General features: G+C 64.4%; 99 protein-coding genes (2 of these 99 running past the window's edge). 52 read left to right on the top strand and 47 right to left on the bottom strand.

Annotation, left to right across the window (positions count from 1 at the left end):
* From FJ986_RS10170 to FJ986_RS10155, 4 genes are all read left to right on the top strand, one after another.
* Positions 1-893, top strand: the 3' portion of a protein-coding gene (locus tag FJ986_RS10170) for a UDP-glucose/GDP-mannose dehydrogenase family protein (protein WP_140497179.1). It extends 439 nt beyond the left edge of the window; the window shows 893 of its 1332 coding nt (coding positions 440-1332); the start codon falls outside the window, past its left edge; its stop codon occupies positions 891-893.
* A gap of 93 nt (positions 894-986) precedes the next feature.
* Positions 987-2429 carry a GMC family oxidoreductase gene (locus FJ986_RS10165; RefSeq protein WP_140674180.1) on the top strand — a complete coding sequence of 481 codons (1443 nt, stop codon included), beginning with the start codon at positions 987-989 and terminating at the stop codon, positions 2427-2429.
* 14 nt (positions 2430-2443) lie between these two features.
* Complete coding sequence (locus FJ986_RS10160) at positions 2444-2890, top strand: hypothetical protein (RefSeq protein ID WP_140523560.1); 447 nt, start codon at positions 2444-2446, stop codon at positions 2888-2890.
* Between the two features lie 66 nt (positions 2891-2956).
* On the top strand, positions 2957-4036 hold the full coding sequence (locus FJ986_RS10155; protein ID WP_140674179.1) for a glycosyltransferase: 1080 nt from the start codon (positions 2957-2959) through the stop codon (positions 4034-4036).
* A 204-nt stretch (positions 4037-4240) separates the two neighbouring features.
* Here the strand turns inward: FJ986_RS10155 and FJ986_RS10150 are convergent, their stop codons facing one another.
* Together FJ986_RS10150 and FJ986_RS10145 are read right to left on the bottom strand one after the other, a co-directional pair.
* Positions 4241-5263, bottom strand: a complete 1023-nt coding sequence (locus FJ986_RS10150) for a phosphoribosyltransferase family protein (RefSeq protein WP_140674177.1) — start codon at positions 5261-5263, stop codon at positions 4241-4243.
* Between the two features lie 49 nt (positions 5264-5312).
* Entirely contained in the window at positions 5313-6809 is a 1497-nt protein-coding gene (locus FJ986_RS10145) for a lipopolysaccharide biosynthesis protein (RefSeq protein WP_140664147.1), read from the bottom strand.
* A 189-nt stretch (positions 6810-6998) separates the two neighbouring features.
* On the opposite strand from FJ986_RS10145, the gene FJ986_RS10140 reads away from it, so the two are divergent.
* The 6 genes from FJ986_RS10140 to FJ986_RS10115 all read left to right on the top strand — a co-directional run bounded on the left by FJ986_RS10140 (position 6999) and on the right by FJ986_RS10115 (position 14674).
* On the top strand, positions 6999-8171 hold the full coding sequence (locus FJ986_RS10140) for a glycosyltransferase family 4 protein (protein ID WP_140674175.1): 1173 nt from the start codon (positions 6999-7001) through the stop codon (positions 8169-8171).
* A 15-nt stretch (positions 8172-8186) separates the two neighbouring features.
* A complete protein-coding gene (locus FJ986_RS10135) occupies positions 8187-9176 on the top strand; it encodes a glycosyltransferase family 2 protein (RefSeq protein ID WP_140674173.1) in 990 nt (329 codons plus the stop codon).
* Positions 9176-10126, top strand: a complete 951-nt coding sequence (locus tag FJ986_RS10130; protein WP_140674171.1) for a glycosyltransferase — start codon at positions 9176-9178, stop codon at positions 10124-10126. The genes FJ986_RS10135 and FJ986_RS10130 overlap by 1 nt, the downstream gene beginning before the upstream one ends.
* Positions 10116-11084, top strand: coding sequence for a glycosyltransferase family 2 protein (locus FJ986_RS10125; RefSeq protein ID WP_140523580.1), 969 nt, complete (start codon positions 10116-10118; stop codon positions 11082-11084). The genes FJ986_RS10130 and FJ986_RS10125 overlap by 11 nt, the downstream gene beginning before the upstream one ends.
* Before the next feature lie 74 nt (positions 11085-11158).
* The gene (locus FJ986_RS10120; RefSeq protein ID WP_140512943.1) at positions 11159-12055 is read left to right on the top strand and encodes a UTP--glucose-1-phosphate uridylyltransferase; all 897 of its coding nucleotides are present in this window, start codon (positions 11159-11161) and stop codon (positions 12053-12055) included.
* 237 nt (positions 12056-12292) lie between these two features.
* Positions 12293-14674, top strand: coding sequence for a polysaccharide biosynthesis tyrosine autokinase (locus FJ986_RS10115; protein ID WP_140497157.1), 2382 nt, complete (start codon positions 12293-12295; stop codon positions 14672-14674).
* A 92-nt stretch (positions 14675-14766) separates the two neighbouring features.
* Here the strand turns inward: FJ986_RS10115 and FJ986_RS30445 are convergent, their stop codons facing one another.
* The 5 genes from FJ986_RS30445 to FJ986_RS10090 form a co-directional block, all read right to left on the bottom strand.
* Positions 14767-15258 carry a hypothetical protein gene (locus FJ986_RS30445; protein ID WP_181171602.1) on the bottom strand — a complete coding sequence of 164 codons (492 nt, stop codon included), beginning with the start codon at positions 15256-15258 and terminating at the stop codon, positions 14767-14769.
* Between the two features lie 221 nt (positions 15259-15479).
* A complete protein-coding gene (locus tag FJ986_RS10105) occupies positions 15480-15800 on the bottom strand; it encodes a putative quinol monooxygenase (RefSeq protein ID WP_140674169.1) in 321 nt (106 codons plus the stop codon).
* 129 nt (positions 15801-15929) lie between these two features.
* On the bottom strand, positions 15930-17009 hold the full coding sequence (locus FJ986_RS10100; protein ID WP_140674167.1) for an acyltransferase: 1080 nt from the start codon (positions 17007-17009) through the stop codon (positions 15930-15932).
* 137 nt (positions 17010-17146) lie between these two features.
* Positions 17147-19054 (bottom strand): propionyl-CoA synthetase, encoded by a 1908-nt coding sequence (locus FJ986_RS10095; RefSeq protein ID WP_140674165.1) that lies wholly within the window; start codon positions 19052-19054, stop codon positions 17147-17149.
* Positions 19055-19297: 243 nt separating this feature from the next.
* Positions 19298-19987, bottom strand: a complete 690-nt coding sequence (locus FJ986_RS10090; protein ID WP_140674163.1) for a PIG-L deacetylase family protein — start codon at positions 19985-19987, stop codon at positions 19298-19300.
* 27 nt (positions 19988-20014) lie between these two features.
* Here FJ986_RS10090 and FJ986_RS10085 point away from each other — a divergent pair, with 27 nt between their 5' ends.
* From FJ986_RS10085 to nhaA, 5 genes are all read left to right on the top strand, one after another.
* Positions 20015-20905 (top strand): DMT family transporter, encoded by an 891-nt coding sequence (locus FJ986_RS10085; protein ID WP_140624886.1) that lies wholly within the window; start codon positions 20015-20017, stop codon positions 20903-20905.
* 47 nt (positions 20906-20952) lie between these two features.
* Entirely contained in the window at positions 20953-23544 is a 2592-nt protein-coding gene (hrpB, locus tag FJ986_RS10080; protein ID WP_140559745.1) for an ATP-dependent helicase HrpB, read from the top strand.
* Between the two features lie 72 nt (positions 23545-23616).
* Positions 23617-24948, top strand: coding sequence for an ActS/PrrB/RegB family redox-sensitive histidine kinase (locus tag FJ986_RS10075; protein ID WP_140559744.1), 1332 nt, complete (start codon positions 23617-23619; stop codon positions 24946-24948).
* Between the two features lie 63 nt (positions 24949-25011).
* The gene (locus tag FJ986_RS10070) at positions 25012-25575 is read left to right on the top strand and encodes an ActR/PrrA/RegA family redox response regulator transcription factor (protein WP_140497143.1); all 564 of its coding nucleotides are present in this window, start codon (positions 25012-25014) and stop codon (positions 25573-25575) included.
* Between the two features lie 300 nt (positions 25576-25875).
* The gene (gene nhaA, locus FJ986_RS10060) at positions 25876-27072 is read left to right on the top strand and encodes a Na+/H+ antiporter NhaA (RefSeq protein WP_140674161.1); all 1197 of its coding nucleotides are present in this window, start codon (positions 25876-25878) and stop codon (positions 27070-27072) included.
* Between the two features lie 242 nt (positions 27073-27314).
* Here the strand turns inward: nhaA and FJ986_RS10050 are convergent, their stop codons facing one another.
* The 3 genes from FJ986_RS10050 to cueR all read right to left on the bottom strand — a co-directional run bounded on the left by FJ986_RS10050 (position 27315) and on the right by cueR (position 28882).
* Positions 27315-27815: an MmcB family DNA repair protein gene (locus FJ986_RS10050; RefSeq protein ID WP_140497303.1), complete on the bottom strand. Its 501-nt coding sequence runs from the start codon at positions 27813-27815 to the stop codon at positions 27315-27317.
* Between the two features lie 177 nt (positions 27816-27992).
* The gene (locus FJ986_RS10045; protein WP_140497139.1) at positions 27993-28412 is read right to left on the bottom strand and encodes an OsmC family protein; all 420 of its coding nucleotides are present in this window, start codon (positions 28410-28412) and stop codon (positions 27993-27995) included.
* Between the two features lie 50 nt (positions 28413-28462).
* Positions 28463-28882 carry a Cu(I)-responsive transcriptional regulator gene (gene cueR, locus FJ986_RS10040; RefSeq protein ID WP_140497137.1) on the bottom strand — a complete coding sequence of 140 codons (420 nt, stop codon included), beginning with the start codon at positions 28880-28882 and terminating at the stop codon, positions 28463-28465.
* Positions 28883-29105: 223 nt separating this feature from the next.
* Here cueR and FJ986_RS10035 point away from each other — a divergent pair, with 223 nt between their 5' ends.
* Positions 29106-29723: a L,D-transpeptidase gene (locus FJ986_RS10035; protein ID WP_140497135.1), complete on the top strand. Its 618-nt coding sequence runs from the start codon at positions 29106-29108 to the stop codon at positions 29721-29723.
* 149 nt (positions 29724-29872) lie between these two features.
* On the opposite strand, the gene FJ986_RS10030 is transcribed toward FJ986_RS10035, so the two are convergent.
* The 5 genes from FJ986_RS10030 to FJ986_RS10010 form a co-directional block, all read right to left on the bottom strand.
* A complete protein-coding gene (locus FJ986_RS10030; protein ID WP_140497133.1) occupies positions 29873-30442 on the bottom strand; it encodes a NifU family protein in 570 nt (189 codons plus the stop codon).
* 278 nt (positions 30443-30720) lie between these two features.
* Positions 30721-31212, bottom strand: a complete 492-nt coding sequence (locus FJ986_RS10025; RefSeq protein WP_140497131.1) for a universal stress protein — start codon at positions 31210-31212, stop codon at positions 30721-30723.
* A 103-nt stretch (positions 31213-31315) separates the two neighbouring features.
* Positions 31316-32383 (bottom strand): tryptophan--tRNA ligase, encoded by a 1068-nt coding sequence (trpS, locus tag FJ986_RS10020; protein ID WP_140497129.1) that lies wholly within the window; start codon positions 32381-32383, stop codon positions 31316-31318.
* A 172-nt stretch (positions 32384-32555) separates the two neighbouring features.
* Positions 32556-34163 carry a murein biosynthesis integral membrane protein MurJ gene (murJ, locus tag FJ986_RS10015; RefSeq protein WP_140556847.1) on the bottom strand — a complete coding sequence of 536 codons (1608 nt, stop codon included), beginning with the start codon at positions 34161-34163 and terminating at the stop codon, positions 32556-32558.
* Between the two features lie 46 nt (positions 34164-34209).
* A complete protein-coding gene (locus tag FJ986_RS10010; RefSeq protein ID WP_140512962.1) occupies positions 34210-37011 on the bottom strand; it encodes a [protein-PII] uridylyltransferase in 2802 nt (933 codons plus the stop codon).
* A 187-nt stretch (positions 37012-37198) separates the two neighbouring features.
* On the opposite strand from FJ986_RS10010, the gene FJ986_RS10005 reads away from it, so the two are divergent.
* The 3 genes from FJ986_RS10005 to FJ986_RS09995 all read left to right on the top strand — a co-directional run bounded on the left by FJ986_RS10005 (position 37199) and on the right by FJ986_RS09995 (position 41063).
* Positions 37199-39703 carry a heavy metal translocating P-type ATPase gene (locus tag FJ986_RS10005; RefSeq protein WP_140580536.1) on the top strand — a complete coding sequence of 835 codons (2505 nt, stop codon included), beginning with the start codon at positions 37199-37201 and terminating at the stop codon, positions 39701-39703.
* 43 nt (positions 39704-39746) lie between these two features.
* Positions 39747-40139, top strand: a complete 393-nt coding sequence (locus tag FJ986_RS10000) for a DUF305 domain-containing protein (RefSeq protein WP_140674159.1) — start codon at positions 39747-39749, stop codon at positions 40137-40139.
* A gap of 78 nt (positions 40140-40217) precedes the next feature.
* Entirely contained in the window at positions 40218-41063 is an 846-nt protein-coding gene (locus FJ986_RS09995) for an aldo/keto reductase (RefSeq protein WP_140674157.1), read from the top strand.
* A gap of 84 nt (positions 41064-41147) precedes the next feature.
* On the opposite strand, the gene mutS is transcribed toward FJ986_RS09995, so the two are convergent.
* Complete coding sequence (mutS, locus tag FJ986_RS09990) at positions 41148-43910, bottom strand: DNA mismatch repair protein MutS (RefSeq protein ID WP_140674155.1); 2763 nt, start codon at positions 43908-43910, stop codon at positions 41148-41150.
* A 217-nt stretch (positions 43911-44127) separates the two neighbouring features.
* Here mutS and FJ986_RS09985 point away from each other — a divergent pair, with 217 nt between their 5' ends.
* Positions 44128-46407, top strand: a complete 2280-nt coding sequence (locus FJ986_RS09985; RefSeq protein WP_140497115.1) for an NADP-dependent malic enzyme — start codon at positions 44128-44130, stop codon at positions 46405-46407.
* Between the two features lie 48 nt (positions 46408-46455).
* Here FJ986_RS09985 and FJ986_RS09980 read toward each other — a convergent pair whose 3' ends face one another.
* On the bottom strand, positions 46456-47151 hold the full coding sequence (locus tag FJ986_RS09980; RefSeq protein WP_140674153.1) for a hypothetical protein: 696 nt from the start codon (positions 47149-47151) through the stop codon (positions 46456-46458).
* Positions 47152-47622: 471 nt separating this feature from the next.
* Positions 47623-48615: an adenosine kinase gene (locus FJ986_RS09975; protein ID WP_140523618.1), complete on the bottom strand. Its 993-nt coding sequence runs from the start codon at positions 48613-48615 to the stop codon at positions 47623-47625.
* 217 nt (positions 48616-48832) lie between these two features.
* On the opposite strand from FJ986_RS09975, the gene FJ986_RS09970 reads away from it, so the two are divergent.
* On the top strand, positions 48833-49717 hold the full coding sequence (locus FJ986_RS09970) for an EamA family transporter (RefSeq protein ID WP_224705481.1): 885 nt from the start codon (positions 48833-48835) through the stop codon (positions 49715-49717).
* A 418-nt stretch (positions 49718-50135) separates the two neighbouring features.
* Complete coding sequence (locus FJ986_RS09965; protein WP_140674151.1) at positions 50136-50849, top strand: sulfate transporter family protein; 714 nt, start codon at positions 50136-50138, stop codon at positions 50847-50849.
* 11 nt (positions 50850-50860) lie between these two features.
* Here FJ986_RS09965 and FJ986_RS09960 read toward each other — a convergent pair whose 3' ends face one another.
* From FJ986_RS09960 to FJ986_RS09940, 5 genes are all read right to left on the bottom strand, one after another.
* Positions 50861-51859, bottom strand: a complete 999-nt coding sequence (locus FJ986_RS09960; RefSeq protein ID WP_140674149.1) for a proline racemase family protein — start codon at positions 51857-51859, stop codon at positions 50861-50863.
* 13 nt (positions 51860-51872) lie between these two features.
* Complete coding sequence (locus FJ986_RS09955) at positions 51873-52673, bottom strand: oxaloacetate decarboxylase (protein WP_140523629.1); 801 nt, start codon at positions 52671-52673, stop codon at positions 51873-51875.
* A 152-nt stretch (positions 52674-52825) separates the two neighbouring features.
* A complete protein-coding gene (locus FJ986_RS09950) occupies positions 52826-53485 on the bottom strand; it encodes an HAD family phosphatase (RefSeq protein WP_181165289.1) in 660 nt (219 codons plus the stop codon).
* Complete coding sequence (dut, locus tag FJ986_RS09945; protein WP_140649441.1) at positions 53485-53970, bottom strand: dUTP diphosphatase; 486 nt, start codon at positions 53968-53970, stop codon at positions 53485-53487. The genes FJ986_RS09950 and dut overlap by 1 nt, the downstream gene beginning before the upstream one ends.
* A 97-nt stretch (positions 53971-54067) precedes the next feature.
* Positions 54068-54538 (bottom strand): Lrp/AsnC family transcriptional regulator, encoded by a 471-nt coding sequence (locus FJ986_RS09940; RefSeq protein ID WP_140497095.1) that lies wholly within the window; start codon positions 54536-54538, stop codon positions 54068-54070.
* 116 nt (positions 54539-54654) lie between these two features.
* On the opposite strand from FJ986_RS09940, the gene FJ986_RS09935 reads away from it, so the two are divergent.
* Complete coding sequence (locus FJ986_RS09935) at positions 54655-54903, top strand: DUF6356 family protein (RefSeq protein WP_140512988.1); 249 nt, start codon at positions 54655-54657, stop codon at positions 54901-54903.
* Positions 54904-54917: 14 nt separating this feature from the next.
* Positions 54918-55712 carry a class II glutamine amidotransferase gene (locus FJ986_RS09930; protein WP_140580523.1) on the top strand — a complete coding sequence of 265 codons (795 nt, stop codon included), beginning with the start codon at positions 54918-54920 and terminating at the stop codon, positions 55710-55712.
* Positions 55713-55754: 42 nt separating this feature from the next.
* Here FJ986_RS09930 and FJ986_RS09925 read toward each other — a convergent pair whose 3' ends face one another.
* Positions 55755-56822 (bottom strand): FAD-binding oxidoreductase, encoded by a 1068-nt coding sequence (locus FJ986_RS09925; protein WP_140674147.1) that lies wholly within the window; start codon positions 56820-56822, stop codon positions 55755-55757.
* 140 nt (positions 56823-56962) lie between these two features.
* On the opposite strand from FJ986_RS09925, the gene FJ986_RS09920 reads away from it, so the two are divergent.
* On the top strand, positions 56963-58555 hold the full coding sequence (locus FJ986_RS09920; protein WP_140497087.1) for a peptide chain release factor 3: 1593 nt from the start codon (positions 56963-56965) through the stop codon (positions 58553-58555).
* Between the two features lie 170 nt (positions 58556-58725).
* Here the strand turns inward: FJ986_RS09920 and FJ986_RS09915 are convergent, their stop codons facing one another.
* A complete protein-coding gene (locus FJ986_RS09915) occupies positions 58726-59193 on the bottom strand; it encodes a VOC family protein (RefSeq protein WP_140497085.1) in 468 nt (155 codons plus the stop codon).
* A gap of 269 nt (positions 59194-59462) precedes the next feature.
* On the opposite strand from FJ986_RS09915, the gene ilvD reads away from it, so the two are divergent.
* From ilvD to FJ986_RS09895, 3 genes are all read left to right on the top strand, one after another.
* A complete protein-coding gene (gene ilvD, locus FJ986_RS09910) occupies positions 59463-61307 on the top strand; it encodes a dihydroxy-acid dehydratase (protein ID WP_140664105.1) in 1845 nt (614 codons plus the stop codon).
* Between the two features lie 272 nt (positions 61308-61579).
* On the top strand, positions 61580-62860 hold the full coding sequence (locus FJ986_RS09900) for an amidohydrolase family protein (protein ID WP_140674145.1): 1281 nt from the start codon (positions 61580-61582) through the stop codon (positions 62858-62860).
* A gap of 207 nt (positions 62861-63067) precedes the next feature.
* Complete coding sequence (locus tag FJ986_RS09895; protein WP_140497079.1) at positions 63068-63991, top strand: DMT family transporter; 924 nt, start codon at positions 63068-63070, stop codon at positions 63989-63991.
* Here the strand turns inward: FJ986_RS09895 and FJ986_RS09890 are convergent.
* Complete coding sequence (locus tag FJ986_RS09890; protein WP_140497077.1) at positions 63988-64890, bottom strand: phosphotransferase family protein; 903 nt, start codon at positions 64888-64890, stop codon at positions 63988-63990. The genes FJ986_RS09895 and FJ986_RS09890 overlap by 4 nt on opposite strands.
* Before the next feature lie 104 nt (positions 64891-64994).
* Between FJ986_RS09890 and FJ986_RS09885 the strand changes: the two genes are divergently transcribed.
* Complete coding sequence (locus tag FJ986_RS09885) at positions 64995-65627, top strand: class I SAM-dependent methyltransferase (protein ID WP_181165288.1); 633 nt, start codon at positions 64995-64997, stop codon at positions 65625-65627.
* Here the strand turns inward: FJ986_RS09885 and FJ986_RS09880 are convergent, their stop codons facing one another.
* Both FJ986_RS09880 and FJ986_RS09875 read right to left on the bottom strand, forming a co-directional pair.
* Complete coding sequence (locus FJ986_RS09880; RefSeq protein WP_140674144.1) at positions 65628-68081, bottom strand: FAD-dependent oxidoreductase; 2454 nt, start codon at positions 68079-68081, stop codon at positions 65628-65630. It abuts the gene before it with no gap.
* 4 nt (positions 68082-68085) lie between these two features.
* Positions 68086-68964 carry a phosphotransferase family protein gene (locus FJ986_RS09875; RefSeq protein WP_140497071.1) on the bottom strand — a complete coding sequence of 293 codons (879 nt, stop codon included), beginning with the start codon at positions 68962-68964 and terminating at the stop codon, positions 68086-68088.
* A 443-nt stretch (positions 68965-69407) separates the two neighbouring features.
* On the opposite strand from FJ986_RS09875, the gene FJ986_RS09870 reads away from it, so the two are divergent.
* On the top strand, positions 69408-70178 hold the full coding sequence (locus tag FJ986_RS09870; protein WP_140497069.1) for a DeoR/GlpR family DNA-binding transcription regulator: 771 nt from the start codon (positions 69408-69410) through the stop codon (positions 70176-70178).
* 1 nt (position 70179) lies between these two features.
* On the opposite strand, the gene FJ986_RS09865 is transcribed toward FJ986_RS09870, so the two are convergent.
* Positions 70180-71079, bottom strand: coding sequence for an NAD(P)/FAD-dependent oxidoreductase (locus FJ986_RS09865; RefSeq protein WP_140674142.1), 900 nt, complete (start codon positions 71077-71079; stop codon positions 70180-70182).
* The gene (locus tag FJ986_RS09860; protein ID WP_140513008.1) at positions 71069-71518 is read right to left on the bottom strand and encodes an Rrf2 family transcriptional regulator; all 450 of its coding nucleotides are present in this window, start codon (positions 71516-71518) and stop codon (positions 71069-71071) included. Before FJ986_RS09860 ends, FJ986_RS09865 begins: the two co-directional genes overlap by 11 nt.
* A gap of 89 nt (positions 71519-71607) precedes the next feature.
* Between FJ986_RS09860 and FJ986_RS09855 the strand changes: the two genes are divergently transcribed.
* From FJ986_RS09855 to FJ986_RS09830, 6 genes are all read left to right on the top strand, one after another.
* Complete coding sequence (locus tag FJ986_RS09855) at positions 71608-72534, top strand: LysR substrate-binding domain-containing protein (RefSeq protein WP_027023699.1); 927 nt, start codon at positions 71608-71610, stop codon at positions 72532-72534.
* A 126-nt stretch (positions 72535-72660) separates the two neighbouring features.
* Positions 72661-73815: an ABC transporter substrate-binding protein gene (locus tag FJ986_RS09850; protein ID WP_140556826.1), complete on the top strand. Its 1155-nt coding sequence runs from the start codon at positions 72661-72663 to the stop codon at positions 73813-73815.
* A gap of 201 nt (positions 73816-74016) precedes the next feature.
* Entirely contained in the window at positions 74017-75015 is a 999-nt protein-coding gene (locus tag FJ986_RS09845) for an ABC transporter ATP-binding protein (RefSeq protein ID WP_140674141.1), read from the top strand.
* A gap of 223 nt (positions 75016-75238) precedes the next feature.
* A complete protein-coding gene (locus FJ986_RS09840; protein ID WP_140674139.1) occupies positions 75239-76204 on the top strand; it encodes an ABC transporter permease in 966 nt (321 codons plus the stop codon).
* A complete protein-coding gene (locus FJ986_RS09835) occupies positions 76194-77009 on the top strand; it encodes an ABC transporter permease (RefSeq protein WP_140523673.1) in 816 nt (271 codons plus the stop codon). Before FJ986_RS09840 ends, FJ986_RS09835 begins: the two co-directional genes overlap by 11 nt.
* A 102-nt stretch (positions 77010-77111) precedes the next feature.
* Positions 77112-78539 (top strand): gamma-aminobutyraldehyde dehydrogenase, encoded by a 1428-nt coding sequence (locus tag FJ986_RS09830; protein WP_140674137.1) that lies wholly within the window; start codon positions 77112-77114, stop codon positions 78537-78539.
* Between the two features lie 151 nt (positions 78540-78690).
* Here FJ986_RS09830 and FJ986_RS09825 read toward each other — a convergent pair whose 3' ends face one another.
* From FJ986_RS09825 to FJ986_RS09770, 12 genes are all read right to left on the bottom strand, one after another.
* Positions 78691-80100 (bottom strand): FAD-binding oxidoreductase, encoded by a 1410-nt coding sequence (locus FJ986_RS09825; protein WP_140630031.1) that lies wholly within the window; start codon positions 80098-80100, stop codon positions 78691-78693.
* A gap of 288 nt (positions 80101-80388) precedes the next feature.
* Entirely contained in the window at positions 80389-80703 is a 315-nt protein-coding gene (locus FJ986_RS09820; RefSeq protein WP_140497050.1) for a hypothetical protein, read from the bottom strand.
* Positions 80704-80736: 33 nt separating this feature from the next.
* The gene (locus tag FJ986_RS09815) at positions 80737-81165 is read right to left on the bottom strand and encodes a nuclear transport factor 2 family protein (protein ID WP_224518980.1); all 429 of its coding nucleotides are present in this window, start codon (positions 81163-81165) and stop codon (positions 80737-80739) included.
* Positions 81166-81183: 18 nt separating this feature from the next.
* Positions 81184-81663, bottom strand: a complete 480-nt coding sequence (locus tag FJ986_RS09810; RefSeq protein ID WP_140657857.1) for a carboxymuconolactone decarboxylase family protein — start codon at positions 81661-81663, stop codon at positions 81184-81186.
* 107 nt (positions 81664-81770) lie between these two features.
* Positions 81771-83324: an alpha/beta fold hydrolase gene (locus FJ986_RS09805; RefSeq protein WP_140674135.1), complete on the bottom strand. Its 1554-nt coding sequence runs from the start codon at positions 83322-83324 to the stop codon at positions 81771-81773.
* 112 nt (positions 83325-83436) lie between these two features.
* Positions 83437-83748, bottom strand: coding sequence for a formate dehydrogenase subunit delta (locus FJ986_RS09800; RefSeq protein ID WP_140674133.1), 312 nt, complete (start codon positions 83746-83748; stop codon positions 83437-83439).
* A complete protein-coding gene (gene fdhD / locus FJ986_RS09795) occupies positions 83738-84568 on the bottom strand; it encodes a formate dehydrogenase accessory sulfurtransferase FdhD (RefSeq protein WP_140674131.1) in 831 nt (276 codons plus the stop codon). Before fdhD ends, FJ986_RS09800 begins: the two co-directional genes overlap by 11 nt.
* Positions 84569-84697: 129 nt before the next feature.
* Positions 84698-87607, bottom strand: a complete 2910-nt coding sequence (gene fdhF, locus FJ986_RS09790; protein WP_140674129.1) for a formate dehydrogenase subunit alpha — start codon at positions 87605-87607, stop codon at positions 84698-84700.
* A 10-nt stretch (positions 87608-87617) separates the two neighbouring features.
* Positions 87618-89174 (bottom strand): NADH-quinone oxidoreductase subunit NuoF, encoded by a 1557-nt coding sequence (locus FJ986_RS09785; protein WP_140674127.1) that lies wholly within the window; start codon positions 89172-89174, stop codon positions 87618-87620.
* On the bottom strand, positions 89171-89650 hold the full coding sequence (locus FJ986_RS09780; protein WP_140513030.1) for a formate dehydrogenase subunit gamma: 480 nt from the start codon (positions 89648-89650) through the stop codon (positions 89171-89173). The genes FJ986_RS09785 and FJ986_RS09780 overlap by 4 nt, the downstream gene beginning before the upstream one ends.
* Before the next feature lie 132 nt (positions 89651-89782).
* A complete protein-coding gene (locus FJ986_RS09775; protein WP_140556811.1) occupies positions 89783-90682 on the bottom strand; it encodes a LysR family transcriptional regulator in 900 nt (299 codons plus the stop codon).
* A 92-nt stretch (positions 90683-90774) separates the two neighbouring features.
* Positions 90775-91152, bottom strand: a complete 378-nt coding sequence (locus tag FJ986_RS09770) for a VOC family protein (RefSeq protein ID WP_140556809.1) — start codon at positions 91150-91152, stop codon at positions 90775-90777.
* A gap of 209 nt (positions 91153-91361) precedes the next feature.
* Between FJ986_RS09770 and FJ986_RS09765 the strand changes: the two genes are divergently transcribed.
* The 3 genes from FJ986_RS09765 (at position 91362) to FJ986_RS09755 (ending at position 94257) form a co-directional block, all read left to right on the top strand.
* Complete coding sequence (locus FJ986_RS09765) at positions 91362-92003, top strand: DUF47 domain-containing protein (protein ID WP_140550195.1); 642 nt, start codon at positions 91362-91364, stop codon at positions 92001-92003.
* A gap of 2 nt (positions 92004-92005) precedes the next feature.
* Positions 92006-93010 carry an inorganic phosphate transporter gene (locus FJ986_RS09760; RefSeq protein ID WP_140497030.1) on the top strand — a complete coding sequence of 335 codons (1005 nt, stop codon included), beginning with the start codon at positions 92006-92008 and terminating at the stop codon, positions 93008-93010.
* A gap of 77 nt (positions 93011-93087) precedes the next feature.
* Entirely contained in the window at positions 93088-94257 is a 1170-nt protein-coding gene (locus tag FJ986_RS09755; RefSeq protein WP_140674125.1) for an Mrp/NBP35 family ATP-binding protein, read from the top strand.
* A 35-nt stretch (positions 94258-94292) separates the two neighbouring features.
* Here the strand turns inward: FJ986_RS09755 and FJ986_RS09750 are convergent, their stop codons facing one another.
* Positions 94293-94745, bottom strand: a complete 453-nt coding sequence (locus FJ986_RS09750; protein WP_140497026.1) for a carbon monoxide dehydrogenase subunit G — start codon at positions 94743-94745, stop codon at positions 94293-94295.
* A 151-nt stretch (positions 94746-94896) separates the two neighbouring features.
* Between FJ986_RS09750 and FJ986_RS09745 the strand changes: the two genes are divergently transcribed.
* The 5 genes from FJ986_RS09745 (at position 94897) to FJ986_RS09725 (ending at position 100061) form a co-directional block, all read left to right on the top strand.
* Positions 94897-96702, top strand: coding sequence for an IlvD/Edd family dehydratase (locus FJ986_RS09745; RefSeq protein ID WP_140497024.1), 1806 nt, complete (start codon positions 94897-94899; stop codon positions 96700-96702).
* A gap of 243 nt (positions 96703-96945) precedes the next feature.
* Complete coding sequence (locus tag FJ986_RS09740; RefSeq protein ID WP_140674123.1) at positions 96946-97764, top strand: sulfurtransferase/chromate resistance protein; 819 nt, start codon at positions 96946-96948, stop codon at positions 97762-97764.
* On the top strand, positions 97761-99152 hold the full coding sequence (chrA, locus tag FJ986_RS09735; RefSeq protein ID WP_140523712.1) for a chromate efflux transporter: 1392 nt from the start codon (positions 97761-97763) through the stop codon (positions 99150-99152). Before FJ986_RS09740 ends, chrA begins: the two co-directional genes overlap by 4 nt.
* A gap of 19 nt (positions 99153-99171) precedes the next feature.
* On the top strand, positions 99172-99555 hold the full coding sequence (locus FJ986_RS09730; RefSeq protein WP_140674121.1) for a VOC family protein: 384 nt from the start codon (positions 99172-99174) through the stop codon (positions 99553-99555).
* Positions 99556-99662: 107 nt separating this feature from the next.
* A complete protein-coding gene (locus FJ986_RS09725) occupies positions 99663-100061 on the top strand; it encodes a hypothetical protein (protein WP_140674226.1) in 399 nt (132 codons plus the stop codon).
* Positions 100062-100083: 22 nt separating this feature from the next.
* Here the strand turns inward: FJ986_RS09725 and FJ986_RS09720 are convergent, their stop codons facing one another.
* The gene (locus FJ986_RS09720) at positions 100084-101670 is read right to left on the bottom strand and encodes a trimethylamine methyltransferase family protein (RefSeq protein ID WP_140674119.1); all 1587 of its coding nucleotides are present in this window, start codon (positions 101668-101670) and stop codon (positions 100084-100086) included.
* 193 nt (positions 101671-101863) lie between these two features.
* Positions 101864-103357: a PLP-dependent aminotransferase family protein gene (locus FJ986_RS09715; protein ID WP_140497014.1), complete on the bottom strand. Its 1494-nt coding sequence runs from the start codon at positions 103355-103357 to the stop codon at positions 101864-101866.
* A 260-nt stretch (positions 103358-103617) separates the two neighbouring features.
* Here FJ986_RS09715 and pgi point away from each other — a divergent pair, with 260 nt between their 5' ends.
* Entirely contained in the window at positions 103618-105261 is a 1644-nt protein-coding gene (gene pgi, locus FJ986_RS09710; protein WP_140674117.1) for a glucose-6-phosphate isomerase, read from the top strand.
* A gap of 5 nt (positions 105262-105266) precedes the next feature.
* Positions 105267-105989, top strand: a complete 723-nt coding sequence (locus FJ986_RS09705) for an HAD family hydrolase (protein WP_140497010.1) — start codon at positions 105267-105269, stop codon at positions 105987-105989.
* Here the strand turns inward: FJ986_RS09705 and FJ986_RS09700 are convergent.
* The gene (locus FJ986_RS09700) at positions 105963-106631 is read right to left on the bottom strand and encodes a methyltransferase (RefSeq protein ID WP_140674225.1); all 669 of its coding nucleotides are present in this window, start codon (positions 106629-106631) and stop codon (positions 105963-105965) included. The two genes, FJ986_RS09705 and FJ986_RS09700, sit on opposite strands and share 27 nt — an antisense overlap.
* A gap of 86 nt (positions 106632-106717) precedes the next feature.
* A complete protein-coding gene (locus FJ986_RS09695; protein WP_224646604.1) occupies positions 106718-108421 on the bottom strand; it encodes a long-chain fatty acid--CoA ligase in 1704 nt (567 codons plus the stop codon).
* 97 nt (positions 108422-108518) lie between these two features.
* Between FJ986_RS09695 and FJ986_RS30745 the strand changes: the two genes are divergently transcribed.
* The 6 genes from FJ986_RS30745 to FJ986_RS09670 all read left to right on the top strand — a co-directional run.
* The gene (locus tag FJ986_RS30745) at positions 108519-109058 is read left to right on the top strand and encodes a hypothetical protein (RefSeq protein WP_246681787.1); all 540 of its coding nucleotides are present in this window, start codon (positions 108519-108521) and stop codon (positions 109056-109058) included.
* Positions 109059-109268: 210 nt separating this feature from the next.
* Complete coding sequence (locus FJ986_RS09690) at positions 109269-110861, top strand: ABC transporter substrate-binding protein (RefSeq protein WP_140497006.1); 1593 nt, start codon at positions 109269-109271, stop codon at positions 110859-110861.
* A gap of 48 nt (positions 110862-110909) precedes the next feature.
* Positions 110910-111917, top strand: a complete 1008-nt coding sequence (locus tag FJ986_RS09685; RefSeq protein ID WP_140497004.1) for an ABC transporter permease subunit — start codon at positions 110910-110912, stop codon at positions 111915-111917.
* A 70-nt stretch (positions 111918-111987) separates the two neighbouring features.
* Positions 111988-112842, top strand: coding sequence for an ABC transporter permease subunit (locus FJ986_RS09680; RefSeq protein ID WP_181165298.1), 855 nt, complete (start codon positions 111988-111990; stop codon positions 112840-112842).
* A 2-nt stretch (positions 112843-112844) separates the two neighbouring features.
* Positions 112845-113702, top strand: a complete 858-nt coding sequence (locus FJ986_RS09675) for an ABC transporter ATP-binding protein (protein WP_140497000.1) — start codon at positions 112845-112847, stop codon at positions 113700-113702.
* Positions 113699-113877 carry the 5' end (the start) of a dipeptide ABC transporter ATP-binding protein gene (locus FJ986_RS09670; RefSeq protein ID WP_140496998.1) on the top strand. It continues 652 nt past the right edge of the window, so the window shows 179 of its 831 coding nt (coding positions 1-179); its start codon is at positions 113699-113701; the stop codon falls past the right edge of the window. Before FJ986_RS09675 ends, FJ986_RS09670 begins: the two co-directional genes overlap by 4 nt.

Raw genomic sequence — 113877 nt, 5'->3', positions numbered from 1 at the left:
CCTTCGACGTCGCTTCCAATCCGGAATTCCTCAAGGAAGGGTCCGCCGTCGCCGATTGCATGAGGCCGGACCGCATCATCGTCGGCACATCGAGCGAGGACACCGAGGCGGTGATGCGTGAGCTCTACGCCCCCTTCAACCGCAACCACGAGAAGATGATCGTGATGGATGTGCGCAGCGCCGAATTCACCAAATACGCGGCCAATTGCATGCTCGCCACCAAGATCAGCTTCATGAACGAAATGGCGAATCTGGCCGAACAGCTCGGCGCCGACATCGAGGAGGTGCGCAAGGGCATCGGCAGCGATCCGCGCATCGGCTACCACTTCATTTATCCGGGCCTCGGCTATGGCGGCTCCTGCTTTCCCAAGGACGTGCGCGCCCTGATCAAGACCGCCGAAGGCGTCAAGTTCGACGCCAAGCTGCTGCGCGCCGTCGAGGAGCGCAACAACGAGCAGAAATCCGTGCTGTTCGACAAGGTGAACCGCTATTTCAAGGGCAACCTCAAGGGCAAGACCTTCGCGCTCTGGGGCCTGGCTTTCAAGCCCAACACCGACGACATGCGCGAGGCGCCCGCCCGCACGCTGATGGAGGCACTCTGGAACGTCGGCGCCACCGTGCAGGCCTATGATCCCGAGGCGATGCAGGAATGCCAAGCCATCTATGGGCTGCGCGACGACCTGCTTCTGTGCGGCACCAAGGAAGCGGCGCTGCGCGGCGCCGATGCGCTGCTGATCGCCACCGAGTGGAAGAGTTTTCGTGCGCCTTCCTTCGACGCGCTGAAGGACGCGCTGACCACGCCGATCATCTTCGACGGCCGCAACCTCTATGATCCCAAGGTCATCGCCCGCCACGGCATCGAATATCACTCGATCGGCAGGATGGCGGCATGAGACCGGGTTTGGGCAATCCAATGTGGGATCGCCGCGGCCGGCCGGTGTGCTTGCCATGACGAACGCACAAGACCCGGAAAGGAGTTGCGGCTGATGGTGCTGGACGTAAAGCCGGAGCAGATCACCAAGGACCACTTCGACGTTGTCGCGATCGGTTCCGGTTTCGGTTCGGCCTTCTTCCTGCACGAATTCACGAAGCGGCGTAAGGCGCGCATCCTGCTCCTGGAATGGGGCCGCCACAACACGCATGAATGGCAGCTCAAGCAGAACGTCAACACCGACATCGAGGACGAGTCGACCTACAAGACCAATTCCGACAAGCTCTGGAACTACACGATCGGGCTGGGCGGCGGCACCAATTGCTGGTTCGCGCAGACGCCGAGGTTCCATCCCAACGATTTCAGGCTGAAAAGCACCTACGGCATCGGCAATGACTGGCCGATCAGCTATGACGACGTCGAACCGTTCTATTGCGACGCCGAAGACATCATGTCGATCTCGGGCGATCCCGACATGGCGGCGATGCTGCCGCGTTCGAAGCCTTTTCCGCAGCCGCCGCACCGCATGTCGACGCCCGACCGGATCATGAAGGCGGCGCAGCCCGGCCAGCATTTCGTCATGCCGACCGCGCGCGCCCGCGTGCCGACCGCGCAGCGCACCTCGTGCTGCGCCAACCTCAGATGCTGGCTATGCCCGGTCGACGCCAAGTTCACCGCCAATAACGGCCTGATGCATGTCTTCGAACATCCCGACGTGTCGGTCTGCCTCGGTTCGGAAGTGCGCAGGCTAGACCATGTCGGCGGGACGGTCCGCTCGGTCACCTTCGTCCACGCCGGCAAGGAATATCAGGTCAGCGGCGACCTGTTCGTTCTCGGCGCCAATGCCATCCAGAGCGCGGCGATCATGCTGCGCTCCGGCCTGGGAGGCGAATTCGTCGGCCGCGGCCTGCATGAATCCTATGGCTGGAATTTCGAGGTCTATCTCGACGGTGTCGACAATTTCGACGGCAGCACCATCACCACCGGCTTGAATTTCGGCCTCTATGACGGTCCGCACCGGTCCGAGCACGCCGCGGCGCTGGTCTATTTCGAGAACCGCTGGCAACACGGCATGCGCGCCGAGAAGGGACGGCTGCGCCAGGCTCTGCCGCTTGTCGTGGTGACCGAGAACCTGCTCGACCATGAGAATTTCGTCACGCTCGACGAGGACGACAACGCCTTCGTCAGCTTCAAGGCGCCGTCGGACTACGCGGTCAAGGGCATGGCGCGGGCGCTGGAGAAACTGCCCGGGCTGCTCGCCCCGCTACCGGTCGAACAGCTTTTCGATCGCGGCATCCGGCCAACCGAATCGCATGTCCAGGGTACGCTCCGGATGGGAACGGGCCCGGCCGATTCGGTGGTCGACAGCGGCATGATTCATCACCAGCTCAGGAACCTGGTCGTGGTCGGCACCAGCACATATCCGAGCTGTTCATGCGCCAATCCGAGCCTGACCGCGGCAGCGCTGTCCCTGCGGGCGGCGAGCCGGATGGCGTGAGAGGAGCAAACCAGATGACAGAGATCTCGCGACGCTCCGCACTGGCCGTCATGGCGGGCGGGGTGGTGTCGACCGGCATTGCCTACGCGGCAGTATCCTCGTTTTCGGATGAGGATCTGGTGCGCGTCACGCTCGAGAAATATTTCGGCAAGCTCAACATGCGCATCGAGCATTTGCAGCAGTTCGTCCTGGCGTTCCGCGACAGGAACCCGTGGATATTCCCGAGCAAGAAACTCAGCGACGCCGTCACCTTGCTCGAGGAGACAAGGCTGGGCAAAGCCCGCGCTCTGCTGCCGGAGCAGAAGAAGCAGGACCTCCTGCATTTCGACCGCTGGCTGATCGCCGAATTCCACATGCTGACCGACTACGCCTGGCGCAGTTCGCCGGGCGATCCGATCCGGTTCACCGGATGGCAGCCATGCACCAATCCGTTCGCCAATCTCGAGCAACAGAGTGCCTGAGGCGGTGCCGGAGCAAGCTCTCGGGCCACATTGAACGAAACGCGAAAGAACCAGGAGCCAGGAACCATGAAAGTTCTTTTTGCAGGCGGCAACGGATACACGCCCGAATTCAGCGGCGGCGTCCAGTCGAGCACCCATCATCTGGCCGAGCAGTTGATCGAGCACGGCCATGAGGCGGCCGTACTGGCCGCCCTGTTCGGCGACGGTGTCTTCGGCTTCAAGGCGCGCGCCAAGATGAAGCTGCTGCGTCAGCCGGCGGTCATCGACAGTTTTCCCGGCTATCCGGTGGTGCGGGCCTGGTTTCCCTGGAAGGCGGCCGACTTTGCCGTCCGCAGATTGAAGCCGGACGTGGCCGTCGTCCAATGCCACAAGTCGGTTCCGGTGGGCAAGGCGCTGCAGGCCGAAGGCGTGCCGCTGGTCGTCTATCTCAGGAATGTCGAGTTCCATGAGCTGGGCGGCGATCTGCGCGAGTTGCATTCGGCGCTCTACATCGCCAACTCGCAATTCACCGCGCGCGCCTACAAACAGAAGTTCGGCATCGATGCGGCGGTGCTGCCGCCGACCATCAATGCCGCCCTCTACAGCACGCCGACCACGGGCCAGTTCGTCACCTTGATCAATCCGTACGAGGAGAAAGGCTTCGAGCTCGCCGTGCGCATCGCCGGCGCCTGCCCCGAGATTCCGTTCCTGTTCGTGGAGAGCTGGAAGCTTGCCGACGATCATCGCGCCCGCATCGAGCAAACCATCGCCCCGTTCTCCAATATCAGGCTGGAGAACCGCACCGGCGACATGAAGACCGTCTATGGCCGCACCAGGATCCTGCTGGCGCCCAGCAAATGGGAAGAGGCCTGGGGCCGTGTGGCCTCGGAAGCCCATTGCAGCGGCATTCCCGTCATCGGCTCGCGGCGCGGCGGCCTGCCCGAAGCGATCGGACCGGGCGGCGTGGTGCTCGATTACGAAGCTCCGCTCACCGACTGGGTCGCGGCTGTCAGGCTGCTGTGGAACGACCGCCAGGAATATGACCGGCTCTCGGCCACGGCGCGCAGCTTCTCCGAGCGTCCGGAGCTCGATCCTGACCGCCAGTTCCTCACCTTCTTTTCCATGCTGGACAAGGCCACACAGCAGCGTTCGCGACAGGCGGCGTAGCCGAGGCTTAGGCTGGAACCGACCTCGGCAGCCCTGTAATAGGAATTTTTTCTTGACAGGGTGAAGGCAACTATGGTAGTTTTTTGGTTATGGTGCTGAGTTGCGCCGGAAACCCGCTGCACAGGAGGGTTTGATGCTTCTCGACCGGCGCGCCGGCGAACACTCCGAAGGAACCCGTTAATCTGGATTCGCAGCCTTGGCGGATCAGGCCAGGCGCTTGACCCGGCTTTTCAGCGTCTCGTAGCCGCGGGCGCCAAGCAGGGCGCGGGCAAGGGCCTTGGCGGCGCCCTTGCGGCCTTCCTGTGATTTGGCCTGTCGCAACCTGGCCGGCAGGTTGCGCGCCGCCTGGCCGAGCGCCGGGAGCGACAGCGCGTTGGGAAAGCTGACCATGTGCGTTTCGATGCACAGCACCGGTTTGCCCGACAGCTCGGTGATCCTTAGCGCCTGCTCGTGCTCGCTCTCGATGAACAGGATGGCATCGGATTTGCGGTAGAATTCGGCCTTGAAACTGCCATGCGCGCCAAGCCGCTGACGCTCCGCCTTGCTCGGCAGGTCGAGCATGATCAGATGATCGTACTTGATCTCGTGCTTGGCCAGCCATGCCTCGGTCAGCGCGCGGTATTTCTCCAGCCGGCTGGTCACCAGCCAGCCGATCTTGCGGGTCGCGGTATGGAGCGGCCGCGCTTCGCTAAGGAATTTCTCGTAGGCCGGACCATCGTCGTTTTCCGCCTCGGTCGGATCGAGGCACAGCACCCCGTCTATGTCGACGCAGCATTGCGCAAGGAATTTGTGATGCATGAAGTTCCACTGGAACATGCGCGGATGCGGCACGACCTCGAAGACGACATCGGTCTCGGCATGCTGCGGCTCAAGCCCGAACACGGCGGCAAAGGTGTAGTCGGCCTCGATGCCGGCACCCTCTATGCGGGCGCGGGCGTCGCGCATGGCGTTGCCGCCGGAGACGCTGTCGTCGATCACCAGCACCTTGCGCATTTCCGCGACCTTGCGGTCGAGCACCGCACGGCGCTTGGTGATGCCCGATGTGTAGACGCGACCCTCGAGGAAGGAGTCCAGGTCGGTCATCGGTATGTTCGCCGCGAGACTGACCAGCGTCGCTGCCAGCACCCCGCTTCTGGGGACGCCGACCACCAGGTCGATGTCGCGCGGCAACCGGTGAAGGTTGCTCACGATCGCGTCGTTCATGTCTGAGATCGATCGGTAATGCATGGATCAGGCCTGATGCTCGGGTGAACGGTAAGGGTCGAAAGCGCCGAAATTATTGCGCCTCGCGCGGTGCTGCCGCCGGCGGCCTTGCCGGCAGCATTTTCAAAGCCTCGCGCAAGGCTTCACGGCCGGCTGCGAAGGCCAGCGCGATGACGATGGTGATGAGATAGGCAAGGATCGCGCCGCTGGCCAAGGCAATGACATGCTGCTGCGGCAGCAGCGGCTTGACCAACCAGACCACCGCAAGCGCCACATGCGCGCCGAGCACGAACGGCGTCGCCGCGCGAAGCACGTGGCTTGCCCGCAGCGGCCCGCTCCTGCCGACATAGAGCCACAGGAAAGGCGTGCGCAGATATTCGCTGACGGCATAGGCGATCGCCACGCCGAGCGCGCCATAAGGCAGGCCCAGCACGAAAGCGAGCACCGACGTTACCGCCGTGATGATGCCCCAGCGCATGAAGTCGCCGGAACGGCCTTGGCTGACGAACAGCCATCCGGCCGGATTGTTGAGCGGCTGCAGCAGCCCGGCGAAGCCAAGCGCCAGGAAAATGCCGGCGCTCGCGCGCCATTGCTCACCGAGCACGAAGGGGATGAGTATGTCGGACATGGCGGTGGCGAAAGCGACGCCGGGAAGCGCCACCAGCAGGATCAGCGGCATGACGCGAAGATAGGCGCTGCGGTAGCGGTCGGGCTCGTCCTTCAGCCTGGAAAGAGCCGGCACCATCACCTTCGACAGCGGGTTCGTGATCTGGCTCAGCGGGAATAGGAGCAGCTTGTAGGCACGGTCATAGAGGCCGAGCTGCGCCTCGCCCCAGTATTTTCCGATCAGCACGTTGTCGAGATTGCGGGCGAAGAAATTGGCGAAGTTGAAGCCGGTTATGCCGGCGCCGAAATTGATCAGCTCGCTGATCCCGGCGACCTTGCGCGGCAGGCTGGGCCGCCAGCGCGAACTGGCCCAGTAGCACAGCGTCGGCAGCACGGCTCCGGTCAAGGTGCCGGCGAAAAGTGCCCAGTAGGAGCGATCGACGAATGTCCAGGCGATCGACACGGCAAGACCAGCCACGGCGCCTGCGACATCGATGATGGCCAGGCGGCCGAACTGCATGCGGCGCGTCAGGAGCGCCAGATGCTGCGCACCGAGGCCGTAGGCCATGATCTGCAGGCCCAGCGCCGCCACCAGGCCAGCCACACGCGGTTCGCCGTAGAAGGCGGCGACCAGCGGTGCCGCGCCGGCAAGCACGCAGGCCAGGATGGCGCTGACGGCGACGTTGATCCAGAACAGGTAGTTCACCTCGTCGTGCCGTATGCCCGATTTCTGGATGGTCGCCTGGGTGAGGCCGAAATCCTGGAACAGCGCGATAAAGGCCAGCACCGGCGCGCACATCGCCACGACGCCGAAATCCTGCGGCAACAGGAGACGCGACAGCACGATGACGGAAATGATCTGCGTGGCGACCCGCACGGACTGCGACAAGGCCGTCACGACCGCGCCACGCCCGACCGATTTGCGCAGCGAGCCTTCTGGCGGATCGAATGGATTGGCTTCCAAATTCAGGATTCCTGATTCTTGTGCAGGTTCCGACCAGGAACCCTGCAACCGCCGCCGCGGCCAAATTACGGCATTTATTTTGCAGTGCAACAAAAAACGTGGATTTTGCTACGCTGCACCAAAAATGTTGCGATGCAGCAAGACCTGTACTAGGTTCGCCGTGGGTGGGCCAACAGCGGTCGAGTTTTCATGCTGAATGTCTTGTACCTTGTGCATGACGTTTCCGACCCGGCAGTGCGCCGGCGGATTACAATGCTCAGGGCAGGTGGCGCCCAGGTCACGCTCGCAGGCTTCCGTCGCACGGCAAATCCCATTGCCGACGTCGAGGGATTGCGGTCGCTGGATCTCGGCGCGACGCGTGACGGGCGATTCGCCCAGCGTCTGACGGCAGTCGCCAAGGCGGCGGTTTCGATCGGCACCAGGCTCCACGGCATGCCGAGACCCGATCTCATCATCGCGCGCAACCTGGAAATGCTGGCGCTCGCCCGCCGCGCCAACACGGCGTTCGGCGCAGCGGTGCCGATCGTCTATGAATGCCTCGACATCCATCGCCTGATGCTTCGCAGCGATGCGGTCGGCAAGGCGCTGCGTGCCACGGAACGTTACCTTGCCAGGGACGTAAGGCTGCTGGTGACCAGCTCGCCCGCATTCACCGCCAATTATTTCGAGCCGTACGGCCAGGTGACGGCGCCGGTCGAACTGGTCGAAAACAAATATTTCGAGGCAGCGGCGATCCTGCCGGCCGAGCATGAGATGGCCGAGGCGCCTGTCGCGCCACCCTGGCGCATCGGCTGGTTCGGGGCATTGCGCTGCCGCCGCTCGCTCGAACTCCTGGCCGATTTCTCGCGCCGCGCCGACGGCCGGTTCGAGATCGTGCTGCGCGGCCGCCCGGCGTTGACCGAATTCCCGGATTTCCACGCCTTCGTCGAGGCGGAGCCCTGGCTTTCGTTTCGCGGACCCTACCGCAACCCGGAGGACATGGCGGCGATCTACCGGGACGTGCATTTCTCCTGGGCGATCGATTTCTTCGAGGCGGGCCAGAATTCCGAATGGCTGCTGCCCAATCGCCTCTATGAAGGCTGCCGATTCGGCGCGGTGCCGATCTCGATGGCCAACACGGAAACTGGGCGGTTCCTCGGCCGGCAAGGCATCGGCATTCTGTTGCCCGAAGCCTCACCCGACGCGCTCGAAGCCGCCATCGGCAAGATGGAGGAGCGCCGCTTCAGCACGTTGAAGGAGCGCGTTCTGTCGCGCAACCCCAGGATATGGAGCTATGATCGCAGCGATTGCCGGGCGCTGGTCGACAAGCTTCGCAGCCTGGCCGCCATGCGCCAACCCTTCGCGGCCGAGGCTTTGGCCTAGGATGGAGATCGCCCGATGATGCAAGCGCTCCCCTCCAGCCTGATCGTGATTCCCTGCCTCAACGAGGCAGCCCATATCGGTGTGCTGCTCGACCAGCTCAGCCCCGCGGCCGCGAGGCTCGGCGCCAGGATCGTCGTTGCCGATGGCGGCAGCACCGATGGTACCCCGGCCATTGTCGGCGAGCGTGCGAAGGAAGATCCCCGCATCATCCTGCTCCACAATGAAAAGCGCATCCAGAGCGCGGCGATCAATCTTGCCGTCGCCAGATTCGGCGATGGTGCCGAATATCTGATCCGCATCGATGCCCATGGCGGCTATCCCGCCGACTATTGCGACCGGCTGGTCGAGGAAGCGCTGGCCACGGGCGCCGATTCTGTCGTGGTCTCGATGCTGACCAGCGGCAGCGGCACCGTGCAGAAGGCGGCCGCGGCGGCACAGAATTCAAAGCTCGGCACCGGCGGTTCCAAGCACAGGCATCTGTCCGCCGGAGAATGGGTCGATCACGGCCATCACGCGCTGATGCGGATTTCTGCCTTCCAGGCCGTCGGCGGCTATGACGAGACGTTCAGCCATAATGAGGACGCCGAGCTCGACTACCGGCTGAGACAGGCCGGCTACAGGATCTGGATGAGCGGCAGGACGCAGATGGTTTACTATCCGCGCGCGTCGCTCAGCGGCCTCTATTTCCAGTATCTCGGCTACGGCCGCGGACGCGCCAAGAATGTCCTGAAGCACCGCGTCATCCCGAAGGTCCGGCAGATGGTGCCGCTGCTGGTGTTCCCGGTGGTGGTGCTCGCAGCCTTTTCCTTCGTGCACTGGCTGGCGGCGGTGCCGTTTTTGATCTGGGCGACGGTGTGCCTCGGCTATGGCCTGTGGACGGCGATAAGCCAGCGCAATGCCGAGATCGCGCTTGCCGGCGTCTCGGCGATGGTCATGCATTTCGGCTGGTCCGTCGGTTTCTGGCTGCAGCTTCTCGGTCTCGGTGCACGACGCGGGGTCGCGTGATGGCGGTTACAGGCAAGAACCGCAGCATCGATATCGGCGTGTGCACGTTCCGCCGGCCGGAACTGGCCGACACGCTGCGCTCGCTCGATGCCATGGACAGGCCGGCCGGTTTCGATGTCCGGGTCATCGTCGCCGATAATGACGACACGCCGAGCGCCAGGGATCTGGTGACGGCCCTGGCGCGGGAACTGACGCTGCCTATCAGCTATCACCACTGCCCGGCGCGCAACATCTCGATCGCCCGCAATGCCTGTCTTGACGCCAGCACGTCGGATTTCGTCGCCTTCATCGACGACGACGAGACGGCTTCGCCGCGCTGGCTTGCCGAGCTCGTCGCAACAGCCCAGGCAAGTCGCGCCGCCGCCGTGCTGGGCCCGGTCAAGGCGCGCTATGGGGCCGATGCGCCGGACTGGATGCGGCGTGGCGACTTCCATTCGACCTTGCCGGTCTGGGTGCGCGGCGAGATCCGCACCGGCTACACCTGCAACGTGCTGCTCGACATGGGGTCGGACAGCCTGCGCGGGCGCCGCTTCAGCCTGGCGCGTGGCCAGACCGGCGGCGAGGACACCGAATTCTTCGACCAGATGCACAAGACAGGCGGCACGATCGCGTTTTCTCCGGAGGCTTGGGTGGACGAGGTCGTGCCACGGACCAGGGCCGCGTTCGACTGGCTTGGCCGCCGCCGCTTCCGCGTCGGGCAGACGCATGGCCATCTCCTGGGGCGCAATGCGAGCGGCATTGGCCTGCTCAAACAGGTCGCCATTGCCTCGGCAAAGGCAGCCTATTGCTTCGCCGCGGCGTTTCCCTTCCTTGCCAGCCCCGTGCGGCGGAACCGCAGCGTGCTGCGCGGCATTATGCATGTCGGCGTCGTCAGCGGCCTTGTCGGCATCCGCGAGATTCGTCTCTACGGCCAGCCCTCGCCACAGGAAGGAGGCAAGCGTGCAGCCTGACGTCAGCTTCGTCCCGGACGTTTCCTTCGTCATTGCAGCCTACAACGCCGAGGCGACCCTCGACCGGGCGATCGCCAGCGCCATCGCGCAGAAGGGTGTCAGCGTCGAGGTCGTCGTCGTCGACGACAAGTCGCGCGACGCCACGCTCGACGTGGCAAGGGCCTATCCGCAGGACATCGTGCGCGTCGTGGCGCTCGCGCAGAACAGGGGCCCCGGCGGCGCCAGGAACGCCGGCCTCGAGGCTGCCCGCGGCCGCTGGGTCGCGGTCCTCGATTCCGACGATGCGGTCTATCCCGGCCGCATCGCCGCCATGATCGCGCGGGCCGAAAGGGCGGGCGCGCAAATCGCCGTCGACAACCTCCAGGTCGTCCGCGAGGACGGCGTGATCGAGGATGCGATGTTCCCGACGCGCTATCTGGAGGAATTGGGCGAGATCTCGCTGGCCAGCTATATCGCCGGCAACGTCGTCTTCGAATCGAAGTTCAATCTCGGCTATCTCAAGCCGATCTTCGAGCGCCGCTTCCTGGAAGAAAACGGACTTCGCTACGACGAGGACCTGATCATCGGCGAGGATTACATATTTCTGGCCAACGCCCTGGCCAAGGGCGGCAGGTGCGTGGTCGAGCCTGACATCGGCTATGCCTATCACATCCGCAGCGGCTCCATTTCGCGCGTGCTCGAGCCTCATCATGTCGAGGCGATGCGCAAGGCCGATGCAATTTTCGCTCAAAGCCATCAGATGGACGCGGCCGCGCAAGCGGCCTTCGCCCGGCGCAGCCGCAGCCTGCGCAAGGCAGCCTCGTTCCTGTCGATGGTCCAGCACATCAAGGCGCGGTCCCCGCTCAAGGCGATCCGGACGGCGCTCAGCGACCCGGCGGCGGTCAGGCATATGGGCATGCCGATCGCCGTGCGGTTGCGACGAGTAGCGGCACAATTTGCCGTGGGGGCGGGGAGGTGAAGATGCAGGCACATGGAGGGATTTTTCCTGGCCTGCGAATGGACTGAAGTCGATCTTCTCAGAAGGAATTTGCGATGAAGAAAATCAGGAAGGCCGTGATACCGGTGGCGGGGCTTGGAACGCGGTTCCTGCCGGCGACCAAGTCGATGCCGAAGGAAATGCTTCCCGTCGTCGACCGGCCGGTCGTGCAATACGCCGTCGATGAGGCCTTCGAGGCCGGCATCGAGCACATCGTGTTCGTGACCGGCCGCAACAAGGCGGTCATCGAGGATTATTTCGACCTGCATCCGGAATTGATCGGAACACTGGAGCAGAGCGGCAAGAAGGCGCAATTGCAGTCGTTGGAAAGCCTGCTGCCGGTGGCCGGCGCCACCAGCTTCATCCGCCAGCAATCCCCGCAAGGCCTTGGCCACGCCGTCTGGTGCGCGCGCGAGGTCATCGGCAACGAGCCCTTCGCCCTGCTTTTGCCTGATATGGTTTCGTTCGGCGGCCGCGGCTGCCTGGCCGAGGTCGCCGACCTCTATGCCGAGACCGGCGGCAACGTCATTGCGGTCGAGCGCTGTGACCCGACCGAGACCAACAAATACGGCATTGTCGGCCGCGGCGCCGACATTGGCGGCGGTTTCGAGGTGACGGCGATGGTCGAAAAGCCGGCGCCGGCCAATGCGCCGTCGAACTTCTACATCAACGGCCGCTATATCCTGCAGCCCGAGATCTTCGCCCTGCTCGGCAACCAGCAGCGCGGCGCGGGCAATGAGATCCAGCTGACCGACGCCATGGTCCGCCTGGCGCAGGAGCAGTCCTTCTTTGCCCAGCCTTTCAAGGGCCGCATGTTCGACTGCGGCTCGAAGGAGGGCTTTATCCAGGCCAACATCGCCTTCGCCTTGGCGCGCGACGACATGAAGGGTCCGGTTTTCGAGATGCTCCAGGAGTTCGTCCGGTCGCATGAACGACAGGAAGAAGCCGCATAATGCCCATGTTTCGGGAGCATTGTCGAACGGCTGACGGTGCGATGCGCGCAACGCCCTGTGGCGTCCGGCATGGAACTTGCGTTGCTTTTTGGCAATGCTCCCGATCTTCGAAGTGCCTGGGAGCCAAGGCATGATCCCGGAAAGCGCAAGGCGGTTTTCGGAAAAGATCATGTTCAAACAGTGAGATAGAGCCCATCCCGATGATTGGGATGGACGGGCTCTGGAATTGGACCGAAGATGAACTATGCCAACTTTCCTCTCGACAAGAGGATGCCATTGCCGAATTCGGAAGCAGGAGACGGCGAAGACTTCATCGATGTCGAGCGGCTGCTTGGCATGGCAGCGCGGCAGGCCAAGGTGGTTGTCCTGGGCGCGGTCATTGGTCTTGTCCTGGGCCTGCTCTATCTGCAGACCACGCCGCCCAAATACCAATCGGTCTCGAGCGTGCTGATCGATGAGGGGCTGAACAAGATCGTCGACGACATTTCGGCGGCGTCGACGACCATGCAGACCGATTCGGCCATCCTGAGCCAGATCGAAATCCTGACCTCGACGCGGCTTGCCGCCGTGGTCGTCGACAAGCTGAAGCTCGACCGCAACGACGCGTTCATGAACCCGCCCCAGTCGGCGCTCGCCCAGGGCATCGGCCTGATCCGTGGCCTGATCCAGTATGTTCGCCCCAGTCCTCCCATGCCGGGCGTCGGCGACGTCACCAAGCTCGACCCCGCCACCCGCGATGCGCTGATCGCGACCTCACGTCGCGACTACGCGATCCTCAAATTGCAGAACGAGGTGCAGGCGGAGCGCGTCGGGCGAAGCTATGTCATCGCGCTCGGCTACCAGGCGACGGACCCGGCACTGGCGACCGCGATCACCAAGGCCTATGCCGATGCCTATCTCGCCGACCAGCTCGACGCCTCCTTCGATGCCACCGAGCGCGCCGCGGTCTGGCTGCAGGGCCGGCTGACGGAACTGCGCGAAAGCTCGCAGGCGGCATCGTTAGCGGTCGAGAAATTCAGGGCCGAGCACGGCCTGTCCGCCAACAGCGACGGCCAGCTGATGAGCGCCAAGCAGCTTGCCGACCTCAACGCCCAGCTTATCGTTGCGCAGGCCGATACGGCCCGGGCCAGCGCCCGCTACCAGCAGTACAAGTCCATCGTCGAAAGCGGCTCGGAGAACGCCTTCAAGGATGCCGCCATATCGAGCGACCAGCCGAGCAGCTCGGTCATCGCGGCGCTCAAGACGCGCTATCTCGCCGTCGCCAAGCGGCAGCAGGATGTCGAGGCCAATTTCGGGCCGCAGCATCCGCAGGCGGTGGCGCTCGCCAAGGAGAAGGCCGACATATCGGCGCAGATATTCGGCGAGTTGAAGCAACTGACCGAAAGCTATCGCAACGAATATGAAGTGGCGCTGGCGCGCGAGACCGCGCTCAGGGCCAATGTCGCCGCGGCGCAAGGCAAGAGCGCCATCGACAACCAGTCGCAGGTCAAGCTGCGTGAACTCGACCAGAAGGCGACGGCGCTCTCCACGCTCTACCAGACATTCCTCGGCCGCTACGAGGAAGCCGCCCAGCAGCAATCCTTCCCGGTCGGGAAGATCCGCATCATCTCGGATGCATCGACGCCGCTCAGCGCCTCCAGCCCGCGCACGGTGGTGGTGCTGGCGCTCTCGCTTGTGCTGGGCACGTTGATGGGTGCCGGGCTCGGCGGCCTGAACGAATTCAACGAGCGTTTCTTCAGGACCGGCGAGGATGTCCGCGACCGCGTCGGCCTCAAATTCCTCGGTTATCTACCTGTCATCGGCGGCAAGACCGCCAGGGAGGAAAAGCCGGCCGACCCGGATCTCAAAACCGCCAAATCGCCGGCCGCCGCCGAAAAGCGCGCGCGCATGCGCGTCAGCGTCGATGCTCCGGCGTCGATGTTCTCCGAGACGCTGCGCAGCGCAAAGATCGCCTTCGACGTCGTCATGGAAGGGCAAGGCAGCCGCGTCATCGGCGTCATCTCGGTCCTTCCCGGCGAAGGCAAGTCGACGGTCGCGGCCAATCTGGCCGGACTGCTCGCCGCCAACGGCGCCAGGACGCTGCTGATCGACGGCGACCTGCGCAATCCGGGCTTGAGCCGCAGCCTCGGCATGGAGGCCGAGCAGGGACTGATGGAAGCGGTGGTGAGCGGCCAGACCTGGCAGTCGGTCGGCAAGATCGACCGGCAGACGAAGCTGGCGATCATTCCGGCCGTGCTGCGCGGCAATTTCTCGCATACCAGCGAGCTTCTCTCCTCGGCCGGCATGCGGCGCTTCATCGACAACGCCAAGGAGACCTTCGAATACATCGTCGTCGATCTGCCGCCGCTGGGGCCGGTGGTCGACGCCAAGGCCTTCGCGCCGCTTGTCGACGGCTTCGTGCTGGTCACCGAATGGGGCCGCACGCCGCGCGCGATGGTGAGATCGATGCTCGAATCCGAACCCTATGTCGCCAACAAGATCGTCGGCGCGGTGCTGAACAAGGTCGATCTCAAGAAGCTCGCCAAATACGGCTCGTTCGGAGCGTCCGAAAAATTCTTCGGCCAGTACTCGAGCTATTATCTCGACAAGACCGAAGTGCGCAGCAAGACAACGGTCTGAGTTCAACCGTGGCGATTTCCGTGCCTGAGTGACGAGGCAGGTCATCGCCTATGTGGCCACGGCGGGCTACAGTGGGAGTCTAAACCCGGGCATCATCCGGCAGGCAATGTCAGCTTACGCGGCCAATAGCGGCTGGCCACCAAAAGACTGAGATGGACGACAACTATTCCGAGGATGCCTGCCAAAGCCTTCAGCGAGCCGTCCGAAAGGCGCGCATGCCGTCCGGGTTCGAGGAGCTGCATCAGCTCCAGCACAGTGGCTACGACGACAACTATAGTGACAGTTCCAGCCAAGCGGTTTGGAAAGCCGAGCCCCATCGCCACGCCGAACAGAACGTAGGCGAGGGCGCGTTCGAAATCTGGGTCACCCAGGTGGGGCCGCATCTGGATTGGCGACAGCGTCGCGAAGACAATGACGGCGAGCAAAGCAAGGGCGGCAATGCGAGAGATGAGGGTCATTGCCGTTCGTAAAGCGAACAAGCCGGCGAAACAAGTACGGGCATCTTCAAGGGTCGAATTTATAACGAGGTAGCTTCCGTACTGCTTGGCGGATTCAAGCAGCCGCGCCCGATCCAAAGACGCCATGCTAGCCCGTGACGCCCGGTTTCTTTGGCTGATTGGCGATGTCTATGAAATGACATCCGGAGCAATATCGGATTGTGCGGAATCGACGCGCTTTGAGGTTGGCGACATGGATTGGAAGCAGGTCGGCCCCAGAGCAGATCAGTCTATTTCGCTTGCCAGCGATTTCGACGGCAGGTCGGTCGTCCGCTCTGGATGGACGGCGGTGTCGATCCAAGCCCTGGTCAGTTTGAGTTCTGACCGGGTTTCGCAGACAGCGCGATCGGGTCGGTTTCGATAAGCCGAAGCGACCGCACCATGTTCGCCGTTTGCGTCTTGTACTTGAGAAAATGCGGTGTGGTCAGATGGGCTTCGTACGCCGTCTGATCGGCGTAGCATTCGATCACGCGCACCTTTTCAGGCGCACCTTTTTCCGACACGGCATGAAGGAAAAGCACGCCCGGCTCGATTCGCACGGAGGCCTCGATCTCTTCGGTAATCAGGGCCTTGTAGCTGTCGATCTGGTCAGGATCGATTGCCAGTTCGGCTATCCTGACGATCCGCATCGATTGGTCCCTAGCTTTGTACAGGGCCGCGACTCACTATCCAGGCCTCGGAACCCTGCGGCTGGACAGTGCGCTCCTGCGAGGAAGGCACCGAGGTGCCCGTTGGTCAATTGGTCAACAAGATCGCGACTACGCGGCCCTGAGCCGGTAGCGGAACACCGTGTGGTCGAGCAGCAGCCGGATGCGCGGTTCGGCTTCGGTCGCCACCAGCCAGCTTGCCGCGATCATGGTCGCGCCGACCATTGCCATCGACAGGAGATAGGGAAATCCCGCGCCGACCATCGCGCCGAGCATCGCCGCGCCGATGACGTCGTGGATCAGATAGAGCGGGTAGGTCATCAAGCCGATCCGGCGCCAGCCGCTCCAGCTGAGGTCGAGCCGCAGCGACCACGCCATTAGGGCGATGGCGACCAGGAAGACAAGGATCGGCGGCGCATAGGGCATCGCGGCACCGACCTTGATGCTGTGGACGTCGACCGAGCTGGCGATTTGCAGCACGCCCCCGCCTAGGAACAGCAGGCAGAAGGCCAGGCGCGAGGCCGTCACCGCCTTGAACCGCATCAGCCAGATGAGCACGCCGACGGCGAAAAAAGAGCCATGGTGCACCAGGACGAGCTGCAGCCAGCGTGTCTCGGCGAGGTCGGACCAGCCGAGCGGATAATAGAGGCACCAGAACAGCGTGCTGACGAGGCCGATCGCGATTGCCACCGTCTCCATCAGGTGGAAGCGGCCAAGCCGCAACAGGATCCAGACGACAGCGTAGAAGGCGATCTCGATGCCGAGCGTCCAGTAGACGCTGTCCACCCAAGGGCCGTAGGGCGCGAAAAGGCCGGTGCGAACGAGCCTGATCACGGCATCGGTTGGCCAGCTCAGACCGGTGAGCAGCAGCACCGCCGCGGTCACCGGCGCGCAGATCCAGACCGCCGGCGCCAGCCTTTTCACCCTTGCCTCGAAAAACCGCAGCGGCGTCGAATTCTCGGCGCTGAAGGCGATGACGAAACCGCTGATGACGAAGAATATCTGCACGCCGACCCAGCCGGAGCCGACGAAGGCCATTTCGGGATGGGGCGGGATGCCGCCGGTCGCGCGCGCCGAAACCCCGTCAGGGAATGCCCATACCCAGAAGCCATAGTGATAGAACATCACCATGACGGCGGCCAGGAAACGCAATATGTCGACGCCGCCGAATGTCGCCTTGTGCTGAGCCATGCCGTGCCTTTGGAATGGCCCCCCAAGCCAAACCCTAGAGTCTGTTGTTGCATTGCACAACAAAAGATTGGCCAGATGTGACAGTTGGCGCCGACCGCTCAACAAACGGAAGGATCGGGTCTGCTGCGCCCGATCATCTAGACCCCGATGCCGCGCTCCTTCAGCACAGCCGTGATCTCTTCGAGGATGGCCGGGTCGTCGATCGTCGCCGGCATGGTCCAGTCTTCCTTGTCGGCGATCTTCTGCATGGTCCCGCGCAGGATCTTTCCCGACCGCGTTTTCGGCAGCCGCTTGATCGTCACCACCGTCCTGAAGGCGGCGACCGGGCCGATGCGCTCGCGCACCAGCCCCACCACTTCGCTCTCGATGAGGCCGATCTCGCGCGAGACACCCGCGTTGAGCACGACGAAGCCGAGTGGGACCTGGCCCTTCATCGCATCGGCGATGCCGACAACGGCGCATTCCGCGACATCGGGATGCGTTGCCAGCACCTCTTCCATGGCGCCGGTCGACAGCCGGTGGCCGGCGACATTGATGATATCGTCGGTGCGGGCCATCACGTAGAGGTAGCCGTCCTCGTCGATCATGCCGGCATCGGCGGTCTTGTAGAAGCCAGGGAACTCGTCGAGATAGGCTTGGCGGAAACGGGCGTCGGCGTTCCACAGCGTCGGCAGGCAGCCCGCCGGCAGCGGCAGCTTGACCACGACATTGCCGAGCGTGCCGCGCGGCACCTCGTGGCCGGCATCGTCGAGCACGCGGATGTCGTAGCCGGGCATCGGCACGCCGGGTGAGCCGTATTTCACCGGCAGCAGGCCAAGCCCCGCGGGGTTGATGGTCATTGGCGAGCCGGTCTCGGTCTGCCACCAATGGTCGATGACCGGCACGTTCAGTTTTTGCTCCGCCCATTTGATGGTTTCGGGATCGGCGCGCTCGCCGGCGAGGAACAGCGTTCGGAATTTCGACAGGTCGTATCTGGCGACGAATTCGCCCCTGGGATCCTGCCCCTTGATGGCGCGGAACGCCGTCGGCGCGGTGAACAGGGCGACCACGCCATGCTGCGCGATCATCCGCCAGTAGGTGCCGGCATCGGGCGTGCCGACCGGCTTGCCTTCGAACAGGATGCTGGTGCAGCCATGCAGCAGCGGCCCGTAGACGATGTAGGAATGGCCGACCACCCAGCCGACGTCGGACGCCGCCCAGAACACTTCGCCGGGCTTGACGCCGAACTCGTTTTCCATCGTCCATTCGAGCGCCACCATGTGGCCGCCATTGTCGCGAACGATGCCCTTGGGCTGGCCGGTCGTGCCTGACGTGTAGATGATATAGAGCGGGTCGGTGGCAAGCACTGGAACGCAGTCGACATTGGCACCGGCCGCCCGCTCGCGCGCGACCGCGTCCGCATAGTCGATGTCGTAATTGTCCCTGAGCTCGCAGCGCAATTGGTCGCGCTGCAGGATCAGGCAGGCGTCCGGCTTGTGGCGGGATATCTCGATCGCCTTGTCGAGCAGCGGCTTGTAGGCGACGACGCGGCCGGGCTCCAGGCCGCAGGAGGCCGAAATGATCACCTTCGGCCTGGCGTCGTCGATGCGGGTGGCGAGCTCATGCGAGGCAAAACCGCCGAAGACGACCGAATGCACGGCGCCGATGCGGGCGCAGGCAAGCATGGCGATGGCCGCTTCCGCCACCATCGGCATGTAGATGATGACGCGATCACCCTTGCCGACGCCGCGGTTCTTCAGCACCGAGGTCAGCGCCACCACTTCGCGTTTGAGCTCGGCATAGGTGAATGTCTTCACGGTGCCGGTGATGGCGCTGTCATGGATCAGCGCGATCTGGTCGGCACGCCCGCCGGCGACATGCCGGTCGAGGGCATTGTAGCAGGTGTTGCAGGTGGCGCCGGTAAACCAGCGGCCATAAACGCCGGCTTCCGCATCGAACACCTTGTCGTAAGGCGTGTACCAATCGATGGCGTTCGCCGCATCCGCCCAGAACTTTTCCGGGTCGCGTTTCCAGCCGTCATAGACCTCGTGATAGCGTGAAGCCATCCGTTTCCTCCCCAGGAAGATTTGCCGTCTTGGCAATAGCCTATGCTGTTTTTTCCGGCGATGTCTTCCCTCAATTCGTCTGATCCGGTCCGGTCCTGGTCGCAAAGGTGCGACATCGTGGCCCTCCGGGAAGAAAAGCAACGGTCCGGCCCGGGCGTTCCCATGTGGCCGTGTGCACCGGCGCGTCGGCCGGTGGTCTCGTCGTCGGGCATGGTCACCGCGATCGAGCAGCCGTCTTCCGGGTCAGTCGATCCTTTTTGTGCTCACCATCACCGGTCGGATCGGCGGCGCCGGCGGCAGCAGGTCGCGAATGTCTGCAAACGGAAACATCGGCTCGAAGCGGAAGGCTTCGGCCTGTGATCCCGGCGCGCCGTTGCACTGGCCGGCGCGAAAAAAATTCTGCGTCCGGGCGATGTCGACGAAGCGCTCCGGATCCTGCGACTGGTGCAGGCGGATCGCCTTGGCCTTGATCTCGGCCTGGGCTGATATCTCGACATAGTGGGTCGGGGAGAATCCGGTGCCGCCCATCGTGTCGGCATGCAGCACCGGTACGGCGAACGACGCCGCGATGCGCACGGCGTCCGACAGCGCGCGGTGGTCGGCGTGATAGTCGTTGGACGCATGGGTAATCACCAGATCCGGTCCGGTTTCGCCAATCAGCGTCTTCAGCGCGCCGATCAGCGCGGCATCCGCCACCAGTCCGCCGTCGTGAAAGTCGAGGAAGCGCGGCGCCGCCCCGAGCAGCGCGGCCGCGGCCGTTGCCTCCTCGCGACGGACACGGGCGAGAACCGTGGGATCGCTCTTGCCGCCCCTGGCACCATCCGTGGCTATGGCAAAAATCAGTTCTGCGCCTTGCGCCGCATAGGCCGCCATCGTACCGAACATGAATATCTCGATGTCGTCAGGATGCGCGCCGAGCGCCAGTATTTTCAACGCTTCTCTCCCCGGAAATGGAAAAACGTGACGAACGGAATCCTGCTCGCCCTGATCGCCTATGCAAGCTATTCGGGCAGCGATGCCGTTGTCAAAAGCCTGGGCGGGCAGTTCACGGTGTTCGAGATCGGTTTCTTCTCGATATTGTTCGCCGGCTGTTTGCTCTTCTTCACCCGGCCGGCGGACGAGCGTTGGCGTGATTTCTGGCGCACCAAACGACCCTGGGCGGTGCAGGCGCGCGCCTGGGCGGGTATCGCCTCGGGCGTGCTCAGCGTCTATGCCTTCACCACCATTCCGCTGGCCGAAGTCTACGCGCTCGTCTTCCTGGCGCCGCTCTGCGTCACCATCCTCTCCACGGTCGTCCTCAAGGAAAAGGTGGGTCCATGGCGCTGGCTGGCGGTGGTCGCCGGTTTTGCTGGCGTCATGCTGGTGGTGAGACCGGGTTTTCGCGAACTCAATCTTGGACACCTCGCCGCCTTTGGCGTGGCCTTTCTGGCAGCCGCCAGCGTCATCCTGATGCGCTCGCTGGCAAAGCAGGAAAAGCGCACGACCATGCTCGGCGTGCTGATCGGCTACGGCCTGTTGTTCAACGGCATCGGCATCGCCGCTACCTCGTTCACGCTTCCCGACGCAAGGCAGCTTGCATGGCTGATAATGGCCGGCGCCTTCACCGCATGCGGACAATTGCTGCAGCTGCTGGCCGTCAAATACGCGCCCGCCAACCGGATCGCGCCGACGCATTACTCGCAGATGGTCTGGGCGGTCATCCTCGGTGCGCTGTTCTTCCGGGAATATCCCGACTGGCTGTCGCTGGTCGGCCTCGCGGTCGTCGGTGGGTCCGGCCTGCTCACCATGGTGCGCGAGGAAGTACGGTTGGGCACGGTGCGCTGGAACCCGTTTTCGCGCACCCGGCTTTGATCTGGCGCCGGTTGCATGGCAACCACGAGCGCTGATATGCGGGCGCGATGACGACAAAAGTCTTGCCGGAGCTTCCGGTATCCGCCGTGCTGCCGGCGCTGGGCCATGCACTCGGCTCCGGCAACGGCGCCGTGCTTGTGGCGCCGCCCGGCGCCGGCAAGACGACGCTGGTGCCGCTGGCGCTGCTCGATGCGCCATGGCTGGGCACGGGCAAGATCGTGCTGCTGGAGCCGCGCCGGCTCGCCGCCCGCGCCGCCGCCCGCCGCATGGCCGAATTGCTTGATGAGGAGCCCGGCGCCACCGTCGGCTATGCCATGCGCATGGAGAACCGCACTTCGGCCCGGACAAAAATACTGGTCGTCACAGAAGGTGTGCTGGCGCGGATGATCCTTGACGATCCCGAACTGCCCGGAATCTCGGCCGTGATCTTCGACGAATTCCACGAGCGCTCGCTCGACGGCGATTTCGGCCTCGCTTTGGCGCTCGACGTGCAAGGCGCGCTGCGGCCGGACCTGCGCGTCTTGGTGATGTCGGCGACGCTGGACGGCGCCCGTGTCGCGAAGCTGTTGTCGGGCGCGCCGGTGATCGAAAGCGAAGGCCGTGCCTTTCCCGTCGACATCCGCTACGACGAACGGCCGGCCGGCATCGCAATCGAAGATGCCATGGCCAAGGCGATCCGCTCCGCTCTTGCCGACGAGAGCGGCAGCGTGCTTGCCTTCCTGCCCGGCCAGCGCGAGATCGAGCGCACCGCCGAGCGGCTTGCCGGCAAGGTCGGCGCCGACACCGATATCGTGCCGCTCTACGGCATGCTCGATGGCAAGGCGCAGGACGCGGCGATCAGGCCGGCGCCGGCGGGCCGCCGCAAGGTGGTGCTGGCTACGTCGATCGCCGAGACCTCCATCACCATCGACGGCGTGCGGGTCGTCATCGATTCCGGCCTGTCGCGGCTGCCGCGCTACGAGCCGGCCAGCGGCCTGACGCGGCTGGAGACGGTGCGCGCCAGCAAGGCCTCCGCCGACCAGCGCGCCGGCCGTGCCGGACGCACGCAGGCCGGCGTCGCCATCCGACTGTGGCGCGCCGAACAGACGGCGTCGCTTCCAGCCTTCACCCCGCCGGAAATCCTCGAGGCCGACCTTTCCGGCCTGCTGCTTGACTGCGCCGCCTTCGGCGTCGCCGATCCGACGAGCCTCGCCTTCCTCGATCCGCCGCCGGCCCCGGCGCTCAACGAGGCAAGGGCGCTGCTGCGCGCGCTTGATGCCATCGACGAGGCGGGGCGGCTGACGGAAGCGGGCGCCGCGATGCGCAAGCTCGCTCTGCCGGTGCGGCTGGCGCATATGGTCGCCGAGGCGGCCCGCGGCGGCCATGCCGGCGAGGCGGCCATGCTCGCGGTGCTGCTGACCGAGCGCGGGTTGGGCGGTGACGGCGCCGATCTCGAACGCCGGCTGATGCGCTTTCGCCAGGAAAGATCGCCGCGCGCCACCGCCGCGCGGCAACTCGCCGAACGCCTGGCGAGGCAGGCCTCTTCACCCTCCCCCTTATGGGGGTCCGAAGGACGGGCGAGACCCGTGGCTCGCCCCGGAACGTCGATCCGCGAAGCGGAGCGGGGCGGGGGGCTTTGGCGCCGCACCCCCACCCCGGCGCTACGCGCCGACCCTCCCCACAAGGGGGAGGGTGGCAGCGCTGGTCCTCTCCTCATCCATGCCTGGCCCGACCGCGTCGCCAAGGCGCGCGGCGAGCGCGGGCGTTTCGTGCTGGCCAACGGCTCCGGTGCCATGCTCGATGCTGCCGATCCGCTTGCCGGCGAGGCGTTTCTGGTTGTCGCCGACCTGCAGGGCAAGGCGCAGAATGCGCGCATCACGGCGGCGGCGGCGATCAGCGAGGACGATATTCGTTCAGCACTGGCGGAAAGGATCGAAACCCGCAGGCAAACGAGCTTCGATCGCGAGCGCCGCGCCGTGCGCGTGCGCGAAACCGTACGCCTCGGCGCTATCACGCTGGCCGAGCGCATGCTGCCTCCGCCAACCGGCAATGAGGCCGACCGCGCCATGCTTGACGCCTTGCGCGAACATGGACTTTCGCTGCTGAGCTGGAGCAAGGAGGCCGAGACGCTGCGCCAGCGCCTGTCCTGGCTGCATCGCGGCCTTGGGGCGCCGTGGCCCGATATGTCCGACACGGCACTTATCGATCGCCTCGACGACTGGCTGCTGCCGTTCCTGTCGGGTGCCGCATCCTTCTCGGCCATCGATCCGGGTGTCGTCCCGGCCGGGCTGACGGCGCTTGTGCCGCACGATTTGCAGCGCCGGATCGACGCGCTTGCGCCGACCCATTTCGACGTGCCGTCCGGCAGTCGCGTGCCGATCCGCTATGACGGCGAATGGCCCGTTTTGGCGGTTCGTGTCCAGGAACTGTTCGGCCTCGACCGGCACCCTGCAATCGCAGGCGGCACCGTGCCGCTGACGCTCGAACTGCTGTCGCCCGCGCACCGGCCGATCCAGACGACGCGCGACCTGCCCGGTTTCTGGCGCGGCTCCTGGGCCGATGTGCGCGCCGACATGCGCGGCCGCTACCCCAAACACGTATGGCCGGAAAATCCGCTGCTCGCCGCCGCCACCAGCCGCGCCAAGCCGCGCGGGACGTAGTTGCTTGGCGATTGGCGCAAACGCCATCGCTTCGTCATCCACCTAGCGCTGGCCGCTTCGCGGCTGTATTTCATGGCCATGATCAACGTATTGCGTTCTCCCGACTTCCAGCAGAGCCAGCGACTGCGCCTCAACACGCTGATCCGGCTGCGCTGGCTTGCCATTGTCGGCCAGAGCGTGACGGTGCTTTTCGTCGCCTACGGCCTGAAATTCCCACTGCCGGTCAGCCTGTGCTTTGCCCTGATCGCCTGTTCGGCCTGGATGAACCTGCTCCTTGCCTTTCGGTTCCCGGCCGCGCACCGGCTCACGCCGTTCGCCGCCTTCGGCATCCTGATCTTTGATAGCCTCCAGCTTGCCGGCCTGCTCTACATGACCGGCGGCCTTACCAATCCGTTCTCGCTGCTGATGACGGTGCCCGTGGTCATTTCGGCGACGTCGCTGCCCTTGCGCCTGACCGCGGTGCTTGGGGGGCTGGTGATGACGACGGCGACCTTGCTGGTCTTTTTCCACTTGCCATTGCCCTGGCATGAAGGCGCGCCGCTGGCGATGCCCTTCATCTATGTTGCCGGCATGTGGATGGCGGTGCTGTCTTCGATCGCCTTCACCGCCATTTACGCCTTCCGCGTGGCCGCGGAAGCCCGCCTCCTGGCCAATGCGCTCGCCGCCACCGAACTGGTGCTCCAGCGCGAGCAGCATCTGTCGGCACTCGACGGGCTGGCCGCCGCCGCCGCGCATGAGCTGGGCACACCGCTCGCCACCATCACGCTTGTCGCCAAGGAGATGGAAAAGGCGCTCGGCAAGGACGCGAAATACGGGGAGGATGTGACGCTGCTGCGCTCCCAGAGCGAGCGGTGCCGCGAGATCCTCAAGCGCCTGACCAGCCTGTCGTCCGAGGGAGAGGCGCATTTGTCCCGCCTGCCGCTGACCTCGCTGGTCGAGGAGGTCACCGCGCCGCACCGCGACTTCGGCATTTCGATCAAGCTCAGGCCCGGCGAGCGCAGCGGCCCCGAGCCGGTCGGGCGCCGCAATCCCGGCGTCATCTACGGCCTTGGCAATTTGGTGGAGAACGCCGTCGATTTCGCCCGCGAGAGCGTCACCGTGCGCTGGAGCTGGGACGAGGCCACCGTCTCCTTCTCGATCATCGATGACGGTCCCGGCTTTCCGCCCGAGATCATCGACCGCATCGGCGAGCCCTATATGTCGACACGCCAGGGCACGGAGGCCGGCGGCGGGCTGGGGCTGGGCCTGTTCATCGCCAAGACATTGCTCGAGCGATCGGGCGCCACGCTCGACTTTCGCAATTCGAGCGGACTGGGCGAGGGCGCCATGGTGCGGATTTCATGGCCTAGAAATGTTTTCCTGAACCCGGAATCGGCGCCCGCGACGATGTTTGACACCGCGTGAATTGGACAATCGCCCCGCAAAACTATATCTGCGTAAAATTAAGGCAGCAGGAATTTCAAGACGATGACAGGCGATGAAAACAGTGGCGCAATGGTTGAGGGCGAGGACACCTCGCTTCTGATCGTCGACGACGACAAACCGTTCCTGACCCGTCTGGCCCGCGCCATGGAAACCAGGGGGTTCGTGGTCGAAACGGCCGAGAGCGTCGAGGAGGCGGTCGGCAAGGCACGCGCCAATCCGCCCGCCTACGCGGTGGTCGATATGCGGCTTGGCGACGGCAACGGCCTCGACGTCGTGGCCGCCATCCGTGAGAAGCGCGAGGATTCCCGCGCGATCATCCTGACCGGCTACGGCAACATCGCCACCGCGGTGACGGCGGTGAAGCTCGGCGCCGTCGACTATCTGTCGAAGCCGGCCGACGCCGACGACGTCTTTGCCGCGCTAACCCGCACGGCCGGCGAGCGCGCCGCGCCCCCGGAAAATCCGATGTCGGCCGACCGCGTGCGCTGGGAGCACATCCAGCGTGTCTACGAAATGTGCGAGCGCAACGTCTCCGAGACCGCGCGCCGCCTCAACATGCATCGCCGCACCCTGCAGCGCATCCTGGCCAAGCGCGCGCCGCGCTAGGAGTGTGCGCGCTGAGCAATTCCTTCGGACCGGTTTCTGCTTACGGGGAAGCATCCAATTGTCGAACTCGGCGCCGCCCCTCACCTGCCTGCCGGCATCCTCTCCCCGTATAGTGACGGGGAGAGGGGCGCTGTCATCGCCGATTTCGCTAACCACCAGCGTTGCAAAAAGGCGCCGACGCTGCGGCCAGCCTCTTTCTCCCCGTCACTATACGGGGAGAAATGCCCGGCAGGGCAATGAGGGGCGGCGCCGGCCTCGACAATAAAGCCTGCCGGACAGGGCGGCATAACGGAGGGTGAAATGCGGGACTTGAAACAGCGGCCGGTTTCCGTCCTGCGCGAATTTCTCGACAGCGAGGCGGCCGGCGGCATCATGCTGATGGTGGCGGCGGCATTGGCCTTGATCGTCGCCAACTCACCGCTTTCCGGAACCTATTTTGCCGTCCTCCACGCCTATCTCGGCCCGCTCAGCGTGTCGCACTGGGTCAATGATGGGCTGATGGCGGTATTCTTCCTGCTCGTCGGCCTGGAGATCAAGCGCGAGATGCTGGACGGCCAGCTCTCGACCTGGCCGCGCAGGGTGCTGCCCGGCATCGCGGCGGCCGGCGGCATGGTGGTGCCGGCGCTGGCCTATGTCGCCATCAACCGTGACAATACGGCCGCGCTGTCCGGCTGGGCGATCCCGACCGCCACCGACATCGCCTTCGCGCTCGGTGTGCTGTCGCTGCTCGGCAATAGGGTGCCGGCCTCGCTGAAGATCTTCCTCACCGCCCTTGCCATCATCGACGATCTCGGTGCGGTGATCATCATCGCGATCTTCTACACGAGCGGCCTGTCGCTTGCCTATCTGGGCGCCGCCTTCGCGGTCATCGCCGCGCTTGTCGTGCTCAACCGCATGCGGGTGATGAGCCTCGTGCCCTACCTCGTGCTCGGTGCGATCCTGTGGGTGCTGGTGCTGAAGTCGGGCGTGCATGCCACGCTTGCCGGCGTGGCGCTGGCGCTGACCATTCCGCTCGAACGCACCGCCGGCATCGAACACGATCTCGACCATTCGCCGCTGCACCGGCTCGAGCACGGCCTGCACGCAATAGTGCCTTTCGTGGTCATCCCCATCTTCGGCTTTGCCAATGCCGGCGTTTCGCTCGCCGGCTTGAGTGTCGGCGCGCTGTTCGAGCCGCTGACGCTCGGCGTCGCCGCCGGCCTCGTCGTCGGCAAGCTGGTCGGCGTGTTCGGTTCCTCCGCGCTCGCCATCCGCTTCGGTCTCGCCGACCTGCCGGCCCATGCCGGCTGGCTGCACATGATCGGCATCTCGCTGCTGTGCGGCATCGGCTTCACCATGAGCCTGTTCATCGGCCTGCTCGCCTTCGCCAGCGACGTCGCGCTGCAGGACGCGGTCAAGGTCGGCATTCTCTCCGGCTCCCTGGTCGCAGCGCTGCTCGGCGCGGCCGTCCTGCTGATGGCGCCGGCGGCGACTGAGGTGGATGAGGGCGAGGAGTAGGGGCCTATCAGCGACTTCAATGCACTCTTTTCGAGGTCGCGCTGCCCCTCATCTGCCTGCCGGCATCTTCTCCCCGTATAGAGACGGGGAGAAGGGGTGACGCGACCCCTTGGCGCTTTCTTCCATAAGTTGGCGAATCGCCGACGACAGCACCTTTCTCCCCGTCTCTATACGGGGAGAAATGTCCGGCAGGACAATGAGGGGCGGCGCCGTCGGTTGCGTTCTATCTCCTGCCTGCCAGCCTATTCGCTCTCTCCCTCCAGCGCAGGCACGGCCACCCCGGCGAGCTCCGCCGCCAGCAGCCGCGCGGCGCCGGCCCGCGCGATCCGCAGCATCAGCGCCTTGCGCGTCGCCGCCACCATGCGGTGCTCGGGCGCCTCGCGCAAAATCTCGGCGCCATAGCCGTCGGAGAGGATGAAGCCGCATTCTTCGGGAAAAATCTCCGCCGGCACGCCGGGATGGGTGGCGAAGAAGAAGCGGTCCGAGTGCAGCCGGTAGTCGGGCCATTTGCGGTCGACACGAAAATCCTCGACCGAGGATTTGATCTCGATGATCCATATGTCGCCGTGGCGGGTCAGCGCGACGAGGTCGGCGCGGCGGCCGGTCGCCAGCGACAGTTCAGGCAGCACATGCGCGCCCATTTCGCGGAGCAGGCGCTGCACCCCGCGCCGCACCAGCATGGCGCGTTCGGACTGGCGACCATCGATGAGCGGGTTCAGGGGAATCGGTGAGATGATTGGCATGACGGGACCATGCCAGATTTTGTTCACGATTTGAACCCGTACCGCTCATTTGGTGGCCACCCAAATCAATGGGTGCTCGATAGCATGAGCAGGCACGGAGAACCGTATGGCCACCTTCACTTTCCGTGATGGGTGAACGTGGCGGGACGACCTACGGCGCGGGAGAAGTCCTGGCGTTTATGAGCGACCAGGCCCCGTCGTTTCGATCGTAACCGGCACGCCCTGGCGCAACGAGTTGCTGACCGTGGAAACCACGCTTGCACGGTCAATGATCCTTTGGGGATCGGACCCGTCCAAGGTCTCGCAGGAAACCGTCATCCTTGCCGCGGTCGCCAGCAGGGGCTTGCCGTCGAGGTCAAGCCTCACCGAGACGGCGATCCTGCCGAGTTTCACGCCGATCTCGTCGGCGACATAGCGAAGGTCGTTGCAGAAGCAGCCGCCAATCGCCAGCGCCAGCAGCTGGCCGCCATTGAAGCCCAGGCCCATGCCGCCGGCCTTGCCCTCGGGCCGGTCGACGACGATCGTGTGGCCGCCGGCCCAGCCCATGGCGGCTTCGGTGCCTTCGACATTGTGCAGTTCGACAGTCATCGAGGCCATCGGCATCCTCCCTCCGTAGCCGAGAGGCGTCGGGCCTGGCCGGCACGGATCTATGCGACCGTGACGGCTTTATCGCCGAGCGGCGCGGTTCCCGCAATGTCATCGATGATCGGGCAGTCCGGCCGGTCGTCGCCATGGCAGGCCTGGACGAGCTTCTGCAGGGTCGATCGCATCGACTGCAGCTCGCGCACCTTCTCCTCGATCGCCCTGACATGGGCGGTGGCGATCTCGCGCACGTCGTGGCTGGCGCGGCTGCGGTCCTGGTAAAGCGCCATCAACTGGCGGCAATCGTCGATGGAAAAGCCCAGGTTGCGGGCACGGCGCAGGAAGGTCAGCCGATGGATGTCGTCGCCCGAATAGTCGCGATAGCCGTTGCCGGCACGCGCAGGCGCGATCAGGCCAATTTCCTCATAGTAGCGGATGGTCTTGGCTGGCAGACCGGAACGCTGGGCGGCGTCGCCGACATTCATGGTTGTTCCTCGATTCCTGCTGGCCCGAGAGTCATGGCCATTGAATTTCCTTCACAATCCGGTGAAGGCTGTTGCCGAAATGCCGCAGTTGCTGGCTTACCGGCAGGTGAGGTCTTGCATATAGGCATCGCGTACTTGGCAAGCAAAGCAAATGCCAGCATGAATGATGGCAAGAAAGCGGCCGACTCGTGCCGCGGATGTTTGGCGGGGCACGGATCACCTCATGCGCATGAAGTCGCTTGCAGTAATTGCCGCACTGGCGCTGTCGACCGCACTCGCCGGTTGCAGCACCATTGGCGGGCAGATATTCTCCAACGACTATGGCGCGGTGACCGACGCCGGCTACCAGCTGCCGCGCATCCCGATCGAAAAGGTGCCCGCGAAGTATCACCGGCAGGAGGTGAACTACGACACCAAGGAAAAGCCGGGCACCATCATCGTCGATACACAGAACAAGTTCCTCTACTTCGTCGAGGGTGACGGCCGGGCAATTCGCTACGGCATCGGCGTCGGCCGCGAGGGCTTCGAGTGGCATGGCACCGCCCATGTCGCCATCAAGCGCGAATGGCCGACCTGGACGCCGCCGTCGCAGATGATCAAGCGCCAGCCGGAACTCGCCAAGTTCGCCGGCGGCATGGAGCCGGGCCTGAAGAACCCGCTCGGCGCGCGCGCTCTGTACCTGTTCAACAAGGGCGGTGACATGGGCTATCGCCTGCATGGCAGCCCGGAATGGAACTCGATCGGCAAGGCGATGTCGTCGGGCTGCATCCGGCTGATGAACCAGGACATCATCGACCTTTACGATCGCGCCGAGGTCGGCGCCAAGGTCATCGTTCTCTGACCGTGACCGCGAGGTTCATGGTCAAAACCGTTCGTACGCGGACCGTCTAGGCAACAACGGACGTCCCCAACAAAAAACCGGGCAATTCGGCCCGGTTTTTTGTTGCTTGCTTTTTGAGAATCGTCGCCGCGCTCGGCGAAGACGAATGGTCAGGCGACCTGTTCGACCTGCTGGACCTCGGGAACGAAGTGGCGGAGCAGGTTCTGGATGCCGTGCTTCAGCGTCGCCGTCGATGACGGGCAGCCGGCGCAGGCGCCCTTCATGTGCAGGAACACGGTGCCGTTCTCGAAGCCGCGGAAGGTGATGTCGCCGCCATCCTGGGCCACTGCCGGGCGCACCCGTGTGTCGAGCAGCTCCTTGATGGTGATGACGAGTTCCTCGTCGGCCTTGTCGTAGAACTCGCCGGTCTGGCTGGTCTCCGCGGCCGGGCCGGCATTGGCCATGACAGGCGCGCCGGACATGAAATGCTCCATGATGGCGCCCAGGATCGCCGGCTTCAGATGCTGCCAGTCGGGCCCGTCCTTGGTCACGGTGATGAAGTCGTAGCCGAAGAAGACGCCGGTGACGCCCGGTATTTCGAACAGCCGGCCGGCCAGCGGCGAGGCCGTCGCCGCACTATCGGCATCACGGAAATCGGCGGTGCCTTCCAAAAGCACTTCCTTGCCGGGCAGGAATTTCAGCGTCGCCGGGTTTGGCGTCGATTCGGTCTGGATGAACATGGCCGTCTCCGTGCCCGTCTCGGGCAGATAGTTTGGAATAATTCTAAATAAGCTCTATCGGCTGGACATTCAAGCGAAACGCGTCGCCCGAACGGCTGGCTGGCGGAATGTTTTTGCGACTCCTGCCAAGCACTATGAAGTGTGTCGAGATTCGGGTCAGGCCGAGTCGAAAATGGTGGTTTCCGAGAACCGGAGCGGAGCGTACTTGAAGTACGTGAGCACCGGAAGCGCAGGAACCCGCCATTTGTAGGCCGGCATCACCCGAATATCGATACACTTCAGGCGAGGCTGTCGATCTCCTCGTCCGAAAGGTTTTGCGGCACCACGGTCACCGGGATAGGGAAGGCGGCGCCCTTGCCGGCCACCGCGCCGACCAGCGGCCCGGGCCCTTCCTTGCCGGCGCCGGCCGCCAGCACCAGGATGGCAATATCCTGATCTTCCTCGATCAGCTTGTGGATCTCTTCGGTGGGCTTGCCCTCGCGCACCACCATCTCGGGTTCGATGCCGAGCTTCTGGCGCACCTTGTTGGCATAGCTGTCGAGCGCGGTGCGTGCGGTGGCGGTCGCCTCCTCGCGCATGATCTTCTCGACGCCCAGCCAGTGCTGGAAATCGTCCGGTTCGATGACATAGAGCAGCACCAGCACGCCGCTGGTGCTCAGCGCCCGCTTCGAGGCGTAGGCGACGGCGCGCTCGCATTCGGGCGTATCGTCGATGATCGCCAGGAACTTCCGGCGATGTCCGGCTTCGCGGCTGAGGCGTTTGGAGACCATGTCTATTTACTCGATGTCATTTCGGCCGCAATCTGCCACTGCGGCTGACCGGCGGCAAGCCGCCGGTCTTTGGCCGGTATGGTGCGGGGCATAAGGATGCGGATCAGTCCTGCAGCAGCCCGATGATGTCGCGCACCGTCTTCATCGTCGCTTCGGCCAGCACGCCGGCGCGCTCGCCGCCGTCCCGCAGTACCGCGTCGACATAGGCGCGGTCATCGGAAATGCGGCGCATTTCGGCGGCGACGGGAGCCAGTTTTTCGACTGCCAGGTCGGCCAGTGCCGGCTTGAACACCGAAAACTGCTGGCCGCCGAACTCCTTCAGCACCGCCTCTTTCGATATGTCCGCAAGGCCGGCATAAATGCCGACCAGGTTTTCCGCTTCCGGCCGGGTGGCGAGGCCGTCCACTTCGCTCGGCAAGGCTTCCGGATCGGTCTTGGCCTTGCGGATCTTCTTGGAGATGGCGTCGGCATCGTCGGTCAGATTGATGCGCGACAGATCCGACGGGTCCGACTTCGACATCTTCTTGGAGCCGTCGCGCAGGCTCATGATGCGCGCCGCCGGCCCGCCGATGACCGGCTCGGTGATCGGAAAGTAGCCGTTCACAATTTCCTCTCCGACCTGCATCTCGACGCCGACGCCAAGACCGGCGATGCGGTCCGAAAAGTCGTTGTTGAATTTCTGGGCGATGTCGCGCGTCAGTTCCAGATGCTGCTTCTGGTCCTCGCCGACCGGCACATGGGTGGCGCGGTAGAGCAGGATGTCGGCTGCCATCAGCGAGGGATAGGCAAGCAGGCCGAGCGAGGCGTTCTCGCGGTCCTTGCCGGCCTTGTCCTTGAACTGCGTCATCTTGTTCATCCAGCCGATGCGCGCCACGCAGTTGAAAATCCAGGCGAGCTCGGCGTGCTGCATCACCCGCGACTGGTTGAACACGATGTGCTTCTTCGGATCGATGCCGGAGGCCAGGAATGCCGCGGTGATGGAGCGCGTCTGGTCCTTGAGGTCGTCATAAACCAGCTGGGCCGTCAGCGAATGCAGGTCGACGACGCAGTAGATGCAGTCGGACGTCTCCTGCAGGGCGACGAATTTCTTGATGGCACCGAGATAGTTGCCAAGATGCAGATTGCCGGTCGGCTGGACGCCGGAGAAGACGAGTGGCTTGAAGGCGGACATGGTTTCCTCGTGGCTTGTGGAGGGCCGTATAAGCGTGATTCCGAAAAGTTGCAGACTTTTCGGAGCCAATCACGCGGCTGGAAACCGCGTGCGGCGAAAGTCTTGCGACGGCGCGCTTATGGACGAACATGACGCTGCGATCAAGACTGCTATTGCAGTCGGGCTGCCCGGCCTACTCGTCCAGCTCGGCGTTTACGGCTGGTGGTGTCGCTTTGCCTGAGCCGCGCTTCACATTGCGGCGGATCATGCCGAAATCGGCGCCGCCGCTGGCAAAGGCCGTGACGAAGTAGAGCAGCGCCCCGCCGGCCACCAGCCCCAGCAGCGTCGTCGCCTTGACGACCAGCGGCGAGCCGGAGCCGAGCCTGGCGCTCAGCCAGTGTTCGGCGAAATAGAGGGCGACGCCCATCACCGCCGCCGAGAGCACCAGACGCGGAATGCGCTTCAAAAGAGGCACGTCGCGGCCCCAATGGCCGCGCCGGATCAGCACCCCGAGCAGCATCAGCGCGTTGACCCAGCCGGCCACCGCCGAGGCCACGGCGATGCCGGGCGCGCCCATCCTCGGAAACAGCGTCAGCGCGGTGGCGACGTTCACCGCCACCGAGATGGCGGCGAAGATCATCGGCGTGCGTGTGTCCTCGCGGGCGAAATAGCCCGGGGTGAACGCCTTGATCAGCACGAAGGCCGGCAGGCCGAGCCCGAAGATCGCCAGGATCGCCGCCACGACAGGCGTCGAATGGTTGGCGGCGAACGCGCCGCGCTCATAGACCAGCCGCACGATCGGCTCAGACATGACCCAGAGCGCCACCGCAGCCGGCAAGGTCATGAACAAGGTGAATTCGACCGAGCGGTTCTGCAGATTGGCCGCCTCGATCAGATTGCCCGACTTCAGCGCCCGCGACAGTTCCGGCAACAGCACGATCGCAACGGCGACGCCGACCACGCCAAGTGGCAGCTGGTAGACGCGGTCGGCATAGGCGAGCGAGGAGACGGCGCTGTCCTGCGCCGAGGCGATGGCGGTGCCGATCAGCTGGTTGATCTGGGTGATGCCGCCGGTGATCGCCGCCGGCAGCGCCAGGATCAGGAGCCGCTTCACGTTCGGCGTCATCTTCGGCCGGCGGAAACCGATCGAGATGCCGGCGTTGCGAACCGCCACCCAGACGATGGCGAGCTGCACGAGGCCCGCCGCCAGAACGCCCCAGGACAGGCTGAAGCCGACGGCATGCGCATCCAGCCCATGATACCAGGCATAGCCAAGCACGCTGATCAGGATGATGTTGAGAAAGGCAGGCGCGATCGCCGCGGCGAAATAGCGGCGTAGCGAATTCAGCATGCCCGCCATCATGGCGGCCAGCGACATGCAGATGAGATAGGGGAACATGATCGTCGCCAGAGTGACGGTCGTCTCGAACTTTCCCGGCGTGTCGGCGAAACCCGGCGCCACCAGGTAGCGCACGATCAGCGGCATCGCCAGTTCCATGGCGATGGTCAGCGCCAGCAGCGCCGTGAACAGCACCCCGAACACTTCCTCTGAAAAGCGCTTGGCGCCGTCGGTGCCGTGCGTCTCGATCTCCTTGGCGAACAGCGGCACGAAGGCGGCGTTGAAGGCGCCTTCGGCGAACAGCCGGCGAAAGGTGTTGGGAAACTGGAAGGCGGCGTTGAAGGCGTCGGCCACCGGCCCGGTGCCCAGTGCTGCCGCCATCAGCATCTCGCGGCCGAAACCGAGCGCGCGGCTCATCAGCGTGCCGGAAGCGACCGTAGCGAATTTCTTGACGAGGCTCATGCGTTTGGAGACTGCCTGCGCGATTGGGACAAAGTGATGGTGGCGCTCACTCGGCGGCGGCCCTGGTCCTGCTGCCGCGTTCGGAGGCCGTGCCCTCGAGCGTCGCCGTCAGCCGGTTACGGATGGTGGTGGTGCGTGACGGGCTGTCGATCTTCTGGCCGGTGAGGTCGGTGACATAGAACGTATCGATCACCTTTTCGCCGAAGGTGGTGATGTGGGCCGACGCGATGTCGAGCGACAGGTCGGACAGCGTTCCGGTGATCTCCGACAACAGACCCGGCCGGTCCAGCCCCTCGACCTCGATCACCGAAAATCGGTTCGACAGCGTGTTGCGGATTTCGGCGCGCGGCGCGATCCGGAAGACCTTGGCGCCGCGCTTGGGCTTGGTGCGCTTCTCGATCATCTCCGGCAGCCAGCTCTTGCCCGACAGCACGTCCTCGATCAGCCGCCCGACGCGCTCGGCGCGCCGGCGCTCGTCCTCGTCGCGGTCGAACTCCCTCGAGATCAGGATCGTGTCCAGTGCGCGGCCATCCGAGGTGGTGAAGATCTGCGCGTCGACGATGTTGCCGCCGGCCGCCGCACAGGCGCCGGCGATCACCGACAGCAGGCGCGGATGGTCCTGCGCCAAAACGGTGATCTCGGTCACCGCCTCGAACTGGTGCGTCTTGACCATGGTGGCAAGCTTGTTGCCGGACGCATCCGCCTCGCGGATGAATTCGGCGTGGCGAAGCTGGTCCGGCAGGTCGACGGTCAGCAGGTAATTCTCATAGTGCAGGCCGACATAGCGTTTGCGGATCTTGTCGGGCCAGCCGGCGAGCGCTTCGGCCAGGCACTCGCGCGCCGCCGCCGTGCGCTGGGCGCGCGACACTTCCGAGAAGCCGCCGGTGAGCAGCAGTTCGGTCTCGTAGTACAGCGTGCGCAGCAACTGGCCCTTCCAACCGTTCCAGACGCCCGGTCCGACGCCCCTGATGTCGCAGACGGTGAGGATGAGAAGCAGCTTCAGCCGCTCGACGGACTGCACGATCGAGGCGAAGTCCTCGATCGTCTTGCGATCGTTGAGATCGCGCGTCTGCGCCGTCATCGACATGACCAGATGGTTCTCGACCAGCCAGGCCACCGTTTCGGTGTCGGTGGTCGAAAGTCCCATATGCGGGCAGATGCGCCGGGCGATCCGGGCGCCGGCTTCCGAATGGTCCTCCGGCCTGCCCTTGGCGATGTCGTGCAGCAGCACGGCGACGTAGAGCGCCTCGCGGCTCTTTCTCAGTCCCGGCATCAGCGAATGCGACAGCGGATGCACCTTCTCGCCGTCGCCGCGCTCGATCTCGGCCAGCACGCCGATGCAGCGGATCAGATGCTCGTCGACCGTGTAGTGGTGGTACATCGAGAACTGCATCATGGCGACGATCTTGCCGAAATCGGGGATCAGCCGGCCGAGCAGCCCCGCCTCGTTCATGCGGCGCAGATTGAGCTCGGCGTTGCGGTCCGAGGTCAGGATGTCGAGGAACAGCCGGTTGGCCTCCTCGTCGCGCCGGAGCGATTTGTTGACCAGGCCGAGCGAGCGGGTGAGCAGCTTCAGCGCGTCGGGGTGAAACTCCAGCCCGTGCTTGTCGGCGAACCAGAACAGCCTGAGCAGATTGACCGGATCGCGCTCGAACACCTGGTCGTCGGCGATGTTGATACGGTGGTTGTCGACGATGAAATCCGACGTGCCGGCAAGCTTGCGCTTGCGGCGCTGGAAGGTGAGGAAGATGCGGTTGAAGCCCGGCACATGCTTGGCCTGCTCCTCTTCGAGCGCGGCGCAGAAGATGCGGGTCAGGTCGCCGACATCCTTGGCGACGAGGAAATAGTGCTTCATGAAGCGCTCGACCGCCGACAGGCCGGGATGCGTGGTGTAGCCCAGCCGCTCCGCGATCTCGCGCTGGATGTCGAAATGCAGCCGCTCCTCGGCCTTGCCGGTGAGGAAATGCATGTGACAGCGCACGGCCCACAGGAAATCCTCGGCCTTCTGGAACTCGCGGTATTCGGCCTGCGTGAAGACGCCCTTCTCGACCAGCTCCTCGCCGGTGCGCACCCGGTAGAAATATTTGCCGATCCAGAACAGCGTCTGCAGGTCGCGCAGGCCGCCCTTGCCGTCCTTGACGTTGGGCTCGACCAGATAGCGGCTTTCGCCGGCCTTGGCATGGCGCTCGTCGCGTTCGGCGAGCTTGGCCTGCACATATTCCGGTCCGGTGGTGCGCACCACCTCATGGTCGAAGCGCAGCATCAGTTCGTCGTAGAGCTTCTGCTCACCCCACAGGAAGCGCGCTTCCAGGATCGAGGTGCGGATGGTGATGTCGGTGCGCGACAGCCGCAGGCATTCCTCGATGTTGCGGGTCGCGTGGCCGACCTTCAGCCCGAGGTCCCACAGCATGTAGAGCATGTATTCGACTGTCTGTTCGCCCCACGGCGTCTGCTTGTAGGGCAACAGGAACAGGAGGTCGATGTCGGATCCCGGCGCCAGCGTGCCGCGCCCATAGCCGCCGACCGCGACGACGGCCATGCGTTCGGCCACCGACCGGTTCTTTACCCGGTAGACATGGGTCGCGACAAAATCGTAGAGCGCCCGGATCAGCTCATCCATCAGATGCGACAGCCGCTCGGCGCAGGCATTGCCGCCGCCATCCTGCTTCAGCATGGCCTCGGCTGTTTTGCGGCCCGCGGCGAGCCGGCCCTTGAGAAGCTGGAGAACCCCGGCGCGGGCGGCCGATCCGGAGCCGTCCCCGGTCGTGGCCGCCGTCAGCGCGGTCATCTCGCGGCGCAAGGCGTCGCCGTCGATCAGTTCATCGAGCTTCAGGGAGATTTTCGCCATGGTACCGGTTGGCCTTGCCTTTTGGGCGGCGTCTATAGCGCGTTTCCGCGGCGCTGGGTATGGGGGCGGGTTGACGCGTTTCCATGGTGCGGGACACCCGCGACAATAAAATTCAAGCCAGTCCTTGACCTTCCAGTTACTGGAAGGACTACCTCCGGCTCGAAGCAGTTTGATAGAGGCATTCGAAATGACGCATTCAGATCACGATCATCACGCGCATGGTGGTTGCTGCGCGGCAAAAGGCGCGGCCGTGGATGCCGGCGCCGTCACGCGCGATCCGGTTTGCGGCATGATCGTCGATCCAGCCGCCGGCAAGCCGGTATCGGAGCATGCTGGCCGCCTCTATCATTTCTGCAGCGAAGGCTGTCGGACAAAGTTCCAAGCCGAGCCGAAACAATACCTGACCGCCACCGACCCCGTCTGCGGCATGAGCGTGGACCGCGCCACGGCAAAGCATTTTCTGCGCCATGACGGCCAGGGCTTCTATTTCTGCTCCGCCGGCTGCAAGTCGAAATTCGAGGCGGCGCCGCAAACCTATCTCGGCGACAGACCGGCGCCGGAAGCGATGCCGAAAGGCACCCAATACACTTGCCCGATGCATCCCGAGATCGTCCGCGACAAGCCCGGCTCCTGCCCGATCTGCGGCATGGCGCTCGAGCCGATGGGCGTGCCGACAGGCGATGAGGGGCCAAATCCCGAACTGGTCGATTTCACCAGGCGGTTCTGGGTCAGTGCGGTGCTCTCGGTGCCCCTTCTCATCGTCGCCATGGCGCCGATGATCGGTCTGTCGTTCGAGAACCTGATCGAGGACCGGACAAAGGTCTGGATCGAGCTGGCGCTCGCAAGCCCGGTCGTGCTTTGGGCCGCATTTCCGTTCTTTCATCGCGGCTGGGACTCGATCCGCAACCGCAGCCCGAACATGTGGACGCTGATTTCGCTCGGCGTCGGTGCGGCCTATCTCTACAGCGTCGTCGCGACGCTGTTCCCGGACATTTTTCCGCATCAGTTCCGCGGCCATGGCGGGGCGGTGCCGGTCTATTTCGAGGCCGCAGCCGTCATCGTCGCGCTGGTCTTTCTCGGCCAGGTGCTGGAACTGCGCGCCCGCGAAAAGACCGGCTCGGCGATCCGCGCCCTGCTCGACCTTGCGCCCAAGACCGCCCGCCGCATAGGAGAGGACGGTTCCGAGAGCGATGTGCCGCTGGACAGCGTCAAGGCCGGCGAGCGCCTGCGCATCCGGCCCGGCGATGCCGTGCCGGTCGACGGTACCGTGCTCGAAGGCCGCTCTTCCATCGATGAATCGATGATCACCGGCGAACCGTTGCCGGTCGAGAAGGCCGAAGGGGATGCCCTCACCGGCGGCACGCTCAACAAGAATGGCTCGCTGATCATGCGCGCCGAGCGGATCGGCGCCGAGACCACGCTCTCGCGCATCGTCGAGCTGGTCGCCAAGGCGCAACGCTCGCGCGCGCCGATACAAGGGTTGGCCGATCGCGTTTCCTTCTACTTCGTCCCGGCTGTCGTTCTGGTCGCCATCGCTGCCTTTGTCGCCTGGGCGATCTTTGGGCCCACGCCCAGCCTGATCTTCGCCATCGTCTCGGCGGTCTCGGTGTTGATCATTGCCTGTCCCTGCGCACTCGGCCTCGCCACGCCGATGTCGATCATGACCGCCACCGGACGTGGCGCCCACGCCGGCGTGCTGATCAAGGAGGCCGCCGCGCTCGAACGCTTCGCTTCCGTCGATACGCTGATCGTCGACAAGACGGGGACACTGACCGAAGGCCGGCCGAAACTGACGGATGTCGTGGCGGCCGATGGGTTTTCGGAGGAGGAATTGCTGGGCCTCGCCGCGAGCCTGGAGAAGGGCTCGGAGCATCCCCTGGCCGAGGCTATTGTCGAAGGCGCCGCGACCCGCGGTGTAAGGGTCGCCGAAGCCAATGGCTTCGAGGCGGTCACCGGCAAGGGTGTTTCCGGTGCCGTTTCGGGCAGGAATGTAGCGCTCGGCAACGCCGCGATGATGCGTGATCTCGGTGCCGACGTGTCCACCGTTTCGGCCGCGGCCGAAGCGCTACAAGGCGATGGCAAGACGGCGATGTTCGTCGTCGTGGACAGGAAATTGGCCGGCATCGTGGCCGTCGCCGATCCGGTCAAGGCGACCACCGCCGAGGCGATCAAGGCCCTGCACGACAGCGGCTTGAGGATCATCATGGCGACCGGCGACAATGAGCGCACGGCAAACGCGATCGCCAGGAGTCTCGGCATCGACGAAGTCCGCGCCGGCCTGTTGCCGGAACAGAAGGGCGCGCTGGTCGAGGAATTGCGCGGCAAGGGCGCCGGCGTCGCCATGGCCGGCGACGGCGTCAACGACGCACCGGCCTTGGCCGCCGCCGATGTCGGTATCGCCATGGGCACCGGCGCCGATGTCGCCGTCGAAAGCGCCGGCATCACATTGGTCAAGGGCGACCTCAACGGCATCGTGCGTGCCCGCACACTGGCCCAGGCGACCATCCGCAATATCAGGCAGAACCTGTTCTTCGCCTTCCTCTACAATGTGCTTGGCGTGCCGGTTGCGGCCGGCGTGCTCTATCCGCTGACCGGCACGCTGTTGTCGCCGATGCTGGCGGCGGCGGCGATGAGCCTGTCCTCGGTTTCAGTGATCGCCAATGCGTTGCGGCTGAGGACATTGAAACTTTGAGCCGATCCCCCAAATACGAAACCCGATCAACAGGAGACCATCAATGACCTTGGCCAAGAAAATCGTGCTGCTGCTGATGGCGGCTGGAATGCTGGTTGCCGTCTTCCTCGAAAGCGTTCCCGCACAGAGCGAAGAGATGAAGCACGACATGGCCGGCATGGCGACGGGGGCGGAAGGCCCGTCGACCGCAGGCTACAAGGCGGCGATGGACAAGATGCACGCCGACATGATGGCCTCCAAATACACCGGCAATGCCGACGTCGATTTCGTCCGCGGCATGATCCCTCACCACCAGGGCGCCATCGACATGGCCAGGGTCGAACTCGCCAACGGCAAGGACCCCGAGATCCGCAAGCTGGCCGAGGCGGTCATCGCGGCGCAGGAAGCCGAGATCAAGCAGATGCAGGACTGGCTCGCCGCCCATCCGGTGAAGTAAGCTTTCGCGGCTCGGCGAGAACGCCTCTGAATTTCTCGTCCGGCCTGTGATGCGATCCCGTCTCAACTGGAGCCTGCCATGCCATCGAGCGTCAGAACCACCACGCTGCCCCGCGGCGAAGCCATCCCCGTTCTCGGCCAGGGCACCTGGAAAATGGGCGAGGATTCGCGCCGCCGCGCGGAGGAGGTGAATGCCCTCAAGCTTGGTCTCGATCTCGGCGTCAAGCTGATCGACACCGCCGAAATGTACGCCAGCGGCGGCGCCGAGGAGGTGGTGGCCGAAGCCATTGCCGGGCAGCGTGCCGAGGTCTTCCTGGTCTCGAAGGTGCTGCCGTCCAACGCCTCGCGCGCCGGCGTGCAGCGCGCCTGCGAAAACAGCCTGAAGCGTCTCGCCACCGACCGTATCGATCTTTATCTGCTGCATTGGCCGGGCAGCGTGCCACTGGCGGAAACCGTCGAAGCCTTCGAGGCGCTGAAGAAAGCCGGCAAGATCCGCCACTGGGGCGTCAGCAATTTCGACACCGGGGAGATGGAAGAGCTGGTCGGCCTGCCCGACGGCGGTAACGTCCAGACGAACCAGGTGCTCTACAATCTGGTCCGGCGGGGCCTTGAGTTCGATCTGGCGCCCTGGAGCCGGAAACGCGGAATTCCTCTTATGGCCTATTCGCCGGTCGAGCAGGGCGCCTTGGCGCGCAACGCCAGTTTAGACGCGGTCGCAGCCCGCCATGGCGTGACACCGGCGCAAATCGCACTGGCCTGGGTGATGCACCAGGATGGCGTCATCGCCATTCCCAAGGCCAGCAGCCAGGACCATGTCCGCCAGAATGTCGCGACACTCGACATCGAGCTTACGCGCGAAGACCTCGCCGACCTCGACCGCGCCTTCCCGCCGCCGAGCCGCAAACGCGGGCTGGAGATGATCTGAGCGTTGTCGGTGAAGCTGCCAATCTCCCTCCTCGAGGGGGGAGATTGGCGGTTTCGGCGATACCGCCATGCCAGCAGGTTCAATTTACATCCCCGCCAACCCCTTCAACCGATAAAGCGCTTCCAGTGCTTCCCTCGGCGTCATCTCATCGGGATTGATGTCACTGAGTGCGACGCCCAGCGCGTCGCTCTTGACCGGCTTCTGCGCTTCCCGCTTCACCGCCACTGAAAACAGCGGCAGGTCGTCGACCAGCCGGTTGGTCTTGCCCGAAACCTCGCCTTCCTCGAGCTGGTGCAGCACTTCCTTGGCACGGTCCACCACCGCCTCCGGCAGGCCGGCCAGCCGCGCCACCTGGACGCCGTAGGAGCGGTCGGCCGCGCCCTTGCCGACCTCGTGCAGGAAGACGACGTCGTTCTCCCATTCCTTGACCCGCATGGTGACGTTGTGGAGCCGCGCCAGCTTGCCGGCAAGCGAGGTCATTTCGTGGAAATGCGTGGCGAAGATCGCCCGGCAGCGGTTCTTCTCGTGCAGATATTCCACCGCGGCCCAGGCGATCGACAGGCCGTCGAACGTGGCGGTGCCGCGGCCGATCTCGTCGAGGATTACCAGCGCCCGTTCGCCGGCCTGGTTGAGGATCGCCGCCGTCTCGACCATCTCGACCATGAAGGTCGATCGGCCGCGCGCCAGATCGTCCGAGGCGCCGACGCGGGAAAAGAGGCGGTCGACGACGCCGATATGAGCCGATGTCGCCGGCACGAAAGAGCCGGTCTGGGCCAGGATGGCGATCAGCGCGTTCTGCCGCAGGAATGTCGATTTACCGCCCATATTGGGGCCGGTCAGCAGCCAGATCGCGCCGTTCTTGGCGCGGTCCTCCGGCGACAGGTCGCAGTCATTGGCCACGAACGGCCCTTCGCCCGAGCGCCGCAGCGCCTGTTCGACCACGGGATGGCGCCCACCCGAAATCTCGAAGGCAAGGCTGGCATCGACCAGCGGCCGGCACCAGGCCTCGCTTTCCGACAAAAGCGCGAGCGCCGCCGACACGTCCAGCACGGCGAGCGCATCGGCCCCGGCGCGGATCTTCTCCGCTTCGCCGACCGCTTCCGCCGTCAGCGCGTCGAAGGCGGCAAGCTCGATGCTCAGCGCCCGGTCGGCGGCATTGGCGATCTTTGTTTCCAGCTCCGCCAGCTCCGTCGTGGTGAAGCGCATGGCGTTGGCCATGGTCTGGCGGTGGATGAAGCGCGCCTTGGCGCCATCGCTGCCGGTCATCACCGCGTGATGGTTGGCGGTCACCTCGATGTAGTAGCCGAGCACATTGTTGTGCCGGATCTTCAGGGACCGAATGCCGGTCTCCTCGATCAGCGAACGCTCCAGCCCGGCGATCACTTTTCGCGACTCGTCGCGCAGCGCCCGCATCTCGTCGAGCTCGGCGTTGTAGCCGCCTCGGATGAAGCCGCCGTCGCGCTTCAGCAGCGGCAGTTCCTCGCCAAGTGCCTGCGTCAGATGCCCGGCAAGCGCGTGCGGCAGCGCCCGGATGGCGGCGAGCGCCGCCGCCAATTCCTGGGGCAGGGCGGTCGCGGCAAAGACCTCCGCGATCGCGCCGGCCGCCTCGAAGCCGGCGCGCAGCGCGCCGAGGTCGCGCGGGCCGCCGCGGTTGAGCGCCAGCCGCGACAACGCGCGCGGCATGTCGGCGACGCTCTTCAGGCTCGCCCGCACGGTCTGGCAAAGCCGCGTCTCGGAACGGAAGAACGACACCGAATCCAGCCGCGCGGCAATTGCCGCCGGATCGGTCAGCGGCGCCATCAGCCGGTCGGCGAGCAGCCTGGCGCCGCCGCCGGTCACCGTGCGGTCGATCGCCTTGAACAATGAGCCTTCACGGCTGCCCGACAGCGTGCGCAGGAGCTCCAGATTGCCGCGCGTCGCCGGGTCGATGAACAAAGTCGAGCCGGCCTCCTCGCGCTCGGGCCGCGACAGCGGCGGCCGCTCGGCCTTCTGCGTCTTTTCGACATAGGCGATGGCGCCCGAGATCGCCGACAGCTCGGCACGGGAAAACGCACCAAAGCTGTCCGGTGTCGCCACCTCGAAGAAGCGGGCGATGCGCGCGGCCGCCGAGGCCGAATCGAACAGGCTCGGCGGCTGCGGGTTGGCGACGCGGCCGAGCACGTCGAATACCGATCGCAATTCGGGATCGTGGAACACCGGATCGGCGACGATCAGCTCGCGCGGATCGACGCGGAAGATGTCGGCGAGCAGCCGGTCTGCGGTGGTGTCTGTGACCCGGAAAGCGCCGGTCGAAATGTCGATCCAGGCCAGGGCAAAGCTCCCCTGGTTCCCGGTCGCGCCGCCGCGCTCCCCGCCTCTTGCATCGCTGCTGCCCTTCACCCGTCCCAGCGCCATCAGGAAGCTCGATTCCGACGGCGCCAGCAATTTGTCCTCGGTGATGGTGCCAGGCGTCACCAGCCGCACCACATCGCGGCGCACCACCGATTTGGAGCCGCGCTTCTTGGCTTCGGCCGGATCCTCGATCTGCTCGCAGACGGCGACGCGGAAACCCTGCGCGATCAGTTTCTGCAGATAGTCGTCCGCCGCATGCACCGGCACGCCGCACATCGGGATGTCGTGTCCCTGATGCTTGCCGCGCTTGGTCAGCACGATGCCGAGCGCCCGGCTCGCCTTCTCCGCATCCTCGAAGAACAGCTCGTAGAAATCGCCCATCCGGTAGAACAGCAGCGAATCCGGGTTCGCCGCCTTGATCTCGATGAACTGCTCCATCATCGGCGTGACGCCGCCAGCGGCTGCCGGCGTGATCGCCTCGGGAGCGTCCGGTTCGTTTTGAATGTGCATGTTCATGCGCTCACGCTAGCAGATGTGGCGGCGGGGTTTAATGCCGGCCATTGGAAAAGCAGGGGAAGAACGGAGATCAACCACCATTGAACGCCATGCGTCCTTCCGACGCCAGTTCGGTAACGCTTGGCGGTTTACACGCGGCGGCGCGTAGTCTTAATTCGGAATCACACAAGGCACCCGCCTCAAGGAGGTGCCGCATGGCGAGGAAATCAAAAGCATCATGGCAAGGAAAACCGAAAACAGCGGTCCGTCCGTCAGCGCGCAGGAAGCGCTCGAATTCCACGCCATGGGGCGGCCCGGCAAGCTCGAGATCGTCGCCACCAAGCCGATGGCCACGCAGCGCGATTTGAGCCTCGCCTATTCGCCTGGCGTCGCCGTGCCGGTACTGGCCATCGCGGAGGATCCCAGCCGCGCCTTCGACTACACGTCGCGCGGCAACATGGTCGCCGTCATCTCCAACGGCACCGCGATCCTGGGCTTGGGCAATCTCGGCGCGCTGGCCTCCAAGCCGGTCATGGAGGGAAAGGCGGTGCTGTTCAAGCGCTTCGCCGACGTCGATTCCATCGACCTCGAGGTCGACACCGAGGACGCCGACGAGTTCATCAACTGCGTGCGCTTCCTTGGGCCCTCCTTCGGCGGCATCAACCTGGAGGACATCAAGGCGCCGGAATGCTTCATCATCGAGCAGCGGTTGCGCGAGCTGATGGACATCCCGGTCTTCCACGACGACCAGCACGGCACCGCCATCATCTCGGCCGCCGGCCTGATCAACGCGCTGGAGATCACCGGCCGCGACATGAAGACCACCAGGATGGTCTGCAACGGCGCCGGTGCGGCCGGCATCGCCTGTATCGAGCTGATGAAGGCGATGGGCTTTGCGCCCGAAAACATCATCCTGTGCGACACCAAGGGCGTGGTCTTCCAGGGCCGCACCGAAGGCATGAACCAGTGGAAGTCGGCGCATGCGGTCAAGACCGACGCGCGGTCGCTGGCCGAGGCGCTGGACGGCGCCGACGTCTTCCTCGGCCTTTCCGCCAAGGGCGCGCTGACCACCGCCATGGTGCGTTCCATGGCCAAGAACCCGATCATCTTCGCCATGGCCAACCCCGATCCCGAGATCACGCCCGAGGAAGTGGCGGAGATCCGCACCGACGCCATCATGGCGACCGGGCGTTCGGATTATCCCAATCAGGTCAACAACGTGCTCGGCTTCCCCTATATTTTCCGCGGCGCGCTGGATGTGCGGGCCACCACCATCAATGACGACATGAAGATCGCCGCCGCGCGTGCGCTTGCCGACCTGGCACGCAAGGACGTGCCCGACGACGTCGCCGCAGCCTACCAGGGCAACCGGCCGAAATTCGGCCCCAACTACATCATCCCGGTGCCGTTCGATCCGCGCCTGATCTCGGCCATTCCGCTGGCCGTCGCCAGGGCGGCGATGGATTCTGGCGTCGCCCGCAAGCCGATCCTCGATCTCGACCGCTACGCGCAGGAGCTGTCGGCCCGCCGTGATCCGATCGCCTCGACCTTGCAGCGCATTTACGACCGTGTGCGCCGCCAGCCCAAGCGCATCGTCTTCGCCGAGGGCGAGGAGGAGCAGGTGATGCGCGCCGCCGTCTCCTATGTGAACCAGCGGCTCGGCACCGCCATCCTGCTCGGCCGCGACGACGTCATCAAGGAGAACGCCAGGCACGCCGGCATCGACCTCGACAAGCAGGGGCTGGAGATCATCAATGCTCGCCTGTCGCGCCGCAATTCGGTCTATACCGATTATCTCTACGAGCGCATGCAGCGCAAAGGTTTCCTGTTCCGCGACTGCCAGCGCCTGATCAACAACGACCGCAACCATTTCGCCGCCTGCATGGTGGCGCTGGGGGATGCCGACGGCATCGTCACCGGCGTCACCCGCAACTATTCCACCGCGCTCGACGATGTCAGGCGCGTCATCGACGCCAAGCCGGGCCACCGCGTCATCGGCGTGTCGATCGTTTTGGCACGTGGCCGCACCGTGATCGTCGCCGACACCGCCGTGCACGACATGCCGAACGCCGAGCAGATCGCCGATATCGCGGAGGAAGCGGCAGGCTTTGCCCGCCGCATGGGCTATGAGCCGAGGCTCGCCATGCTCGCCTATTCCACCTTCGGCCATCCCCACGGCGAGCGCTCCGAGCGCATCCAGGAAGCCGTGCGCATCCTCGACAAGCGCCGCGTCGATTTCGAGTATGACGGCGAGATGGCCGCCGACGTCGCGCTCAACGCCCGTGCCATGGCGCAATACCCGTTCATGAGGCTGACCGGCCCGGCCAATGTGCTGATCATGCCGGCCTTCCACTCCGCCTCGATCTCCACCAAGATGCTGCAGGAGCTCGGCGGCTCGACGGTCATCGGCCCGCTGCTGGTCGGGCTGAACAAGCCGGTGCAGATCGTCTCGCTGAACGCCAAGGACAGCGATATCGTCAACATGGCGGCGATCGCGGCCTACACGGCGGGGACCTGAGGAAGGTCCGCGCGTCGGATGCGAAAGCTGCGGCGGATCTGGTCGCGCTTAATCCGCGGAAAACACCCGCGCCGCCTCGACGACCTCCTTGACCTGGTCTTGCCGCAGCAGGTCGATGGGAATGCGCTCGTCGAGCAGCGCCGAGGGGCGGGTCAGCCACAGCCATGCCAGCCTCGGATTGCCGATCAACGACAGCACGTCTCGAATGCCCGCCACCGGCCTGCCGTCCACGAACTGCGCCAGCGGGAAGACGTGCTTGCGGCCGCCCTTGCGCAAGGCGACCACCTCGCCCCGCCTTTGCCAGCGGTGCAGGGTCGAGCGGGCAATGCGCAGGTGTTCCTCCAGATAGGTCGAACCGGAGACCCGCCCGGCCCAGTCTTCGATCAGCATCGATTCGAGATCGTCGGACTGGGTGCGCGGAAGCGGGGAGGCGGGGCCGTCGAAACCCGCCGACGGATTTGTGGCGCCCGCGGTGCCGGCTTCGCTGCGGCGCGCGGCTTCCACGGCCAGCGCACGCACGAATTTCGACGCCAGCCCCGGAAGGTCGGCATGGATGGCATCGATGGCGCGCTGATGCTTCGGCGACAGCAAGGTGAGGGCGGACGCTATGCTGCCGGCGATCTTGCCGACCGAGACCATGGTGGGTTTGTTGATGGCCTCGTCATAGTGGGCAAGCGCCCGCTCGACCTTCTCCGCGACCATGTCCGCGAAGTCGTCTTGTTTGGTTGTATGAAATCTGTTCATGCGTCTGTCTTCTGGCCGCGAGCGCTCCTCCCCGATCGCGGCCCGTTGCTGAATTTCTAATGTGGAAAGCGGAAATCGCGGCGGCAACAAATCCGGCCGCCCGACAGCTTGCTGTCTTGCATCTTGGCACCCCAACTGGCTGAGGGCGCCCAAATGTCAGTCAAGGACGCCCCGATTGCGTGTAGGTGCGATGTGTGACAGCCGCGCGACGGTGAAGCTGCCGATCTCCCCCCTCGTGGGGGAGATGCCCGGCAGGGCAGAGGGGGGCGCGAAGGATCGCTAGGTTGCGGTGGTTCCCTTCCGCGTGCCCATACTCTTCGAACTGGCGCCCCGACATGACAGTACGCTCATGCCGTTCATTTCGGGCTTGGCGGCAGTGTAGAACCCTGGAGATGCCAGCGGGACAGCGCCCCCTCTGGCCTGCCGGCGATCTCCCCCACGAGGGGGGAGATCGGCAGCTTCACCGCCCCCCTACAGCAGCCCCGCCAGTTCGGCCTCGCGACGCAGATTCTGCCTTGGCCTCGGCCCGATCTGCTGGATCACCAGGCCGGCCGCCAGTGAGCCGAGATCGCCGCAGGTCTTGAGGTCGCGGCCTTGCGTGTAGCCATGCAGGAAACCGGCAGCGTAGAGATCGCCGGCGCCTGTCGTGTCGACCAGCTCCTTGATGGCGGTCGCCTGGATGACGACGGTCTCGTCGCCGCGCGCGATGACCGATCCTTTTTCCGAGCGCGTCACGGCGGCGACCTTGCAGTCCTTGCGGATCCGGGCCAGCGCCTCGTCGAAGGACGAGGTCTGGTAGAGCGACTTGATCTCGTGGCTGTTGGCGAAGACGATGTCCACGGTGCCCGAGCGCATCAGCTCGAGGAACTCGTCGCGGTAGCGGTCGACGCAGAACGAATCCGACAAGGTCATCGACACTTCGCGGCCCGCCGCGTGCGCCAGCTTGGCCGTCTGCCGGATCGCCTCCTTGGCGCGCGGCGGATCCCACAGATAGCCCTCGAAATAGGTAACCTTGGCGCCCGACGCCTTGTCGGCCTCGACATCCTCCGGCCCGAGCTCGACGCAGGCGCCGAGATAGGTGTTCATCGAGCGCTCGCCGTCGGGGGTGACGAAGATCATCGAGCGCGCCGTCGGCGGCTCGCCCTGAAGCGGCTTGGTGTCGAAGGCGACGCCCTGGGCATGGATGTCATGCGCATAGATCTCACCGAGCGCGTCGTTGGAGACCTTGCCGAAGAAGGCGGCGCGGCCGCCGAAGGAGGCAACGCCGGCCGCCGTGTTGCCCGCGCTGCCGCCGGACGCCTCGATCGCCGGGCCCATGCGGCTGTAGAGCAGTTCGGCGCGGTGCGTGTCGATGAGGTTCATCGCGCCCTTGATGATGCCATTGGTCTCCAGGAATTCCTCTTCGCACTGGGCGATGATGTCGACAATCGCGTTGCCGATGCAAAGCACGTCATAGTCCGGCATCAATGTCTCCGCCAAAATCCGCGCCGGCTTCTTGCCATGCCGGCCGGGCGCGGGTCTAGCGATTTGCAACCGGTTTGCCTAGGCCATGTTCATATCGCCTGACGCCTAGGCGCTACGACAATTCGGTCGTGGCCGAAGCATTTTACCGCGGCTTTGCCTAAAAAGGGCCGTTCGATCCCGGTCCGAAGGCGGCAAGCCCATGCCTGCAAGAAACGACATGAACACCGATCTGGCGCTGCTCGCCCTCCTGGCGGTGCTTTGGGGCGCCTCCTATACGTTCATCAAGATCGGCGTCGAGACGATCCCGCCGGTGACGTTCATCGCCGCCCGCACCTTGATCGCGGGCGCGATCCTGCTGGCCATCATCCGCTGGCGCGGGCTCGCCATGCCGGGCGATGCAGCGAGCTGGCGTCGTTTCGCCTTCCAGGCGTGCCTCAACAGCGTCATCCCGTTCACCCTGATCGCCGCCGCCGAGCGCTCGGTGGATGCCGGCCTCGCCACCATCCTCAACGCGACGTCGCCTATCTTCACCTTCCTGTTGACCGCGCTCATCACCCGCCATGAACCGGTGACGCTGCGCAAACTGATCGGCGTCGGCGCCGGCATTGCCGGCATCTGCCTCATCGTGGGCACACAGGCGCTGGGCGGTCTCGGCCATGAACTTTGGGCGCAGCTTGCCATCGTCCTTGCAACGGTCTGCTATGCGGGGGCGGCGATCTTCGGCCGAGGCTTCAAGGGCCTCGACCCGATGCTGCCCGCCGCCGGCTCGATGCTCTGCGGCGCCGTCATCCTGGTGCCGCTCAGCCTCGCCGTCGACCAGCCCTGGACCTTGGCGCCGTCGACGGCGTCGATCCTGGCCTTGCTCGGCCTGTCGGTGTTTTCGACCGCGCTGGCCTTCGTCATCTATTTCCGCCTGATCCACACGCTGGGCTCGGTCGGCACGACCTCGCAGGCCTATCTGCGCGTGCCGATCGGCGTCGGCATCGGCGCCGTTTTCCTTGGCGAAAGCCTGGGTTCGACGGCCTGGCTCGGCATGGCCTTCGTCGTCGCCGGCGTCGCGGCCATGACCATTCCCACCCGCAAGCCGGCGCTCGCACAATAGGCAGACAGGGCAATCGCCTCAGACCAAATGGCTCCGATTGTCGAGGTAGCGCTGCCCCTCATCCGCCTGCCGGCGTTCGTCACTCGAAAAGCCAAGCAGTTGGCTTTTCGTCCGCTTCGCGGACCGCTCCTCAACTCCCCGTACATGACGGGGAGAGGGGCGCTGTCATCACCGGGTTCGCCAAACCACCACATTGCAATGAAGGCGTCGGCGTTGCGGCCAGCTCATCTCTCCCCGTTCTACGGGGAGAGATGTCCGGCAGGACAGTGAGGGGCGGCGCCGGCGCTCGCAAGAGGGGTGATGCGGAGAATTCCAGACCTGAAAACCGCCCTGAACCCCGCGACAGGTAATAGAGGCTTGTGACCGGCGAACCTGCTGCCTATCCTCCCGGGGCAATCCGCCGAAGCGAGGAAGCACCGTGATCTCCAGCGCCGCCCGCGCCGCCGCCGGCCAGTTGTTCTCGCCCGAATTCCGCGCCGTCTTCCTCAAGACGCTAGGCCTGACTGTGCTTGCTCTGGTCGGCCTGTGGTTCGGGCTGACCAGCCTCGTCGAGTGGCTGGCGCTGCCATGGCTGCACACGCTCTTTCCCGGCCTGCCGTCCTGGGCCGGTTGGCTGGGCGGCATCATCGCGGCCATCGCGCTTGCCTTCGGCATGGCGCTGCTCGTCGCGCCGGTCACGGCCGTCATCGCCGGTCTGTTCCTCGACGATGTCGCCGAAGTGGTGGAGCGTACCGATTATCCCGGCGATCCGCCCGGCCGCGCCATGCCGGCGCTGCGCTCGCTGGTGCTGGCGATAAAGTTCTTCGGCGTCGTCGTTTTGGGCAACATCGTCGCCCTGCTGCTCCTGCTGGTGCCGGGCATCAACATCGCCGCCTTTTTCATCGTCAACGGCTACCTGCTTGGGCGCGAGTTCTTCGAATTCGCCGCTATGCGCTTCCGTCCGGAAGAAGAGGCCAGGGCCTTGCGCCGGCACCATGCCGGGACGGTCTTTCTCGCCGGCCTGGTGATAGCGGCCTTCCTTGCCGTGCCGGTGCTCAATCTGGTGACGCCGCTCTTCGCCGCAGCCATGATGGTGCATCTGCACAAGGCGATCTCGGCCCGGCCCGATCGGGGGAGCAAGCCGTCCCGTTGATGCGCCAGTCCCTACCGCAGCAGAAAGCCGCGCCCCAGTTCGTCGTCGGGCTCGACGATGAATTCCGCCCGGCCGCAATAGTAGGCGCGGCCGCCGACGCGGGCGATGATCGCTTCATGCGGTCCGGCTTTCGCCGTCCGCGCCACCGCGCCGGAAAAGCGCGAGCCGGCGATGCTCTCGAAAGTGCGTGTCTGGCCTGTTGCGATCTCGCCCTTGGCATGCATCGCCGCCAGCCGGGCGGTGACGCCGGAGCCGGTCGGCGACCGGTCGACCTGCGCCTCGGCGAAGACGCAGACGTTTTTCGTCGGCTCACCCGAAAACGTATCCCGCCCGTCCGTCAAAATGGTGCCGTAGAGAAAGGCGAGGTCGACATGGTCGGGGTGTGACAGGGGGAATTCCTGCTTCAGCCTTTCGGTCAGCGCCGTCGCCGCATCGACGAAATCGCGCACCCGATCGCGGCCGAATTCCAATCCGAACTGGTGGCAGTCGGCCAGCGCGTAGAAGGCGCCGCCATAGGCGATGCCGAAGCCGATCGCGCCGTAGCCGGGCAGCTCGATCCTGCGGTCGCGTGCGAACAAGAAAGCCGGCACGCTGTCGAACGACACAGCACCCGCCTTGCGGTCGCGCACTTCGACCGAGGCGACGACCATGCCGCAGGGCGCCTCGATGTTGACCATCGTCACCGGTTCCTGCTTGGCCACCAGCCCTTCGTCGACGGCATAGCGGCCGAGCGCGACGATGGCGTGGCCGCACATGGTCGAATAGCCCTCATTGTGCATGAACAGCACGGCAAGGTCGGCGCCCGGCAAATCGGGCTCGACCAGCAGCGCGCCGTACATCTCGTAATGTCCGCGTGGCTCGAACATCAGGATTTTCCGGAGATGATCGAGATGGTCGCGCACATAGGCGCGCTTTTCCAGGATCGTGCCCTTCGGGATATCGGGATAACCCCCGGTGACGATCCTCAGCGGCTCGCCGCCGGTGTGCATGTCGACGACGGTCAGCGTCATGTGTCCGGCCCGCTTATCCCGATTTGCCAAACAGCGCCTGCAACTTGCCGAAGGGCATGGCGGCGCGGGCGAAGCCGAACGTGCCGTCCTGCTGGATCTCGCGCGCCGCCGTTTCCAGCATGCCATAGGCGAAGTTGGTGAGCCACGGCCCAAGCGAAACGCGCTTTGCCCCGGCCGCGGTCAGATCGGCAATGGTGAAGTCGGGCCTTGCCATGACGTTGACCGGCTTGCTCACCGCCGAGCAGACCGTGCGCACCATCTCGACGTCGCCGATGCCCGGCGCGTAGAGCACGTCGGCGCCCGCCTTCTCGAATGCCTGCAGCCGCTTGATCGTGTCGTCGAGGTCGGACTTGCCCCAGAGGAAGTTCTCCGCCCGCGCGGTGAAGACGAAATCGCGTTTCAGCGCGCGGGCCGCTTCCGCCGCCGCCGCGACGCGCTCCACCGCGTGCGAAAAATCATAGATCGGCTTGTTCGGGTCGCCGGTGTGGTCCTCGATCGAGCAGCCGGCAAGGCCGGCGGCTTCAGCCGCGAAGATGGTTTCGGCGGCCTGCTCGGCGCTGTCGCCCTTGCCGCGTTCGAGGTCGGCCGAAACCGGCAGCTCGGTTGCCGCCGTCACCTCGCGGCAATGATGGATCATCTGGTCGAAGGTCACCGCGCCGTCCGGCAGGCCGCGCGAGAAGGCGAAACCGGCGCTGGTCGTCGCCAGCGCCTTGAAACCGAAGGATCCAAGCAGCTTCGTCGTGCCGACGTCCCAAGGGTTGGGCATGACGAAGGTCGAGGCATGCAGGTCGCGAAAGATCTTGCCCTTGTCCATGGAAGTTCCCCCATCGTGTTGAGTGCGATGGCGCGGATTTTAGCTTGCCCGCCTTGCCCGGGCAAACGAATGCGGTTGGCTCAGAAGCGTTTCGCGTTCTCTGCTGACAATTCGTCCGGCGCGTCCTCGCAACCCCAGAAAAACGGTCCAGATCAGTGGATTGGCACCAGTCCGGCCAGTGTGCGCATGTCGTCGAACAGGATGCCGCCGGCTCGCATCAAGCCGTCACGGTCGCTGTAGGGATCGCCATGATAGGAAAATACCCGCATGCCGGCGGCGATGCCGGCCTGCGTGCCGGCGACGCTGTCCTCGATGACGATGCAGTCGGCAGGCGCAAAGCCCATCGTCTTGGCCGCATGCAGGAACAGGTCCGGAAACGGCTTGCCGCGCGCGACCATGGTCGAGGAAAACATCGCATGTTCGAACAGCGGCAGCAGGCCGGTCTGGCCAAGCGTGATGTGCATTTTCGACACCCTGGCCGAGGTGGCGACGCAATAGGCGATGCCGGCCGCGCGGACAGCCTCGACGAACTCCCGGACATAGGGAATCGCCTCGACCCCATGGGCGAACAGGTCCGGCAGCCCTGCATTCCAGCGCTCGACGAAGTCGGCGCCGAGCCTGACGCTGGTCTCTTCTTCGATCTGCTTCTGCACTGAGACCATGCTGCGGCCGGAGAAGTTCTTGCGGCAATGTTCAAAGCTGGTGGGATACCCGGCTTCGCTCAGCCATTCGGCGAGACGCCGGTTGGCCAGGTTCTCGGTATCGACCAGAATCCCGTCGCAGTCGAAGATGACAAGTTTCGGTATGTTCATCAGGCCGTGCCGGTCGAGCCGAACCCGCCCGAACCGCGCGCCGTGCCGCCGGCCAGGGCGCGCTCTTCGACGCCCGCCTGCGTCACCGCGGCGAACACGATCTGGGCGATGCGCATGCCGCGCGTCACCGCAAAATCCTCGTCGCCGAGATTGACCAGCAGCACCTTCACCTCGCCGCGATAGTCGCTGTCGATCGTGCCCGGCGTGTTGAGGACGGTCAGCCCGTGTTTGAAGGCAAGGCCGGAGCGCGGCCGCACCTGGCCTTCCATGCCTTCGGGGATTTCCAGGATCAGTCCGGTCGGCACCAGCGCACGTTTTCCCGGCAGGATCAGCAGCGGCCGATCGTCGGGCACCGCCGCGCGCAGGTCCATGCCGGCGGCGCCGGGGCTTTCATAGGCAGGGAGGGGGAGTCCTTCCCCATGCGGCAACCTTACGAAGCCGACGGTCGGACCGATGACGGAGGAATTTTGGATGGCTGCGCGCATAAAATCGATCCTATCGGCGCGATTGCCGATTCGGTCAATTCGCCCTCGACCCTATCAACGGCTTTCTTTCGGGCATCACTATGGCCGGAGCCAATCCTTAGCGCACTTCCATCGGCACCACTGTGGTCTCCTTGATCTCCTCCATCACGAAGGACGCCGAAACGTCCGACAGCGCCACCTTGGCGATCAGCCGCTGGTAGAGCCGGTCATAGGCCTTCACGTCGGCGACGCGGGCGCGCAAGACATAGTCGAGGTCGCCGGACATGCGGTAGACTCCGGTGATCTCGGAAAAGCCTGTCACCGCCGCCCGGAATTTCTGCAACCACTCGGGATCATGATTTGAAGTCCGGACCAGGATGAACACGGAGAGGCCGAGCCCGAGCTTCTCGGCATCGACCAACGCCACCCGGCCAGTGATGACGCCATCCTCCTCCAGCCGCTTGACGCGCCGCCAGCAGGCGTTGCGCGACAAGGCTACCCGTTCGGACAGCTGATCGACCGACAACGTGCCGTCGCGTTGCAATTCGGCGAGCAATTTCCGATCGATTTCGTCGATTTCGATGGCCATGTGGGATGTTTGTCCCACGAACAAGCAAAATACAAGGACATTTTGAGACCGATGAACCGACGAACCGTGCCAGGATACCCCATATCAGGAACTTTAAGCGCTGAAGGGGAAGCAGCATGTCGGTCGCAAGGATTTTCACCTCCCATCCGGCCAAGGTCGGCGAAACCTATTTCGGTCACATGGCCTTTGCCGCCTGGTTTTCCTCGCGCCTGCTGACGGCCGCCGGGGCCGCCCTCGTTCACGCTTTCTTGCCATTTCTGTTCGAGACTACCGCCAGCCGAATCGTCCGCGAACTTTACGAGCGGACGCACAACAGAGGTTCGCACGCGGTCAAGGAGCCCAAGGCCCTTCCGGACCGCGCCTAGGAACGGACGAAGCGATGTGCCGGTGGGCGGCCTATCTCGGTGAAGCGGTCTTCCTCGAAAACATCCTCACGGCGCCCTGCCACTCGCTGATCGCCCAGAGCCATTGCGCCGAGGAAGCCAAGTCGCCGACCAATGGCGATGGTTTCGGCCTTGCCTGGTATGGCGACCGGCCCGAGCCCGGCCTCTACCGCGACATCCTGCCGGCCTGGTCCGATCCCAATCTGAAGAGCTTGTGCCGACAGATCAAATCCGGATTGTTTCTCGCCCATGTGCGCGCCTCGACCGGCGGCGCCACCAGCCGCATGAATTGCCATCCCTTCATCTCGGGCCCTTGGTCGTTCATGCACAACGGCCAGATCGGCGGCTTCGAGAAGATCCGCCGCGCGCTGGAAAATTCGCTGTCCGACGCCGTCTTCGACCAGCGCGAGGGCACCACCGATTCCGAGCTGTTTTTTCTCCTGATGATCGACGAAGGGTTGGCCGCCGATCCGCAAGGCGCCGTCGCCCGTGCCACCAGCCGCGTGCTGGAGGCTTCGCGGCGTGCCGGCATCGAGCCGGCGCTGAAGCTGACGGCCGCCCTTTCCGACGGGCAGGCGCTCCACGCGGTCCGCTACGCCACGGACGACCACGCGCCCACCCTCTATACCGCCTCCAAGGGCGGCGGCCGCTGCATCGTCTCCGAACCCTTCGACCGTGAAGGCGGCGACTGGCAGGCGATCCCGCCATCGAGCTTCATCACCATGACCAGGGATGGCATGAATATTCAGCCGTTTGCGCCGGCCCCCGCGAAGCTGGCGTTGGCCGGGTAGCCTCCTCGCGGCGCGAATTGCCGTAGAGAGCCGTCCACCAAGCTATTGAGCGAATCGATCCAACCCATAGGGCGCCAGCAATGGATCACGCTCGCCGTCGAGGATTTCGCGCGCGGCGAACAAGCCGACCGCCGGCGCCAGCGTGATGCCGGAATGCGTGACCGCGATATAGAGGCCGTCCATGCCCTCGGCGCGGCCGATGATCGGGAAGCCGTCGATCGGCGTCGGCCGGTAACCGAGCGTATGGAAATCGAGCTCCAGGCCGTCACCGCCGCGCAGCATGGCCTGCAGCGCCGCAAACAGCTCGCGCGCCGTCGCCGCCGCATCCATCCCCGGATCGGCACCGCCGAAATCTGATCCGGCGATGATGCGGCCTTGCGCCGTCTGGCGCATGTGCAGCCGCTCGGTCAGCACCAGCCCGTTGAGCAATTTTTTGTAAGGCCGCGAATGGACGATCAGGCCGGGCGGCATTTCGATCGGTAGCCTTATGCCGGCCGTCGCGGCAATCTCTGGCGAGCCGACGCCAGCCGCGATCACCACCTCGTCGGCGGCGAGCAGGCCATGGGCGGTGTCCACGCCCGTCGTCCTGCCCCCGGTCTGAACAAGCGCTGTAACCGTGCTGGAGACGAAGCGCGCACCGCGCCGTTCGGCGTCGGCCAGCAGCGCGTTCGTCGCTGCGACCGGCTCGGCGACACCCTCCTCGGCGACATGTAAGGCAAAGTCGGGAAGCCCGGCGAGATTGGGCTCGATGCCGACCGCGCCGGCGCGGTCGACCCGCCTGATGCCATAACCCCAGGACGAATGCTCCGCCGCATAGGCCTCCAATTTGTCCGCCGGCAAGTCCCAGCACAGCCCGCCGCACCAGGCGAGCGGAAGGCCGGGCAGGTCCTGCGCCAGCCGCGACCATTCCGCCATGGAGCGGATGCGCAGCCGGAAATACGGTTCCGGATTGCCCCAGCTGGCATTTATCCAGGCAAACGAGTTCGGCGTCGCCACGCCGCCGGCAGCGCTGTCGGCAATGACCGTCACCTGCGCGCCCGCCTTGGCCAGGTGCCAGGCGATCGAGGCGCCGATGATGCCGGCGCCGATGACGATCACTTTCTTGCTCATGCAGGATCTCCATCGAACAGGTCTTCTGATGCCATCGCGTCGTCCCTATCTCAAGAGCCGGCGGACCAATCCGGGCAAATCTGTTCGACAGGCCGGGAAAGCGCTGCTAGAAGCCCGCGCCACAGACAGGATTCCATAAATTGGCTGAAGACATCGAACAGGCGGTATCGCGCCGCCGTACTTTCGCGATCATCGCCCACCCGGACGCCGGCAAGACGACGCTCACCGAAAAGCTGCTGCTGTTCGGTGGCGCCATCCAGCTTGCCGGCGAGGTCAAGGCCAAGAAGGACCGCATCCAGACCCGATCGGACTGGATGAAGATCGAGCGCGAACGCGGCATTTCGGTCGTCACCTCGGTGATGACGTTCGAGTATGAGGACAATGTCTTCAATCTGCTCGACACGCCCGGCCACGAGGATTTCGCCGACGACACCTACCGCACGCTGTCGGCGGTCGACTCGGCGGTCATGGTCATCGACGCCGCCAAGGGCATCGAGCCGCGCACGCTGAAGCTGTTCGAGGTCTGCCGGCTGCGCGACATCCCGATCATCACCTTCGTCAACAAGATGGACCGCGAGAGCCGCGATCCCTTCGAGATACTGGACGAAATCGAGCAGAAGCTGGCGCTCGATACCGCGCCCATCACCTGGCCGATCGGCCGCGGCAGGACGTTTTCGGGCACTTACCACCTGGCGCTGAACGCCGTGCGCAAGGGCGATGACGAGAAGGAACGCACTCCGGTCAACGGTCCCGATTCCAACCGCGTCGCCGGCCTGTTGCCGGAAAACGAGCGCGAGGCCTTCATCGAGGAGCTGGAACTCGCGCGCGAAGCCTGCCGTCCGCTCGACATCGACGCCTTTCGCGAGGGCCATCTGACGCCGGTCTATTTCGGCTCGGCGCTGCGCAATTACGGCGTGCGCGACCTGATCGAGGCGCTCGGCGCTTTCGGGCCGCCGCCGCGCGCGCAGGATGCCGACACCCGGATGGTGGAGGCGACCGAGGACAAGATGACCTCCTTCGTTTTCAAGATCCAGGCCAACATGGATCCCAACCACCGCGACCGCATCGCCTTCGTGCGCGTCTGCTCGGGCAAGCTCGAGCGCGGCATGAAGGCCAAGCTGGTGCGCACCGGCAAGCCGATGAGCCTGTCTGCGCCGCAATTCTTCTTCGCCCGCACCCGCGTCACCGCCGACGAGGCCTTTGCCGGCGACGTCGTCGGCATCCCCAACCACGGCACGCTGCGCATCGGCGACACGCTGACCGAGGGCGAGGAAATCCTGTTCCGCGGCGTGCCGAACTTCGCCCCGGAAATCCTGCGTCGTGTGCGGCTCGGTGATGCGATGAAGGCCAAGAAGCTGAAGGAGGCGCTGCACCAGATGGCGGAGGAGGGCGTCGTGCAGCTGTTTTCGCCGGAAGACGGCTCGCCGGCCATCGTCGGCGTCGTCGGTGCGCTGCAGCTCGACGTGCTGAAGGAGCGGCTGAACTTCGAATACACACTGCCGGTCGAATTCGAGATGTCGCGTTTTTCGGTCTGCCGCTGGATATCGGCCGACGACAAGACGGAAGTGCAGCGCTTCATCGAAGCCCATCGCGGCGACATCGCCCGCGACCTCGACAACGACCCGGTGTTCCTCGCCCAGCACGCCTTCTCGCTGAACTACGAAGCCGAGCGCTGGAAAGCGATCCGCTTCGCCACGATCAAGGACTATCAGGTCCGCGACAAGGCGGCTTGAGGGGCGGTCTTCCCTTCTCCCCGTTCACGGGAGAAGGTGCCCGAAGGGCGGATGAGGGGCAGCGCCGGCCTCAAAAATCAATGGACAGCCCTGCCCTTCGCAGGCTCAGGGCGTTCGAAGCTCGGAAAAGCCAATCAATTGGCTTTCCGTCCGCTTACGCGGACCACTTCTCACCCCTTCGCCGCCTCTTCGATCTTGGCGATGTCGATCTTGCCCATCTTCATCATCGCACTCATCACCCGGCCGGCCTTTTCCCGGTCCGGATCCTGTAGCAGGCGCGGCAGCTGTTCCGGCACGACTTGCCAGGAGACGCCGAACTTGTCCTTCAGCCAGCTGCACGGGCCGGGCTCGCCGCCCTCGGTGAGCCTCTCCCAGAAATAGTCGACCTCTTCCTGCGTCTTGCAGTCGATCGACTGCGACATCGCCTCGTTGAACTTGAATTGCGGTCCGCCGTTGAGTGCCTGGAACGGCACGCCGTCGAGCTCGAACGTGGTCAGCAGCACTTTGCCTTCATCGGCGTGGCCCTTGGGCCAACGCATGACGCTCAGAACCTTCGAATTCTTGAAGATGGAGACATAGTGGTTCATCGCCTCTTCGGCCTGTCCATCGAACCACAGGCAGGTGGTGATCTTTTGCATGTCGTGCTCCTCGGTTGCTTCTTGCTGCTACAATGGAACGGCTGTCTGAGAAAATGGTCCCACTCCCTTGCCGTTGATCCAAGGACGGGCGTCCGGCAGGCGATCCGACACGGGAGGCGATCTTTTTCGCAAACTCTGAATTTTTCTGGAGAATCTGGCGCATTGCAAAAATGTGGCCAGACAATAATTGCCGGTCTATAACGCCTGCGATCCATATTCAGGGCCGCGACGCTCCGCATCGGGCGCAGCCAGCCAGCTAAGGAAAGTTCATGCCTGCCTATCGCTCCCGCACCACCACCCATGGCCGCAACATGGCCGGCGCCCGCGGCCTCTGGCGCGCCACCGGCATGAAGGACAGCGATTTCGGCAAGCCGATCATCGCCGTGGTCAACTCCTTTACCCAGTTCGTGCCGGGCCACGTCCACCTGAAGGATCTCGGCCAGCTGGTCGCGCGCGAGATCGAGAAGGCCGGCGGCGTCGCCAAGGAATTCAACACCATCGCCGTCGATGACGGCATCGCCATGGGCCATGACGGCATGCTCTATTCGCTGCCGTCGCGCGAACTGATCGCCGATTCCGTCGAGTACATGGTCAACGCCCACTGCGCCGACGCCATGGTCTGTATCTCCAATTGCGACAAGATCACGCCCGGCATGCTGATGGCCTCGCTGCGCCTCAACATCCCGACCGTCTTCGTCTCCGGCGGGCCGATGGAAGCGGGCAAGGTGGTGCTCGCCGGAAAGGCGCAGGCGCTCGACTTGGTCGACGCCATGGTCGCCGCCGCCGACGACAAGATCTCCGACGAGGACGTCAAGGTCATCGAGCGCTCCGCCTGCCCGACCTGCGGTTCCTGCTCGGGCATGTTCACCGCCAATTCGATGAACTGCCTGACCGAAGCGCTCGGCCTGTCGCTGCCGGGCAACGGTTCGACACTGGCGACGCACGCCGACCGCAAGCGGCTGTTCGTCGAGGCCGGACACTTGATCGTCGATCTCGCCCAACGCTACTACGAGCAGGACGACGAGACGGCGCTGCCGCGCAGCATCGCTTCAAAGGGCGCGTTCGAGAACGCCATGACGCTCGACATCGCGATGGGTGGCTCGACCAACACCGTGCTGCACATCCTGGCCGCGGCGCATGAGGGTGAGGTCGACTTCACCATGGAGGATATCGACCGGCTGTCGCGGCGGGTGCCCGTGCTGTGCAAGGTGGCGCCGGCCAAGTCCGACGTGCACATGGAGGACGTCCACCGCGCCGGCGGCATCATGGCGATCCTCGGCCAGCTCGACCAAGCCGGACTGATCAACCGCGACCTGTCGACCGTGCACACATCAAGCCTCGGCGAGGCGCTCGATCATTGGGATATTTCGCGCACCTCAAGCCAGAACGTGCGAGATTTCTTCCTCGCCGCGCCCGGCGGCGTGCCGACGCAGGTCGCCTTCAGCCAGGATCGTCGCTGGGACGAGCTCGATCTGGACCGCGAGACGGGCGTTATCCGCTCGGCGAAGACGCCTTTTTCCAAAGACGGCGGCCTTGCCGTGCTCAAGGGCAACCTGGCGCTCGACGGCTGCATCGTGAAGACGGCCGGCGTCGACGAGTCGATCCTGAAATTCACCGGCCCGGCGCGGGTGTTCGAAAGCCAGGATGCCTCGGTCAAGGCGATTCTCTCGAATGAGATCAAGGCCGGCGACGTCGTCGTCATCCGCTATGAAGGACCGCGCGGCGGCCCCGGCATGCAGGAAATGCTCTATCCGACCAGCTATTTGAAATCGAAAAGCTTGGGCAAAGCTTGCGCGCTGATCACCGACGGGCGCTTCTCCGGCGGCACGTCGGGGCTCTCGATCGGCCATGTCTCGCCGGAAGCCGCCGAAGGCGGCACGATCGGGCTGGTGCGGGAAGGCGACACGATTGAGATCGACATCCCCAACCGCTCGATCCGCCTCGCCGTGAGCGATGAGGAGCTCGCCAGCCGCCGGGCGGCGATGGCGGCCAAGGGCGCCCTGGCCTGGAAGCCCGAAGAAAAACGCAAGCGCAAGGTGACGACCGCGTTGCGCGCCTACGCCGCCTTCGCCACCAGCGCCGACAAGGGTGCGGTGAGGCACGTTCCGGAGTAGCGCTCGAATCGGCCAGGTTCGTGCTGCCCCTCATTGTCCTGCCGGACATTTCTCCCCGTAAGTGACGGGGAGAAAGGGCTATAACCAAAGATTTCGCCAATTGTAGACGTTGCAAAAATGGCGGCGAGGTCGCAGCATCTCCCTTCTCCCCGTCTCTATACGGGGAGAAGGTGCCGGCAGGCGGATGAGGGGCGGCGCCACGTGGCAAGATTTTTCGCCCACCGCGATCACGGCGGCAGCCGACAGGTGCTGATTCTTCGGGGACGACACAGATGGATTTCGACCTTATCGTTCGCGGCGGCACACTGCCTGACGGCAGGGTTGCCGACATCGGCATCGTCGGCGAGACGATCGCGACGATCGAGCCGAAGCTCGATGGCAACGCCGGCACGACGATTGACGCGCGGGGCAATCTGGTCTCTGCGCCGTTCGTCGACCCGCACTTCCATATGGATGCGACGCTTTCCTACGGCATTCCGCGGATAAACGCCTCGGGCACGCTGCTTGAAGGCATTGCTCTGTGGGGCGAACTGAAGCCGCTCCTGACGCATGAGGCGGTGCGCGATCGCGCGCTCGCCTATTGCGACTGGGCGGTGTCGATGGGATTGCTCGCCATCCGCACCCATGTCGACGTTTGCGACGACAGGCTGCTGGCGGTCGAGGCGCTGCTCGATGTCAAGAAGACGGTGGCGCCCTATATCGACCTGCAATTGGTCGCCTTTCCACAGGATGGGCTCTACCGCTCGCCCGGTGCACGGGAAAACACCATCCGCGCGCTGGATCTGGGTGTCGATATCGTCGGCGGCATTCCGCATTTCGAGCGCACCATGGCCGACGGCACCCGCTCGGTGACCGAGCTTTGCGAGATCGCGGCAAAACGCGGCCTGATGGTCGACCTGCATTGCGACGAGACCGACGACCCGCTGTCGCGTCACATCGAGCAACTGGCCTATGAGACGCAGCGTCTCGGCCTTCAGGGCAAGGTGGCCGGCTCGCATCTTACCTCGATGCATTCCATGGACAATTACTACGTCTCGAAACTCCTGCCGCTGATCGCCGAGGCGGGCGTCTCCGTCATCCCCAATCCTTTGATCAACATCATGCTGCAGGGGCGCCACGACACGTTTCCCAAGCGCCGCGGCATGACCCGGGTCAAGGAGATGCTGGCGCTGGGCATCCGCGTCGGCTGGGGCCAGGATTGCGTGCTCGATCCCTGGTATTCGCTGGGCACCGCCGACATGCTCGACGTCGCCTTCATGGGGCTTCACGTCGCCCAGATGTCGAGCCCGGCCGACATGGCGCGCTGTTTCGACATGGTCACCACCGTCAATGCCGCCATCATGGGGCTCGATCATCTGGGCCTCGCCGTCGGCAAGCGCGCCAGCCTGGTCGTTCTCGACGCCGGCAATCCGGTCGAGGCCATTCGCCTGCGCCCCGAACGCATTTGCGTCATCGCCAGGGGCAAAGTGGTGGCGGAACGAACCAGGCAGGACACCAGGCTTGCCATCCCCGGCAGGCCGGCATTGGTGAACCGGCGGCACGTATCGTCCTAGACCCAGCCGATTTCCGGCGCTGGCCTTGCCGATTCCCGGATTTCTCCTCGTCAAAACGGCCGCTTCCGTCTACGACGCGGCCTGGAGCAATTCCAGGAAAAGTGTGTACGGTTTTCCGTCCGGAATTGCGCGAAATAAAGAGATAGAGCGGTTCGCCGTTTTCGTAAACGGTGAACCGCTCTAGACAGGCAAGGAATCGGGATCGGCATGACGCAACCCGTGGCGCAGAATACCACAATCAGGAACGTGCTTCTGGCCGGCATTCTGCTGATGCTGGCCGGCGACTTCCTGTTTGCGCTCAACGACGCCATGGGCAAATGGCTGGTCGCCAGCTTTTCCGTCGGCCAGGTGGTTCTGATCAGGTCGATCGGCGCGTTTTTCGTGCTCGGTCCGATGATCGCCCACCAGGGCGCCGCCAAGCTGTTCCGCATGGAAAGGCCCGAATTGCAGGTCCTGCGCGTCATCATGACCACGCTCGATACCGGGCTCTTCTATGCCGCCGTCGTCTATCTGCCGCTTGCGGATGTGATGAGCTTCTATATGGCCGGGCCGATCTATGTGGCGGCACTCTCGCATCTCCTGCTTGGCGAGAAGGTCGGCTGGCGCCGCTGGATGGCGATCCTGCTCGGCTTCTGCGGCGTGCTGATCATGCTCAAGCCCTCCTCGGCGGCTTTCTCGCTGTCGTCGGGCTTCGCGCTGGCGGGCAGCATTGCCTTCGCTTTCGCCATCATCCTCAACCGGCGCTTGCGCGGCACCAGCGACACCAATCTGGTGACATGGCAGACCATCGGCACGCTGCTGGTCGGCGGCGCCCTGACCATCGGCGCCTGGCACACGCCGTCGGCGCTCGATTTCGGCGCCATGCTGCTGCTCGGCATCGTCTCCTGCGGTGCCCATCTGATGATCACGCGGGCGCTCAAGCTGGCCCCGGCCTCGACGTTGGCGCCGCTGCACTACACGCTGCTTCTATGGGCGGTGGTCTTCGGGCTGGCGTTCTTCGGCGACGTTCCCGGCCCGCGCATCCTCATCGGCTCGGTCATCGTCGTGCTGGCCGGCTTGTTCATCTTCCATCGCCAGAAGGTGGTCGACACGACGGTGCCGCCTGAAAACGTGCCGAAGGGCGTGAATTAGCCCTCGCGGATCGCCGCCAGGTGCCGTGAAAATTCCGGCGTCTCCATCAGCGCCTTGCAGCGCGCGAAGCGGCCGTCGGCATAGGCCCGAAAATCGTCGACGGGATTGTCGTTGGCGAGCTGGATCAGTCCCCACAGTGTCCACAACAGGTCGCACATCCCCTTGTAGATGACGATGCGGCCGCGCTCCGCCGGTTTCGCCTCGCCGCCGAAATAGGCGCGCATCATCTCCTCGTCCTGCGCGGCATCGAACTTGCCTTCGACGGAGAGGTCGCCAAGATCCCAGAGCGGATCGTTCATTCCTGAATATTCCCAGTCGACGATCCACATCCTGTCACCCGCATCGATAAAATTCTCGCACAGCGGGTCGCAATGACAGGCGACGACGGGCAGCGGGTGGGCCGACAGCGCCGCGCGCACGCCACCGGCCTCGCGCACCACGTCGTGATAGCCGGCGGGCAGGGCGACCTCCTTGGTCGACAGCACCTTCAGATAGTCATCGATCATCGCGAACAGTTCGAAACGGAACGGAAACACCGCACCGGACGAATGCAGCTTGCGGAAGGCCTCTCCCGCACGCGCCGGGCTGCCCGGCCGAACCCTGAATTTTTCCGGCGACATGGTTACGGCGCCGGCGATGAAGCGCGTCACCATCACGCCGGTGCCCGGATCGACATGCAGCACCTCGGGGCTGACGCCTGCCTTAGCCGCCTCGCGCGCCGCCACCGCCTCATTGGCGCGGTTGATATATTCCTCGGTGCCTTTGCCTGGAATGCGCAGGCAGAAGTCCCCGGCCTTGAAAACCAGGTTGGTGAGGCCGCCAAGCCGCTCCAGCGTCCCGTTATAGCCGGCCAGCATGGGAATGGCGGCAAGTTTTGTCCGTGCCTCGTCCATTGTCATGCCCGCTCCCCCGCTGTTATTTGTCGCAGAGACGGTTCCACAAAATTCGTGCTTTGGCTATCATCCGTGCGAGACCAATTTAGGGCATGGCGGACAGGACGAAAGTGACCGACAGCAAGCATAAGGGCGCGCTTGGCGCTGCCTACGCGGCCAAGCGCCCGGAAGACGTGGCGGCGCTCTATGACCGTTGGTCGCAGACCTACGACAGCGACATGTCGGCCGCCGGCTATCGTCATCCCACCATCTGCCTGGCCTTGCTGGCAAGGCATCTGCCGCGTGGCTCGGCCCCGCTGCTCGATGCCGGGGCCGGCACCGGGCTCATCGGCGAATGGCTCGACATTGCCGGCTATCCCGAGGTCGAGGCGCTCGACATCTCGCAAGGCATGCTGGATCAGGCAGAGCGCAAGGGCGTCTATTCGGCCCTGCATTGCCTGGCGCTTGGCGGGCCGCTGCCCTTTGCCGACAATGCCTATGCCGGGGTGATCTCGGCCGGCGTCTTTACCTCGGGCCATGTCGGTGCCGAAGGGCTGGACGAACTGATCCGCATCTGCCGGCCGGGCGGCGTGATCGTGCTGACGGTCAAGAATACGATCTGGGATCTGGGCTTTAACGCGCGGGTCGCGGAGCTGGAGGCGCAGGGGCTGGTCACCCGCATCGAGGAAACGCGCCCGTACGTCTCGATGCCGGGCGAGGCCGACACGGTGCCCAGCCGCTGCCTCGCCTTGCGTGTGAACTGATCAGGCTTTGATCCTGTTCCCGGCCGGATCATACATCGGCTCGAGATGGATCTTTGCCGGCGTGCGCTGCATCGCCACGACCAGCTCATAGCGGCCCGAGGCGAGAAAATCGTCGCTCACGCCGTCGGCATTGCGCACATAGCCGTAGCCGATGTTCTTCTCCACGGTGTAGCCATAGCCGCCGCTGCTGAGATAGCCGACCGGCTCGCCATTGCGCAGGATCGTCTCGCGCCCGACGAGCACGACGTCCTGATCGTCGACCGTGAAGCCGGCGAAACGCTTCTTCAATGGCCCGCCAGTGATTTTCTCCAAGGCGCGCCGCCCTACGAAATCCGTGTTCTTGCGAAGCTTCACCGCCCAGCCGAGGCCGGCTTCCAGCGGCGTGTCGTTGGGGGTGATATCGGAGCCCCAGGCGCGATAGCCCTTTTCCAGTCGCAGCGATTCCAGGGCCCGGTAGCCGACCGGGCGGATATCATGTTGCTTGCCTGCCGACATCAACGCGTCGAAGATCTCGCCGGTTGCGGAGATCGGCACGTGCAACTCCCAGCCGAGTTCCCCGACATAGGTGACGCGCAACGCCCGCACGGTGTGGCCGGCAACGACAATCTCGCGGGCATGGCCGAATGGGAAACCGCTGTTGGAAACGTCGGCATCGGTCACGCCGGCCAGCACTTCGCGGGCGCGCGGTCCCATCAGCGACAGCGTGCCGAAATCCTCGGTGACGTCGGTGAGCGTGATGTCGAGCTCCTTTTCGACATGGTCGCTGATCCAGGACAGGTCATGGGTGCGGAAGCCCGTGCCGGTAACGATATAGAACCTGTCCTCGCCGAACCGCGACACGGTGAGATCGGCCTCTATGCCGCCGCGCGTGTTGAGAAGCTGCGTATAGGTCAGCCGGCCGGCCGGCTTGTTGACGTCATTGGCGCAGATCCAGTCCAGCGCCTTCGGCGCGTCGGGCCCGGTCAGCTCGTATTTGGCGAAGGACGACTGGTCGAAGATGCCGACCTTCTCGCGCACATGGCGATGTTCGTCGCCGACGGCTGAAAACCAATTCTGCCGGCCCATGGAATAGACGTCACGCGGCTCGACACCTTCGGGGGCGAACCAGTTCGGCCGCTCCCAGCCGAGCTTCGAACCGAACACGGCGCGATGCTGTTTCAGCCTGTTGTACAGCGGCGAAACGATGCGCGGCCTGCCGGAGAGATACTCCTCATGTGGAAAGCCGATCGTGTAGTGCTTGCCATAGGCTTCCAGCGTGCGCTCGCGGACCCAATGCCGGTCGCGGTGCAGGCTGGAAAAGCGCCTGATGTCGACGACCCACAGATCGAACGGCGCCTCGCCATCGACCACCCATTGCGCCAGCACCCAGCCGGCGCCGCCGCCCGAAGCGATGCCGAAGGCGTTGAAGCCGGCGCCGACGAACATGTTGGCGCATTCGGGCGCCACGCCGAGGATGAAATTGCCGTCCGGCGTGAAACTCTCGGCCCCGTTGATCATCTGCTTGACGCCGACGGCTTCCAGCGCCGGCACGCGCGCGATCGCCTGGCTCATATGCTGTTCGAAATGATCATAGTCGTCGTCGAACAGCCGGAACTCCCAGTCATTGGGCACGTCGCCTCCGGGGAGATCAGTCGTCCAGGCCTGCGGGTTTGGCTCATAGCCGCCCATCACCAGCCCGCCGACCTCTTCCTTGAAATAGGTGCGCCGGTCCGGGTCGCGGATGGTCGGGACATCGGTCGCGAGCCCGTCGATCTTCTCGGTGACGATAAACTGGTGCTTCACCGGCTGCAGCGGCACGTTGATGCCGGCCATGGCGCCAACCTGCCGTGCCCATTGTCCTGCGCAGTTCACCACCTTGTCGCAGGCGATGTCGCCCATGTTGGTCTTCACCGCAATGATGCGGCCGCCTTTGATCTCGAAGCCGGTGACGCGGACTTCCTCGTAAAGCCTTGCGCCATGCATGCGCGCGCCCTTGGCCAGCGACTGGGTGACGTCGGATGGGCTCGCCTGACCGTCGGTCGGCAGCCAGGAAGCGCCGACGAGATCGCCGGTTTCCATCAGCGGCCACATGTTCTTGACCTCCGCCGGCGACAGCAACTGCATGTCCATGCCAAAGCTCTTGGCTGTCGTCGCCAGCCTCTCGTACTCGGTCCAGCGGTCGGCATTGGTGGCAAGGCGCAGGCACCCGCTCATCTTCCAGCCGGTGGCAAGGCCGGTCTCGGCCTCCAGGCCCTTGTAGAGGTTGACCGAATATTTGAGCACGCGGGTGATCGAGGCCGACGAGCGCAGCTGCCCGACCAGGCCGGCGGCGTGCCAGGTCGAGCCCGAGGTCAGCTTGCCCTGTTCGAGCAGCACCACATCTGCCTTGTGGTCGCGGGCCAGATGGTAGGCCGTCGAGCAGCCGATAATGCCGCCGCCGATGACGACGATCGCTGCCTGGGTTGGCAAGGTCATGAATTCAGGTCCCGTATTTTGTCCGGTAGTTTTCCAGCGCGGCATCGAGCCGCGTCAGGTTCTCTTCCGTGTAGGCGACGTAGTCGATGCCGGGCACGTCGAGGTAGAGTTCCGAAACCATGCTCCACATCGCCTCGCGCAGCAGCGAGGCGCATTGCATGGCTGCATGCGAGCGGCGGATCGCCTCGTCCGGCTCCTTCATGAAATAAGCGGTCAGGAAGGCGAAGGATTCCTCGTCGCTCATGCCGGCGTTCGAGGCGACGCCGGCAAGGTCGAACATCGCGGTATTGAAGCCGGCATATTCGAAGTCGATCAGCCATAGCCTGCTGCCGTCGTCGAGAATATTCGCCGGCAAAAGATCATTGTGGCCGAACACGATCGGCAGCAGTTTCTGGGCGCGTTCGAGCTCGTCGGCCAGCATCAGCAGACGCGGCAGGTCGCTCGCCTTGCGGCTGCCGGCGTCCTCCAGCGTGCGCGCATAGTCGCGGATGACGTGGAACACCCAGAACATGAAGCCGGCACCGGAGACGTGGTTGGGCATCTCGCGGTGAAAGCCGCGCATCAGGGCGGCGACACGGCCGAGATTGGCGCGCACGTCCTCAGCCAGACAGGTCTTGGCGCCGAGATACTCCGTCACGAGAATGCCGGGTTCGGCATGGCGGACCGCCGGCGCGAAACCGGCGGCATGCGCGGCGCGTGCGGTCATCACCTCACGCTCGCGAAAGACGTGGTGGAAGGGATAGTCCCTGCCGAAACGCACGACATGCCTCCCGGCCGCGTCCTTAACCCGATAATTGGCATTGCTCAGCCCGCCGGGCAGCGGCTCGATCTCGACGCTGCCTGTCCAGCAAGGCAGGGCGCGGATGCGGTCCTCGGCCGTCATGAATTCGCCCTTCGTACGGCAAGGCGCCGACGGGGCGGCGCCGCCGTGGCGACCCGCCGTTTGTCCGGACGCTCGTTCTGGCAAAGACCTCGCCGGCGCGGCATTCGGGATCGGTATCCCGCGCCGCACCGACGAGCCCCACGTGCCGGGCTCTTCGAGGCCGGCATCCGCCCCCGCGGATGAGAAAATTCTTCCAGTCGCCCTCGCGTCAGGCAGTTTCCAGACCTTGGGGCACACAAATTCGGATCAGGCTCCGCTATCGCTTTTCCGTGGCAGTGCGAGCCTGACACGGCATCAGTGTCACGCCGGGTAAGCCACGTTGTCAACGAGATTCTGTGGCTTTTTCTGCTTTCCTGCCCGTATTCTTTCGAGATTCCTTGTAATATGCGGCAGATTTGCCATAGAAGCGGTCACTGGATCATGGCGCGACTGGAAATGACCCGATGAGCCATTCCAAGCGGCACGGCGAAATCCTGCGGTTTCTGCAGGAGGAAGGCACCGTCACCATCGCCAGCCTGGCCGACCGGCTGGGCGTTTCGCTGGAGACCGTGCGCCGCGACGTCAAGCCCCTCACCAGCGACGGCTCGCTCCTGAAGATGCATGGCGCCGTCGGCCTGCCGTCGACGATCGGCGAAGCGCCGTTCGAACGGCGCATGCGAGAGAACGCCGAGGCCAAGCGCCTCATCGCCCGCATGGTCGCCGCCACCATCCGCGACGGCGAATCGATCATGCTCGACACGGGAACGACCACCTCGTTCCTGGCGCGTGAACTGCTCGGCCATCGGCGGCTGACGGTCGTCACCAACTCATCCGACATCGCCCGCACGCTGGCCACCGTCAACGGCAACAAGGTCTACATGGCCGGCGGTGAGCTGCGCAGCGATTCCGGCGCCGCCTTCGGCGCCTCGGCCATCGACTTCGTCAGCCGCTTCTCGGTCAGCCATGCGGTGATCTCGACGGGTGCCGTCGATGCGGTGACGGGTGTCATGGATTACGATCTCGACGAGGCCGAGTTCGCCCGCATGGTGCTGTCGCGCGGCCAGCGTTCGCTCGTCGTCACCGATCATTCCAAGTTCGGGCGCCAAGGCCTGGTCCAGGTCTGCGGCTTCGATGGCTTTTCCGAGCTCGCCACCGACCGGCCGCCGCCGCGCGACATCGCTGCTGGCCTGGCGCAGGCCGGCGCGCGGCTCAGCGTCGCGGGCGAGGCAGCCTGAGCTAACCGAATACCAGCGACTGGTGGGCGCATATGCCGGCGAAGGCGCCGCCCGATACGGCGAAGGCGATGTTGTGCATCGCGCGTGACGCGTCCCCGGCGGCGAAGACGCCGGGAACCGTCGTCTGCTGCCTGTCATCGATTGATATCACCGGGCCGAGGGGACCGTCCGTGAAGCCGCAACCGAGCTGTTCGGCCATCGGGCTCGCCATTGTATTGCGCGGCGCGGTGAATATCGCGCGAACCCCGGCCTTTCGGCCGCCGTCGAGGATCACCGTCAAGCCGCCCGTGCCATCCTGTCGCAGTTCGGCGACCGCAGCGGGTTCGAACCTCACATTCTTGCCTTCCAGGGCAGACATCTGTTCGGCATCGGGCTCGATCAGGCGATTGCCGAACAGCGTGACGTCGCCCCAGTCGGCGATCAACTGCGCCTGATGCAGGGACATGGGCCCGGTCGCCAGCACGCCAAGCGGCCCGCCGGAAACCTCGTAGCCGTGGCAATAGGGGCAGTGCAGCACGGTCTTGCCCCACTGCTCGGCAAGCCCGGGAACTTCCGGCAGGATGTCGCGCACGCCGGTGGCCAGAACCAGCCGCGCGGCGCCGAAGGTCTCGCCGCCCTCTGTGCTGATTTCGAAGTCGCTGCTGTTGTTGGCGATCGCCTTATTCGCACGTCCGTTGACAAGGCGAGCCGTCGGATAAGCCAGCAATTGCCGTCTTGCCTCGTCCAGGATGGCGCCGGGTGTGCGCCCGTCCTGGCCGAGGAAACCGTGCGAATGCGCGGCAAAGCGATTTCGGGGCTGGCCGGCGTCGATCACCAGGACGTTGCGCCGGGCCCGCGCCGCCTGGATGGCGGCGGACAGGCCGGCAAAGCTGCCGCCGACGACGGCAAGATCATACTGCATGGCTGGAGACTCCGATGAGGTCGTAACGGCGGCGGAAATCGGCGGTCAGATCGGCCAGCGTGATGCGGCTGAGCTTCTCCGCCAGCAGCTTCTCCGCCGCGATGCGAAAATCGTCGAGCACGGCGATCACCGCCTGCTCGACGAGGCAGCCGGGGCTCTCCGGCTCGGTGCCGAACGGCAGCAGCGTCTCGCCAAGCGCGGCGCTGATTTCGGCCAGCGAGATCTCGTCGGGCGGGCGCCCGAGCAGCCAGCCGCCGCCATGTCCGCGTGACGAGGTGACGATGCCGGCATCCCGCAATCCGGCGATGGTGCGGCGCACCACGACCGGATTGGTATGGATGAAGGTGGCAAGCTGCTCCGAGGTCAGCGCCCGCTCGGGCTTCTCGGCCATGTGGACCAGAATGTGCAAGGTGGAAGACAGCCGGCTGTTGCGTTTCATGTAACTCATTTAGTTACGATTCTGGGGGCCGTCAAGTTGCCGATCCGTTTCCACTTCCCAGTATCGTCCCCGCCGTGTTTAGTCCGGCCATGGCTTTCACCATCCGCCAGTTGCAGTTCTTCATCGCCGTTGCCGAGCAGGGCACGGTGTCGGGTGCCGCGCAGAACCTCTCCATTTCGCAATCCTCGGTCACCGAAGCGATCAAGGAGCTCGAAGGCGATCTCGGCGTCGAATTGTTCGACCGCCATCCGCGCGGCCTCAACATCACCCACAAGGGCCACCAGTTCCTGCGTCACGCCACCAAGATCCTGGCCGATGTGTCCGATGCGCGCCGCGCCTTCCTCGGCGAGCAGGCGACAGCGGGCGGCAGGCTGCAGCTCGGCGTCACCTCGCTGGTCGCCGGCTATGTGCTGTCGGACCTGCTTGCCCGCTACCGTCGTGCCTATCCCGGCGTCGAGGTCTCGGCAATCGAGGACAATGGCGACTATCTCGAGCATCTGCTGATCGGTGGCAAGCTGGACATCGCGGTCATGGTCACGTCCAATCTGCGCGACCGAACCGCGCTGCAATCCGAAATCCTCGAAGTCTCGGCTTACCGCCTGTGGCTGCCGCTCGGGCATCCGCTCGCCGGCGCCGACATCATCGGCATCGGCGACATCGCTTCGGAGCCGCTGATCATGCTGACCGTCGACGAGATCGAGGAGAACACCGGCAAGCTGCTGACGGCAATCGGCGCCAAGCCGCATGTCGCCTTCCGCACCCGTTCGGTCGAAGCGGTGCGCAGCCTTGTCGCCACCGGCGCGGGCGTGGCGCTGCTGCCCGACCTCGTCTACCGGCCATGGTCGCTGGAAGGCGACCGCATCGAATCGCGCGACGTCTCCGGTGCCCTACCCGTCGTCCAGGTCGGGATGGTCTGGCGCCGCGGCTCCGGCCTGCCACAGGCTGCGCGCGATTTCATCGGCCTCGCGCAGTCGCAGCGCATGGTTCGCCAGCGCCCCGACAAGAACGGCCGCTGATCTATCGGAAAAACCGATATCCCCCTTCTGATAAATGAATTTGCGAAACCGGGATTTTCACAGCACCTTCGCGTCAGGGAACAAAGCCGCCGCCGAAGCGCGGGCCCTATCAATGGGAGATCGACGATGAATTCATTCCTGAAGTCATGCACTGCATTGACGGTCGCGCTGACCTTCTCCGGCCAGGCCATCGCTCAGGTCACGGAACTCGGCAAGGGTGAAGGCGAGGTCAATATCGTCGCCTGGCCGGGCTATATCGAGCGTGGCGAGACCGACAAGGGCTATGACTGGGTCACCGCCTTCGAGAAGGAAAGCGGCTGCAAGGTCAACGTCAAGACCGCCAACACGTCGGACGAGATGGTCTCGCTGATGAACGAGGGCGGCTTCGACCTCGTCACCGCTTCGGGCGATGCATCGCTGCGCCTCGTTGCCGGCAAGCGCGTGCAGCCGATCAATACCGATCTCATCCCGAGTTGGAAGACGGTCGACGACCGCATCAAGGACGCCCCCTGGTTCACCGTCGACAAGGTTCATTATGGGGTCCCCTACCAGTGGGGGCCGAACGTCCTGATGTACAATACCGATGTCTTCAAGGAAGCGCCCAAGAGCTGGAACATCGTCTTCGAGGAGATGAAGCTGCCGGACGGCAAATCAAACAAGGGCCGCGTCCAGGCCTATGACGGCCCGATCCACATCGCCGATGCCGCCAACTACCTGATGTTCCACAAGCCGGAGCTCGGCATCAAGGACCCCTACGAGTTGAACGAGGACCAATACAAGGCCGCGCTCGAGTTGCTGCGCGTCCAGCGCACGCTGGTCGGCCGCTACTGGCACGACGCCGCCATCCAGGTCGACGATTTCCAGAACGAAGGCGTGGTTGCCTCCGGTTCGTGGCCATACCAGGTCAACACGCTGGTCGCCGCCAAGAAGCCGGTCGCCTCGACCGTGCCGGAGGAAGGCGTGACCGGCTGGGCCGACACCACCATGATGGAGGCCGACGCGGCACATCCGAACTGCGCCTATATGTGGCTCGAACACTCGCTTTCGCCCAAGGTGCAGGGCGACGTCTCGGCCTGGTTCGGCTCGCTGCCGGTCGTCCCCGCCGCCTGCAAGGGCAACGAGCTGCTGACCGACGAAGGCTGCAAGACCAACGGCTACGAAAATTTCGACAAGATCAAGTTCTGGAAGACGCCGGTGACCAAATGCGCCACCCAGAACGACCAGTGTGTGCCCTATTACCGCTGGGTGTCGGACTATATCGGCGTCATCGGCGGGCGATGATTTTCTTCACCCTCCCCTTGTGGGGAGGGTCGGCGCGCAATGTCGGGGTGGGGGTCAGCGCTGCGGCCCGTACCAGTGCAGCCACCCGCGACTTCGCCGCGACCTCCCCCATCGAGGGGGAGGTCGGTGGCGCGCGCGTTCGCCGTCCAGCCCGATCGCGGGCGACCGAACAGAACCCAATCGGCAAGAGACTGACACTCCATGACCTCAGCCGTTTCCTTTCAAAAAGTCTCGCGCCATTTCGGCAGCGTGCGCGCCGTCGACACGGTCGACCTCGAAATCGTGCCTGGCGAGTTCTTCGCCATGCTCGGGCCGTCTGGTTCCGGCAAGACGACCTGCCTGCGCCTCATTGCCGGTTTCGAGCAGCCGACGGCGGGTTCGATCTCGATCTTCGGCGAGCGCGCCGAGGGCGTTCCGCCTTATCGCCGCAACGTCAACACTGTCTTCCAGGACTATGCGCTGTTCCCGCATCTCGACGTGCTCGACAACGTCGCCTACGGATTGATGGTCAAGGGCGTCGGCAAGGCCGGGCGGCACAAGGCAGCGGAAGAGGCGCTGTCGCTGGTCAGGCTGCCCGGCTACGGCGCCCGCCGCCCTGGCCAGCTTTCCGGCGGTCAGCGCCAGCGCGTCGCGCTGGCCCGCGCACTGGTCAACCAGCCCAAGGTGCTGCTGCTCGACGAGCCGCTCGGCGCGCTCGACCTCAAATTGCGCGAGAACATGCAGGAAGAGCTGAAGTCGCTGCAAAAGGCGCTCGGCATAACCTTCGTCTTCGTCACCCACGATCAGGGCGAGCCGCTGTCGATGGCCGATCGCGTCGCCGTCTTCAACGACGGTAGGATCATGCAGATCGGCACGCCGGAAGATATCTACCAGCGGCCGAGCACCCGCTTCGTCGCCGATTTCGTCGGTTCCTCCAACGTGCTGCCGCCGGATTTCGTCCAGCGCTATTGCGGCCAGCGCCGCTGGGGCAGCCTGCGACCTGAATCGATCCGCGTCGGCCGCGCCGCGAAAGGCGACGGCGTGGCCGCGCGCCTGGTCGCGACCAACTATCTCGGCGCCACCACCAGGCTGGCGCTCGATGCCGACGGTCTGAAGCTGCACGCCATCGTGCCTGCCGGCACGGCCTTGCCTGGGGAAGGCGAGGCGGTGGTGCTCACCTTCAACCGGGAGAGCCTGCATTTGATGGACGAGGCGGTGTGATGAAGGCTTGCGCGAAGCACCCCCCTCTGTCCTGCCGGACATCTCCCCCGCAAGGGGGGAGATTGGCTGCCCTTTCGGGTTTCGCCAATTTCCAACGTCGCAGAATTGGCGAGGCCGAGAAATTGCCAATCTCCCCCCGTGAGGGGGAGATGTCCGGCAGGACAGAGGGGGGCGACGCAGAACGCGGCCTCTCATATAATTCTCTTCAGCACACGGCGGCCCCATGACCATTGCCGCGCTCACCCCCCGCCCAGCCCCTGCCATCCTGCCCGGCAGCGGCGGCATACGCGGCGCGCTCTCCGACCTCTTCTGGCGCAGGCCGCAACTGCTCCTTCTGCTTATGCTGCTGCCGCCGGTCCTGTGGCTCGGCATCGTCTATATCGGCTCGTTGTTCGCTCTTTTGGCGCAGAGCTTTTTCTCGATCGACGAGTTCTCCGGCCTCATCAATCGTGAGTTCACGTTGAAGACCTATGGCGACCTGTTGCAGGCCGCCAATCTCGACATCATCCTGCGCACGGTGACGATGGCAGCCCTGGTGACCCTGGTCTCGGCCGTCGTCGCTTTCCCCATCGCCTACTACGCGGCGCGCTATGCGCGCGGCCGCTGGAAGGCGCTGTTCTATCTCGGCGTCATGCTGCCGCTGTGGTCGAGCTACCTGGTCAAGATCTACGCCTGGAAATTGATCCTGGCCAAGGAAGGCATTCTCACCTGGCTGCTAGCCAAGCTGAACCTGTTGTGGTTGCTCGATGCGTGGCTGTCGCTGCCGGTCGTCGGCGGCAACTCGCTGTCGGTGTCCTTCACCGGCACCTTCATCGTTTTCGTCTATGTCTGGCTGCCCTTCATGATCCTGCCGGTGCAGGCTGCCCTCGAGCGCGTGCCCGGCAATCTGGTCGAGGCCTCTTCCGATCTCGGTGCCTCGCCAGGCCAGACCTTCCGCAATGTGCTGTTCCCGCTGGCGCTGCCGGGGATCGTCGCCGGCTCGATCTTCACCTTTTCGCTGACATTGGGCGACTACATCATCCCGCAGATCATCGGCACGTCGCGCCTGTTCATCGGCCAGGCCGTCTATTCGCAGCAAGGCACGGCCGGCAACATCCCGCTCGCCGCCGCCTTCACGGTGGTGCCGATCGTCATCATGGGCTTCTATCTCTGGGGCGCCAAGCGCATGGGGGCCTTCGATGCGCTCTGACCGTGCCCAATCGGCTCCGCTTGGCCTCAAAATCGCCGCCGCTTGCGGGTTGCTGTTCCTGCATCTGCCGATCCTGCTGATCTTCGTCTATGCCTTCACGACCGAAGAGAAGAGCTTCGTCTGGCCGCCGCCGGGGCTCACCACGCAGTGGTTCGCCGTCACCTGGAACCGGCCGGACGTGTGGCAAGCGCTGTCGCTCTCGGTGCGCGTCGCCGCCATCTCGACGGCCATCGCGCTGGTTCTCGGCACGCTGTGCGCCGCCGCGGTGTCACGGACGAAATTCTTCGGCCGTGAAACCATTTCGCTGCTGGTCATCCTGCCGATCGCGCTGCCCGGCATCATCACCGGCATTGCGCTGCGTTCGGCTTTCGCGCTGGCCGACATTCCGTTCTCGTTCTGGACGATCGTGCTCGGCCACGCCACCTTCTGCGTGGTTGTCGTCTACAACAATGCCGTTGCCCGCTTCCGCCGCACCTCGGGCTCGATGATCGAGGCCTCGATGGATCTCGGCGCGGATGGTTTCCAGACCTTCCGGCATATCGTGTTGCCCAACATCGCCACGGCGCTGCTTGCCGGCGGCATGCTGGCCTTCGCGCTGTCGTTCGACGAGGTCATCGTCACCACCTTCACCGCCGGCCAGCAGCAGACGCTGCCGATCTGGATGCTTGAAGAACTGATCCGCCCGCGCCAGCGCCCGGTCACCAATGTCGTGGCGATGGTGGTGGTGCTGGTGACGCTGCTGCCGATCCTCGCCGCCTATTACCTGACCCGCGACGGCGACCAGATCGCCGGCAGCGGGAAATGAAAACAGCGAATAGGAAATAGCGAGTAGCGAAGAGGGAAATCGTTAGCCAAACCCTATTCGCTACTCACTATTCGCCACTCGCTCCTCTTCAAGGAGAACCCAATGGACACCCAGATGCTGATCGGCTCGAAGTTCGAGAAAGGCACCGAGACCGAGGAGCCGGTCCTCAATCCGAAGACCGGGGCGACCATTCTCAATCTCCCCGAGGCGAGCCCGGCGCAGATCGAGGCGGCGGTGACGGCTGCCGGGAAGGCGTTCACGGCTTGGTCGCGTACCACGCCCGCGCAGCGCTCGGGCTATCTCCTTAAGATCGCCGACCGCATAGAGGCCGAAGCCAGGGAATTCGCGGTGCTCGAGGCGCTGAACTGCGGCAAGCCGATCAATGCCGTGCTCAATGATGAAATCCCGGCGATCGTCGACTGCTACCGTTTCTTCGCCGGCGCCGTCCGCTCCATGCCAGGCCAGGTAGCCGGCGAATACCTGCCGGGCCACACCTCGATGGTCCGGCGCGATCCGATCGGCATCGTCGCTTCCATCGCGCCGTGGAATTACCCGTTGATGATGATGGCCTGGAAGCTGGCGCCGGCGATCGGCGGCGGCAATACGGTCGTCTTCAAACCGTCGGAACAGACGCCGCTGACGGCGCTGAAACTGGCGAAGATCCTGGCCGAAATCCTGCCCGAAGGGGTCGTCAATGTCGTGCTCGGACGCGGCGACAGCGTCGGCAATACGCTGATCAACCATCCCAAGGTCAACATGATCTCGATCACCGGCGATGTCGCCACCGGCAAGAAGGTGCTGCAGGCGGCCGCCAAGTCGGTCAAGCGCACGCATCTGGAACTCGGCGGCAAGGCCCCGGTCATCGTCTTCGATGATGCCGACCTCGGCGCCGTGGTCAACGGCCTGCGCGCCTTCGGCTACTACAATGCCGGCCAGGACTGCACCGCCGCCTGCCGCATCTATGCCGGCAAGAAGGTCTACGACAAGCTCGTCGCCGATCTCTCCTCGGCCGTGTCGACCATCAAGTACAATCTGCCGGACGATGCCGAGAACGAGATCGGCCCGCTGATCTCGCGCCGCCAACGCGATCGTGTCTCGAGCTTCGTCGAGCGCGCCTCGGAATTGAAGCACATCGAGATCACCACCGGCGGCAAGCCGGGCGAGGGCACCGGCTTCTACTACCAGCCGACCGTCGTCGCCGGCGCCTTGCAGGAGGACGAGATCGTGCGCCGCGAAGTCTTCGGCCCGGTGGTCTCGGTCACCCGTTTCACGGAAGTCGACGAGGCGGTGAACTGGGCCAACGACAGCGATTATGGCTTGGCGTCATCGGTGTGGACCAGAGACGTCTCGCGCGCCATGGCGACGGCCGCTCGCCTGCAATATGGCTGCACCTGGATCAACACCCACTTCATGCTGACCAACGAGATGCCGCATGGCGGGCTGAAGCAGTCCGGTTACGGCAAGGACATGTCGCTCTACGCGCTGGAGGATTATACCGCCGTGCGCCATGTGATGGTGGCGCACGGGTAATCTGTCTCCTTCCGGCAAAGGCAGATCTTATATGGCTGTGGCCGGCGCCGGCGACCCCGCTTGAGAGGGTCGTCAGCGCCATTCCACTTCGCGATTGCGCTGCATTTGACAGGCACGGCCGCCGAACGGCATCAGCGGCGAGACCCCGGCACTACGCGGCCGTCCGGCCCGGCATCGCCGATGTCGCAGGCTTGATGTTCAGGTTGACCCGGAAGACATTGGATGGGTCGTAGGTTCGCTTAACCTGGCTCAGCCGCTCGTAATTTCCGCCATAGCTCGCCTGCAAGCGCGCGTCTCCTTCATCGTCCATCATGAAGTTCACGTAGCCGCCCTCGCCATTATGGGGATGGACGCTCGCCCAGTAATTCCGTGCCCACGCGGTCAGGTCGGCGGCTTTGCCCGGATCGGGGTCGATGGCGGCGATGACCATCGACCAGCTTGCGTCACGCGCGTTCCAGGCGGTCTCGTCCTTGCCGACGCGGCGGACGGCGCCGTCAATCGGGTATAGATGCATGAGCGACAATTCGCTGGGCGCCTGGGCGGCCTGTGCGATATGGGTCGCGATCGCTTCGTCGGGAAGCGACTTGACGAAATCGCCCTTCCAGTACCATTGCAGGCCTTTCGGAAGGAGCGGGTCGAATAGCGACTGCATCGCCGGGAACGGCATTACGCCCATCCAGTTGAACATTGGCGGCGGCAAGGTGTCCAGCAGCGGCGCCATGGCCTTGCGCCCGTCCTCCTCCGTGCCGTTGTAGCACGAGATGATGGCACAGGCGCGGTTGCCCCAATGCTCGCGCGGGAAAGGATCGCTCGAAGGGACGGATTTGAGGCCGACGAAAGCGCCGAGGTCTTCCGGCGCTTCCGGCAGGTAGTCGCGATAGGTACGCATGACCGCCGACGCGTGCCTGGCGTCCCAGAACACCGGACCGCCGAAGATCATGTTCACCGGATGAGCCTGGAACAGGAAGCTGGTTACCACGCCAAAATTGCCGCCGCCGCCCCGGAGCGCCCAGAACAGGTCGGGATTCTCGCTTTTGCTGGCCTTCGCCATGCTGCCATCGGCCAGCACCAGATCGGCCTCGATCAGATTATCGATGGTGAGGCCGTATTTGCGCGTGAGATAGCCGGTTCCTCCACCGAGGGTAAGGCCGGCGACGCCCGTGGTCGAAACGATGCCGAACGGAACGGCGAGCGCGAAAGGATGGGTGGCGTGGTCCACGTCGCCCGAAGTGCAGCCGGGCGCGACCCTCACGGTGCGGGTTTTCGGGTCGACATGGACGCCTTTCATCATCGACAGGTCGATGACGAGACCGTTGTCGCAAATCCCCAATCCCGCGCCGTTGTGGCCGCCGCTGCGCACGGCGATGAGGAGGTCGTTTATGCGCGCGAACCTTACAGCGGCGATCACGTCGGCGACATCGACGCAGCGTGCAATCAGCGCCGGACTCTTGTCGATCATGCCGTTGTAGACCTTGCGGGCCTCCTCATAGCCGGCTTCGCCGCGCAGGATCAGCTCTCCGCGCAAGCCTTCACGCAGTTTTGCATAGGTTTCGTCGGTCATCGGTTTCCTCCCTGATCGCGCCCGCGCCATATGGTTTCGACGCGACGATTTATCTTGTTGCTTTGCTTGTGCCGTCCACCCGTCGGGTGCGCAGGATGGTGCAGGAGAGCACATTGCACCGATCCGGCTCCTCGCTGCTTCGCCCGAAAGGGCCAGTGGGGAAATGGCCCGGGAGAGCCATAGCGGGCAGGCGGAAGCCGTCATGGTAGCGAAAGCGCGTCGCGTCGAAAGGGACCGATGCGGCGCGCTTCAGATCGTTGTTCTATGGGCACCTTTGGGCGACATGCATTATTCGACGATGCGGAAAATCTGCCAGAGGCTGGTGCCCGACACGACGTAAGGCTCGATCTCCTTGCCCCATTTGGCATGCGCGTCGATCTTGCCGATCCTGGCGAAGAACTCTTCCAACTGGGCCAGGCTTTCGACCTGGTGGTGAGATTCGACCGTCGCCTCCCGCGCGCCGATCGAACCCGTCATGATCTGGAACTTCAGGTCGGCGACGCCGACCTGCGAACCGATCTCGGATTCCCATTTCCGCAAGAGGTCGAGCACGGTCTGCTTGTGTCCGAACCTGGCGTCGATCTGCCATCTGGCGCTGAACATGTTTTCCTCCTCCGAAGATGCGGCTGATGCCGCTTACTCGTCCCAGGCCTGCACGACGGTCTGCCGTGCAATCCGCCCGCCCTTGAGTTCCAGCATCGCCGCACAGAACACCTTGGTCCCGTCCGGGTAGGCGCAGGCTTGGGTGAAGGCGAGATTGTCGCCATCGGCAATGGTGGTATCGACCTTGTGGGTCATTGCCCGGCTGCAGATGTCGTCCCAGAATGTGCTGATCGCCGCTCGGCCGCGGATCTCGCGCGGCTTGCTCGGCGGATTATTGCGGTCGACGACCCGCAACACCGCATCGTCGGCGTAAAAGCTCGACAGCATCTGTCCGTCGCGCCCTTCGATGGCTTTCTTGATTGCCGCGCCGTCAACGGTCTGTGTCTTGGTCAGCATTTCATCCTCCATGGGCCCGTCTTCCCGATCGGGCGGTTGATGAGCAAAGTGCTGCCCGGCGGTCATCGCCGTGCAGCGATAGTGTCACTGCGACTTGGCCTTCACGGCCGCGAACACGTCGTCGGTCTGCTTCTTGAAGGCTGTGAGGTCGACCTGGCTGCCGTTGAGCATCGTCGACCAGTGGCGAACGATCGCCGCCATTGCCACCGCTTCCTTGATCTCCTCGTCGGTCGCGCCGTTGAGCTTGGCGGCCTCGGTGTGGAAGTAGACGCAGTACTGGCAAGGGATCTGCGAGGCGACGGCAAGCCCCATGAGTTCCTTGGTCTTGCCGTCGAGTGCGGTCTTGGGGTTGAGCTGCATCGACTTTATCTCGGCCCAGGCGCCGGCGACCGCCACGTCAGGCAAAGTCCTGAACATGTCCGGTACGGAGCCGAGCGTGGCCTCTATGTCCTTGTATGCTGCCGTCGCCGAGGCATCCTCGGCCCGCGCCGGAGCCAGGGCCAGCAAGGCGCCGACGCCGGCCGCGATGACGAGCAATCTGGTCTTGCGACTTGATTTCACCATTTCATCCTCCCTTCGCAGTACCGTCACGGCGATATCGCCTGGCCTGCATGGGAAGAATTGATAATCCCCGACGCCATCGGCCGCTTCGCCCGAAAGCGCCATGGCCTTTATGGCCCGTGCGGGCCAGGGTTCCGTGCCGAAAACGCGGCCGCCGCCGCCCGCGACGGCAGGTCGAGCTTGAGCAATATGTTGGCGACGTGACGCTTGACCGTATGCTCGCTGAGGTTGAGCTCGGCGGCGATCGCGGCATTGCTTTTGCCGTCGGCGATCAGGCTCACCACCTCGCTTTCGCGCGCCGTCAGCGCGGCCGGTTCGGCAGGCCTGGGCTTGGATCGGCAGGCGGGTTCCAGATGCTGCTCGGACGTCGCAAGAACAAACGCCAACGGCTCGTCCAACTCGTCGAGCGCAATGCGTCCGCCTTCGATGAAGTGTAGGCCGGAGCCGGTCGCCAGGTCGGAAACCAGCCGCGACGCCAGGATCTCGCCGCGGCTGGCATGGGCCGCAAGTTGTATGGTCACGCGTGCAGTCAAGCCGACCGGCGGTCCGCGCATCTCGATCTCGCCGACATGTACGCCCTGTGCACTGGCCACACCGATCTCCTGCGCCGCTTCGCGCAATGCCGCCGCGCAGCGTATGGCGCGCGCCGGACCATCGAAGCGCGAGATCATCAGCTCGCCATGCGTGCCTGCGACACGTCCGCCATGGCGCCCCACCAGCAATCGCCAGGTCTCCTGGAATCGCTGGCTGCGCTCGCTCCACATGCGGTCGCCGAGGCGCGCCGTATCGTAGATACGCGTCACCAGCAATGCGGCGAGCACGCGCTCGCTGTCGGCCACGGCCGGCTCGCCGGTCAGGAATTCCTCGATCAGGTCGGCGACCCGGTCGACATCACCGGTCCACACCGGGTGGTCGCGCCCGGGGATTTCGACAAGCCGGGCGTTCGGGATCTTCCGGGCGAGAAAGCGGCTGGCATCGGGATCGACGCGCGCGTCGTTGCGGCGGTGGATCAGCAGCGTCGGCGCGCTGATCGCCGAGAGTATGCCGCGCACGTCTATGCCGGCATTCATGCGCGCCAGCGCCGCCGCCGCCGTTGGACTTGCCGACAGCCGCTCGAACCGCGACCACCAGGCGGCAAAGTGACTGTCTTCGACGCGGCCGGGCGCAAAATGCGGCAAGGTGGCGCCTGTGCCCCAGGCGGTTTCCGTCGTCGCGATGAATGCCTCCAGCCGTTCCGGCGGCATCACCCATCGGTGGAAATGGGCATAGCCGCCATAGAGCGCCAGGGCGCGCGTCCGCTCCGGATAGGTGGCGGCGAACAGCATGGCCATCGGAGCGCCTTCCGAGGCGCCGAGCAGGGCCGCGCGGCCGCTGCCGGCCGCGTCCATCACCGCACGCACGTCGTCCATGCGCGTTTCGAGGCTGGGGAGATGGTTGGCATCGACGCGGTCGGACAGGCCGGTGCCGCGCTTGTCGAACAGGATCAGCCTTGAGAAGGCGGAAAGCCGTTTCAGCAGCCTGCTATAGCCTTCATCCTCCCAATGCAGGTCGAGGTTGGAGATGAAGCCCGGCACGAAGACGAGATCGAACGCGCCTTGGCCGACCACCTGATAGGCGATCCGCACGTCGCCGCTACGGGCGTATCGGGTCTCGATCGGCCTCACGAGTTGTTCCGCCCGGCCTGGCGATTTCGGATCGCTGACCATAGCAGAGCTGCGTCGCGTGCGGCAGCTTAAACTTTAGCGGAAGGAAATATAAGCGGACGCGAACCAATGGCTATTTTTGCGAGACGGCTACGTCGCCTGAGGGAAGCTTGAGCCCGAGCTTCAGATCGGCCTCGGCGGGCGAGACCGGCCGCTTGATCCTGGTCGAGGCAGCCACGACGAGTTCATCGAAGCCGTCGCCGCCGCTGTCCAGCATCTCGAAGAACTGACGCCGCATCCTCGGCTCCCAGAATTTGTTGATATGCTCGGCCACCCCGGCCACGCCTTCTTCGCGCGGCCTGGAGTGGAAAAAGGCCGCGATCTGGTTGGCCATGAGCACCAGCTTCTCGCTGGTGCTCATGATGTGGTCTTCGTCATGCGACATGTTTGGCAACTCCGCGAACCACCCGGTCCGGATGGGTGAAAATATCGAAATCGTCGCCGCGAACCAAGGCCACCAGCGTCATGCCGGCCTGTTCGGCGGTGCGGACGGCGAGCGCGGTCGGCGCAGAGACGGCAATGATGAAGGGCGAGCCGATCGTCGCCGTCTTCTGCACCATCTCGACGGAGACGCGCGACGTCACCACTACCGCGCCGGTCGCGCCGTCGATGCCGGCCTTGGCCAATGCACCGGCCAGCTTGTCCAGTGCGTTGTGACGGCCGACATCCTCGCGCGCAATGACGGTGCCCTTGCCGGGGATATAGAAGCCGGCGGCGTGCACCGCGCCCGTCTCGCTGTGCAGCGGCTGCATCCTGGAGAGAAGCTTGACGGAACGGACGATGTCGCCGGCATCAAGCGTAAGTTTAGATGCACCAACCGCATCGACCGAGCGCATCGCTTCCTCGATGGATTCGATGCCGCAGAGCCCGCAGCCAACCGGTCCGGCGAGCCTGCGCCGCCGCGTCTCGAACCGCGTGTTGGCCTGGTCCTTCAGTCGAATCTGGATGTCGATGCCGGTGCCGAGATCCTCGACCTCGATCGCCTCGATTTCGTCGGGTGAAGCGATGATGCCTTCGGTCAGCGAGAAACCGAGTGCGAAATCCTTCAAATCGGCCGGGCTCGCCATCATCACCGCGTGCGTCGTGCCGGCAAAGGAGAACGCCACCGGCGTTTCTTCCGGCACCATGCGGCGGGCCGCTGCCGTGCCGCTGGCGCGGCGAGCGAGACGGGACATTTCGGTGATGGCGGGGCGTTTGCGGGTCACGAGACGCACCCCTCGCGCCTTTCCTCTCCCCCGTCGATCGGGGAAGAGGTGTCGAGCGAAGCTCGACGGAGTGGGGGGCGATCAACCGTCAAGATTGAAGCTCTTATTGTCGAATGTCTCGTCCAAGGTCTACTCCGCCGCTTCCAGCGGGGCGATGCGGCGGCTGTTGCGCGCTTGCTCGTCATAGTCGCGTTGCCATTCCGATGGTCCGTTGGAGGCACCGACCTGCACCGCCGTCACCTTATATTCCGGACAGTTGGTCGCCCAGTCCGAAAAGTCCGTGGTGATGACGTTGGCCTGCGTGTCGGGATGGTGGAAGGTCGTATAGACCACGCCCGGTGACACCCTGTCGGTGATCTGCGCGCGCAGCGTCGTCTCGCCGGAGCGGCTGGTCAGCCGCACCCAGTCGCCGTCGCGCAGGCCACGGTTCTCGGCGTCGTGCGGATGGATCTCCAGCCGGTCCTCGGAGTGCCACATGATATTGTCGGTGCGCCGCGTTTGCGCGCCGACATTGTACTGCGACAGGATCCGGCCGGTGGTCAAAAGCAGCGGGAAGCGCGGCCCGGTTCGCTCGTCCGTCGCCACATATTCGGTGCGGATGAACTTGCCCTTGCCGCGCACAAAGCCGTCGACATGCATGACCGGGGTGCCGAGAGGGGCCTTCTCATTGCAGGGCCACTGCACCGATCCGAGGCGGTCGAGCAACTCGAAGGAGACGCCGGAGAAGCTCGGCGTCGTCTTGGCGATTTCGTCCATGATCTCGGACGGATGCGCATAGTTCCAGTCCAGCCCGACGGAACGGGCAAGCTCCTGCGTCGCTTCCCAATCGGCGTAACGCGCCTTCGGTTCCAGCACCTTGCGCACCATGTTGATGCGGCGCTCGGCATTGGTGAAGGTGCCGTCCTTCTCGAGGAAGGTCGAGCCCGGCAGGAACACATGCGCGTAGTTCGCCGTCTCGTTGAGGAAGAGGTCGTGCACGACCACGCATTCCATCGCGGCCAGTCCGGCGGCGACATGCTTGGTGTCGGGATCGGACTGCAGGATGTCCTCGCCCTGGATGTAGATGCCCTTGAAGGAGCCGTCGACGGCGGCATCCAGCATGTTGGGGATACGCAGGCCGGGTTCGTCGTCCAGCTTCACGCCCCACAGGCTTTCATAGATGTCGCGCACCGCGTCGCCCGAGACATGGCGATAGCCTGGCAGTTCGTGCGGGAAGGAGCCCATGTCGCACGAGCCCTGCACGTTGTTCTGGCCGCGCAGCGGGTTCACGCCGACGCCCGGGCGACCGATATTGCCGGTGGCCATGGCGAGATTGGCAATCGCCATCACCGTGGTCGAGCCCTGGCTGTGCTCGGTGACGCCGAGGCCGTAGTAGATCGCCCCGTTGCCGCCCTTGGCGTAGAGACGCGCAGCACCGCGGATCAGTTCGGGATCGACGCCGGACAGCTTGCCGACGGTTTCGGGGCTGTTCTCCGGCAGGGCGACGAAGGACGCCCAGTCCTGGAATTCCGTCCAGTCGCAGCGCTCGCGGATGAAGGCCTCGTCGAACAGGCCTTCGGTGACGATGACATGTGCCAGCGCCGTCAGCACGGCGACATTGGTGCCGGGCTTCAGCGGCAGGTGGTAGTCGGCTTCGATATGCGCCGACTTGACCATCTCGGTGCGGCGCGGGTCGAGCACGATCAGCTTGGCCCCCTGGCGCAGCCGCTTCTTCAGCCGCGAGGCGAAAACCGGGTGTGCGGAAGCCGGATTGGCGCCGATGATGACGGCGACGTCGGTGAATTCGACGGAATCGAAATCCTGCGTGCCGGCCGAGGTGCCGTAGGTCTGGCCGAGCCCGTAGCCGGTCGGCGAATGGCAGACGCGCGCGCAGGTATCGACATTGTTGTTGCGGAAGCCTTGGCGCACCAGCTTCTGGACCAGATAGGTCTCCTCATTGGTGCAACGCGACGAGGTGATGCCGCCGATCGCCGTACGTCCGTACTGGTACTGGATGCGGCGGAACTCCTTGGCCGTGTGGGCGATCGCCTCCTCCCAACTCACTTCGCGCCAGGGATCGCTGACCTTCTCGCGGATCATCGGCGACAGGATGCGGTCCTTGTGAGTGGCATAGCCATAGGCGAAGCGGCCCTTCACGCAGGAATGGCCGTGATTGGCCTTGCCCTCCTTGTAGGGCATCATGCGGATGACCTCGTCGTCCTTCACTTCGGCCTTGAACGAGCAGCCGACGCCGCAATAGGCGCAGGTGGTGACGGCCGAGCGTTCCGGCAGGCCCTTGGCGAGCACTGTCTTCTCGCGCAGCGCATCGGTCGGGCAGGCCTGCACGCAGGCGCCGCAGGACACGCATTCGGAAGCGATGAAATCCTCGTGCATGCCGGCGACCATGCGCGATTCGAAGCCGCGGCCCTCGATCGTCAGCGCGAAGGTGCCCTGCACCTCTTCGCAGGCCCGCACGCAACGCGAACAGACGATGCATTGCGCCGGATCATAGGTGAAATACGGATTGGATTCGTCACGCACGACGTAGTCGACGGCCAGCGAGCCGTGGCCGGGCGCGACGCCATCCTCCTTGACGTGATTGCGGCCTTCGACGCCGTAGCGGTTCTCGGTCAGGCCAACCGACTTCGCCACCGCGTCGAACTCACTGGCGCCGGTGCCGGCCTTCTCGTTCCAGCCCACCGGATGGTCGGAGACATAGAGCTCCATGACGCCGCGGCGAATGGCGTCGAGCCGTTCCGACCGCGTGCGCACCACCATGCCTTCGCCGACAGGCGTCGTGCAGGACGCCGGCGTGCCGCCGCGCCCTTCGATCTCGACCAGGCAAACGCGGCAGGAACCGAACGAGTCCAGCATGTCCGTGGCGCATAGCTTCGGGATCTCGACCCCGCTTTCCATCGCGGCGCGCATGATCGACGTGCCTTCCGGCACGCTGATGCTGCGGCCGTCGACGGTCAGCGTGATCCGCTTCTCAGCCTTCGATTGCGGAGTTCCGTAATCGATCTCTTCGATAAGCGTCGGGAAGTCGGCCTTGATGTTCATCTGCCAGCTCCTATTCAGCAGCCACGCGCGCCGGCGCGGGCTTGAAATCCTCGGGGAAATGCGTGATCGAGCTCATCACCGGGTAGGCCGTGAAGCCGCCCAGCGCGCAGAGCGATCCGAACTTCATCGTGTTGCAGAGATCGGTAACCAGGGCGAGGTTCTTCTCCGGCTCTATGCCGGCGGCGAGCCTGTCGATGGTCTCCACCCCGCGCGTCGAGCCGATGCGGCAGGGCGTGCACTTGCCGCAGCTTTCGATGGCGCAGAACTCCATGGCGAAGCGCGCCTGCTTCAGCATGTCGGCGGTGTCGTCGAATACGGTGATGCCGGCATGGCCGATCAGTCCATCGCGCTTGGCGAATTCCTCATAGTCGAACGGTGTGTCGAACAGCGCGCGCGGAAAATAGGCGCCGAGCGGGCCGCCGACCTGCACCGCCTTCACTGGCCGGCCGGTGGCCGTGCCGCCGCCGATATCGTCGATGATTTCGCCCAGCGTCATGCCGAAAGCCGCCTCGAACAGGCCACCGCGCTTGACGTTGCCGGCGATCTGGATCGGGATCGTGCCGCGCGAGCGGCCCATGCCGAAATCCTTGTAGTAGGCGGCGCCCTTGTCCATGATGACAGGCACCGAAGCCAGCGAGATGACGTTGTTGATCACCGTAGGCTTGCCGAAAAGGCCTTGGATTGCCGGCAGCGGCGGCTTGGCGCGCACCACGCCGCGCTTGCCTTCCAGGCTGTTCAGAAGCGAGGTCTCCTCGCCGCAGACATAGGCGCCGCCGCCGACGCGGATCTCCATGTCGAAGGCGTTGAGCGAACCGAGCACGTTGACGCCGAGCACCCCGGCCTTGCGGGCGACCTCGACGGCCTTGTTCATGACCGCCACCGCATGCGGATATTCCGAGCGGATGTAGACGAAGCCCTTGGTCGCGCCGGTGGCGATGCCGGCGATCGCCATGCCTTCGATCAGCACGAAGGGATCGCCCTCCATGATCATGCGGTCGGCGAAGGTGGCGCTGTCGCCCTCGTCGGCGTTGCAGACGATGTATTTGCGCTCGGATGTCGTATCGAGCACCGTCTTCCATTTGATACCGGTCGGGAAGCCGGCGCCGCCGCGGCCGCGCAGGCCGGACTCCGTAACCTGGCTGACGATCTCGGCCGGCGCCATGGCCACCGCGTTCTGCAGGCCCTTCAGCCCGCCAAGCGACTTATAGGCGTCGAGTGACAGCGGGTCGTTGATGCCGCAGCGCGCGAAGGTCAGACGGGTCTGCTTGGCCAGGAACGGGATCTTGTCCGGCGCGCCCAGCCAGCGCTTGTGATGGCCGCCGGTGAGAAAGCCGCTGTCGAACAAGCTCTTGACGTCGGAAGGCTTCACCGGCCCGTAGGCGACGCGGCCGTTTGCTGTGGCGACCTCGACCATAGGCTCTAGGAAATAGGCGCCGCGCGATCCATTGCGGACGATCTTGGCCTCAACGCCGCGCTCGGCGAGTTCAGCGCGAACAGCCTTGGCGACCCTTTCGGCACCGAGCGCCAGCGCGCCGGAATCGCCGGGAATGTAGATGCGCGGGATCATGAGCGCACCTCCGCGACGATCTCTTCGATCTTCTCGTTGTCGAGCCGCCCGATCACCTCGCCATCGAGCATCGCCGAGGGCGAGCAGGCGCACAGCCCGAGGCAATAAACCGGCTCCAGGGTCACCGAACCGTCTTTCGCCGTCTCGTGGAAATCAATGCCGAGCAATTGCTTGATCCTGGCGGCCACCGCATCGGAACCCATCGACTGGCAAGCTTCGGCCTGGCAGAGCTTGAGCACATGCCGGCCTGCCGGGCGGGCGCGGAAATCGTGATAGAAGGTGACGACGCCGTGCACCTCTGCTCTGGAAAGGTTCAGTCCGTCGGCAATGACCGGGAGTGCTGCCTGCGGCACATGGCCGAACTCTTCCTGAATGTTATGGAGGATCGGCAGCAGCGGACCTTCGAGGTCTTTCAGATCCTGGATGATCGCGGCCGTGCGCGATGCGATCTCGGTACTTGCAGGCTGCATCGTCACGCAGCGCCCTCCCTGGTCGGTGGCTTTATCGCTAAGTCTTTACAAAATCAGGAGAAACCCCTGAAATCAATAAAGCGGATCCGTCGCTTGATAGAAATTTTCTATCGAATTCCAGCACCTGCATTTCCTAACCTAGCGGGGGGCGCGGAAATCGTCTGCAAGCGCCATCGCCTCGTCCAGCAGCGCCGAAACCAGCGGCGTGTGCGGTTCGCGCAACGCGGCCACCAGCCCGACCGTGTGGCTGGCGTCCGGCTCGACGATCGGGATAGCCCTGATAGGTTCGGAAAAGCCGAACGTTTCCGTGAGGTTGAGCGGCATGATCGAGGACCATTTGCCCGTGCGGATATGCGAGAACAGCACGATCATCGAATTGGATTCCAGCGTCGGCCGGACCTCGACACCGGCCTCGGCCAGGTGCTGGTCGATGATGCGGCGGTTCTGCATGTCCGGGGTCAGCAGGCAGAGCGGCAGGTGGCTGATCTCGGCCCATGTCACCTTGTCGCGGTCGGAATAGGGGTTTCCGATGGCGGTGATCAGCTGATAGCGCTCATCGTAGAGTGGTACGCTGGTCACTCGTCCGAGCGGTTCGTTGTCGAGATAGGTGATGCCGGCGTCTATATCGAAATTGCCGAGCAGCGACAGCACTTCGATCGAGGTCCGGGACAGTACCGAGAAGGTGACGCCGGGGTGTTTTTCGCGGAATGGCGTCGTCAGCCGCGCCACCATGGCGAGCGCGGTGGGAATGGCGGCGATGCGGATACGTCCCGACAAGCCGTGCCGCGCCGCCCGCATCTCCTCGCGCATGGTTCTGGTATCGCCGACGATGCGGCGCGCCCACACCAGCACCTGCTTGCCCTCCGGGGTCAGGCCCTGGAAGCGCGAGCCGCGCAGGACCAGCATCACGCCCAGCTGACCCTCAAGTTGCTTGATGCCGGCCGACAAGGTGGGCTGGGTGACGCCGCACACTTCGGCAGCCCGCCCGAAATGCTCTTCCTTGGCCAGCGCGATGAAAAATTCCAGCTTGTCGATCATATCTGAAGCTAACCGCCGCCGCCGCACCGCGCCAGAGGGCTGCCGGCCACTGCGATGTCGATCGCCCCAAGCCGATGCTTGATCGCAGAAACCTATCGGTCGACGAGATTGAGGATGTTGCCGTCCGGATCCTTGAACCAGGCGACCTTCATGCCGTGACCGACATGGATGTCGCCTTCCAGTGTCAGGCCGGGCATCTCGTAGTGCTCGAAGGCAACGCCCTTCGATTTCAGCCCGCTGACGACTGTGTCGATCTCATCGCCGACCGTCCACGTCACCGCCGTCGCCTTGTTGGTCCCGGCGAACTGAGAGCGATAGACATTGATCGTGGTGTCGCCGCTTTTGTACACGATCAGTTCGCCACCCTCGTCATGCACCTGTTTCAGGCCGAGCGTCCCCTCATAGAAAGCCTTTGCCTTCGCCAGGTCTTTCACCGCGAGGTTGGCCGTCGCGTTGCTGTTTGCAAGCATGATCGTTTCTCCTTCGCTGCTTGTCGTCCCCGGCGTCTCCTTGGAAATAGGTCGCTCCGGTCGCCTGACGAGCCCCGCTTTGCCGGCGGCCAGCCAATTGCGAGCGGTGCCTGCAATTGGCTGCATCCACATCTTTCAGCCGGCTTACTGTTCCCCATGGGCGCATGCGGCGCTATGTGGATGGAACTGGTGCGCCGGGAGGGACGAACATGCTGGGCTGGTTCCGCAAGCTGTTGCCGCGCGAAGATCGCTTCTTCGACCTGTTCGAGCGGCATTCCCGCACGGTGGTCGGTGGCGCGGAGGCCCTGCAGCAGCTCCTCCTGGGCAAGGACATCGAGCATTGGTGCCAAAAGATCGTCGATCTCGAGGACGAGGCCGACCATATCACCGCCGAAGTCCTGCTTGCCGTGCGGCGCTCATTCATCACGCCTTTCGACCGCGGCGATATCAAGGACCTGATCCAGTCGATGGATGACGCCATCGACATGATGCACAAGACCGTCAAGACGGTGCGGCTGTTCGAGAAGAGGGAATTCGATCCGCTGATGCAGGAAATGGGCGCCGTCATTGTCGATGCCGCCAGGCTCGTCGCGGAGGCGATCCCGCTGCTGGCCAAGGTCGGCGCCAACAGTGCGCGCTTGAACGAACTCGCCGAGGAAGTCATGCGTGCCGAAGGCCGAGCCGACGATCTGCATGAGCAGGGCCTGAAGGATCTCTTCAGGCGGCACGGCCGCAGCGATGCGATGGCCTATCTGATCGGCTCGGAGATCTATGGCCAACTGGAGAAGGTGGTCGACCGCTTCGAGGACGTCGCCAACGAGATCAGCGGCATCGTCATCGAGAACGTCTAGCGATGGAAGTCGCGATCGCCTTTCCCTTGCTGGTCGGCCTCGTCGCCGTCGCGCTGTTCTTCGATTTCCTCAACGGCCTGCACGACGCCGCCAACTCGATCGCCACCATTGTCTCGACCAGGGTGCTGAGACCGCATTACGCGGTGTTCTGGGCGGCCTTCTTCAATTTCATCGCCTTCATGTTCTTTGGCCTCCATGTCGCCGAAACCGTGGGCAAGGGTATCATCGATGCAAGCATCGTCACCCCGGCGGTGATCTTCGCCGCCCTGGTCGGCGCCATCGTCTGGAACATCGTCACCTGGATCGCCGGCATCCCATCGAGCAGTTCGCATGCGTTGATCGGCGGATTGGTGGGGGCAGGCGTCGCAAAGGCCGGCACGGGTGCCATCGTCTGGGCGGGGCTCGGCAAGACGGTCGCCGCCATCGTCCTGTCGCCGGCGACGGGCTTTGTCCTGGCGCTTCTCCTGATCCTGGTGGTTTCCTGGCTGTTCGTGCGCCAGACGCCGTTCGCCGTCGACAGTACCTTCCGTGTCATGCAGTTCTTTTCCGCCTCCCTCTATTCGCTCGGTCATGGCGGCAACGATGCGCAAAAGACCATGGGCATCATCGCCGTGCTGCTCTATTCCCAAGGCATGCTCGGAACGGATTTCTACGTGCCGCTCTGGGTGGTCCTGACTTGCCAGTCGGCATTGGCGCTGGGCACGCTGTTCGGCGGTTGGCGCATCGTCCACACGATGGGCTCGAAGATCACCAGGCTCAACCCGATGCAGGGATTCTGCGCCGAGACCGGCGGCGCCATCACCCTCTTCGCCGCGACATGGCTCGGTGTTCCGGTTTCGACCACGCACACCATCACCGGCGCCATCATCGGCGTCGGCGCCGCCCGCCGTGTCTCGGCGGTGCGCTGGGGCATAGCCGGCAACATCGTCATCGCATGGGTCGTCACCTTGCCGGCGACGGCGGCGATTTCGGCGCTGACCTATCTGGCGGTTCGCCTGGCAGGCTGATGTCGCGGCCTGGCGCTTGGAGCCGCCGGCGATCTGCACTATGTGAGCTGCAGCCGAACGCCAGGGAAAAAACAGCCATGTCCGTCACCAAGGAAACCGTCATCGAGCGCCTGAAAACGGTCAATGGCCCCGATTTCACCGGCAACATCGTCGACCTCGGCATGGTTTCCGAAATTTTCATCGCCGATTCGAAAGTATTCTTCTCGATCACCGTTCCGGCCGCCAGGGCGCAGGAGATGGAGCCATTGCGCGCCGCGGCCGAGCGTGTCGTGAAAGCTATTCCAGGTGTCGCTGGCGCCGTCGTCGCCTTGACGGCGGAGAAGAAGGGCGGCGGCATGGAGGCGCCTGTCGCGGCGCGCGCGGCGCCACGTCCCGCGCCGCCCGTTGCCGCGCCGCGCCCGGCGCCCCATGCGCCTGCCTCGCACAGCCAGGGCAAGCGCGGCGTGCCCGGCATAGAGGCGATCATCGCGGTTGCGTCCGGCAAGGGCGGTGTCGGCAAGTCGACCACGGCCGTCAATCTGGCCCTCGGCCTCGCCGCCAACGGGCTGAAGGTGGGCGTGCTCGATGCCGACATCTATGGCCCGTCCATGCCAAGGCTGCTCAACATTCACGGCCGGCCGCAGACCGTCGACGGCAAGATCCTGAAACCGATGCAGAATTACGGTCTCAAGGTGATGTCGATGGGCTTCCTCGTCGACGAGGAAACGCCGATGATCTGGCGCGGTCCGATGGTGATGTCGGCGCTGACGCAGATGCTGCGCGAAGTCGAATGGGGGCCGCTCGACGTGCTCGTCGTCGATATGCCCCCCGGCACCGGTGACGCCCAGCTCACCATGGCCCAGCAGGTGCCGCTGGCCGGCGCGGTCATCGTCTCGACGCCGCAGGATCTGGCCCTGATCGATGCTCGCAAGGGCCTCAACATGTTCAGGAAGGTCGACGTGCCGCTGCTCGGCATCGTCGAGAACATGAGCTATTTCCTCGCCCCCGACACCGGCAAGCGCTACGACATCTTCGGCCATGGCGGCGCACGCCGCGAGGCCGAGCGCCTCGGCGTCACCTTCCTTGGCGAGGTGCCGCTGGAGATGGGCATTCGCGAAAGCTCGGATGAAGGTGCGCCGGTGGTGGCATCGAAGCCCGACAGTGCCGAAGCGAAGATCTATCGCGATATCGCTTCGAAGGTCTGGGACAGGGTCAACGAAGAGCGCGGCGCGGCCGCGGACGCCGTGCCGAGCATCGTCTTCGAGTAATGTCGTCCAGGGGCGCTAACGCTGGATAGACCAGCCTAAGCAGCACCCACCTTCTCGCCGAAGCTCGAAAAGAACTGTCCCGCCAGTTTCTTCGAGGTCGATTCGATCAGCCGGCTGCCGAGCTGGGCAATCTTGCCGCCGACTTCGGCCTTGGCGGCGTATTTGAGCACCGTCGCGTCCGCCCCATCCTCGGTCAGCGTCACGTCGGCGCCGCCCTTGGCGAAGCCGGCGATGCCGCCCTTGCCTTCGCCCTGGATCGTGTAGGCATGCGGGGGATTGAGATTTCTCAGCGTCACCTCGCCGTTGAAGGTCGCCTTGATCGGGCCGATCTTCAGCACCACCGTCGCCGCCATCTCGGTCGGCGACTTCATTTCCAGGCTCTGGCAGCCGGGGATGCTTTCTCTCAGCACCGCCGGATCGTTCAGCGCTTCCCAAACTTTCTGGAGGGGTGCGGCGATGCGCTCCTCGCCCTCGATCACCAAAGCCATCAGAACCTCCCGGACGACCAATGTCGGATTGTTGGTAGCGTGCGGCCCGATTGATGTCTATCGCACCAAAGTCCGGATTCAGATCACGCGTGCCCCTTGCCTGCATCCGCGCGTTGTCATATCGATTTGTCATACAAATACGGAGACCATGATGGCTGGCGCCCCCACAGGAAAGAAAAAGTTTCGCTCGCAGGAGTGGTTCGACAACCCCGACAATCCGGGCATGACGGCACTTTATCTGGAGCGCTACCTGAATTACGGGCTGACGCGCGCCGAACTGATGTCGGGCAAGCCGCTGATCGGCATTGCCCAGACCGGTTCCGACCTGTCGCCTTGCAATCGCCACCACATCGAGCTCGCCAAACGGGTGCGCGAAGGCATCGTCTCGATGGGCGGCATTCCTTTCGAATTCCCCTGCCACCCGATCCAGGAGACCGGCAAGCGCCCGACCGCAGCTCTCGACCGCAACCTTGCCTATCTCAGCCTGGTAGAAGTGCTCTATGGCTATCCGCTTGACGGCGTCGTGCTCACCATCGGCTGCGACAAGACGACGCCGGCGCTGTTGATGGCGGCGGCGACCGTCAACATTCCGGCCATAGCGCTGTCGGTCGGTCCGATGCTTAACGGCTGGCACAAGGGCAAGCGCACCGGTTCGGGCACCATCGTCTGGGAATCGCGCCAGCGCCTGTCGGCCGGCGAGATCGGCTACGACGAGTTCATGGACATCGTCGCCTCCTCGGCGCCGTCCACCGGCTACTGCAACACCATGGGCACCGCCACCACCATGAACTCGCTGGCCGAGGCGCTCGGCATGCAGCTGCCGGGCTCGGCCGCGATTCCGGCTCCTTATCGCGAGCGCGGCCAGATCGCCTACGAGACGGGAAAACGCATCGTCGATATGGTGCACGAGGATTTGAAGCCCTCCGACATCATGACGCGCAAGGCCTTCGAGAACGCCATCGTCGTCAATTCGGCGATCGGCGGCTCCACCAACGCGCCGATCCATCTCAACGCCATCGCCCGCCATCTCGGCGTGCCGCTCGACAATGACGACTGGCAGAAGATCGGCCTCGACGTGCCGCTCATCGTCAATCTCCAGCCGACGGGCGAATATCTGGGCGAGGACTACCATCACGCGGGCGGCGTGCCGGCCGTGGTGGCGGAGCTCATGAAAGCCGGGCTGCTGCCGCATCCGGATGCTCTGACCGCCAACGGCAAGACAATGGGCGACAATTGCCGCGATGCCGTCAACGAGAACCGCGAGGTCATCCGCACTGTCGCCGAGCCGCTGAAGGCCAATGCCGGCTTCATCAATCTCAAGGGCAATCTGTTCGATTCGGCAATCATGAAGACCAGCGGCATCTCGCCCGAATTCCGCGAGCGCTATCTCTCCAACCCGAAGGACCCCGAGGCCTTCGAGGGCAATGCCATGGTCTTCGACGGTCCGGAGGATTACCACGCCCGCATCGACGACCCGGCGCAAGGGATCGACGAGCACACCATCCTGTTCATGCGCGGCGCCGGTCCGGTCGGCTATCCCGGCGGCGCCGAGGTCGTCAACATGCAGCCGCCGGCCTATCTCATCAAGAAGGGCATCCACGCGCTGGCCTGCATCGGCGACGGCCGCCAGTCCGGCACGTCAGGCTCGCCCTCCATCCTCAACGCCTCGCCGGAAGCCGCCATCGGCGGCGGGCTTGCGTTGCTCAAGACAGGCGACCGCGTTCGCATCGACCTGAAAAAGGGCACGGCCAACATTCTCGTCACCGATGACGAGATCACCCGCCGCCGCGCCGAGCTGCAGAACAATGGCGGCTACCATTATCCCGAGCACCAGACGCCGTGGCAGGAAATCCAGCGCGGTATGGTGGACCAGTTCTCGGGCGGCATGGTGCTGAAACCGGCGGTGAAATACCAGGACGTCGCTCATACGAAGGGCGTGCCCCGGGACAATCACTGATTATTCCCCGGGACATTCATCGATCGTTTGAAGCGACAATTGACGGATAGCGATCGACGATCGGCGGCCTGATCGGCCGCCGGTCGTTTTTTCGTTTCGTGGCCCGCTATGGACCGAGGACATTGCGTCCTTGACAAGCCTGCCCAACAAATCCACCATCGCTGCAAGGGGTTCATCGCGACGACCCCGTGAGGCGTCAGCCCAACGTTCGCGTCCAGGCTTCTCTTTCAGGAGGTGGACGCCATGCCGTCAACAACCGCTGTCACCGTGCCGCAACTGATCCGTATGGTCGGTTTGCCGGGCGCGCCTGCAATCCTCGATATCCGTACCGAGGACGACTACAACGCCGATCCACGTTTGCTGCCGGCGTCGTACCGGCGCGATTTCAAAACCGTCCAGACTTGGGCAGCCGACTTCGCCGGTGGCCGCGTGGCGGTCGTCTGCCAGCAGGGAAAAAAGCTCTCGCAAGGCGTCGCCGCATGGTTGCGTCATGAAGGGATTGCCGCCGAATCGCTCGAAGGCGGCTTCGAAGCCTGGCGGGACGCCCACGGCCTTCTGGTCCGTGCCGACAGGATGCCGCCTCGTGACGACAAGGGCCGCACCGTCTGGGTGACGCGGGCCCGGCCCAAAGTCGATCGCATCGCCTGCCCCTGGCTGATCCGCCGTTTCGTCGATCCTCAAGCGGTCTTCCTGTTCGTCGACGCCGCGGAAGTGCCCGATGTCGCCGATCGTTTTCAGGCCGTGCCTTTCGACATCGACAATGCGTTCTGGAGCCATCGCGGCGAGCGCTGCACCTTCGACACGATGCTCAAGGAGTTCGGGCTCGAATCCGAAGCGCTCGACCGCCTCGCCGTGATCGTGCGCGCAGCCGACACGGCCAGCCTCGACCTGGTTCCGCAGGCGGCGGGATTTCTCGCCGCCTCGCTTGGCTTGTCGCGCATGTTTCGCGATGACCTGCAACAATTGGATGCCGGCATGCTGCTTTACGACGCGTTCTTCCGCTGGTGCCGCGACGCCACCGACGAGACGCACAATTGGCCGGCGGGAGCGAAGGCGTCATGAACTCCCTCCTTTCCGAGGAAAGTGCCGACCTCATCGAGGCGCCCGCGGTCCCGAGCTTCCGCGAGGCCACGAAACTCTGGGCGAAGATCGGGTTGCTCAGTTTCGGCGGACCGGCCGGGCAGATCGCGCTCATGCACAGGGAATTGGTCGAGGAAAAGCGCTGGATCGGCGAGCAGCGTTTCCTGCATGCGCTGAACTACTGCATGCTGCTGCCTGGCCCCGAGGCCCAGCAACTCGCCATCTACATCGGCTGGCTGCTGCACAAGACGGTCGGCGGTCTTGTTGCCGGCGTCCTCTTCGTCGTGCCCGGCGCGCTCGTCATGCTGACCTTGAGCATTCTCTATGCGCTCTATGGTGATGCGCCGCTGGTCGAGTCGCTGTTTTTCGGGGTGAAGGCGGCAGTGCTGGCGATCGTGGTCGAGGCCGTGATCCGCATCGGCCGGCGCGCCTTGAAGAACCGGGTGATGGCGGCGATCGCGCTTTGCGCCTTTGTCGGCATCTACGTGCTCAACGTCCCCTTTCCGCTCCTCGTCCTGTTTGCAGGACTGGTGGGGTGGGTCGGAAACGGCATCGCGCCGGCCCTGTTTTCTGGCGCCGCGCATGGCAAGGACGAAGCTCCCGACGCCACGGGCGCGGTCGATCTGATGTTCGAGCGCGGCGAACTGGCCCACACCAGGCCGACGCGATGGCACGCGCCGCGCACCATCGCGATCTGGCTGCCGATCTGGCTTGGACCGGTTGTGCTGATCTGGGCGTTCACATCGGCAAACAGCGTCTGGACGCAGATCGGCGGCTTCTTCAGCCTCATGGCGGTCGTCACTTTCGGCGGCGCCTATGCCGTTCTGGCCTATGTCGCGCAAGCGGCCGTCGGTTCTCTTGGCTGGCTTGCGCCAGGCGAAATGGTCGATGGCCTGGGCCTTGCCGAAACCACGCCAGGACCGCTCATCCTGGTCCTGCAGTTCGTCGGCTTCCTTGCAGGCTTGCGCCATTCCGGATCGCCATATCCGTTGTTTGCCGGATCGCTTGGAGCGCTGCTTACGCTGTGGGTTACCTTCACGCCGTGCTTCTTCTGGATATTCCTCGGCGCGCCCTACATCGAGGCGCTGCGCGGCAACAAGGCATTGTCGGCGGCATTGGGCGCGATCACCGCGGCGGTCGTCGGCGTCATCATGAATCTGGCCCTGTGGTTCGCCTTGCACGTCATCTTCCGCGACGTGCGCGCGACGGGGCTCGGAACGGAGATGCCGGTACTGTCCTCGATCGACTGGCGTGCCGCGCTGCTGTCCTGCGCTACCATGATCGCCATCCTCAAGCTGAAAATCGGCATGCTGCCGACGCTTGCCGGATCGGCTTTGGCGGGTGTCTTATTGCTTGCGGCGAGTGGGTAGCTTCGACACGGAGGAGACCATGGAAACGGTCAGTGTCCGCTATATCGTCAATGACGTCGACAAGGCGATCGCCTTCTACCGCGACCATCTCGGCTTCACGGTCGCCATGCACCCGGCGCCATCGTTCGCCATGCTTGCCAGGGGCAACCTGCGGCTTCTGCTCAATGCCGCTGGCGGTCCTGGTGGGGCGTCGCAGCCGATGCCCGACGGCAGCGTGCCCGAACCCGGCGGCTGGAACCGCATTCAGATCGAGGTGGAGGATCTCGAAGGCGTGGTTTACAAGCTGAAAACTGCCGGCCAGGCTTTCAGGAACGAAATCGTCAATGGCATGGGCGGCAGCCAGATATTGCTGCGGGACCCATCCGGCAATCTGGTGGAACTGTTCGAACCGGGGCGCAGATAATGCGTCCCTGTCACGAATAGCCAGCTGACATGGGCAGAAACCACCTGCACGGCATTTGCATTCCGTTGCCAGGCCACTCAATTTGCTGGGAAACAGATTGGACCATGATGGCCAAACGACGCTCTTCCCTCGGTTTCCTCGGCATGTTCGGCCGTTCAAGCGACCTCAGGCAGCTCGATGCCGCATTGCGCGGAGCCGACTTGCATCCCGCCCTTGTGCCGGAGGGCGTAAAGCTCACCATCGTCAACCTGATGAAGGATCACTGGCCCGACGAGCCGCCGCCGCAGGCTTATGCGCAAGTGGCGTGTTTGTTCAGCTATTGTATTGCTGGGCCTGAGGCATTCGAGCGCTCTCATGGCGCGCAGCCGCGGCAGGACGTGGAGCGTCGGATAGAGGCCGCGGTCGATGCCGGAGACAGTTTCGACGCCCAGATCGTGCTGATGGCGCTACACGCCAAGCTGGTCAATACCGAGGTCGTCGACCATTATGGGCTGAGCGCGGATTAACTTATTTTCAAAGGGGGCGTTCTCAGCCGCCCATGCCGTTGCGCGGCAGCTTGATCATGTCGCCGAAGCGGGCGCGCAGCCTGTCGTCGAGCGGCTTCGGCACATGGCGCGGGAAGCGTTCGGCGAGGATGCGCTTCTTCTCGACGATCGCCCGCTGCAATATGTCGGGCCGGCCCTTCTCGTTCCATTCCTTCGGCGAAAACCGGTCGCCGACTGCGGGGTAGAAATATTCGGTCTGCATCAGCTTCAGCGTCTGCTCGTTGCCGAGATAGTGGCCCGGGCCTTTCAGGCAGACATCGGCGATGGTGTCGATCGACAGCGCGTCGTCCGTCACCTCGATGCCGCGCACGCAGCGCAGGCAATGGCCCAGCATGTCGTTGTCGATGATCAGGCTTTCCAGGCAGAAGCCGAGCAGGGACGCATGCATGCCGGCCGATTCGTAGACCAGGTTGAGGCCGGAAAGGCCGGCCATCACATTGGTAATGCCTTTTTCATAGCCGGACTGGATGTCGGGCAGTTTCGAATCCGTCATGCCGGCGGCCGAACCGCCTGGCAGGTCGTAGAACTGCGCCATCTGCGCGCAGGCCGCGGTCAGCACCGCCTGTTCGGCCGAGCCGCCCGACATGGCGCCGGTGCGCAGGTCCGACACGAACGGCCAGGTACCGAAGATCGCCGGATGCCCCGGCTTGATGGTGTTGACATAGACAAGGCCGGCCAGCACTTCGGCCACGGCTTGCACCACCGCACCCGCGATCGCCGCCGGAGCGGTGGCCCCGGCCTGTCCCGCCGAAAGCAGCAGGATCGGGATGCCTCCTTCGACGCAGGCCTCGAGCACGCCGCAGGCGTCCTCGGCGAATTTCATCGGCGGCACGACGAAACAGTTGGAGTTCGACACGAACGGCCGGTCCCGGAAATTCTCCTCGCCACCGGCGATCGCGTAGAGCATTTCGAGCGCCGGTTGCACGTTCTCCCGCACCGTGAAGGACGTGCCGACATGCTTGGACGTGCCCATCACGCAGGCATAGAGCGTGTTGAAGTCCATTTCGAGCGGATCGGGAATGTCGCGCGGCACCATGGGCCGCTGGAAGAAATGGATGTTGTCGAGCCCGTCGACGATGCGCGCGGCATCATAGATGTCCTGCAGCAAGGATTCGCGATACTCGCGCTTCTCGACGTCGACAAGATGCACGGCAGCACCCGCCGTGCCGTAATGCACGCGCTTGCCCTGGATCACCATGTCGTGCTTCGGGTCCTGGCCGTGCAGCGTGAAATGCCGCGCCGCCCGCTTGATCGTGTCGAGCACCAGTGCGCGCGGGAAACGGATACGGCCGTCGTCGCCATGGCTGGCGCCGGCCTTGGTCAGCGCCTCGATGCAGGACGGGATTGCGTTGGCGAAGCCGACCGTCTCCAGCAGGGTCAGCACCGCTTCGTGGATGCGCTCGCAATCAGTGCCGCGCAGGGGGCCATAGCTCCCCCCCTCAAGGCCGGCGCGAACCGGCCTGATGTCGTCGGCGAGCGGCGCCGCCCGCATGGCGCGACGCGCTTCGCGTCCGCCGGAGCGGCGCGAACGCTGGTCGGCCGCTTCCTGCTTTTCGACAGCCACTGACATGGAAGCACTCCACCTTTTCTCGGAAGCAGGGCGGCGGTTGGTCCACCATCGGCTGCTTCGTCCCCTTTAGGCCTCGACTATGCCGCCGGCATTGGCACAGCCTATGAGCCAGCCGGTACGGTTGCATATGCCAGTGCTAAAGAAGCAGGAGCCGCTGTTGCGCGGTTCCCGGGAGGTGGTCAGGCCCAGGTGATCAGGCGGCGGCCGGCCTGCGGCCCGCGGCGGTTGCAAGTTCGCGGATACCGGGCTCGATATGCTGCAGCGCGATCGAGGAGATGCCCAAGCGCATGAAACGCGAAGGCTTTTCGGTGCGGTCGAAGAAGCGGTCGCCCGGCTCGATGATGACGCTGCGCGAGGCGGCGGCCTCGGCCAGTCCGCGGGAATCGGTGCCGCGCGGTCCCTCCAGCCACAGCGACGTGCCGCCGGCCGAGTCGGTCGAACGCCACTCGGGCAGGAAAGCGGAAATCGCATGGACCAGGCGCTTGCGCCGCTCGTCGAAGGCGCTCGACAGCCGCCGCACCAGCGCTTCGTGGTGGCCGAGCGACAGGAACAGCGCGACCGCGCGCTGGTTGTTGGCCGGCGGATGGCGCAGCATGAAGCGGCGCAGCGCCCTGAGTTCGGCGATTAGTCCAGCCGAGGCCACGATGTAGCCAAGCCGCAGGCCCGGAGCCAGCGTCTTCGACATCGAGCCGACATAGATCACGCGGCCGGAGCGGTCGAGGCTCTTCAAGGCCTGCTGCGGCGCCTCGTCGAGAAGCTGGCTGTCATAGCCGTCCTCGATGATGATCTGGTTGTAGCGGTTGGCGCGCGCCAGAAGGTCCTGCCGGCGTTCCGCCGACAGCGGCACCATGGTCGGGCAATGATGGCTGGGCGTGACGAAGACAAAGCCGGAATCGTTGGGAATCGAAGAGGTTACGATGCCGGACTGGTCGACCGGCACCGGCTGGATGTCGGCGCCGGCGAGCCGGAAGATCGAGCGTGCGTCGGGGTAGCCCGGATCCTCCATCGCCACCTTCGAGCCCTTGGTCATCAAAAGCGTCGCCAGCATGTAGAGCGCGTTCTGGGCGCCCAGCGTGACGATGATCTCGTCGGGGTTGGCGAAGATGCCGCGCCTGGGCAGCAGCCGCGCCTGGATCTGCTCGATCAGCAGCGGATCGTCGCGATCGACCATGTCGGAGGCCCAGTTGCGGATCTCCAGCACGGCAAGCGCCATGCGGTTGCACTCGCGCCACTCGGCGGTCGGGAACAGCGCCGGATCGAACTGGCCATAGACGAAGGGGTAGGACGACTTGATCCAGTTCTCGTGCTTGGCCGGCGGCGGCATGTCGCTGGCCGCGATCTGCCGGCGTGCCTTCCAGTCGATCTCGTTGGCCTGGTCGGGCGCCTTCTGGTGCGGCTTGGCCGGCGTCGCCAAAACGTCGGGATTGACGAAATGGCCGCGCCGCTCGCGCGCCACCAGGAAGCCCTGGTCGACCAGTTGCTGGAAGGCCAGCACCACGGTTCCGCGCGCCACGCCGAGTTTTTCGGCCAATATCCGGCATGACGGAAGCGGCATCGAAGCGGCGATCTGGCGGTCGAGAATGGCGGCCACGATCGCCTGGCGGATCTGTGCCTGCAAAGTCTGGCCGGATTCGGCCGAAATCCGGAACAGGCCGGACCATATGGCCGTGTCGTTGCGCTGTGGCATGGGAAATGTTCCTCGATGGCCAGCCTTTTTCGTTTGGCTGGACCAGTCGAATGTAACGGTGGCACAAGGGGTTGCGCCAATCAATTTTTCTGATCTTTGGGATTTATGCCAGTGATCTTTCGGCCTTCGCATCCCGTGTACCGCAGTGCGTCATCGCCGCGTATTGACCGGACGGAATTCGGCTCAATAGTTTGGCGCGACGACACGCGCCGGAAACATCCGGTCTGCTAAGATAATCTAAAAGTCCCAGGAGCCCGCCGGTGGATCAGTCAGCCTTCCAAAAACAGCTTGCCGCCTTGCGCGACCATCGCGCCGCGGCAGCCGGCGATATGCGCCAGGCCTTCGCCGCCGATCCGCAGCGGTTCAAGACGTTCTCCGCCAGCGACGGCGACCTGTTGCTCGACTGGTCGAAATGCGCCATCGATGCGCGCACGATGGACCTGCTGGAGAATCTGGCTGACGCCGCCGATCTCGAAGGCCGCCGCGCCGCCATGTTCGCCGGCAAGAAGATCAACGTTACAGAGGGCCGCGCTGTTCTGCACACCGCCCTGCGCAACCTGACCGGCAAGGGCATCATGCTCGACGGGCAGGATGTGAAGGCGGAGGTCATCGCCGTATTGGACGCGATGGGCGCCTTCGCCGACGCGGTGCGTTCCGGCGAGGCGACAGGCGCCACCGGCAAGAAGATCACCGACATCGTCAATATCGGCATCGGCGGCTCCGATCTCGGCCCAGCCATGGCGACGTTGGCGCTGGCGCCCTATCATGACGGTCCGCGCGCGCACTATGTCTCCAACATCGACGGCGCCCATATCCACGACACGCTGAAGGACCTTTCCGCCGAGAGCACGCTTTTTATCGTCGCCTCCAAGACCTTCACCACGGTCGAAACGATGACCAATGCGCAGACGGCGCGCGACTGGGTCCAGAAGGCGCTCGGCAAGGAAGCGATCGGCAAGCACTTCGCCGCTGTCTCGACGGCACTCGACCTGGTGGCGAAGTTCGGCATCGAGCCGGACCGCGTCTTCGGCTTCTGGGATTGGGTCGGCGGCCGCTATTCTGTGTGGGGCGCCATCGGCCTTCCCGTGATGATCGCCATTGGTCCACGCGATTTCCGCGCCTTCCTCGATGGCGCGCACGAAATGGACGAACACTTCCGCACCGCGCCGCTGGCCAAAAACCTGCCGGTGCTGCTTGGCCTTGTCGGCTGGTGGCATCGCGTCGTTTGCAAATACCCGGCCCGCGCGGTCATCCCCTATGACCAGCGCCTGTCCAGGCTGCCGGCCTATCTCCAGCAGCTCGACATGGAATCGAACGGCAAGAGCGTCACCCTGGACGGCGGCCCCGTGGCGACGCCGACCGGGCCGCTGGTCTGGGGCGAGCCCGGCACCAATGGCCAGCACGCCTTCTTCCAGCTCCTGCACCAGGGAACCGATTTCATTCCGGTCGAATTCCTCGCCGCGGCGAACGGCCACGAGCCGGAGCTGAAGCACCATCACGACCTGCTGCTCGCCAACTGCCTGGCGCAGTCGGAAGCCTTCATGAGGGGCCGCACGCTGGAGGAAGCGCGCGCGCAGATGCTGTCCAAGGGCATGAAGCCGGCCGATGTCGATCGCATTGCCCCGCACCGCGTCTTCTCCGGCAACCGGCCCTCGGTGACCATTCTTTATCGCAAGCTCGACCCGCGCACGCTCGGCCGCCTGATCGCTCTCTACGAACACCGCGTCTTCGTCGAGGGAACGCTGTTCGACATCAACTCCTTCGACCAGTGGGGCGTCGAGCTCGGCAAGGAACTGGCCACCGGCCTTCTGCCAGTCGTGGAAGGCAAGGAAAGTGCCGCAAAGCGGGATGCCTCGACCGCCGGCCTGGTGGAACACATCCACCAATTGCGTGGTTCGGAGTGACTGAGTTGGCAGACATCAAGGGAATATTGTTCGACAAGGACGGAACGCTTGTCGACTTCAATGCGACCTGGCTCGGGGTTGCCGACTTCATGGCCATGGACGCCTCCGAAGGCGACCGCTGGAAGGCCGACAGGCTGCTTGCGGCCGCGGGCTTCGATTTCGCCAACAGGCGCTTCAAGCCCGATTCCATCTTTGCCTCCGGCACCAATCTCGACGTCGTCGAATTGTGGTTTCCGCGCCTGTCCGACGAAGACCAGATGCTGGCCGTCGCCCGCTTCAACCAGATCACCTCGGTGCAGGGCTCGGCGATGGCGGTGGCTCTGCCGGGCATCGTCGAAACGCTCGGCACCTTGCACGCAAGGTCCTATCGGCTCGGCGTCGCCACCAACGATTCGACCAGCGGCGCGGAAAAAACGCTGGTGACGCTCGGCGTCGCGCAGCTGTTCGACGCCGCCTACGGCTATGACGCGGTGGCCAATCCCAAGCCGGCGCCGGATACGATCCAGGCCTTCTGCGATCTCACCGGCCTGAAGCCGACGCAGGTCGCCATGATCGGCGATAACCGCCACGATCTCGAAATGGCGCGTGCCGGCGGCTGCGGCCTGGCGGTCGGCGTGCTCTCGGGCACCGGCACCCGTGAATCTCTGGCCGGAATTGCCGACGTGATCCTGGATTCGGTTGTCGACCTGCCGGATTTCCTTTCAGCGCGGGTCAAGGAGACGATCTGATCTCGTCGCTAGCGGCGTCTCGGCTTCGAAGGAAAAGACGCCGCTCGGCCTGCTTGCGGCGCCCTTCGCGTCGCCGAAATCCGGCACCTGATATTCGGCGAGCAGCCTGAGCCGCGACAATGGTAGATCGGAGCGGCGCGGGTCGCCGATCAGGACCTCGACGCCGGCGGCAAGGCAGCGGTCGAGAAAGGGGATCATACGTTGGGTGACATCGGGTCCGTAGAACACGTCGCCGGCCAGCACAAGGTCGACCGCCGGTGGCGGACCGGTGGTAATGTCTTTGCAGATCACCGAGATCGTGACGCCGTTGTCTTTTGCATTGAGACCGAGCGCGGCGACGCCGTTGCGGTCGATCTCGGCGGCGATCACTTCGCGGGCCCCGGCCTTCGCGGCAGCGATGCCGACAATGCCGGAACCGGCACCAAGGTCGAGCACGCGGCGTCCCCCCACGGTCATCGGATGGTCGAGGACATAGCGCGCGAGCACGGTGCCGCCGGCCCATGCGTAGGCCCAGTAGGGCGGTTGTGGCTCCGGTGCATCTTCCGCATCGCCTTCGGGCTCGACGAGCCGTCTCAATCCGCTGCTGGGGTGCGCCGTGTAAAACCGGATTTCTGGAAGCGCAGGCGCAGGGACAAGGCGCATGTTGGCCTTGATGAACTCGGCCGGGTCGAGGCGCGGGCACCGGTCCTGGGCATCGGCGCCGGCAAGATCGTGGTCCAAGCCGGCTCCTATTCGCGCAATGCGCGCCGCAGGATCTTTCCGACCGGCGTCTTCGGCAGTTCTGTCCTGAATTCGATGTATCTGGGCCGCTTGTACCCGGTCAGGTTCTCACGGCAATAGGCGGTGATGGCCTCGGCGGTCAGCGCCTGGTCCTTCTTGACGATGAACAGTTTCGGCACTTCGCCCGAATGCTCGTCCGGCACGCCGATTGCCGCCACTTCGAGCACGCCGGGATGCAGCGCCACGACTTCCTCGAGCTCGGTCGGATAGACGTTGAAGCCGGAAACGAGGATCATGTCCTTCTTGCGGTCGACGATCTTGGTGTAGCCGCGCTCGTCCATGAAGCCCATGTCGCCCGACTTGAAGAAGCCGTCCTTGGTCATCACCTTGGCGGTCTCGTCAGGCCGGTTCCAGTAGCCCGCCATCACCTGCGGCCCCTTGATGCAGATTTCGCCGACCTCGCCGAGCGGCAAATTGTTGTCCTCCTCGTCGCGGATGGCGATCTCGGTAGACGGCAGCGGCAGGCCGATCGTGCCGGTGAATTCGCCGGAGCTGAACTTGTTGGCCGTTGCCACGGGCGACGTCTCCGACAGGCCGTAGCCTTCACTGACCGGGCAGCCCGTCAGCGCCTTCCAGCGCTCGGCGACGCCCTTCTGCACCGCCATGCCGCCGCCCAGCGTCAGGAGCAGCGGCTTGAAGTCGAGCTTGCGGAAATCCTCATTGTTGAGCAGCGCGTTGAACAGCGTGTTGAGGCCTGGAAAGATATGGATCGGATACTTGCCCATTTCCTTGACGAAGCCGGGGATGTCGCGCGGGTTGGGGATCAGTATGTTCTGTCCACCCATTTGCATGCCCATCAGCGCATTCACGGTCAGCGCGAAGATATGATAGAGCGGCAGTGCGCAGATGAGGTTGAGATGGGCGGGTTTTGGCTTGACCGTGTAGGCGTCCTGCAGCCACAGCGAATTCTGCGCGACATTGGCCAGCACGTTGCTGTGCAGCAGGATAGCACCCTTCGAGATTCCCGTGGTGCCGCCGGTATATTGCAGGAACGCGATATCGTCGGCCGCCACCTTGGCCGGCTTGAAGCCCATGCCGCTGCCCACCTTCAGCGCCGCGTTGAACTTGACATGGCCGGGCAATGACCAGGCCGGCACCATCTTCTTGACGCGGCGCACCACCAGATTGACGATGCTTCCCTTGAGCCCGCCGAGCATGTCGCCCATGGCCGCGACGACGACGTGCTTGACCGACGTCCTGGCGATCACCGCTTGCAAGGTGCTGGCGAAGTTCTCCAGGATGATGATCGCTTGTGCCCCGGAATCCTTGAGCTGGTGTTCCAGCTCGCGCGGCGTGTAGAGAGGGTTGACGTTGACCACCGTGTAGCCGGCGCGCGCCACCGCCATCATCGCCACCGGATATTGCAGCACGTTCGGCATCATCAGGGCGACGCGTGCGCCTTTGGGCAACCCGGTCGATTGCAGGTAGGCGCCGAACGCCGCCGAAAGCCGTTCGAGTTCCGCATAGGTGATCGACTTGCCCATGCAGGTGAAGGCCGGCTGGCCGGCAAATTGCTTGCAGGCGGCAACGAGGAAATCGCCGATGGAGCTGTAGGGCAGGGCGCCGATCTCGGCCGGCATGTTCTTCGGGTAGCTTTCCAGCCAGGGCTTTTCCGGCAAGCCTGCGGCAAGGGCGGTGAGCGCTTTCGGCAATCGCTTGGCGGCCGCCGGTCTCGAGGCCGCCGGTGCCGGCTTGGCCACGGATGCGGCTTGTGCGGCCCCAGTCTTGCTAGTCCGGGTCGCCCCGGTCTTGCTCGCGCCAGTCTTCGTCGTCCCGGCCTTGGTCGAACTGGTCTTTGTCGTCCCGGTTTTAGCAGTTCCGGCCTTCGCCGACGTCTTTGCGGGGACGGCTTTGGCCGCCGGCTTCGCGGCCGGTTTGACAACAGCGCCCGCCTTGCCGGCGGAAGGTTTCCCTGCGGCCTTTGCCTTTGTGCTCTTTGCGCCCTTTGCGTTCTTGGCGGAGGGCGTTGGCTGCTTGTCGGCGCCCGCGGCCGGCTTCAGGGTCGCCTTGGCCGTCTTCGGCGGAGCCGTCCTGTTCGATGCTTTTGCCAACCGTCCCTCCCTGTTTTGTTCGCCCCTGCCGCGCTCGCCTCCTGCTAAGAGAGGCGTCCCCCGCTGCCGACGGTGCCTTGTCTATGTATGGCCTCTATCGGCGGGCGTGCAAGCCTTGCCCCAGCGGCAAGCCGTCGAAAGATTTGCCGCCGAAAATCTTTCCCGCCACGGGCGCAGCGGCCCTGCATCGTCCGGCATCCCCGGTCATATGAAAGCGGGCGCGACGTTGATCTCGTAAGATTGGTGATCAATAAAAAAATGCGGTCGTTAATAATGTTGTGAATAGAAAAAAATACTGAATTTTTCCATTTTTTTGCGGAGAGGAGGATTTTTTTCCCGCTTACCATGGGGTAGGCAAACTGGGTGTTCCAAAGCCGGAGAAACGGTGCTTATATGCGCGCTTCGCGAGCCTGATAGAGGGGCTTGGAAAAACATCAGGGAGTGCTCAATGAGGAAGAAACTGACTTTTGCAGCCGCGTTGCTGGCTGCAAGCGTCCTGGGCGGCGTGGCCAACGCAAAAACCTTGGTCTACTGCGCCGAAGCTTCGCCGGAAGGCTTTGACCCGGCGCCCTACACCGCGGGACAGACGTTCGATGCGTCTTCGCGTACGGTCTTCAACCGCCTCGTCGAATTCGATCATGGCAAGACAACGGTCTCGCCGGGCCTGGCCGAAAGCTGGTCCATTTCCGACGATGGCAAGGAATACACGTTCAAGCTTCGCAAGGGTGTGAAGTTCGCCGCTACCGACTATTTCACCCCGACGCGCGACTTCAACGCCGACGACGTGGTGTTCTCGTTCCAGCGTCAGGTCGACAAGAACGGCCCCTGGTTCCAGTACATACCGGGCATTGCCTACCAGTATTACAATGACCAGTTCGGCGACAACATCACCAAGGTCGAGAAGGTCGACGACCTGACGGTGAAGTTCACCCTCAAGGAGCCGGCGATCACTTTGATCCCGACGCTGGGCATGGACTTCGCCTCGATCGTTTCCAAGGAATATGCCGACAAGCTGCAGGCGGACAAGACGCCTGAACTGTTCAACCAGAAGCCGATTGGCACCGGCCCGTTCATCTTCGTCGATTACCAGACCGACGCTGCCATCCGCTACAAGGCCAACCCCGACTATTGGGGCGGCAAGCAGAAGATCGACGACCTTGTCTTCGCCATCACCACCGATCCGGCGGTCCGTGCGCAGAAGCTGAAGGCCGGCGAGTGCAACATCATGTCCTACCCGGCGCCGGCCGACATCGCCGGCCTGCAGGCCGATCCGAACCTGAAGGTCGACGAGCAGGAAGGCCTCAATGTCGGTGCGCTGATGTACAACACCCAGCAGAAGCCGTTCGACGACGTGCGCGTGCGCAAGGCGCTCAACATGGCCATCAACAAGAAGGCTATCATCGACGCGGTCTTCCAGGGCGCCGGCCAGGTGGCCGTCAACCCGATCCCGCCGACCATGTGGTCCTACAACAAGGACGTGAAGGACGATCCGTACGATCCGGATGCGGCCAAGAAGATGCTCGAAGAGGCCGGCGTCAAGGACCTCAAGATGAATGTCTGGGCCATGCCTGTGTCGCGCCCCTACATGCCGAACGCGCGCCGCACCGCCGAGCTGATCCAGGCCGACTTCGCCAAGGTCGGCGTCACAGTCAACATCGTCAGCTACGATTGGGGTGAATACCTCAAGCGCGCTTCGGCGGTCGATCACGACGGCGCCGTCATCGTCGGCTGGACCGGTGACAATGGCGATCCGGACAACTTCCTCGGTGTACTCTTGAGCTGCGCTTCCGTCGGTTCGAACAACCGCGCGGAATGGTGCAACAAGGACTTCGATGCGCTCATCAACAAGGCCAAGACGGTTTCCGACCAGGCCGAGCGCACCAAGCTCTACGAACAGGCGCAGGTCATCTTCAAGGAACAGGCACCGTGGGCGACGCTCGCACACTCCAAGGTGTTCATGCCGATGCAGAAGACCGTCTCCGGCTTTGCGATGGATCCGCTCGGCATCCATCGCTTCGACGGCGTCGATATCGCCGAATAAGGTTCGCGAAACGGGGCGGCGCCACAGCGCCGTCCCACCTCGCCCGCCATGCTGCGTTATATCCTCGGCAAGCTCGCCCTCATCGTCCCGACCTTCATCGGGATAACCATCCTCGCCTTCGGCTTCGTGCGCATCCTGCCCGGTGATCCGGTGCTGGTGCTCGCGGGCGAACGCGGCCTGTCGCCCGAACGTCACGCTGCGCTGATGCACCAGTTCGGCTTCGACCTGCCGATCTGGCGACAGTACCTGACCTATCTGGCCAATATCCTCAGCGGTGATTTCGGCACCTCGTTTTCCACCAAGACGCCGGTGCTCAAGGATTTCCTGGTGCGGTTCCCGGCGACGGTCGAACTTGCCATCTTCGCCATGATCTTCGCCATCGTCATCGGCGTCGCCTTCGGCATCTTCGCCGCGATCCGCCGCGGCTCCTGGTTCGACCAACTGACCATGGGAACGGCGCTGGCAGGCTATTCCATGCCGATCTTCTGGTGGGGGCTGCTGCTGATCATCGTGTTCTCCGGCATGCTGCACTGGACACCGGTTTCCGGCCGCATCGACCTTCTCTATTTCTTCAAGCCGGTAACCGGCTTCATGACCATCGATTCCCTGATCTCCGGACAGAAGGGTGCATTCCGCTCGGCCCTGTCGCACCTCGTCCTGCCCACCATCGTGCTCGGCACCATTCCGCTTGCCGTCATCGCCAGGCAGACGCGGTCGGCCATGCTCGAGGTCCTCGGCGAGGACTATGTGCGCACCGCGCGCGCCAAGGGCCTGGCGCCTCGCCGCGTCATCGGGCTGCACGCTTTCCGCAATGCGCTGATCCCGGTCGTCACCACCATTGGCCTGCAGGTCGGCACGCTCCTGACCGGCGCCATCCTGACCGAGAGCATTTTTTCGTGGCCAGGCATCGGCAAATGGATGATCGACGCTATTTCCAAGCGCGACTATTTCACCGTGCAAGGCGGGTTGCTTTTGATCGCGCTCATCGTCATGTCGGTGAACCTCATCGTCGACGTGCTCTATGCCGTCATCAACCCGCGTATCCGGGCGAATTGACATGACCAACGAAGGCCCTGCCACAATCGAAGCCGCGACCGTCGTCAGGCCGCAGGACGCCCGGCTGCAGATGTTCGCCGAGTTCTGGCACTATTTCTCGATCAACAAGGGCGCGGTGATCGGCCTCTTCGTCTTCGCGCTGCTGATCCTGATCGCCGTCTTCGCGCCGCTGCTCGCCCCGCATTCGCCGGACGACCAGTTCCGCGACTTCTTCCTGACGCCGCCGGCCTGGCAGGCGGGCGGCAACGCCCAGTTCCTGCTCGGTACCGACGCCGTCGGCCGCGACATTCTCTCGCGCCTGATCTACGGCTCGCGCTTCTCGCTCGCCATCGGCTTCGTCGTCGTCACCACGGCGCTGATCTCCGGCGTCATCCTCGGCCTGCTCGCCGGCTACTGCCGCGGCTGGGTGGATACGCTCATCATGCGCATCATGGACATCATCCTGGCCTTCCCGTCGCTGCTGCTGGCGCTGGTGCTGGTCGCCGTTCTCGGACCTGGGCTGGTCAACGCCATGATCGCCATTGCCTTCGTGCTGCAGCCGCACTTCGCCCGGCTCACCCGCGCCGCCGTGATGGCGGAGAAGAACCGCGAATATGTCATCTCGGCCAAGGTCGCGGGCGCCAGCCATTTCAGGCTGATGCTGGTCACCATCCTGCCCAACTGCATCGCGCCGCTGATCGTGCAGGCGACGCTGTCCTTCTCCAACGCCATCCTCGAGGCCGCGGCGCTGGGCTTCCTCGGCATGGGCGCGCAGCCGCCGACCCCGGAATGGGGCACGATGCTGGCCGAAGCACGCGAGTTCATCCTGCGCGCCTGGTGGGTGGTGACCTTCCCGGGCCTTGCCATCCTGATCACCGTCTTTGCCATCAACCTGATCGGCGACGGCCTGCGCGACGCGCTCGACCCCAAGCTGAAGAGGTCGTGAGCATGTCCCTGCTCGAGATCAAGAATCTCACCGTTTCCTTCGACACCGCCGCCGGTCCGTTCATGGCCGTGCAGGGCATCGACCTGTCGATCGAGCCGCGCGAAGTGCTGGCGATCGTCGGCGAATCCGGTTCCGGCAAATCGGTGGCGATGCTGGCGGTGATGGGGCTGCTGCCCAACACCGCGACCGTCAAGGCCGACCGCATGGCCTTCGACGGCGTCGATCTGCTGAAGCTCAGCCCGTCCGAGCGGCGCAAGATCGTCGGCAAGGATATCTCCATGATCTTCCAGGAGCCGATCGCCAGCCTCAACCCGTGCTTCACCGTCGGCTTCCAGATCGAGGAGGTGCTGCGCTTCCATATGGGCATGGACCGCGCCCAGCGCCGCGCGCGCGCCATCGAATTGATGAAGCTCGTCGGCATTGCCGATCCGGAAGAACGGCTGAGCTCGTTTCCGCACCAGATGTCGGGCGGCCAGTGCCAGCGCGTCATGATCGCCATCGCCATCGCCTGCAATCCGAAGCTCTTGATCGCGGACGAGCCGACCACCGCGCTCGATGTCACCATCCAGAAGCAGATCCTTGATCTCCTGGTTTCGCTGCAGGCCAAATACGGCATGGGCCTGATCATGATCACCCACAATATGGGCGTGGTGGCCGAGACAGCCGACCGCGTCATCGTTCAGTACAAGGGCCGCAAGATGGAAGAGGCCGACGTGCTGTCGCTGTTCGAGAGCCCGAAAAGCAACTACACGCGCGCGCTGCTGTCGGCGCTGCCGGAGAACGCGGTCGGCGACCGGCTGCCGACCGTTTCCGACATGCTGTTCGAGCCGGCGCCCTCGGCCGCGGGAGCCTCCGCATGAGCACCACCGTCCTCGAAGGCAAGAACATCGTTCGCGACTACCATATCGGCGGCGGCCTGTTCAGCGGGCCGCGCACGGTGCACGCGGTCAAGGGCGTCTCGTTCACCGTGGATAAGGGCAAGACGCTCGCCATCGTCGGCGAAAGCGGCTGCGGCAAGTCCACGCTCGCCCGCAT

Origin of the sequence: Mesorhizobium sp. B1-1-1 (assembly GCF_006442955.1) — a bacterium.
In the GTDB taxonomy this organism is placed as follows: Bacteria; Pseudomonadota; Alphaproteobacteria; order Rhizobiales; family Rhizobiaceae; genus Mesorhizobium.
This window is presented reverse-complemented; position numbering and strand designations above follow the sequence as displayed.

What these genes read in the sequence shown, in the direction of transcription:
- FJ986_RS09720 (WP_140674119.1), bottom strand. Translation starts at nt 101,670, where the DNA reads ATGTCAGTGGCTGTCGAAAAGCAGGAAGCGGCCGACCAGCGTTCGCGC.
- FJ986_RS09830 (WP_140674137.1), top strand. Translation starts at nt 77,112, where the DNA reads ATGGACACCCAGATGCTGATCGGCTCGAAGTTCGAGAAAGGCACCGAG.
- FJ986_RS09700 (WP_140674225.1), bottom strand. Translation starts at nt 106,631, where the DNA reads ATGCGCCTTGTCCCTGCGCCTGCGCTTCCAGAAATCCGGTTTTACACG.
- FJ986_RS09960 (WP_140674149.1), bottom strand. Translation starts at nt 51,859, where the DNA reads ATGACGCTGACCGTCGTCGACATGCACACCGGCGGCGAGCCGCTGAGG.
- FJ986_RS09765 (WP_140550195.1), top strand. Translation starts at nt 91,362, where the DNA reads ATGCTGGGCTGGTTCCGCAAGCTGTTGCCGCGCGAAGATCGCTTCTTC.
- FJ986_RS10005 (WP_140580536.1), top strand. Translation starts at nt 37,199, where the DNA reads ATGACGCATTCAGATCACGATCATCACGCGCATGGTGGTTGCTGCGCG.
- FJ986_RS10010 (WP_140512962.1), bottom strand. Translation starts at nt 37,011, where the DNA reads ATGGCGAAAATCTCCCTGAAGCTCGATGAACTGATCGACGGCGACGCC.
- FJ986_RS09870 (WP_140497069.1), top strand. Translation starts at nt 69,408, where the DNA reads ATGAGCCATTCCAAGCGGCACGGCGAAATCCTGCGGTTTCTGCAGGAG.
- FJ986_RS10130 (WP_140674171.1), top strand. Translation starts at nt 9,176, where the DNA reads ATGGCGGTTACAGGCAAGAACCGCAGCATCGATATCGGCGTGTGCACG.
- FJ986_RS09985 (WP_140497115.1), top strand. Translation starts at nt 44,128, where the DNA reads ATGGCAAGGAAAACCGAAAACAGCGGTCCGTCCGTCAGCGCGCAGGAA.
- ilvD (WP_140664105.1), top strand. Translation starts at nt 59,463, where the DNA reads ATGCCTGCCTATCGCTCCCGCACCACCACCCATGGCCGCAACATGGCC.
- FJ986_RS09915 (WP_140497085.1), bottom strand. Translation starts at nt 59,193, where the DNA reads ATGCAAAAGATCACCACCTGCCTGTGGTTCGATGGACAGGCCGAAGAG.
- FJ986_RS09815 (WP_224518980.1), bottom strand. Translation starts at nt 81,165, where the DNA reads ATGACCGCCGGGCAGCACTTTGCTCATCAACCGCCCGATCGGGAAGAC.
- FJ986_RS09745 (WP_140497024.1), top strand. Translation starts at nt 94,897, where the DNA reads ATGGCTGGCGCCCCCACAGGAAAGAAAAAGTTTCGCTCGCAGGAGTGG.
- FJ986_RS09865 (WP_140674142.1), bottom strand. Translation starts at nt 71,079, where the DNA reads ATGCAGTATGATCTTGCCGTCGTCGGCGGCAGCTTTGCCGGCCTGTCC.
- FJ986_RS09835 (WP_140523673.1), top strand. Translation starts at nt 76,194, where the DNA reads ATGCGCTCTGACCGTGCCCAATCGGCTCCGCTTGGCCTCAAAATCGCC.
- FJ986_RS09875 (WP_140497071.1), bottom strand. Translation starts at nt 68,964, where the DNA reads ATGACGGCCGAGGACCGCATCCGCGCCCTGCCTTGCTGGACAGGCAGC.
- FJ986_RS09890 (WP_140497077.1), bottom strand. Translation starts at nt 64,890, where the DNA reads ATGACAATGGACGAGGCACGGACAAAACTTGCCGCCATTCCCATGCTG.
- FJ986_RS09760 (WP_140497030.1), top strand. Translation starts at nt 92,006, where the DNA reads ATGGAAGTCGCGATCGCCTTTCCCTTGCTGGTCGGCCTCGTCGCCGTC.
- FJ986_RS09785 (WP_140674127.1), bottom strand. Translation starts at nt 89,174, where the DNA reads ATGATCCCGCGCATCTACATTCCCGGCGATTCCGGCGCGCTGGCGCTC.
- FJ986_RS09675 (WP_140497000.1), top strand. Translation starts at nt 112,845, where the DNA reads ATGTCCCTGCTCGAGATCAAGAATCTCACCGTTTCCTTCGACACCGCC.
- dut (WP_140649441.1), bottom strand. Translation starts at nt 53,970, where the DNA reads ATGCGCGCAGCCATCCAAAATTCCTCCGTCATCGGTCCGACCGTCGGC.
- FJ986_RS10045 (WP_140497139.1), bottom strand. Translation starts at nt 28,412, where the DNA reads ATGGCCTCGATGACTGTCGAACTGCACAATGTCGAAGGCACCGAAGCC.
- FJ986_RS09925 (WP_140674147.1), bottom strand. Translation starts at nt 56,822, where the DNA reads ATGAGCAAGAAAGTGATCGTCATCGGCGCCGGCATCATCGGCGCCTCG.
- FJ986_RS10075 (WP_140559744.1), top strand. Translation starts at nt 23,617, where the DNA reads ATGGCCATGATCAACGTATTGCGTTCTCCCGACTTCCAGCAGAGCCAG.
- FJ986_RS09895 (WP_140497079.1), top strand. Translation starts at nt 63,068, where the DNA reads ATGACGCAACCCGTGGCGCAGAATACCACAATCAGGAACGTGCTTCTG.
- mutS (WP_140674155.1), bottom strand. Translation starts at nt 43,910, where the DNA reads ATGAACATGCACATTCAAAACGAACCGGACGCTCCCGAGGCGATCACG.
- nhaA (WP_140674161.1), top strand. Translation starts at nt 25,876, where the DNA reads ATGCGGGACTTGAAACAGCGGCCGGTTTCCGTCCTGCGCGAATTTCTC.
- FJ986_RS09825 (WP_140630031.1), bottom strand. Translation starts at nt 80,100, where the DNA reads ATGACCGACGAAACCTATGCAAAACTGCGTGAAGGCTTGCGCGGAGAG.
- chrA (WP_140523712.1), top strand. Translation starts at nt 97,761, where the DNA reads ATGAACTCCCTCCTTTCCGAGGAAAGTGCCGACCTCATCGAGGCGCCC.
- FJ986_RS10030 (WP_140497133.1), bottom strand. Translation starts at nt 30,442, where the DNA reads ATGTTCATCCAGACCGAATCGACGCCAAACCCGGCGACGCTGAAATTC.
- FJ986_RS09855 (WP_027023699.1), top strand. Translation starts at nt 71,608, where the DNA reads ATGGCTTTCACCATCCGCCAGTTGCAGTTCTTCATCGCCGTTGCCGAG.
- FJ986_RS09800 (WP_140674133.1), bottom strand. Translation starts at nt 83,748, where the DNA reads ATGTCGCATGACGAAGACCACATCATGAGCACCAGCGAGAAGCTGGTG.
- FJ986_RS09845 (WP_140674141.1), top strand. Translation starts at nt 74,017, where the DNA reads ATGACCTCAGCCGTTTCCTTTCAAAAAGTCTCGCGCCATTTCGGCAGC.
- FJ986_RS10095 (WP_140674165.1), bottom strand. Translation starts at nt 19,054, where the DNA reads ATGGCTTCACGCTATCACGAGGTCTATGACGGCTGGAAACGCGACCCG.
- FJ986_RS09740 (WP_140674123.1), top strand. Translation starts at nt 96,946, where the DNA reads ATGCCGTCAACAACCGCTGTCACCGTGCCGCAACTGATCCGTATGGTC.
- FJ986_RS10165 (WP_140674180.1), top strand. Translation starts at nt 987, where the DNA reads ATGGTGCTGGACGTAAAGCCGGAGCAGATCACCAAGGACCACTTCGAC.
- FJ986_RS09690 (WP_140497006.1), top strand. Translation starts at nt 109,269, where the DNA reads ATGAGGAAGAAACTGACTTTTGCAGCCGCGTTGCTGGCTGCAAGCGTC.
- FJ986_RS10120 (WP_140512943.1), top strand. Translation starts at nt 11,159, where the DNA reads ATGAAGAAAATCAGGAAGGCCGTGATACCGGTGGCGGGGCTTGGAACG.
- FJ986_RS09725 (WP_140674226.1), top strand. Translation starts at nt 99,663, where the DNA reads ATGGCCAAACGACGCTCTTCCCTCGGTTTCCTCGGCATGTTCGGCCGT.
- FJ986_RS10150 (WP_140674177.1), bottom strand. Translation starts at nt 5,263, where the DNA reads ATGCATTACCGATCGATCTCAGACATGAACGACGCGATCGTGAGCAAC.
- FJ986_RS10135 (WP_140674173.1), top strand. Translation starts at nt 8,187, where the DNA reads ATGATGCAAGCGCTCCCCTCCAGCCTGATCGTGATTCCCTGCCTCAAC.
- FJ986_RS09930 (WP_140580523.1), top strand. Translation starts at nt 54,918, where the DNA reads ATGTGCCGGTGGGCGGCCTATCTCGGTGAAGCGGTCTTCCTCGAAAAC.
- trpS (WP_140497129.1), bottom strand. Translation starts at nt 32,383, where the DNA reads ATGTCCGCCTTCAAGCCACTCGTCTTCTCCGGCGTCCAGCCGACCGGC.
- FJ986_RS10105 (WP_140674169.1), bottom strand. Translation starts at nt 15,800, where the DNA reads ATGCGGATCGTCAGGATAGCCGAACTGGCAATCGATCCTGACCAGATC.
- FJ986_RS09755 (WP_140674125.1), top strand. Translation starts at nt 93,088, where the DNA reads ATGTCCGTCACCAAGGAAACCGTCATCGAGCGCCTGAAAACGGTCAAT.
- FJ986_RS09715 (WP_140497014.1), bottom strand. Translation starts at nt 103,357, where the DNA reads ATGCCACAGCGCAACGACACGGCCATATGGTCCGGCCTGTTCCGGATT.
- FJ986_RS30445 (WP_181171602.1), bottom strand. Translation starts at nt 15,258, where the DNA reads ATGGCGTCTTTGGATCGGGCGCGGCTGCTTGAATCCGCCAAGCAGTAC.
- FJ986_RS09775 (WP_140556811.1), bottom strand. Translation starts at nt 90,682, where the DNA reads ATGATCGACAAGCTGGAATTTTTCATCGCGCTGGCCAAGGAAGAGCAT.
- FJ986_RS10070 (WP_140497143.1), top strand. Translation starts at nt 25,012, where the DNA reads ATGACAGGCGATGAAAACAGTGGCGCAATGGTTGAGGGCGAGGACACC.
- FJ986_RS09850 (WP_140556826.1), top strand. Translation starts at nt 72,661, where the DNA reads ATGAATTCATTCCTGAAGTCATGCACTGCATTGACGGTCGCGCTGACC.
- FJ986_RS10035 (WP_140497135.1), top strand. Translation starts at nt 29,106, where the DNA reads ATGCGCATGAAGTCGCTTGCAGTAATTGCCGCACTGGCGCTGTCGACC.
- fdhF (WP_140674129.1), bottom strand. Translation starts at nt 87,607, where the DNA reads ATGAACATCAAGGCCGACTTCCCGACGCTTATCGAAGAGATCGATTAC.
- FJ986_RS09820 (WP_140497050.1), bottom strand. Translation starts at nt 80,703, where the DNA reads ATGTTCAGCGCCAGATGGCAGATCGACGCCAGGTTCGGACACAAGCAG.
- FJ986_RS10025 (WP_140497131.1), bottom strand. Translation starts at nt 31,212, where the DNA reads ATGGTCTCCAAACGCCTCAGCCGCGAAGCCGGACATCGCCGGAAGTTC.
- FJ986_RS09935 (WP_140512988.1), top strand. Translation starts at nt 54,655, where the DNA reads ATGTCGGTCGCAAGGATTTTCACCTCCCATCCGGCCAAGGTCGGCGAA.
- FJ986_RS09730 (WP_140674121.1), top strand. Translation starts at nt 99,172, where the DNA reads ATGGAAACGGTCAGTGTCCGCTATATCGTCAATGACGTCGACAAGGCG.
- FJ986_RS09750 (WP_140497026.1), bottom strand. Translation starts at nt 94,745, where the DNA reads ATGGCTTTGGTGATCGAGGGCGAGGAGCGCATCGCCGCACCCCTCCAG.
- FJ986_RS09940 (WP_140497095.1), bottom strand. Translation starts at nt 54,538, where the DNA reads ATGGCCATCGAAATCGACGAAATCGATCGGAAATTGCTCGCCGAATTG.
- murJ (WP_140556847.1), bottom strand. Translation starts at nt 34,163, where the DNA reads ATGAGCCTCGTCAAGAAATTCGCTACGGTCGCTTCCGGCACGCTGATG.
- FJ986_RS09955 (WP_140523629.1), bottom strand. Translation starts at nt 52,673, where the DNA reads ATGGACAAGGGCAAGATCTTTCGCGACCTGCATGCCTCGACCTTCGTC.
- FJ986_RS09840 (WP_140674139.1), top strand. Translation starts at nt 75,239, where the DNA reads ATGACCATTGCCGCGCTCACCCCCCGCCCAGCCCCTGCCATCCTGCCC.
- hrpB (WP_140559745.1), top strand. Translation starts at nt 20,953, where the DNA reads ATGACGACAAAAGTCTTGCCGGAGCTTCCGGTATCCGCCGTGCTGCCG.
- FJ986_RS09880 (WP_140674144.1), bottom strand. Translation starts at nt 68,081, where the DNA reads ATGACCTTGCCAACCCAGGCAGCGATCGTCGTCATCGGCGGCGGCATT.
- FJ986_RS10155 (WP_140674179.1), top strand. Translation starts at nt 2,957, where the DNA reads ATGAAAGTTCTTTTTGCAGGCGGCAACGGATACACGCCCGAATTCAGC.
- FJ986_RS09900 (WP_140674145.1), top strand. Translation starts at nt 61,580, where the DNA reads ATGGATTTCGACCTTATCGTTCGCGGCGGCACACTGCCTGACGGCAGG.
- FJ986_RS09975 (WP_140523618.1), bottom strand. Translation starts at nt 48,615, where the DNA reads ATGCCGGACTATGACGTGCTTTGCATCGGCAACGCGATTGTCGACATC.
- FJ986_RS10000 (WP_140674159.1), top strand. Translation starts at nt 39,747, where the DNA reads ATGACCTTGGCCAAGAAAATCGTGCTGCTGCTGATGGCGGCTGGAATG.
- FJ986_RS09770 (WP_140556809.1), bottom strand. Translation starts at nt 91,152, where the DNA reads ATGCTTGCAAACAGCAACGCGACGGCCAACCTCGCGGTGAAAGACCTG.
- FJ986_RS09970 (WP_224705481.1), top strand. Translation starts at nt 48,833, where the DNA reads ATGAACACCGATCTGGCGCTGCTCGCCCTCCTGGCGGTGCTTTGGGGC.
- FJ986_RS09980 (WP_140674153.1), bottom strand. Translation starts at nt 47,151, where the DNA reads ATGAACAGATTTCATACAACCAAACAAGACGACTTCGCGGACATGGTC.
- FJ986_RS09995 (WP_140674157.1), top strand. Translation starts at nt 40,218, where the DNA reads ATGCCATCGAGCGTCAGAACCACCACGCTGCCCCGCGGCGAAGCCATC.
- FJ986_RS10115 (WP_140497157.1), top strand. Translation starts at nt 12,293, where the DNA reads ATGAACTATGCCAACTTTCCTCTCGACAAGAGGATGCCATTGCCGAAT.
- FJ986_RS10100 (WP_140674167.1), bottom strand. Translation starts at nt 17,009, where the DNA reads ATGGCTCAGCACAAGGCGACATTCGGCGGCGTCGACATATTGCGTTTC.
- cueR (WP_140497137.1), bottom strand. Translation starts at nt 28,882, where the DNA reads ATGAATGTCGGCGACGCCGCCCAGCGTTCCGGTCTGCCAGCCAAGACC.
- FJ986_RS09680 (WP_181165298.1), top strand. Translation starts at nt 111,988, where the DNA reads ATGTTCGCCGAGTTCTGGCACTATTTCTCGATCAACAAGGGCGCGGTG.
- FJ986_RS10140 (WP_140674175.1), top strand. Translation starts at nt 6,999, where the DNA reads ATGCTGAATGTCTTGTACCTTGTGCATGACGTTTCCGACCCGGCAGTG.
- FJ986_RS09810 (WP_140657857.1), bottom strand. Translation starts at nt 81,663, where the DNA reads ATGGTGAAATCAAGTCGCAAGACCAGATTGCTCGTCATCGCGGCCGGC.
- FJ986_RS09860 (WP_140513008.1), bottom strand. Translation starts at nt 71,518, where the DNA reads ATGAAACGCAACAGCCGGCTGTCTTCCACCTTGCACATTCTGGTCCAC.
- FJ986_RS09950 (WP_181165289.1), bottom strand. Translation starts at nt 53,485, where the DNA reads ATGAACATACCGAAACTTGTCATCTTCGACTGCGACGGGATTCTGGTC.
- FJ986_RS10050 (WP_140497303.1), bottom strand. Translation starts at nt 27,815, where the DNA reads ATGCCAATCATCTCACCGATTCCCCTGAACCCGCTCATCGATGGTCGC.
- FJ986_RS10160 (WP_140523560.1), top strand. Translation starts at nt 2,444, where the DNA reads ATGACAGAGATCTCGCGACGCTCCGCACTGGCCGTCATGGCGGGCGGG.
- FJ986_RS09685 (WP_140497004.1), top strand. Translation starts at nt 110,910, where the DNA reads ATGCTGCGTTATATCCTCGGCAAGCTCGCCCTCATCGTCCCGACCTTC.